We start from the raw sequence: 115,343 nt of genomic DNA, 5'->3' as shown, positions 1-115,343 counted from the left end.
CGTCCAGGATCTCCAGGTGCTCCTCCGCCGACGCCTCCAGCCGCCCCTGCTCGACCAGGGCCGTCAGGCCGTAGAGACGGGAGCGGCGTCTGAGGTCGCGGACGACGTCGACGAGGTGGCTGTTGCCGGCGAGGGCCAGCAGAGCGAGGTGGAAGCGCAGGTCGGCTTCGACGTAGGCGATGAGGTCCCCGGCAGCGGCGGAGGTGACGATCTCCCGGGCGACCGGGCGCAACGCCTCGAGAGCAGCGGGGTCGGCGGTGCGGGCCAGTTCCGCCGTGGTGGGGATCTCGATCAGCGCGCGGATGTGCGTGTACTCGTCGAGTTGCCGCTCGGAGACGGCCGTCACCCGGAAGCCCTTGTTGGGCACGGTGTCGACCAGCCCCTCCTTGGCCAGGTCGAGCATGGCCTCGCGCACGGGCGTGGCGGAGACACCGAAGCGGGCGGCGAGTCCGGGGGCCGAGTAGACCTCGCCGGGCCGCAGTTCACCGGCGATCAGCGCGGCCCGCAGCGCGTCCGCGACCCGCTCCCGGTGGCTGGGCTTCCTGCTGCCCAGCACGGGCAGGGCGGGGGTGTGCTGGGGGGCCATGACGGTTCGGGGTTCCTCTCGTGGTCTGCTCGTGTGCGCTCTACAGGACGAATCCCGCGGGGAACAGGTCCTCGGGGTCCAGCAGGTACTGGGCGGTGCCGGTGATCCAGGCGCGGCCGGTGAAGCTGGGCAGCACGGCCGGGTGACCGGCGACCTCGGTGGTGCCGAGCAGCCGGCCGGTGAAGCGGGTGCCGATGAAGGACTCGTTGACGAACTCGGTGTGGAGAGGGAGTTCGCCGCGGGCGTGCAACTGTGCCATGCGGGCGCTGGTGCCGGTGCCGCAGGGCGAGCGGTCGAACCAGCCGGGGTGGATGGCCATGGCGTGCCGGGAGTGGCGGGCGGTCGAGCCGGGGGCTGCCAGGTAGACGTGGTGGAGGCCGTGGATGGACGGGTCCTGGGGGTGGACGGGCGGGTCCTCGGCGTTGACGGCGGCCATGAGGGACAGGCCCGCGGCGAGGATCTCGTCCTTGCGGGACCGGTCGAAGGGCAGGCCGAACCGCTCCAGCGGCAGGACGGCGTAGAAGTTGCCGCCGAACGCGAGGTCGTACGTCACCGTCCGGCCGTCGGCGAGGGTGGTCTCGCGGTCGAGGGCGACGGCGAAGGAGGGCACGTTCCGGAGGGTGACCGCCTGTGCGCCCCCGTCCTTCACCGCCACCTCGGCGACGACCGGCCCGGCCGGGGTGTCGAGCCGGATGGTGGTGACCGGCTCGGTCACCTCGACCATGCCGGTCTCGACCAGGACGGTCGCCACGCCGATGGTGCCGTGCCCGCACATGGGCAGATAGCCGGAGACCTCGATGTAGAGGACGCCCCAGTCGCAGTCCGGCCGGGTCGGCGGCTGGAGGATCGCGCCGCTCATCGCGGAGTGGCCGCGCGGCTCGTTCATCAGCAACTGCTTGATGTCGTCGCGGTGTTCGCGGAACCACAGCCGCCGTTCGTTCATGGTGGCGCCCGGCACGGTGCTGATGCCGCCGGTGATGACGCGGGTCGGCATGCCCTCGGTGTGCGAGTCGACGGCGTGCAGGACGAGTCTGCTGCGCATGGTCCTCAGCTCGATCCGGCCGCGAGGGCCTTCTCGGTGGCGGCTCGGACGGTGGCCTCCTGCTCCGGTGACAGCGGCACCCGCGGCGGGCGGCAGGGGCCGCCGTGGCGGCCGGCGAGGTCCATGGACAGCTTGATGGCCTGCACGAACTCCACCCGGGAGTCCCAGCGCAGCAGGGGGTGCAGCCGCCGGTACAGGGGCAGCGCGGTGTCCAGGTCGCCGCCGACGGCGGCACGGTACAGCTCGGCACAGGAGCGGGGCAGCGCGTTCGGGTAGCCCGCGACCCAGCCCTTGGCCCCGGCGACGGCCAGCTCCAGCAGGACGTCGTCCGCGCCGACCAGCAGGTCCAGTTCGGGGGCGAGTTCGGCGATCCGGTAGGCCCGGCGCACGTCGCCGGAGAACTCCTTCACCCCGTGGATGTGTCCTTCGCCGTGGAGCCGGGCGAGGAGTTCGGGCACGAGGTCGACCTTGGTGTCGATCGGGTTGTTGTACGCGACGACCGGCAGGCCCGACCGGGCGACCTCGGCGTAGTGGGCCAGGACGGAACGCTCGTCGGCGCGATAGGCGTTCGGGGGCAGCAGCATCACCGCGTGGCAGCCGGCCTCCGCGGCCTGCTCGGCCCACCGCCGGGCCTCGGCCGACCCGTAGGCGGCGACGCCGGGCATCACGCGCTCCCCGCCGATCGCGGCGACGGCCGTCTCGACGACCCGGGCCCGCTCCTCGGGTGTGAGCACCTGGTACTCGCCGAGGGAGCCGTTCGGCACGACGCCGTCGCAGCCGCCCGCGACCAGCCAGGCGCAGTGCTCGGCGTACCGGTCGTAGTTCACCGAGAGGTCGTCGTTCAGTGGGAGCGCGGTGGCGACGAGGACGCCGCGCCAGGGGCGGGGTGCGGTCATGACGGTCCCTCCTGGGGGTGTTGCCGGGCGAGGACGCCGAGCGGCACGGGGCGGGCGAACGGGCGCTTGCCCGGGGTGGGTGGGCAGCCGGCGAGACCGGCGACCGCGGTGCCGCACATCCGGCCCTGGCACCAGCCCATTCCGGCGCGGGTGAGCAGCTTCACGGTGCGTTCGTCGCCCGCGCCGAGGTCCAGGGCCTCGCGCACGGCCCCGGCGGTGACCTCCTCGCAGCGGCACACCACGGTGTCGTCGGTGATCTGCTCGGGCCAGTGCGCGGGCGGCGCGTAGGCGGAGTCGAGGGCGGCGGCGGACCGCCTGAGCCTCGACCGGGCCTTGTAGGCGGCGGGCGCCGGGCCGGGGACGGTGCCGCGCAGGTGGGCGGCGGCGGAGCTGCCGGCGATGTGCCCCTCGGCGAGCGCGAGGTCGGCGCCGCCGACACCGGTGGCCTCGCCGGCCGCCCACACGCCGGGCACGTCCGTGCGCTGCTCGGGGCCGACGGCCACGGTGAACCCGTAGAGGCGGCAGCCGAGGCTCTCGGCGAGGTCGGTGTGCGGGAGCATGCCGTGGCCGACGGCGAGGGTGTCGCAGTCCAGGTGCCGCTCGGTGCCGGGCCGGACCCGGCCCTCGGCGTCGAGGAGGGCGACCGTGACGCCGGTCAGCCGGTCGTCGCCGTGGGCACGGACGACGGTGTGGCGGGTGAGCACCGGGACGCGGTGGCGCAGCAGCCGGGCGGCGTATCCGGCGCCTTCCGGGAGCTTGCCGGCCAGGGCCCGGCCGTGGCGGGAGAGGCGACCCGGGCCGACCGACTCGACGAGCGCGGCGACCTCGACCCCGGCGGCCGCGAGTCCGGTCGCCACGGGCAGCAGCAGCGGCCCGGTCCCGGCGACGACCGCTCGGCGCCCCGGCACGGCCAGTGCGCCCTTGAGCATGGCCTGGGCGCCGCCGGCCGTGACGACGCCGGGGAGGGTCCAGCCGGGGAAGGGCAGCACCTTCTCGTAACCGCCGGTGGCCAGCAGCACGGCGCGGGCGCGCAGCTCGACGGACTGCTCCTGCCGCGGCCCGAGCAGCGCGTGCACGGTGAATCCGTCCGGGGTGCGTTCCACGCTCCAGACGTGATGGTCCGTCAGCACATCTACGGCATGGGCGGCGAGCCCGTCCCGCAGCCGCTCCCAGGTCCGCCACCGGTGGTGCAGCGCCTCGGGCCGCCCGGCCCCGAGCCCGGCGGCGGGCTGCCGGTGGAACTGACCGCCGGGCTGCGTCGCGGCGTCGACGAGCGTGACCCGCACGCCGCGCGCGGAGGCGGCCAGGGCGGCGGCGAGCCCGGCCGGTCCGGCGCCGATCACGGCGAGTTCAGTCCGCACGGCGCGACTCCTCGTGGCCGGTGCCGCCGCCCTGCCCCCGGTCTCACCGCGTCCCGAGCCGCCCTGCGCCCCGGTCTCACCCCGTCCCGAGCCGCCCTGCGCCCCGGTCTCACCCCGTCCCGAGCCGCCCTGCACCCCGGTCTCACCCCGTCCTGTTCCGCCCTGTGTGCCCATCTCGCCGTGCCCTGTGCCCTCCTGGGCGGTGATCACATCCCCCGGCCGCACCGGCACCAGGCAGGCTCGTTGGTCGGTGCGGCCGTTGACGGTCACCAGACAGTCGAAACAGACGCCGATCCCGCAGAACACTCCCCGCGGACGGCCCTGTGACCGGGTGGAACGCCAGGAGGTGACGCCCGCCGCCCACAGCACGGCGGCGACCGTCTGCCCGGGCAGCGCCTCGACGGGCCACCCGTCGAACGTGACCGTGAAGGCGGGACCGGGCCTGGCCCCCGCGAGCTCCAGGGGGTTCATGCGGCCTCCTCGGTGAAGCGGTCGGGCCGGAAGGGGACGAGGTCCAGGTCGGGCGTGTGGCCGCTCAGCACCTGTGCGAGGAGATGCCCGGTGCCGGTGGCCAGTCCGATGCCCGCGCCCTCGTGCCCGCAGGCGTGGAACAGCCCGGGTGCTCTAGGATCCGGGCCGATCGCGGGCAGGTGGTCCGGCAGATACGGCCGGAATCCGGCGTACGCCCGCAGGGCCCGGACCCCGGCGAGGAAGGGGAACAGCCGGGTCGCCCCGGCCGCCAGCGCGCGCAGCGCCGGAAGCGAGAGGGACCGGTCGAAGCCGACCCGTTCGCGGCTGGCGCCGATGAGGACCGGTCCGGCCGGGGTGCCCTCGACCACCGGGGAGGTCTGCAGCGCCGCCGAGTCGCTGGCGACGTCGGCCACGTAGTCGGCGGCGTACACCTTGTGCCGGATGCGGGGCGGCAGCGGTTGGGTGACCAGCACGAAGCCCCGCCGGGGCAGGACCGGCAGGGACACCCCGGCGCGGGCCGCCAACTCGCCGCCCCAGGTGCCGGCCGCGTTGACGACCGCGGGGGCGTGCAGAACGCCCCGGTCGGTCCGCACACCGCGCACCGCTCCGCCCGGGCCGCGCAGGACCCCGGTCACCTCCCGCCCGGTGAGCACCCGGGCCTTCGAGGCACGCAGCAGGTGCGCCGCCGCGAGGGCGGGCATCACCTGCGCGTCCTGCGGATAGTGCATGCCGCCCGCGAGGCCGGGAGCCAGGTGCGGCTCCAGGTCGGTGAGGGCGTCGGGCGGCACCGGGAGGGCCTCGACCCCGGCCTTGCGCTGCCCGGCGGCGAGTTCCTCCAGCCCGGCCAGGGCCCGGTCCGTACCCGCGACGACGACACCGCCCTTGGCCTCGTACTCGACGGCCCGGCCCAGCCCTTCCCGGGCCAGGTCCGCCCACAGCCGGGCGGACAGCAGGGCCAGCTCGAGCTCGGGCCCGGGTTCCTTGTCGGAGACGAGGAGGTTCCCCTCCCCCGCTCCGGTCGTGCCACCGGCCACCGGCCCCCGGTCCACCACGACGGTGTCCAGGCCCGCCCGGCCCGCGTACAGGGCGGTGGCGGCACCGACCACTCCGGCACCGACCACCACGACATCGCAGGTCAGCGACTCGCTCACGGCAGTACTATGTCACACACCACACGGCGGGAACAGGGTGCCGACAAGGAGGGACGACTCCAGGGCCGGGAAGGGATGCCGGCCGGACGGGGGCTGCGCGAGCGTTCGGCGGGCAGACAGCCCGTGGGATCAGTCGGCTGTGGGGACGACCCTCAGGTGGGTGGCGGCGCGGCGGGAGCGGCGCTCGCGGGACGCGGAGCGGCGGGCCTCGCGCAGGACGAACGTGAGCCGGGCACAGCCCAGTTCCTCGAGCGTCCGGGACGTCTCGACGACGATCCGGCACTCGGTGGCACCCCGGTGGGGATCCGGGTGCACCAGGGGCCGGACCGCTCCGTCCTGCTCGACGGCGCCCTCGCCGACCGCGCGGATCCAGTGCGGCAGACCGTGCCGGTAGGCGGCCTCCATGATCGGGTCCTGGGCGATGTCGCGGCGGATGGCCTGCAGCCCGTGGTCGGGGCCGTGTGCGTCCACGGTCCGCGCGAAGTGCGCGAGCATCGGCAGGCACCAGCTCGCCTCGTGGTCGCCGAGCACCGTGGGCGCGTCCGGGTGGAAGAGGACGAACCTGAGGAAGTTGTCGTCGGGCATCGCGGTGGGATGCGGGCCGACCTCACGGAAAAGTGACCGGAAGGCGCCATTGGTCAGCATCACGTCCCAGCAGTGGTCGACGACGAGCGAGGGGAGGGTGACACCCTCCAGGAGCCCGGCGTAGTCCTCCAGGTAGGCCTGGGCCTCGGGAGTCTCGGGGACGGGCCGCGGTGCCGGCCGCTGCCCTCCTGCCTGATATGCCATCGGGAGGTCACCCCTCTTGCCTGTGCGGCCTTGACGCGGCGCCCCGATCCTGCTGCTCCGAGCTGAGGCGTGTCAACTATCGTGGCATTCCGAGGCTGTTGACGGCTGAAATTGGCCACAGTTGTGGCGAGACCTGGATGTGAGTTCGAAGCACCGGCTACGCTCCGGGAAGTTCACGCCGGGGTAGGTCACGGCATCCACTTGTGAGAAGCCTGTGAGATACGTAGGAGATCTGTCGGTGACGGGTGGCTTCGTCGAAGGTCCGGGCGTCACGCCTACGGCCGTGCTGCCGGCCGTCGTCGCCCGTGTCGGCGCGCTCGCCGACCGGCTCGGCGTGCCCCACGCCGAGGTCTTCGACGTCGGCAGGCTGTCCGTCGCCTCCGGCGTCCCGGAGCCCGTGGTCAAGGCCCTGCTCTGTGGCCGTCCGGCGGGCGAGCCCGACGTCCAGGCCCGGTTCCTGCAGCGGCTGGACCTGCTGCGCCGGACCCGGCTCAAGCCCAACGGCCGCAAGTACACCCAGCAGGAGATCGCCGACGGCGCCGGCATGTCCCGCCAGCAGGCCGGCGCCCTCATCAACGGCGACCGGCGGCCGACCATGGAGCACTGCGACGCCCTCCAGCGGTTCTTCCGGGTGCACGCGGGCTTTCTGACCGCCGAAGACCCCGAGGCACTCGTGAGCGCCCTCCAGCACACCGAGCAGGAGCTGCTGCAGAAGCTCGCCGACCGTGAGCGGCAGGCTGCCGCCGCGGCGGACGACCCGCTGGAGCGGCTGCTGCAGGACCACGGCGTGCGCGGCATCGCCTGGCGAGCCGCGCAACTGCCCACCGACCAGCACCGCGACAAGGTCGCGGAGTGGCTGGACATGCTCCTGGAGAGCGTCAAGCGGCCCGAGTCGTGACCGTGGGGAGAACTGTGGGCATCGGTAGGGAAATGCGCCGTCTGTGCGGCGAGCTGGTCGCGGAGCTGACCCTCCCCGCGCCGGCCCGGCCCGACGAGCTGTACGCCGCCCTGTGCGACGGCATGAGCAGACGCCGTGGCCGTCCCGTCCGCTTCCGCACGGCCGCGTTCCCGCCCGGAACGGCCAGTGGGCTGTGGCTCGACATGGCCGAGCAGGACCTCGTGGTGATCGAGGAACGCACCGCTCCCGAGCACCAGTTGGTGATCCTGGGCCATGAGCTGTGGCACATGAAGGCGGGGCACTGCTCCCACCACGTGGAGGGCGCGGCCGTGGCGGCCCGGCTGCTCGACGACGGGGCCGACCTCCAGGCGACCGTGCTGAAGGTCGCAGCCCGCACCCGTTTCGACTTCGACGACGAGAAGGAGGCCGAGAGCTTCGGCCTGCTGCTCGCCAGCAAGTGCCGTGCGTGGCTGGCCGGTTCGTCGTCGCGGGGGCCGGTGCAGCGGGACCATCTGGCGGGGCGGATCGAGGCGTCACTGGGGTACCGCGGACCGCAGGGCTGACGGGCCGCCCGGCGCGGTGACGTGCTGCGGCGGCCTGCGCCGAGCGGGCGAACCGGAAGGCTGCCGGGCCGGATTGTCAGTGGTGGGCGGCAAGCTGGAGGGGCGTCACCGCTGTGCGGGGCGCACGCGCCGTGAGGCGCGGGACCGACGACGCCGACACGGGGAGAGCCGATCGATGCCCACCGCCGTTCTGACCGATCGTGAACGCACCGCCGTCCAGGCCTATCTGCGGCTGCTGCACACCGTGCGGGCCGCCTTCGACCGGGAGGGCGGACCACCGCTCGTCCCGCCGGCCGTGCTCGCCGAGGCGGAGCAGGCCCTGGAGCGCGCCGGCCTGACCGGCAACGAGGAGGAGTTCTTCCGCCTCCTGGAGCAGTGGTGCCCGGAGCCGGGCAGCTGAACGGGATACGCCTCGGGGGCGGGTCCCGCGCGACGGGTTCAGGCGCGGCGGAGCTCAGGCGCGGCGGATCCAGGCGCGGCGGGTCCCGGCGGGGCGGATCCAGGCGCGGCGGGTCCCGGCGGGGCGGATCCAGGCGCGGCGGGTCCCGGCGGGGCGGGTCCCGGCGGGGCGGATCCAGGCGCGGCGGGTCCCGGCGGGGCGGGTCCCGGCGGGGCGGGTTCCGGGCGGGGCGGGCTCAGGCGTGCGGGACCGCGATCGCCGTCGCGATCAGGCCCCGCCCCGCCGTCCAGCGGCCCTCGAAGTGGTCCAGGCGGCGGGTGCCCACCCATGGCCCGGGGACGAGCAGGTCCGCGCGGAACGTGCCGTCGGGGGTGAGGTCGATGTCGGCCTCCATGAAGTCCAGCCACTTTCCGGTGAGGGGGAACCACGCCTTGTAGACGGACTCCTTCGCGCTGAACAGCAGCCGGTCCCAGTGGATGCCGGGATGGTCGGCCGCGAGCCGCCGCAGCCGGCCGGCCTCGGCCGGCAGCGACACCGACGGCAGGACGCCCTCGGGCAGCGGTCCGTGGACCTCGGCGTCGATGCCGAGGGACGCCAGGTCGGTGGCGCGGACCAGCGCGGCGGCGCAGTAGCCGTCGCAGTGGGTCATACTGCCGGCCAGCCCGGCCGGCCAGCCGGGGGCACCGCGCTCCCCGGGCAGGATCGGCTGCGGCGGCACGCCGAGCTTCTCCATGGCTGTGCGGGCGCAGGAGCGCACCACGGCGAACTCCCTGCGCCGCTTGGCGACCGCCCGCGTCAGGAGCGCTTCCTCCTCGGGGTACAGCGGGGTGTCCGCCTCTGAGTCGCCGTACGTCTCGACGGTGACCACCGTCCGCGGCAGCAGTTCCTCGATCACCGCTCCTCGCCCTCCTCCGGCAGGATGCGCCGCAGCCGCCCCGGCGGCCGGGTCCGCTTCTTCCATTCGCGCGGATAGCCCACCGACACCTCCTCGAAGCGCACGCCTTCGTGGAACGTGGTGCGGGGGATGTGCAGATGGCCGTAGACCATGGCGGGCACGCGGAATCTGCGGTGCCAGTCGGCGGTCAGGTCCGTGCCGCACCACATGGCGAACTCGGGGTGCCACAGCACGTCCATCGGATGCCGGTGCAGCGGGTAGTGGTTGACCGGGATCACCGGCAGGTCGCCGGGCAGTGCGGCGAGTCTGCGTTCGGTCTCGGCGACCCGGGCCCGGCACCAGGCCTCCCGGCTCGGGTAGGGATCGGGGTGCAGCAGGTACTCGTCGGTGCAGACGATCCCGGTGCCCTGCGCGTACTCCAGGCCCTGTTCCTTGGTGGTGCAGCCGGCCGGCAGGAACGAGTAGTCGTACAGCAGGAACAGCGGGGCGACGGCCACCGGGCCGCCGGGGCCCTCCCACACCGGGTAGGGGTCCTCGGGTGTCGTCACGCCGAGGTCGCGGCACATCTCGACGAGATGGGTGTAGCGGGCGACTCCGCGCAGCGTGACGGCGTCGCTCGGATGGGTCCACAGCTCGTGGTTGCCGGGCACCCAGACGACCTTGCGGAAGCGGCCCGCGAGCGTCTCCAGGGCCCAGCGGATGTCCGCCACGGTCTCGGCGACGTCCCCGGCCACCAGCAGCCAGTCGTCGTCCGTGCCGGGCCGCATGCCCTCGACCAGGGCGCGGTTCTCCCGGTACCCGATGTGCAGATCGCTGATGGCCAGCAGTTGTGCGGCGCGACCGGCCGTCGACGTCACCTCTCGCCCCTCCCCCATCCGGACGCCACCAAGAGATCACATCCGGGGGGCCGGGACAAGGGCGGCGCGGGGGCACGGGGGGCCGGAGAATTCCTTCACACGCGCGTTGCACGAGGGGGCCCGCCGAAGCCGTATGATCTGGCCCAACACCACCGCTCCGAACGTCCCTTCCACAGGGGCGGTTTGGTGTCCCTACCCTTCTCCTGCCCGGGCACGGGCTGCTCAGCCCTGCCCGCGAACCGTGAAAGGCGGCCTGCATGGTCTCTCGCGTACGCGTCTGGCTCAACCGCACGTACGCGGAGAACGTGTTCTTCATGGATCAGCTGCGGAGGAATCCCAGCGACCGGGCGGTCGAGATCCATGCCACGCACGGCGACCCCGACTCACCGGTGCTGGCCGCCGCCGACACCGCGGAGCTGGAGCCCGAGAACCTCTCCCCCGCCGGTTACGTCGAGTACGCGCTGGCCCAGTGCGCGCGGCGGGGCATCGACGTGTTCGTGCCCCGGCTGCACCAGTCGGCGATCGTGGCGCACCGCGCCGAGTTCGAGGCGGCCGGCACGGCGGTCCTGGCGCCGCCGCCCGAGGCCGTGGCCGTCTTCCACGACAAGGTGATCGCCTACGAGGCGGTCCAGGCGATCGGCGTGCCGGTACCGCCCTGGTACCGGGTCCGCTCGGCGGACGAACTGGTCGGCGCCGTCGAGGAGTTGGAGGCAGGCGGGCACAAGGCGTGCTTCAAGCCGGCGTCCGGGGCCGGCGGGGTGGGCTTCCGCGTGATCACGCGGACGTCCTTCTCGCTGACGCATCTGAGCGGCTTCCCGAGCCCGTACGTGCCGCTCGACCTGGTGCTGGAGGCGCTGCGGCGGGACGGGGAGCCGGTGGACTGGCTGGTGATGCCGCGTCTGGAGCAGCCCGAGGTGTCGGTGGACTGCCTCACCGGCCCGGACAACCGGGTCCGGCTGGCGGTGGGCCGTACGAAGAACGGCCGCCGCCGCGGCTTCACGCTGCACGAGCAATGGCTGGACCCCGCCCGGCGGATCGCGGAGGGATTCGGTCTGCACTACCTGTCCAACATCCAGTTCCGGATGTTCGGCGACCGGCCGGTGCTGATGGACGTCAACACCCGCCCGGCGGGCGGGCTGCACCAGCTGTCCCAGTGCGGTGTCAACGCGCCCTGGGCCGCGGTGCAGTTGGCCCTCGGCGAGGATCCGGGCGAGATGGAGCCGCCGTTCCTGGGCCAGGACTACACGGTGGTGTCGGGCCCGCGTCCGCTGCGGCCGGTGTCGCTGCCGCACCAGCGGCCGGAGCAGCTCCCTGCGGTGCAGGAGCCGCTCCCGGCGGTGCCCTCGCCCGCTGCGCCCGAGCAGTCCGGCGCCGCCGCACCGGCGCCTCGGACGGCGGCGCTCCCGGGCCTGGCCGCGAGCGCCGCACGCCACACCGGGCTGTCGACGTAGTGGTTGTCGAAGCGCTCCGAGGAGTCCTTGTTCTCCTGGGGGTCGGCCTCGCCGCGCATCACCCGGCCCAGTAGCCGCAGACAGTCGAGGCGTCCCGCGCCCGGGGTGAAGACGAACGGCACGTCGGCCTTCGCCCCCGGCGCGGCGGCGAAGGCGTGCGGGGTGTGCGGTCCCCCGCTGTCCGTGGCCAGGCAGGAACGACCGGGGGTCCTCCACGCCGTCGGCGGCGTGGAGGAGCCGGTGGACGAAGATGCCCCGAGCGCCGGCGTCCTCGCATCACGGGCGTGTGGCCGTGAGGTCAGCCCCTTCGCAGGCGCAGGGTGAGGATCTGGAAGGGGCGCAGCGCGACGGCGACGGAACCGTCGGTGATCTCCGCGTCCTCCAGGGGCCGTTCCAGCAGGTCGGTGATCTGGGCGCCCGCGAGCGGGAACCCGGTGCGCAGGATGCCGGCCGCACGGCCGCCACGGGACTCGTAGAGCCGTACGACGACGTCTCCGGAGGCGTCGTCGGCGAGTTTGACGGCTTCCACGGTGATGCCCTCCCCCTCGGTGGAGACGACCGGTTCGGGGGCGCCGGCCGCGTCGGCCACACGCAGCGGCAGGTTCAGGGCGTAGCCCTCGGCGACGGCGTCCTCGATGGTCGCGCCGGGCAGCAGCGCGTAGGTGAAGCAGTGGCGGCCCTGGTCGGCCTCGGGGTCCGGGATGCGCGGGGCGCGGACCAGGCTGAGCCGGACGGTGGTCGTGGTGCCGCCGTCCTCGCGGACGGTGCGGGAGACGTCGTGGCCGTAGGTGGAGTCGTTGATGACGGCCACGCCGTAGCCGGGTTCGCCGAGGTGCACCCAGCGGTGGCCGGAGACCTCGAAGCGGGCCGACTCCCAGCTGGTGTTGGTGTGGGTGGGGCGCTGGACGTGGCCGAACTGGATCTCGGCGGAGGAGTGCGGGGCGCGGATGTCGACCGGGAAGGCCGCCTTGAGGATCTTCTCGGTCTCGTGCCAGTCGATGTCCGTCTCGATGTCGACGCGGGGGCTGCCGGCGCGGACGGTGATCGTCTGGGTGATCGTGGAGCCCTTGCCGAAGGACCGTTCGACGCGGATCGCGCCGATCAGCGGGTCCTGTTCGACGACGGTGACGGACGAGGCGTCCAGGAGGTCGGTGTAGCGGTTCTTGTAGTGCTTGTCGATGTCCCAGGCGTCCCAGTAGTTGGGCAGGTCGGTGTGCAGGCGGAGCAGGTTGCCCGGCTCGGCGAGGACCTCGCGGCCGGCACGCAGGTCGCGGACGGAGGACAGCGTGCCGTCCTCGGCGACCTCCACGCGGATCAGTCCGTTGTCGAGGACCCGGCCGTCCACCGTCACCGGCCGCTGGGGTGCGCAGTCGGTGAGGGGTGCGGAGCCGTTCGCGGGCACCTTCACGTAGACCGGTGCGCCGTCGGCCGTGCGGACCACGTCGGCGCGGTCGTAGGGGCTGGTGTTGAAGACGCGGGTCTCGCCGGCGCCCAGGGCGGACACCGCCTCGGCGGTCAGCGCGTGCAGTTCCTCCGCGACCCGGGCGTACTCCGCCTCGGCCTCGCGGTGCACCCAGGCGATGGAGGAGCCGGGCAGGATGTCGTGGAACTGGTGCAGCAGCACCGTCTTCCACAGCCGGTCCAGCTTCTCGTGCGGGTAGGTGTAGCCCGGTGCGTGCAGGGCTGCCGTGGTCGCCCAGAGTTCCGCCTCGCGCAGAAGGTGCTCACTGCGGCGGTTGCCCTGCTTGGTGCGGGCCTGGGAGGTGTAGGTGGCGCGGTGCAGCTCCAGGTAGAGCTCGCCGACCCACACGGGCGCGTCCGGGTACTCCGCGAGGGCCTTGGCGAAGAACGCGTCGGGGTGTTCGACGACGACCTTCGCGGAGCCCTCCAGGTCGGCCAGCCGACGGGCGCGTTCCATGATCTCGCGGGTGGGGCCGCCGCCGCCGTCGCCCCAGCCGAAGGGGGCCAGGGAGCGGGAGGCGCCGCCCTTCTCCTGGTAGTTGCGGACCGCGCGGGACATCTCCTCGCCGCTGAAACGGGCGTTGTAGGTGTCGACGGGCGGGAAGTGCGTGAAGATGCGGGTGCCGTCGATGCCCTCCCACCAGAAGGTGTGGTGGGGGAACCGGTTGGTCTGGTTCCAGGAGATCTTCTGGGTGAGGAACCACTCGTTGCCGGCGAGCTTGGCGATCTGCGGGTAGGCCGCGTTGTAGCCGAAGGAGTCGGGCAGCCACACGCCCTTGGTCTCGATGCCGAAGTGCTCGATGAAGAACCGCTTGCCGTGGACGAACTGGCGGGCGACGGCCTCGCCGCCGGGCAGGTTGCCGTCGGACTCGACCCACATGCCGCCGACCGGCGCCCACTGGCCGTTCTTGACCGCCTCCTGGATGCGGGTCCAGACCTTGGGGTAGTTGTCGCGGACCCATTCGTACTGCTGGGCCTGGGAGCAGGCGAAGACGAAGTCGTCGTACTCGTCGGCGAGCGAGGTGACGTTGGAGAAGGTGCGGGACGTCTTGCGCTTGGTCTCGCGGATGGGCCAGAGCCAGGCGGAGTCGATGTGGGCGTGACCGACGCCGGAGATCGTGTGCGCGCTGGCGTGCGCGGGCTTGGACAGCACCGGCTTCAGCGCCTTGCGGACGGCGGCGGCCGAGCCGGAGACGTCGTCCAGGTCGAGCAGGTCCATCGCACGGTCGAGGGCATGGGCGATCTCGTGCCGGCGTGGGTCGTGCTCGCCGAGCTCCAGCATGAGCTCGCGCAGCACCTGCACGTCGAGGTCGAGGTGCCAGACCTCCTCGTCGAGGATCGCGAGGTCGGCGCTGCGGAAGGTGTAGAGGGGCTTGTCGCCCGCGGTCAGTCGGTCGCCGAGGGGCGTCACCTTGGAGAAGTTGTCCGCCAGGATGTCCGGGTTGGAGGCGGCCTCGACCAGGTAGTCGACCGTCTCCCCGCCCTGGGCGGGGTTGGCGATCGCCACGTACTGGTTGAGCGGGTTGACGGCCTTCAGGGGGGTGCCGTCGGTGAGGTGGACCAGGGCCTCGGCCTGGTTGCCGGGCCAGTCGCCGACGAAGCCGAGGTCGATGACGGCCTCGACCCGGCGGCCCGCCCAGTCCTCGGGCACCCGTCCGCGCATGCGGAACCAGGTGGTGCCCCAGGGCGGGCCCCACGGCGTGCCCATCGTGAACGGTTCGTAGGAGGCCGCGGCGGCCTCCTCGAACGGGACCGGCTCCCCCGGGGCCTGCCAGGCCTCCACCTCGAAGGGGACGGCGGCCGCGTAGACCGCGGTCTTGATGCGCTGGTCGTGAAGGCGCTGCACGCGCTCCTCGATGCGGCGGCTTTCGTCGTGCATGGGATGTCTCCAGGAAGCGGGAAGAACGAGCAGACGGGAAGCGGTGGGGGGGAAAGCGCTTACCGAGCGGCGTTCACCTAAGGTACGCCAACCCGGGGTGGACCTCGGTGTAGCCCTCGACCAGCCTGCGGGCGACGTTGACGGAGTCGACGAGCGGGTGCAGGGCGAAGGCCTTCACGGCGGTGGCACGGGAGCCGGAGCCGGCCGCGGCCAGCACTTCGCGTTCGACCGCCTTGACCGCGCAGACCAGGCCCGTGGCGTGGTCGGGCAGCGGGTCGACGGTGACGGGGTGGGCGCCGTTGGCGTCGACGAGGCAGGGGACCTCGATGACGGCCTCCGGGTCCAGGACGGACAGCGTGCGCCGGTTGCGCACGTTGAGGATCAGGGTGGTGCGCTCGTCCCGGGCGATGGCCCGCATCAGGGCGAGGGCCACCTTCTCGTAACCGCCGGACAGGTCGTCCTCGTCGCGTTCGCCGGCGCCCGCGGTCTCGCGGTTCTCGGCCATGTACGTGGCCTCGCGCTCGGCGCGGGTGCGGTCCCACAGGGCGAGGGCGGGGGCGTCGGGGTTGCGCATCTCGGCGTAGAAGCGGGCCTGCTGGTCGTGCAGGAAGGCGCCGCGGGTCTTCTCGGCCTGCTGGTAGGCGCGGACGGCCTCGCGGTTGAAGTAGTAGTAGTGCAGGTACTCGTTGGGGATCGCGCCCAGAGAGCGCAGCCAGTCGGCGCCGAAGAGCTTGCCCTCCTCGAACGAGCCGAGCAGGTCGGGGTCGGCGAGCAGGCGCGGGAGTTCGTCCCGGCCGGCGACGCGCAGGCCGCGCACCCAGCCGAGGTGGTTGAGCCCGACGTAGTCGATCCACGCCTCGCCGGGGTTCTCCACGCCGAGCACCCGGGCGATCCGGCGGCCCAGGCCGACCGGGGAGTCGCAGATGCCGATGACGCGGTCGCCGAGGTGGCGGGACATGGCCTCGGTGACCAGTCCGGCCGGGTTGGTGAAGTTGATGACCCAGGCGTCGGGAGCGAGCCGGGCGACCCGCTGGGCGATGTCGACGGCGACCGGGACCGTGCGCAGGCCGTAGGCGATGCCGCCCGCGCCCACCGTCTCCTGGCCCAGCACCCCTTCGGCCAGGGCGACGCGTTCGTCGTGCGCGCGTCCCTCCAGGCCGCCGACGCGGATCGCGGAGAACACGAAGTCGGCGCCGCGCAGGGCCTCGTCGAGGTCGGTGGTGGCACTGACCCCGGGGGCGTCGGGGACGCCGGCCGCCTGTTCGGCGAGGACACGGGTCACCGCCGACAGCCGTCCGGCGTCCAGATCGTGCAGGACGACATGGGTCACCCGGCCCTCGGCGTGGTCCTGGAGGAGCGCTCCGTACACCAGGGGGACCCGGAATCCTCCGCCGCCCAGAATCGTCAGTTTCACGCTTGCACCTTTCCCGCCACGACGACCTCGACGCCCGCCTCCTGGAAGGAGGTTCGTGTCGCGGCGTCGACCGGCGCGTTCGTCACCACCGCGTCCAGGTCCTCGGGACCGCAGACCTTCGCCATCCCGTGCCCGGGGAACTTCGCCGCGTCGGCGAGCAGCACCACCTTGTCGCCGGCCTTGATCATGGCCCGCTTGACCGGCACCTCCACGACCGTCGTGTCCATGACCTGCCCGCCGGGCCGTACTCCGCTGGTGCCGAGGAAGAGCCAGTCGGCGTGCAGCTGGCGCAGGTTGTCCTCGGTGAGGAAGCCGACCAGGGAGCGGTACTCGCGGCGGACCATGCCGCCGAGCAGGACCAGTTCGATGCCCTCGTCGTCGGCGAGCTCCTCGTAGACCACCAGGTTGCTGGTGATCACGGTGAGCCGCCGTCCGTGCAGCTGCCGGGCCAGGCGGTAGGCGGTCGTCCCGATGTCCAGCAGCACCGACTGGCCGTCCCTGATCATCGCCGCGGCGCGTTCGGCTATGGCGTCCTTCTCGGACACGCGCACTTCGGCGACCTCGGCGAAGGGCTGGTCGCCCTCCTCCACGACGGCGCCGCCGTGGACGCGCGTGAGCAGTCCGTCCTCTTCGAGTTTCACCAGGTCACGCCTGATCGTGGCGGGGCTCACGCCCAGCTGCTCGGAGAGGTCGGTCACGGCCGCGGGACCACCGGCCCGCAGGGCCCGCAGGATGAGTTGGTGTCGTCGTTCTGCCAGCACGGCGTGCACATTACTCGTCATCTCCAATCATCGCCATGCTTATTTCTGCTCGGGTATTGACCAATCTCGCGAAGCAGCGCACGATTCCGGTCACCGAAATGAAGAGTTTTGACGATCTCCGTCGAAGCCGCGAGTGAGAGGACACATCCGTGGACGACGACCGGCCCGATGTGCTGCTGACCGGGCTGCTCTTCTACGACCTCGTCCTCACGGGGCTCGGCGGGCCGCCCACCCCGGGCGAGGAGATCTGGACCCGGGGCATGGGCTGCGGCCCGGGCGGCATCGCGAACCTCGCGGTCGCCGCCGCCCGCTTCGGCCTGCGCACCAGCCTGGCCACGGTGTTCGGCGACGACTTCTACGGCGAGCACTGCCGGGACGTCCTGCGCGATCAGGAAGGCGTCGACCTCTCGCTCTCCCGGACTGCGGACGGCTGGCCCACCCCGGTCACCGTCTCCGTCGCATACGGCCACGACCGGGCCCTGCTCACCCACGGCCACGAACCGCCGTACACGCAGGACGCGCTGATGGGCGACCCGCCCGACGCGCGGACCGCCCTGGTGCACCTCGAGGCCCAGCCCCGCGAATGGCTCGCCAAGGCCGCGGCGAACGGCACGCGGATCTACGGCGATGTCGGCTGGGACCCCACCCAGGAGTGGTCACGGGCCCTCCTGGACCAGCTGGCCCTGTGCCACGCCTTCCTCCCGAACGAGACCGAGGCGATGGCCTACACCCGCACCGACAGCGCGATGGCCGCGCTCGGCACCCTGTCCGAACTGGTCCCGGTCGCTGTGGTGACCCGCGGCGGCGACGGCGCCCTCGCCGTCGACCAGATCACCGGCGAGTACGCCGAGGTCCCGGCCCTGGACACCGAGGTGCTGGACGCGACGGGCGCCGGGGACGTCTTCGGCGCGAGCTTCGTCGCGGCGTCCCTCGGCGGCTGGCCGCTGGCGGAGCGGCTGCGGTTCGCCGCCCTCGCGGCCGGGCTGTCCGTCCGGCATCACGGCGGCGCCCTCGCGGCCCCCGGCTGGTACGGCGTCGCACGCTGGTGGCGCTCACAGACCGACCCCGAGGTGCGGGCCGCCTACGGGTTCCTGTCCGACCGCATGCCCGCCGATCCCGGGCCGCCCGTGCACCACGCCCCCGTCACCCCGCCCGCCCCTCGCACCCCCGTCTCTCCGCGCGTCTGCGAAGGGCCGCACTGACCCACATCCCTCCGGCACGTCGAACAGGAACAACAGGAGTGACCCGTGGACCTTTCTCGTAGAGGCTTCCTCCAGGCCGCCGCGCTCACCGCGGCCGCCTCCGGTCTGACCGTCGCCTGCGGCAGCGGCTCCGGCTCGGCCGGCAGCAAGAACGGCAAGAACCTCACCCTGTGGTACTGGGGAGGCGCGCTCAGCGACAAGGTCGTGGCCGACGCCAGGACGCACTTCAGCGGCGAGGTGAAGCTGACCGCCTCCTCCATCGGGGGCGACTTCAAGCAGAAGCTGACCACCACGCTCGCGGCCGGCGCCTCCGTGCCGGACATCACCGGCATCAAGGGCGAGGACATGGCGTCCTTCCTGCCCAACGCGGGCCGCTTCCTCGATCTGAACGACCTGGGCTTCAAGAAGGTCGCGTCCCGGTACCTGGACTGGAAGACCGAGCTCGCCCGGACCGAGGACGGCCGGCAGATCGGCTTCCCCATCGACATCGGCCCGACCGCCCTCTTCTACCGCGCGGACCTGTTCGACAAGGCCGGGCTTCCCACCGACCCCGACAACGTCGCCGCCCGGGCCGGGACCTGGGAGGAGTACTTCGCGCTCGGCACCGAGCTGAAGCACAAGCTGTCCGGCACCTACCTGGTGAACAACATCGGCTCGGTCTTCACCATGGCGGTCGGGCAGGGCACCGAGCGGTTCATCGACCAGGACAACCACTTCATCGGCGACCAGGACCACATCCGCAAGGCGTGGACCACAGCGGTCCGCCCCTACACCCTCGGTCTCGACGCCAAGATCAACGACAACACCTGGAACGCGGCCGTCGGCAGGAACCTGACCACCGAACTCGGCGCCGCCTGGCACGCCCTGGACATCGAGCAGGCGGCCCCGAAGACCAAGGGCGCGTGGCGGGTCTGCGCGATGCCCGGCGGACCGGCCAACCAGGGCGGCTCCTATCTGGCCCTGCCCAGGCAGTGCCGGAACCCCGAGGAGGCGTTCAAGATCGTCAGCTGGATCCTCAGCCCGGAGAACGACGCCCGCGGCTTCACCGACGCCGCGATCTTCCCCGCCGCACCGGCTGCCTACGCCATGCCGGCCATGACGGGCGGCGACCCCTTCTTCGGGGGACAGAAGATCATCGACGTCTTCGGCCCGGCCGCCAAGGCCATACCGTCGAGCTACGAGGCGCCCGCGGACGCCGCCGTCATGGCGCCCTTCATGACCGAGCTCACCAACATCGAGGCCAAGGGCAAGAAGCCCGACGACGCCTGGGAGGACGCGGTCGGCCAGGCCCGGCAGATCGCCCGGCGGCAGGGGGTGAGCTGAGCGATGACCTCCCCTCCGGTCACCGGTTCCGCCGCGGTGCCCCGGCACCACGGCGGGCCCGGCCCGGCCCGCTTCCGCCCGCGGCGCACGCCGCCCGCGGGCACCGTGCGGCCAGGGCGACGCCGCGTGCTGTCGCACTGGCGGCAGTACCTCGCGATCTCGCCCTTCTTCCTGATCTTCGGCGTCTTCTCGTTCTTCCCGGTCTTCTACTCGCTGTACCTCGCCTTCCAGCGCTGGGACGGCATGGGCACCGTGCAGTTCGTGGGGCTCCAGCAGTTCCGGTTCCTGCTGGACGACCCGGTCTTCTGGCTGTCGATCCGCAACACCCTGGCGATCTGGGTGCTGTCCACCGTCCCCACCCTGTTCGGCGCCCTGGTGCTGGCGACGCTGCTGCACTCGGTACGCCGGTTCAAGGGCTTCTACCGCATCGCCCTGTACCTACCGAACGTCACCTCGATCGTCGCCGTGTCGATCTTCTTCGGCGCGGTGTTCAGCAACAACTTCGGCCTGGTCAACGCGATCCTGGGCACGGTCGGCATCTCGCCCGTCCCGTGGCTGAGCAATCCGTGGCTGATCAAGCTGGTCATCGCGCTGCTGATGACGTGGATGTGGACCGGCTACAACATGATCATCTACCTGGCCGGCCTCCAGTCCATCCCGGCCCAGATCTACGAGGCGGCCAGGCTGGACGGGGCCGGGCCGATCCGCACCTTCTTCCGGATCACCGTGCCGATCATGCGGCCCATCATCCTGTTCACCGTCGTCATCTCGACCATCAACGGCCTGCAGAGCTTCAGCGAACCCCAGGTCCTGTTCGGCAGCAACGCCGCCAACCCCAACCTCGGCGGACCCGGCCAGGCGGGCCTGACCACGCTGCTGTACTTCTACCAGTCCGCTTTCGTGAACAACGACTACGGCTACGGCGCGGCCATCGTGTGGGCCTTCTTCGTACTGATCATGCTGCTGGTCGTCATCAACTGGCGTGTCGTCCAGCGCGGGAGGAAGTCATGACCGCAGTGGTCCCGAGGCGGTCCCGGCGTCCCAAGGGCCTGACCGCGCACATCGTCCTCGTCCTGGCCGTCCTGATCTCGGTGTTCCCCTTCGTGTGGACGATCGTCATGGCGACGAACACCACCGAGGACATCTACAAGAGTCCCCCGAAGCTGACGTTCGGGTCCCATCTGCTGGAGAACGTCCGGCACGTGTTCGACACCATCGACTTCTTCGGGTCGATGCTGAACACGCTCGTCGTCGCGACCGTCACGACCGTCCTGGTCCTGTTCGTCGACTCCCTGGCCGCGTTCACCTTCGCCAAGTTCGACTTCCCGGGCCGCAAGGTGCTGTTCGCCATGCTGGTGGGCTTCATGATGCTGCCGCTCCAGCTGGCCGTCCTGCCGCAGTTCATCCTCATGTCCGACATCGGCTGGGTCGGCACGCTCAAGGCACTGGTGCTGCCCGCGCTCGCCAACGCCTTCGGCATCTTCTGGCTGCGGCAGTACATCGAGAGCGGCGTGCCGGACGAACTCCTCGACGCCGCACGCATCGACGGTGCGGGATTCTTCCGGCAGTACTGGAACGTCGTGCTGCCGATGATCCGGCCCGCGCTGTCCTTCCTCGCGATCTACGCCTTCGTCGGCGCCTGGAACGACTACATCTGGCCCCTGATCGTCCTCAACGACCCCGGCCACCTCACCCTCCAGGTGGCACTGGCCCAGCTCCACGTCGGCCACACCACCGACTACAGCATGGTCATGGCCGGTGTCCTCATGGCGTCCGTGCCCCTGGTCCTCGTCTTCACGATCTTCGCCCGCGGCTTCATAGCGGGCGCGACGGAGGGAGCGGTACAGGGCAGTTGACACGCCCCAGGTCCGCGCCCCCCGAAGGGCGCGGGGAACTGCGCGACCAGCCACGACGGGCAACGGGCCGAACCGGTCGGCGGCCCCGCGCTCTTGGCAACCACACGAGAGAGGCACCCCGTGACGGACCTCAGCACCGAGAGCGCACGCCCCAAGGTCCTCGTCGTCGGCATGGACGGCCTGCGCCACGACCGCCTCATCCGCACCCCCGCCCACGCCCCGGTCCTGCACGCCCTGATGGCCCACGGCGCCGTCGGCACCAGCCTGCTGCCCTACGGCCGTGCCGGCGACGACGCCTCGGCCGGCACGGCCTGCACCGACTCCGGCCCCGGCTGGTCGAGCATCCTCACCGGGGTGTGGCCGGACCGTCACGGCGTCACCGGCAACGACTTCGAAGGCGCCGACTACGCCCGCTACCCCGACTTCCTGACCCGCGCCGTCACCGCGCGGCCCGGTCTGCGCACGGCGGCAGCGGTGTCCTGGCCGGCCCTGGTCCGCCGCGGGACCCTGGGCCGGGCCATCGGCCGACGGGTGCGGTACAACGGCGAACGGTGGGGCTACGGGAGGGCGGACCGCCGCGTCGCCCGCACCGCCCTGCGCTGGCTCACCCGGGGCGACCCGGACGTCGTGTTCGTGTACTTCGGCGCCACCGACGAGGCCGGCCACGCCACCGGGCCCCTCTCCCCCGCCTACGACCGGGCCCTCCTCGCCCAGGACGCCCATCTCGGACGGCTGCTGGCGGCGGTCGACGCCCGGCGTTCGGATCCGGAGCGCGCCGGGGAGCGCTGGAGCGTGCTGGTCACCACGGACCACGGTCATCTCGATTCCGGTGGCCACGGCGGCGACTCGCGCGCCGAACGGGAGGTCTTCGTCATCCTCGCCGAACCGGACGGACCGGCCCGGCCCGGGGGCAGCACCCCTGAGCCGGACGGCCCGGCCCGGTCCGCAGGCACCCCCGAACCGGACGGCCCGGCCCGGCCCGCAGGCACCCCGCTGGACGCCCCCCGTCTCGTCGACATCGCCCCCACCGTCCTGGACCGTCTCGGTATCCCCCTCGACCCCGCCTGGGGCCTGCAGGGCCGTGTCCTGCCCGGGCCCACCGCACCGACTTCGGAATGGCCATGACCGACGCACCACTCGATCCCCTGATCGCCCTCCGCCCCTGGGAAGCCCCCGAGGTGACCTCCTGGGGCCGGCTGCCGATGCACGCCGTCGACCGGCGCCCCGGAGCCGTCCCGCTCGACGGCGACTGGCGCTTCCAGCTGCTGCCCGCGCCGGACGCGCCGCCCGGGGACGTCTGGTCGTCGTCGTACGTCCCCGGCGTGTGGACCGTGCAGGGCACCGACGATCTGCCGCGGTACCTCAACGTGCGCATGCCGTTCCCGGAATTCCCGCCCAGGGTGCCGGGGACCGATCCGACCGGCGTGTACGAGCGCTGCGTGGACGTGCCCGCGGAGTGGGCCGGGCGGCGGATCGTGCTGCAGGTCGGAGCCGCCGAGAGCGTCCTGCTGGTGCACGTGGACGGGCGGCCCGCCGGGATCTCCAAGGACTCCCACCTGGCCGCCGAGTTCGACCTGACGGAGCTGGTGCGTCCCGGGGAGCGGGCGTGCCTGCGGCTGACCGTCGTGAAGTGGTCGGACGCCTCGCACATCGAGGACCAGGACCAGTGGTGGCACGGCGGGATCACCCGCTCGGTGCTGCTGTACGCCGTCGACCCGCTGCACCTCGCGGACGTGACCGTGCGGGCCCGGCATGACGGGGACCTGCGGGTGGACTGCCGGGTGCGGGACGCGGGCGGGGCGCTGCCCGAGGGCTGGTACGTCAGCGGGGACCTGGACGGGCACCTGCTCACGCAGGACGCCGAGTTCGACCGGGTCAACGCCGAGGACGAGCGGATCTCCCGCTTCCTCGGCGAGGCCCGGCTGCGCGCCGCCGTGCCGGACGTGCGCACCTGGAACGCCGAGACGCCCGAGCTGTACGGCCTGACCGTGCGCCTGCACCGGGCCGACGGCACGGTAGCCGACATCTCACGGCACCGCGTCGGCTTCCGCGACGTCGAGATCAGCGGCCGGGACCTGCTGGTCAACGGCGAGCGGGTGTTCATCCGCGGCGTCAACCGGCACGACTTCCACCCGCTGACCGGGCGGACGGTGACCCACGACGACATGCGCGCGGACCTCGTGCTGCTGAAGCGCTTCGGTTTCAACGCGGTCCGCACCGCGCACTACCCGAACGACCCGGCCCTGTACGACCTGGCCGACGAGCTGGGCCTCTACGTCGTCGACGAGGCGGACATCGAGTCCCACGACCACGCCCACGAGATCGCCGACGACCCACGCTATCTGAACGCCTTCGTGGACCGGGTCTCCCGGATGGTGCTGCGGGACAAGAACCACCCGTCGGTCATCGTCTGGTCGCTGGGCAACGAGTCCGACTACGGAGCCAACCACGACGCCGCGGCGGGCTGGGTACGCCGGCACGACCCGACCCGGCCGGTGCAGTACGAGGGCGCTGCCAAGCTCGGCTGGGCCGATCCGGACGTGGCCTCCGACATCGCCTGCCCGATGTACGCACCGCTGGAGGAGTGCCTGGCGCACGCCATGTCCGGCACCCAGACCAAGCCGCTGATCCAGTGCGAGTACTCCCACGCCATGGGCAACAGCAACGGCACGCTGGCCGACCATTGGGAGGCCATCGAGTCCACCCCGGGCCTTCAGGGCGGGTTCATCTGGGAGTTCTGGGACCACGGCATCCTCCAGCGTGTGAACGACGGCAGACCGGCCGGGCGTGGGGGCGCCGGGCTGTATGACAACGGTGTCGCCGCGCCCGGGCACCGCTGGGCGTACGGCGGCGACTTCGGGGAGACGGACCACGACGGCGCTTTCATCGCCGACGGCGTCGTCTTCCCCGACCGGACCCCCAAGCCGGTGATGTACGAGCACCGGGAGATCGCGGCGCCGCTGCGGATCGCGTGTTTCCGGCACGAGGGCGTGGTCCTCGCGAACCACCAGCACTTCCGGGGGCTGGACTGGCTGTCCGGTGAGTGGGAGCTGTCCCTCGCCGACGGCACGACCCTGACCGCCCCCGCCGAGCTGCCCGACCTGCGGCCGGGCGAGACGGTCGCCGTACCGCTGCCGTTCGCGCTGCCGGACGAGGGCGGTGAGGCGTGGCTGACGCTGCGGGTGACGACGGCCGGTGACGAGCCGTGGGCACCGCGCGGCACGGTCGTGTGCCTGCCGCAGGTACGGCTCCGGGCCGCGCTCCCCGTCAGGCACACCCCGGTGCCGGTCCCGGGCCCGGTCGAGGTCGAGGTCGAGGTCGAGGTCGACGAGGACGGTCTGCTGGTCCATCCGCTGCTGACGGCCGCGCCGGTGCTGTCGCTGTGGCGGGCGCCGACCGACAACGACGAGCTGGGCGGCATGGCGGCCCGCTGGCGGGACTGGGGGCTGGACGCGCCGCGGCGCGCCCTCGTGTCCGTGCGGCGTGCGCCGGGCCGGGTGGCCGTGGTGTCCGACTACCGCTGCGCCGGCGGGACCGTCCGGCACGAGCAGGTGCTGACGGCCGTGGAAGGCGGGCTGCATGTGCAGGAGTGCGCCGAGCTGCCCGAGGCGCTGCACGACGTGGCCCGGGTGGGGACCGTGTTCGAGACGGTCGCGGGGCTGAGCCTCATGGAGTGGTTCGGGCAGGGCCCCTGGGAGTCGTATCCGGACCGGGCTTCAAGTGCGCCGGTCGGTCACCACCGCCTGCCGGTGGACGAGCTGTTCACGCCGTATCTGCGTCCGCAGGAGAGCGGAGGCCGGCACGGCGTACGGCGGTTCACGCTGTCCGCACCCGACGCCACCGGTCTCGCGGTCCGGCTGGACCGGGCCCGCCAGGTCTCGGTGACCCGGCATCGCGCCGCCGACCTGGCCGCTGTCGCGCACCATGACGAACTGGTGCCGCGGGCCGGGTGCGTGGTGCACATCGACGCGGCGCACCGTGGGCTCGGCACGGCCTCGTGCGGCCCCGACACCTTCGCCTCGTATCTGGTGCCGGCCGGCGTCCACCGCTGGAGCTGGACGCTGCGCGTTCTCTGAGCCCCCGCCCCTTTCCTCCGTCCCTCTCCGTCACCTCCCTCAGTCCCCTCATGGAGCACCCGTGTGCATGTCGCCTGACCACGACCCGGGCGAGGCCCCTGGGGCCGGTGCCGGACGGCGCGGTTTCCTCCGCGCCACGGCCCTGCTCGGCGCGACCGCCGCCGCCGTGACCGCCTTGCCGGCTGTCTCCGCGCCGGCGGCGACCCCGGCGTGGCGCCCCGACCCGCGCAGCCGCCGTTTCACGCTCGCGGTGATGCCGGACACGCAGTACCTGTTCGACGGGCCCAGCATCGACAAGGCCCCGGTCGAGGCCGCGCTGCGCTATCTGCTGGAGCACGGCCGGGAGGAGAACATCGTCTTCCTGTCCCACCTCGGCGACCTCACGCAGAACGGCGCGGCGGAGGAATTCGCCGCGATCGGTGAGGCGTTCCGGCTGCTGGACCGGCGCGGCGTCCCGGACACCCGCCCTGGCCGCGGGTGACAGCGGCCGGCCGGGCGGCGAGGACCCGCGTCTGGCCTATCTCGTCGGCGACCACCACATCCACTCCGTCTACAGCCACGACGCCAAGTACACCTTCTCCCAACTGGCCGCGAAGGGCGCGGAGTACGGGCTGGACTGGATGGTGTTCACCGAGCACTCCAACTTCGGGCACGCCGACTTCGGGGCCGCGCTGGAGCACAAGGAGATCCTCGCGGCCCGCGCCGAGAACCCGCGTCAGCTGATCTTCCAGGGCCTGGAGTGGTACATCCCGGCCGCCGAGCACTGCACCGTGTTCACCGCGCCCGGCCCGCACGAGGTCGACGTGCTGACCCGCTTCGAGCGGGCCTTCGACGGCAAGCTCCTCGCCTACGACAAGGGCGGTCCCGCCGACGTGGACACCGCCCGCAACGAGGCGCACGCCGTCAGGGCCATCAAGTGGCTCGCGCGGCAACGGAGTTCGGGATACGTCGACGATGTGCTGGTGCTGGCCAACCATCCGCTGCGCCTCGGTATCGACTCCCCGCACGAGATGCGCGCCTGGCGGGACGCGGCGCCCGAGATCATGATCGGCATGGAGGGCGCGCCCGGTGCGCAGGGCGCGGCCATCCCCGGCCGGCGCGGCGCCACGTCGATCCGCGGCGAGTACGAGAACAAGCCGTCGGCGCAGTCCTGGCCCGGCTACCCCGTGGACGCCTACCTCACGTACGGCGGTTTCGACTGGGCGACCGCGACCGTCGGCGGCCTGTGGGACTCGATGCTGTCCGAGGGCCGGCTGTTCTCGGTCACGACGAACTCCGACGCCCACCGGATCGTCTTCGACACCTGGAGGAACGGCGACTGGCAGCCCGGGCAGACCTTCGACACCACGGGGAGGCTGCCCGACCCGGTGAACACCGGCACCCCGCAGCCGGGCAGCGACTTCTGGCCCGGCCAGTTCAGCCGTACGCACGTGGGCGTGACCCTCCCCCACTACCTGAACGGTGTGGGCGGTGCCCCCATCGGCTACCGGGCGGTGATGGCGGGGATGCGGGCGGGCCGGATCTGGCTGGACCACGGGCATCTGCTCGACGGGCTCGACGTCCGCCTGACGCGGGACCGCGACCGGAGGCGGGGGCGGGGCGTGACGCTCGGCGGCCGGCTGCGGGTGCGCAGGGGCGAGAGACTCACCCTGAGCGTCACGGTGACGACCGCGTCCCGGCCCAACCCCCGGGGCATCCTGCCTCAGTTGGCGCATGTGGACGTCATCCGCGGCGCGGTGCGCGGACCGGTCGCCGACCGCGACACGTGGAAGGCCCCGGACACCCGGGTCGTCCGGACCGAGGACGTCTCCGGACGTGAGGGCACCTACACCCTGCGGATCCCGCTGACCGCCGGGGAGGAGTCCTTCTACGTCCGGCTGCGCGGCAGCGACGGCAACCGCAACGGCGCGGGCCGCCTGGGCGCCTCGGTCGATCCGCACGGGCCGGTCCCGCACGCCCCCGGGGACGGTGATCCGTGGGCCGACACCTGGTTCTACGCGAACCCCGTGTTCGTCGACGTCGAGGGGGCCTGATCCCCGGGTACCGGCAGGTCACGGACCGATCGGGCGGAGGTACGGTGGGCCGCGTGACCGGTGAAGAGCCGCTGCGGCCCCAGTCCCTGATGCTGACGTTCCTGGGCGACCAGGTGCTCGGCCGTGACGTGTGCGTGTACTCGGGCAGTGTCATCGACGTGTTCGCCCGGGCCGGGATCGGGGAGCAGGCGACCCGCTCCACGCTGAGCCGCATGGCCGGCCGTGACCTGCTGCGCCGGCAGCGTGAGGGCCGGCGGATGTACTTCGGACTGACCGCGCGCTCGGAGGCGGTGCTGCGCGACGGCGAGCGGCGGATCTGGCGGACGGGTGCCGTCAACCGGCGGTGGGACGGCACCTGGACGCTGCTCGGCTTCTCCCTGCCGGAGTCCTGGCAGCGCCAGCGGCACGACCTGCGCTCCCGGCTGGCCTGGAGCGGCTTCGGCCCCCTCTTCAGCGGCCTGTGGATCGCCCCGGGCGAAGTCGACGTGGCGGCCCTGGTGTCCGAGCTCGGCCTGTCCGCCCATGTGAAGGTCTTCCGGGCGCACGCCGACAGCGGCATGGACATCGGCCGGATGATCGAGGAGACCTGGGAACTGTCCGACCTGGCCGGGCGCTACGAGGGGTTCGTGCGGCGCTGGCGGCCCTGGGAGGACGAGCTGCCGGACGCCGACGACGCCCTCGTGCTGCGGCTCCGGCTCCAGACGGAGTGGCTGCAGGTCGTCCGGCGCGACCCACGGCTGCCCGTCGCACATCTGCCGGACGGCTGGCCGGCCGAGCAGGCCGAGAAGACGTTCCGGACCGTGCACGAGCGGCTCACACCGCTCGTCCTCGACGCCTCCGAACGCCTTCTGGACCTGGTGCCGGCGCGCCCTCAGGCGTAGAACCGCGACAGGCTCTGCAGTACGGCGGCGGGCTTGGCGGCGCCCTCGATCTCGATGGCACCCTCGACGGTGATCTGCACGCCGCCCGGCACCTCCTCGGCCTCGGCGAGCCTCGCGGTCAGGCGGATGCGCGAGCCTGCCTTGACGGGGGCGGGGAAACGCACCTTGTTGAGGCCGTAGTTGACCTTCGTCGTGACGCCCTGGACGTCCAGGAGCTCGGTGAACAGGGGGATGAACAGGGACAGCGTGAGGTAGCCGTGCGCGATGGGTGCGCCGAAGGGGCCCTGCTCGGCGCGCTCGGGGTCCACGTGGATCCACTGGTGGTCGCCCGTGGCGTCGGCGAAGGTGTCGATGCGCTCCTGGGTCACCTCGATCCAGTCGCTGGTGCCGAGGTCGCTGCCGGCGAGTTTCTTGAGTTCGTCGAGGCCGTTGACGGTGAGGCTCATGCGGATCCTTGTTTCTGGCCGTAACGCGTACGGACGCGGGACTTGAGGAGTTTTCCGGAGGCCGTGCGCGGGAGTGCGTCCGCGAGGACCACCGATTTCGGGATCTTGTACTTGGCGAGGCGGCCCGCGAGCGACGCGAGCACCTCGTCGGGGTCGAGGGCGGCGCCCTCGCGGGGCACGACGACCGCGCGCGGCACCTCGCCCCACTTCTCGTCCGGCACCCCGATCACCGCGCACTCGGCGATGTCCGGGTGGGCGAGGAGCTGGTCCTCGATCTCGGCCGGGTAGACGTTCTCGCCGCCCGAGATGATCATGTCCTTGATGCGGTCGACGATGTGGACGTAGCCGTCCTCGTCGACCTGTGCGGCGTCCCCGCTGCGGAACCAGCCGTCCGCGAAGGAGGCGGCGGTCTCCTCGGGCAGCCCCCAGTAGCCGGGCATGACGTGCGGGCCGCGCACCACGACCTCGCCGACCTCGCCGACGTCGGCCGGGGTGAGGTCCGGCCGGACGACGCGGACGTCGCTGAAGAAGTGCGGCACACCCGCCGAGCCCGCCTTGCTCACGGCGTGCTCGGTGTCCAGGAACAGCGTGCCGGGTGCGGCCTCGGTCATGCCGTAGCCCTGGAGGAACGTCAGGCCGCGCTCCAGGTAGACGGTGATCAGCGGGGTGGGGACCGGGGAGCCGCCGCAGGTGAGGATGCGCAGCGAGGACAGGTCCGCGTCGGGCCAGCGGGGGTGGCGGGCGACCTGGTCGAACATCGTGGGCACGCCGAACATGAAGGTGATGCGGTGCCGTTCGATGAGGTCGAAGGTGGCGTCCGGGTCGAAGGTGTCGACGAGGACACAGGTGCCGCCCTTGAGCAGGACCGGCAGGGTCAGCATGTTCAGGCCCGCCGTGTGGAACAGCGGGGCGCAGACCAGGGCGCGTTCGTCGGCGATCAGGTCGGTGTCGACGAGGACGTTGACGGCGTTCCAGGTGAGGTTGCCGTGGGTGAGCATGGCGCCCTTGGGCCGGCCGGTCGTGCCCGAGGTGTACATGATGATGCAGGTGTCGTCGGCGCCGACGGGTTCGTCGATCGGCTCCCCGGGCGCCTCGGCGACGGCCGCCTCGTACTCCGCGCCGACCTCCAGGTACAGGCGCACGTCCGTGCTGCCGGGCAGGCCCGCGACCAGACCGGCGTAGGACGGGTTGTAGACCAGGGCCCGGGCGCCGGAGTCGGCGAGCTGGTAGGCGATCTCGGGGCCGGCGAGACGGATGTTCAGCGGGACGAAGACCGCGCCGAGCACGCCGGCGGCGAACAGGGTCTCCAGATAGGAGGGGTGGTTCGGGCCTAGGTAGGCGATGCGGTCGCCGCGGCGCACGCCCCGGGCGCGCAGCGCGTGGGCCAGGTGGGTGGTGCGGGCGTACAGGGTGGCGTAGTCGGTGGCGGAACCGTCGTGGACCAGGGCGGTGCGGTGCGGGGTCTTGCGGGCCCGGCGTGCGGGCCACGACCCCAGTCCCTCGTTGCGCATGTCTCGCCCCTTACGGTGTCGTCAGCCCGAGCAGGCGGGCCGCGTTCTCCTTGAGGATCTTCGGCCGGACCTCGTCCTTGATCGTCAGCTTGCCGAAGTCGGCGAGCCAGCGGTCGGGGGTGAGGACGGGGAAGTCGGAGCCGAAGAGGACCTTGTCCTTCAGCAGGGTGTTCGCGTACTGCACGAGCTGCGGCGGGAAGTACTTCGGGGACCAGCCGGACAGGTCGATGTGCACCCCCGGCTTGTGCGTGGCGACCGCGAGGGCCTCGTCCTGCCAGGGGAACGACGGGTGCGCGAGGATGATCTTCAGGTGTGGGAAGTCGGCCGCCACGTCGTCCACGTGCAGGGGATTGGAGTACTTCAGCCGGATGCCGCCTCCGCCGGGTACTCCGGCGCCGATGCCCGTCTGGCCGGTGTGGAAGAGGGCGATGGTGCCCGTCTCCTCGATCACCTCGTACAGGTCGTACGCCACCGAGCGGTCGTCGGGGAAGAACCCCTGGATGCTGGGGTGGAACTTGAAGCCCTTCACCCCGTACTCCTCGACCAGGCGGCGGGCCTGCCTGACGCCGGCCTTGCCGCGGAAGGGGTCGATGGAGGCGAAGGGGATCAGGACGTCGGAGTTGGCGGCCGCCGCCTCGGCGACCTCCTCGTTCGGGACGGGTGCGGTGCCGGTCGCGGACTCGGCGTCGACGGTGAAGACGACCGCGGCCATGTTCCGTTCGCGGTAGTAGGCGGCCGTCTCCTCCAGGGTGGGTTTCCGCTTGCCCTCGACCTTGAAGTACGCGGAGGAGGCGTCGTGCAGGTGGTCGTCCAGGGAGGAGTGGCCCTTGGAGGAGACCTCCGCGTGGGTGTGGACGTCGATGGCGACCAGGTCGTCGACGTTCATCGAGGGGTCCATCACGCCTCCGGGAACTTCGGCGCCGGGATGCCGACCGTCTGGAGCTCGGCACCGACCGAGGTGGGCCAGGCGTCGGCCAGGGTCTCGGGCGTCCAGCCGCCGTCGGCGTAGGCCGCCTTGATCTCCTGCGGGTGCGACCAGAGTGCCACCTTGTCCCCGCCGATGCCGATGGCCTGGCCGGTGACGCCCCGGGCGGCCTCGGACGCGAGGAACGGGACCAGGGCCGCGCAGTCCTCGGGGGTGCCGAAGCCCTCGCCCTTGCGCAGGAAGTCCGGCAGGGCCTCGCCGCCTCGCAGGGCCTCGACGTAGGGGGCGAAGGCCGGGATGGTCTCGGTCATGGCGGTGGCGGCGACCGGCACGATCGCGTTGACGGTGATGTTCGCGCGCCCCAGTTCCATGGCCCAGGTGCGGGCCATCGCCGCGATGCCGGCCTTGGCGGCGGCGTAGTTCGTCTGGCCGAAGTTGCCGCGCTGCCCGGCCGGGGAGCCGACCAGGATCAGCGAGCCGCCCTCGCCCTGCTCGCGCATCCGGACGGCGGCGGCGCGGGCGCAGGTGAAGGTGCCCTTGAGGTGGGTGGTGAGCACCGCGTCGAAGTCCTCGTCGGTCATCTTCCACAGGACCTTGTCGCGCAGGATGCCGGCGTTGGTGACGAGCACGTCGAGCCGGCCGAATTCCTCGACCGCGCGGCCGACCAGCCGCTCGGCGGCCTCGGAGGTGCCGACGGGGACGACTTCGGCGACGGCCGTGCCGCCCGCTTCCACGAGGGACTTCACGGCCGCCTCGGCCACCGCCTCGTCGACGTCGTTGACGACCACGGACGCGCCGTGGGCCGCCAGGGCGTGGGCGTAGGCGAGACCGAGGCCACGGCCGCTGCCGGTGACGACGGCGACCTTGCCGGAGAGATCGATGCTGGGCACGAGCGGGTCCCTTCACGCGGGTTCGACTGCGAGATCGAAGCTAAGAGCAATAATTGTTGACGTCAATAGTTGTTGCCGACCCATGGGTGCGGGATGCTGGAATCAGCACCGAGCAGCACCGAGCCCAGGGAGCCCGCCATCACACGCGAGAACGCCACCGCGAAGCCCATCGACGCCCACGAGCCGTGGATGCGCGGCCTGCACGCCGACACGGGCTACCTGCTGTACCGCCTGGGCCTGCGCTCGGGCCAGCTCTTCAACGCCTGCCTCCAGGAGTCGGGCCTGCGCCTGCGCCACTACGCGGTGCTGCGCTTCCTCGCCACCACCGACGGCGCCCTGCAGCGCGAGCTGAGCACACGACTCGGCTACGACCCGAGCGCGATCGTCGGCCTGGTCGACGACCTGGAGAAGCTGGGCTTCGCCGAGCGCCGCCCCTCCCCCGACGACCGCCGGAGCCGGATCGTCGTCCTGTCCGAGCGCGGCCGCGACGTCCTCCGCGACACCGACGAGGACGGCCTGCGGGTGACCGGTGAACTGCTCGGCCCGCTGGACGCGGCCGAGCGGGAGACGCTGCACGCGCTGCTGCTGCGCATCGCGGAGGACGGCCTGAACTGATGTTGTGCAAGTGATTGACGGCTGCACGATGAGTGCATAACTTCACGGCCAACCGCGCCCCGTCCCCAGGGAGCCCACCGTGCAGCCATCCCCACCCACACCCCAACTCTCCTCTGAAGCAAGGCAGTTGCGCCGGGTCGCCGTCTCCGGCCTGCTCGGCACAGCCGTCGAGTTCTACGACTTCCTCGTCTACGGCACCGTCGCCGCACTCGTCTTCGGCGAACTGTTCTTCCCGCGCGCCGACCCGGCGGTCGGCACCATCGCGGCGTTCGGCACCTTCGCCGCCGGCTACCTCGCCCGCCCGCTCGGCGGCATCGTGTTCGGGCACTTCGGCGACCGGATCGGCCGCAAGTCGATGATGTTGCTGACCATGGTCCTGATGGGGTCCGGCAGCTTCCTCATCGGTCTGCTGCCGACGTACGACACCATCGGCGTCTGGGCGCCGGTGCTGCTGGTCGCCCTGCGGGTGGTGCAGGGCATCGCGATCGGCGGCGAGTGGGGCGGCGCGATGCTGATGGTCGTCGAACACGCCGAGCACGCCCGGGGTTCCCGGCGCGGCCTGTGGTCCAGCTTCACCCAGCTCGGCGCCCCGCTCGGTTCCGTGCTGTCGGCCGGTGTGGTCACGCTGGTCGCCGCGCTGCCGGACGACGACTTCCGCTCCTGGGGCTGGCGCGTGCCGTTCCTGCTGAGCGTCGTGCTGCTGGCCGTCGGTCTGTTCGTGCGTCTGAAGGTCGCCGAGAGCCCGCTGTTCGCCCAGGTCAAGAGGGAACCGGCGGACCGACCGCCGATCGTCGACGTGCTGCGCCGCCCGAAGCCCGTGCTGTTGGCCGCCTGTGTCGGCATCGGCGCGTTCACCGCCCAGTCGCTGCTGACCAGTTTCATGATCTCCTACGCCGTCGACGAGGGGTACACCCGCCCGCAGGTGCTGACCGCGGTGACCGTCGCCTCCTGCGTGGCCCTGGCCGTCCTGCCCGCCGCCTCCGCACTGTCGGACCGGGTCGGGCGCCGGCCCGTCGTCCTGGCCGGCGCCGTCGCCTCGGCGGCGCTCGCGTTCCCGGTCCTGGCCCTGGTCGACTCCGGCTCGCCCGCCTTGCTGATCCTCGCCCTCGCGCTCGGCCACGGCGTCGCCCAGTCCACGATGTACGGCCCTCTGGGCGCCCTGCTCACCGAGATGTTCGGCACCCGCGTCCGCTACACCGGCGCCTCCCTCGGCTACCAGGGGGCGACCCTGATCGGCGCGGGGTTCTCGCCGCTGATCGCCGGCAGTCTCCTGGCCTCCTTCGGCGGTGGCAGCACCCCGGTGTCGCTGATGCTGTGCGCCGGCGCGGCGGTCACCGCGGTCACCGTGTGGCGGCTGCGCGAGACGCACACGGACGCCCTGCACTCCCCCACCACCACCCCCTCCCTCGAAGGGACCCCCCGTTGAGGATCCGCCTCGCCCTGCTGACGACCGCCTGCCTGTCCCTGGCGGCGACCGCCCTGCCCGCGCACGCCGCCCCCACCGGCTCCCACCTGGAGGGCCGGCTCTCCTCCGGCGCCGCGTACGTGATGGACGTCCCCACGCCCTGGAACGGCACGGTCCTGCTGTACAGCCACGGCTACACCCCGGCCGGGGCCCCCAACCCGGCCCAGAACGCGCCCGGTCCGGCCGTCCGCGACAAGCTCATGGCCGAGGGCTACGCCCTGATCGGCTCGTCGTACGCGACGAACGGCTGGGCGGTCGCCGAGGCCGTGCCGGACCAGCTCGCCACGCTGGACCTGTTCACGCGGCAGTTCGGCACGGCCCGGCGGACGCTCGCCTGGGGCACCTCCTACGGCGGCTTCGTCACGAGCATGCTCGCCGAGCGGCACGCCGACCGGTTCGACGGCTCCCTGTCGATGTGCGGGCTGGTGCAGGGCGGGATCGCCAACTGGAACAGCACCCTGGACCCGGTGTTCGCACTGCGCACCCTGCTCGCCCCGGACTCCGGTGTCCGGCTCGCGGGGTTCGCCGACCAGACCGAGGCGGTCGCCGCCGGCAAGGCGCTCACCGCGAAGGTCGACGCGGCCCAGCAGACCTCCGGGGGCCGGGCCCGGATCGCCCTGGCCGCCGCCCTGCACGGCATTCCCGCGTACAACGACGCCTCGCAGACCGAGCCGGGCCCCGGCGACTGGCGGACCGCGCAGTCCAACCAGTACGCCGCCGTACGGGGGCTGCTCCAACAGCCCGCGTTCGGCTGGCGGCAGGAGGCCGAGAGCCGGGCGGGCGGCAACCCGTCCTGGAACACGGGCGTCGACTACCGCTCGATGCTCGCACGTTCCCCGCTGTACAAAGAGGTGACGGAGCTCTACAAGGAGGCGGGACTGTCCTTGCGCACCGACCTCTCGGCCCTCGGCCGTGCACCCCGGGTGTCCGCCGACCCGTCGGCGGTGCGGTGGATGCGGAACACCAGCGTGCTCTCCGGCCGCCTCACCGACCCCCAGCTGAACATCCACACCACCGGCGACGCCCTCATCCCCGTGCAGTCGGAGAGCGCCTACCGGCGGGCCGCGACGGCCGCGGGCGCCGCCGGGCTCCTCCGCCAGGCGTACGTCGACGCGCCGGGCCACTGCACCTTCGGCCCGGGCGAGACCCTGGCCGCCCTGCACACCCTGGAACACCGCGTGGACACCGGCCGCTGGGACGCCTCGCCGGGGGCCCTCAACTCCCGGGCGCGGGCCGAGGACGCGAATACGGAGCCCCGCTACCTCCCGTACCGTCCGAGCAGCTACCCCCGCCCCTACGACCTCGCCCACCCGCCGTACGCCCGGCCATGACCGGCCCGACCGCGCCCGACCGGCTGCTGTCCGTGCTCGCGGCCTTCGACCACGAGCACCCGGCGCTGTGCCTGACGGACATCAGCCGGCGGGCCGGGCTGAGCCTGACCACCGCACACCGGCTGGTGGGCGCGCTCACCGAGTGGGGTGCCCTGGAGCGGGACGAGTCCGGCGTCTACCACGTCGGGCTGCGGCTGTGGGAGCTCGCCGCCCTGGCCCCGCGCGGTCTCGCCCTGCGGCAGATCGCGCTGCCCTACCTGGAGGACCTGTACGAGGCGACGCACGAGAACGTGCAACTGGCCGTGCGGGACGGCCGGGACGTGGTCTACATCGAGTGGCTGTCGGGGCGGTCCGCGGTCGGTGTGCACATCCGCGTCGGCGCCCGCTGGCCGCTGCACGCCACGGGGGTCGGACTCGCCCTGCTGGCCCACGGCGACCCCGGGTTCCGCACGGAGTACTGCGCGGGCGAACTCGTCTCCTTCACGCCCCACACGATCACCGCACCCGAGCGGCTGCGGCGGGCCCTCGCCGAGGTCCGCAGGTCGGGCATGGCGGTGAGCGACCGTCAGATCACGGAGGACGCCCTGTCGGTGGCCGCTCCGGTGCGCGGGGCCGACGGCAGCGTGACCGCCGCCGTGTCGGTCGTGGTGCCCCACGCCGACGCCCAGGTCCGGGTCCTGGGCCCGGCGGTGCGGATGGCGGCGCGGGGGATCTCGCGGGCGCTGGGGTGGCGGCCCTGAGCGAAGGACGCCGGTGTGGCGTGGCGTCCCTTGGTGTCAGATCCGTTCCCGGGCCGGTGTCATGGCCCAGCGGATGGTCCGGGTCAGGGCCCGGCCGGTGGGGCGCACCGCGAGGCCCTCGACGACCGGAACCCGGGGCAGCCACAGCAGACCGCGTGCCCAGGGCGGGAGCAGGGTGACGGCGTTCGCGGCCAGCCCGCCGTAGAAGGGCCGGACGGCCAGGGGCAGGGGAGGCTGGAACAACAGGAAGCGGGCGGCCGCCCTGGCCTCGGGCGTGGCGCGCAGTTCGGGCCGGTAGGCGGCCAGGCGCTCGGCCAGTTCGCCGCGGTCGCGGGGCGGGTCGACGGCCCCCAGCGCCTCGGCGACGCGCGCGGTGTCGGCGACGTAGGCGTCGTAGCCGGCGGCGTCCAGCGGGCGGGCCCCGTAGCGCTCGTGGGCGCGCAGGAAGCTGTCCGTCTCGGCGGCGTGCACCCAGCCGAGCAGATGCGGGTCGGCCGCGTGGTACGGCACGCCGTCGCCCGTCGTGCCGCGGATCCGCTCGTGGATGCCGCGCACGTGGTCGACCGCCTGCTGCGCGTCGGCGGCGGTGCCGTAGGTCGTCACGGCCAGGAAGGTACTGGTGCGCTGCAGCCGGCCCCACGGGTCGCCGCGGAAGCCGGAGTGGCCGGCGACCGCGGCCATCGCCAGCGGGTGCAGGGACTGCAGGAGCAGGGCGGTCAGCCCGCCGATGAACATCGAGGCGTCGCCGTGGACCGTGCGGATGGGCCGGTCCGGCCCGAACCAGCGCGGGCCGGGCGTGTGGTGGATGCGGGCCCGGGTCGCGGGCCCACCGGGCCCGGCGACCCGGCGGAACAGGGCCTGGCCCAGCTGTTCACGAACTCCGGTCAGCACGGTCGGCCTCCCTTCTCCTGCTGCCCAGTGTCCGGCATGACGGCGCCGGCCGGAGGTGTGCCGGGCAGGGACAGCCGGACCGCGAGGGCGGCCGTGCCGTGTGCCGCTGTGCATCTGTGCCGCTGCGCATTCGTGTCGCTGTGCATCTGTGTCGCTGCGCATCTGTGTCGCTGTGTATCTGTGTCGCTGTGCATCTACGCCGCCATACCGCTCCGCATCTGTGCCGCCGTGCTGCTGCGCATCTGCGCATCTGCGCGCTACGCGTCTGTGCCGCCGTGCCGCTGTCAGGAGTCCGGCCCCGATGCCGCGCGGTCGGCCCGGCCACCGGCGCCGAGGGGGCCGGTGTGGCGGACCGGGCCCTCGGCCTCCAGGCGGGGCAGGGCGCGGCGCGCCACGCGCAGGACCACCGGGGGCATGGCGGGGCGTACCGGCTGGGCCAGCCGCAGCCAGGCCGGGGCGTAGACCGCCGTACGCCGCCGCTCCATGCCTCTGACCAGGCGGGCGGCGACGACCTCCACGGGGTACACGCGGCGGGCCGGCGGCGGCATGTGCAGGCGCAGCTCGCGCAGGACCGCATAGCGGTCGGCGTCGCGGATCATGTCGGTGTCCGTCCAGTTGAGGTAGGCGATACCGACCCCGACCCCGCGGTGCGCCACCTCCGCCCGCAGGGAGTGCGCGAAGGCCTCCACCCCCGCCTTGGACGCGCAGTAGGCGCTCATCAGCGGCGCGGCACCGATCGAGGCCAGGGAGGCGACCTGGAGGAAGTAGCCCGCCGTGTCGAGCAGGTCCGGCAGGAAGGCCCGGGCCGTCCGGGCGCTGCCGGTGAGGTTCACGTCGATCACGCGGCTCCAGGAGTCCGGATCCGAGTCGAGCAGCGAGCCTCCCTCGGCGATCCCCGCGTTGGCCACCACGGCCGACGGGCGCCCGAGACCGTCCCGCACGGCTCGCGCCGCGGCTTCCAGCGCCGGCAGGTCGGTGACGTCGGCCTCCAGGGCGAGGGCCGGGCCCGGCAGCGAGGCGGCCACCGCCTCCAGGGCGTCCTTCTCGTGGCCGACGAGCGCCACCCGGGCCCCGCGCCGGGCGACTTCGCGGGCCACGGCCGCGCCCACGCCGCGGGCGGCTCCGGTGACGACGATCGTGCGCTCGGCGAGCGGACTGCTGCGCATGGGCTGCCCTTCCTTCCGGCGTCCGTCCCGTCCCGCGAGGGCCGGGATCAGCGCCTGGCTCCGGTGCGGTCACGGCGGGCCAGGAGCCGCTGGGCGCGGGCCAGGCCGGGGGGCCGGTTGCGGCGCAGGGCGGCCCGGGCGGCGTTGGCTCCCGGGGCACCGTGCACGCCGCCGCCGGGGTGGGCTCCGGAGGAGGCGAGGTACAGGCCCGGTACCGGGGTCTCCGGGCGTCCGGTGCCGGGCAGGGGCCGGAAGACGAGCTGCTGGTGCATGGCGGTGGTGCCGCCGTTGATGGCGCCGCCCGCGAGATTGCCGTCGAGCGCCTCCAGCGTCGGGGGCGCCAGGATGCGGCGGCCGCGGATCAGCGAGCGGAAGCCGGGCGCGAAGCGTTCCACCTGGCGTTCCATGCGGTCGGCCATCAGCTCCTGGTCCTTGGTGCCCCATCGGCCGGTGATGCCCTCGTCGCCGGCGTCGGCGCGGATCTCGTGGGGGAGGTGGGTGTAGGCCCACGCCGATTCGGTGCCCTGCGGGGAACGGGTGGCGTCGGAGGTGGTCATCTGGCCGAAGATCAGGAACGGCCGGTCGGGGACCTCCCGCATGGCGATCTGCGCGGCGAAGCGGGTCAGCTCGTCCATGCCGTCGGCGAGGTGCACCGTACCGGCCCGGGCGGCCTGCTCGGCCTGCCAGGGCACCGGGCCGTCGAGCGCCCAGTCGACCTTGAACGTGGCGAAGTCCCACTGGAAGCGCCGCAGGTCGTCGAGGACCTGCGCGGGCAGGTGCTCCGGGTCGAGGAGCTCGCCGTACAGGGCGGGCACGGACACGTCCGCCAGTACCGCGCGGCGGGCCCGGACCGCGTCGCCGCCCGCCGTGCGGACCCCGACGGCCCGGCCGCCGCGGACGACGACGTGCTCGACGCGTTGTCCGCAGCGCACCCGGCCGCCCCGGGACTGCAGCCGGTGCACCAGGGCCGAGGTCAGCGCGCCGGAGCCGCCGGCCGGGACGGGGAAGCCGTAGGTCTGGCCGAGCATGGCCATCAGCCAGCCGAAGCCGCCGCTGCCCGCCGACTCGGGGGCGAGGTCGGCGTGCAGGGCGTTGCCGGCCAGCAGCAGGCGGCCGCCCTGGCCGCGGAACTCCTCCTCGCCCAGGCGGCGCACCGGCAGCACGAGGGAGCGGGCCATGCGCAGTCCGCCCGCCGCCCGCAGCCGCAACGCCAGGCGCGCCGAGGCCCGGACGGGCGGGAACGGGGTGAACAGGGCGTCGAGGAGGTCGGGGCGCAGGCTCTGCCACACCTCGTGCAGCCGCCGCCAGGCGGTTCCGTCGCCGGCCTCGAACGTGTCCAGGGAGGCGGCGGTGGTGTCGACGTTCCGGTCCAGGAGGGCGCAGCTGCCGTCGGTGAGGGGGTGGGCCAGCACGCTGGGCGCGTGGCTCCAGCGCAGTCCGTGTTCCTCGGGGTGCAGTGCGGCCAGGACGGGCGATGCCGCGGCGAGGGGGTAGAAGGAGCTGAAGAGGTCGTTGACGAACGCGGGGTCGACGCCCCGGTCGTGTCGCACGGCGCCGCCCGGTTCGGGCTGCTCCTCCAGTACCTCCACGCTCCATCCGGCGTCCGCGAGGAGGTTGGCGGCGACCAGACCGTTGGGGCCCGCGCCGATCACCACCGCGTCAGGCATGGCGGGCCCCGCCGGTGCCGGGTCCGGCGGTCACCTGGCCGAGGGGGCGGCGGGCGCTGCCCGGCCTGCGTGCCTCGTCCTCGCAGAGCCTGGCCAGGCGGGCCAGCATGGCGCGGTGGCGCAGCTGGATCAGCGCCTCGAATCCGATGTTGTGCAGCCGGCCGCCGGCGCCGCGCAGGGGGTGTTCGTCCACGATCACCAGGCAGTGCTCGCCCCAGGGCCGCAGCTCGATGGCGATGCGGGCCGTGCCGAGCGGGCCGGCGTGGGCCTCCAGCTCCAGCCGGGTGCCGTCCTCGCAGTAGCGGACGGTGGTCTCGTTGGTGAGCCGCACCGGGCCGAGCCGGATCTCGTAGCGGATCGCCGCGTCCTTGCGGGGCCAGTGCCCGCGTACCGGGTGGGACTCGGAGGTTCCCACCACCCACTCCGCGTAGCGGTGGCCGTCGGCGAGGACGTCCCACACGGCGCCCGGGCCGACTCGGATCAGGTGATGGCGTACGGCCACGGATGCCTCCTGCTGCCTCGACCGGTAGTCCGTCGCCACCCCGAGTGCCCCGGAACCCCTTCTTCAACAGCGCGAAGCCCGGCCGGACCGTGGCCGCACCTCCTTGGTCGGGCCGACCCGAGGCGTCGGCGCACAGCCCGGCCGGACCGCCCGGTCGTCCCGTTCAAGGAGTGCACTCACGCTCCGCCCCGCACCAATCCCGGCTACACCTCTTGACGCCGCGGATCGCGTGGAGCACATTGACGGCACTTTGAGAGCGCTCTCATCCTGCTCCCCTCCGAGAGGCATCCCCACATGAGCGACACCACCGGCACCTCCTCCAGACGACGCCCGCTGCGGCGGGCGTTCGTCGCCGTGGTCAGCACCCTCGGGCTCGCGGCAGCCGCCTCCGCCCTCGCCTCCCCTTCGGCGAACGCCTCCGCGCCCCCGCCCCCCTCGGGCTGGACGCAGCTGTTCGTCGACGACTTCAACGGCGCCGCCGGCTCCGGCGTCAACACCTCCGACTGGCGGTACGCCACGGGCAAGGGCTACCCGGGCGGCCCTGCCAACTGGGGCACCGGCGAGATCGAGACGATGACGAACAGCACGGACAACGTCTCGCTGGACGGCAACGGCAACCTCCGCATCACGCCCCGGCGGGACGCCGCGGGCAACTGGACCTCCGGCCGGATCGAGACCAACCGCACCGACTTCCAGCCCCCGGCCGGCGGCAAGCTCCGCGTCGAGTCGCGCATCCAGGTGCCGAACGTCACCGGCGCCGCCGCCAAGGGCTACTGGCCGGCGTTCTGGATGCTGGGCGGCCCCTACCGCGGCAACTACTGGAACTGGCCGGCGGTCGGCGAACTGGACATCATGGAGAACACCCAGGGCATGAACACGGTGTTCGCCACGATGCACTGCGGCACCTCACCCGGCGGTCCCTGCAACGAGACCAGCGGCATCGGGAGTTCGACCACCTGCCAGGGCACGTCCTGCCAGGCCGGCTTCCACACGTACCGGATGGAGTGGGACCGCTCGACGAGCGTCGAGGAGATCCGCTTCTACCTCGACGGTGTCAACTACCACACCGTGCGCGCGAATCAGGTCGACGCGACGACCTGGAAGAACGCCACCGACCACGGCTTCTTCGTCATCCTGAACGTCGCGATGGGCGGCGGCTTCCCCGACGCGTTCGGCGGCGGCCCGGACGCCGGGACGCAGCCGGGGCACGCGATGGTCGTCGACTACGTGCAGGTGCTGTCGTCCGGGGGCGGCACCACGCCTCCCCCGACCGGCAACCGCGACGCCTACTCCACCATCCAGGCCGAGTCCTACGACGGCCAGTCCGGCGTGATCACCGAGACGACGGCCGACTCCGGCGGCGGGCAGAACGTCGGCGCGCTCGCGGGCGGCGACTGGCTGCACTTCAAGGGCGTGAACTTCGGCTCGACGGCGGCGCGGCAGTTCAGCGCCCGGGTCGCGAGCGGAGCGGCGGGCGGCGTCAGCGGGCTGGTCGAGGTGCGGCTGGACAGCCGGAGCAACGCGCCCGTCGGGAGCTTCGCGGTGGGCAGCACCGGTGGCTGGCAGTCGTGGCGGACGATCCCGGCGAACATCAGCGCCGTGACGGGCACGCACGATGTGTATCTGACCTTCACCAGCGGTCAGCCGGCGGACTTCGTGAACGTCAACTGGTTCACCTTCGGGCACTGACGGCCTGCGAGGAGGGGCCCCACGCGCACGCGTGGGGCCCCTTCGCCGCGTTCAGCGCAGCTCCGCGCGGAAGGCCGCCGGGGTCTGCTCCGTGTGCTGGTGGAAGAACTTCGAGAAGTTCGCCGCGTCGGGGAAGCCGACTGCCACGCCGATCCGGCCGATGGGCAGGTCGGTGTGGGCGAGGAGCCGTTTGGCCTCCAGGATCACGCGCTTGTCGATGAAGGCCTTGGGGGTCTCTCCGGTGGCGGCGCGCACCGCCCGGACCAGGGTCCGGCGGGAGTAGCCGAGCGCGTCGGCGTAGGCGCTGACACTGTGGTTGGTGGCGAAGTCCCGCTCCACGGCGTCCCGGAAGAGGGTGAACGTGGAGTCGGACTGCTGTCGCGGAGCCCTCGCCGAACTCGCCGCGAGGTGGGCGAGCCGCAGCAGGAACGCCGTCAGCGTGTGGCGCAGGACGGCGGTGTGCAGGCCCGGCGGGAGCGTGGCCGTGTCCTCGTACTCGCGCCGCAGCTGTGTCAACGCGGCTTTCAGGGCGGCGAGTTGTGCCAGGTCGGGGTGCAAGAGGGGCGGCAGATCGTAGCGGTAGAGGCCGGTGGCCTCCACAGTCGAGCGGGGCAGGAAGCCGGGTTGCATGGTCAGCACGGTTCCGCGGTACTCGCTGGTGCGCGAGAAGCGGTGGACCTGTCCCGGGCGGATCCACAGCAGGTCCCCGGCCGTGGCCTCGTGCTCGGTGAAGTCGACCATGTGCCGGACCGGGCCCGCCCCGAAGAGCAGGACGGTGTGGAAGTCGATGCGGTGCACGCGCTCCAGCGGCACGCCGGACGGCCAGGTGTCGCCCATGGGGGCGATCTGCATGCCGACGCCGCCGACGCTGAGTTCGACCGGGAAGGGGAACGTATCGATCCCGTCGCCGTCTTGAAGGGTTCTGTCCGCCATGTCCGCCTCGTGCCGCACCGTTCGCGTGTCCTGCTGCCCGTGGGTGTCCCACTTTCACCACAGGCTGGCACACGCCGACCTTCCGCCATAAAAGTCAGACTTTTAATTTTGAACGCGTCAGACCAGCCACTTCGCTCCCATCGAGGACTTCTTGAAGATGAGCACGCAGACAGCGGACCGCTTCACATGGACCGAACTCGACCGGCGTGCCGTCGACACCGCCCGTCTGCTGGCGGCCGATGCCGTCCAGCGGGTCGGCAACGGCCACCCCGGCACGGCGATGAGCCTGGCTCCGGCCGCCTACACCATCTTTCAGAAGGTGATGCGGCACGACCCCGCCGACCCGGAGTGGGCCGGCCGTGACCGCTTCGTCCTCTCCCCCGGCCACACCTCGCTGACCCTGTACACACAGCTCTACCTGGCGGGCTACGAGCTGGAGCTGGACGACCTGAAGGCGTTCCGCACGCACGGCTCCAAGACCCCCGGCCACCCCGAGTACGGGCACACCGCGGGCGTCGAGACCACCACGGGCCCGCTCGGCCAGGGCGTGGCGAACGCGGTCGGCATGGCGATGGCGGCCCGGTACGAGCGCGGCCTGTTCGACCCGGACGCCCCTGAGGGTGACTCGCCCTTCGACCACACGATCTGGGCGATCGTCTCCGACGGCGATCTCCAGGAGGGCGTCTCCGCCGAGGCCTCCTCGCTCGCCGGCCACCAGAAGCTCGGCAACCTGGTCTTCCTCTACGACGACAACCACATCTCCATCGAGGGCGACACCGCGACCGCGTTCTCCGAGGACGTGCTGAAGCGGTACGAGGCCTACGGCTGGCACGTGCAGCGGATCCAGCCACTGGAGGACGGCGATGTCGACGTGCACGCGCTGTACGCGGCGCTGAGGGCGGCCCGGGCCGAGACGGAACGCCCGTCGATCATCGCGATGCGCACGATCATCGCCTGGCCCGCCCCGAACGCGCGCGACACCGAGGCCTCCCACGGCTCGGCGCTCGGCGAGGACGAGGTCGCCGCCACCAAGCGCCTGCTCGGCTTCGACCCGGAGGAGAGCTTCGCGGTCGCCGACGAGGTGCTGGCCCACACCCGCCGGGCCCTGGACCGGGGCGCCGAGGCGCACACCGCCTGGGACAAGGGGATCGCCGCCTGGCGGTCCGAGAACCCGGAGCGGGCCGCCACGTTCGACCGCGTCAGCAAGGGCGAGCTGCCCGAGGGCTGGCAGGACGCCCTGCCGGTGTTCGAGGCGGGCAAGGCGCTCGCCACCCGGGCCGCCTCCGGCAAGGTCCTCCAGGCGCTCGGCCCGGTCCTGCCCGAGCTGTGGGGCGGTTCGGCCGACCTGGCCGGTTCGAACAACACCACCATCGACAAGACCAGCTCGTTCCTCCCGAAGGGCAACCCGCTGCCGGAGGCCGACCCGTACGGCCGCACCGTGCACTTCGGCATCCGTGAGTTCTCCATGGCCGCGGAGATGAACGGCATCGCCCTGCACGGCAACACCCGCGTCTACGGCGGCACCTTCCTGGTCTTCTCCGACTACATGCGCAACGCCGTGCGGATGTCGGCCCTGATGCAGCTGCCCGTGACGTACGTGTGGACGCACGACTCGATCGGCCTGGGCGAGGACGGCCCGACCCACCAGCCGGTGGAGCATCTGGCCGCGCTGCGGGCCATCCCGGGCCTGAACGTCGTCCGCCCCGCCGACGCCAACGAGACCGCGGTGGTCTGGGCCGAGATCCTCAAGCGGCACGGCACCACCCCGGCCCCGCACGGCCTCGCGCTGACCCGCCAGGGCGTGCCCACGTACGAGCCGGACCCGGACGCGGCGCGCGGCGGCTACGTCCGGTTCGAGGCGGAGGGCGGCACACCCCAGGTGATCCTGATCGCCACCGGCTCCGAGGTGCACGTCGCGGCCGGGGCGCGCGAGATCCTCCAGGCCGCGGGTGTGCCCACCCGCGTCGTGTCGATGCCGTCCGTGGAGTGGTTCGAGGAACAGCCGCGGTCCTACCGCGAGAGCGTCCTGCCGCCGTCCGTGACGGCCCGGGTCGCCGTCGAGGCCGGGATCGGCCTGACCTGGCACCGGTTCGTCGGGGACGCGGGACGCATCGTCTCCCTGGAGCACTTCGGCGCCTCCGCCGACGCCGGGACGCTGTTCGCCGCGTACGGCTTCACCCCCGAGAACGTCGTCGCCGCCGCGCGGGAATCCCTCACCGCCGCCCGCGGCTGATCCGACCGCCCGAAAGAAGATGATCACTGTGACCGAAGCGACCGCGAACGCGGGAGCACTCAAGCGCCTGTCCGACGAGGGTGTGTCGATCTGGCTCGACGACCTGTCGCGCCGGCGGATCGAGTCCGGCAGCCTGGCCGAGCTCGTCGCCACGAGGAAGGTCGTCGGCGTCACCACCAACCCGTCCATCTTCCAGGCCGCCATCGGCTCCGGCGCGGGCTACGAGGAGCAACTCGCCGACCTGGCGGTGCGCGGTGTGACGGTGGACGAGGCCGTACGGATGATGACGACCGCCGACGTCCGGGCCGCCGCCGACGTGCTGCGCCCGGTGTACGAGGCCACCGGCGGCCGGGACGGCCGGGTGTCCATCGAGGTCGATCCGCGGCTGGCCCACGACACGCGGGCGACGGTGGCCGAGGCCCGGCAGCTGGCGTGGCTGGTGGACCGCCCCAACGTGATGATCAAGATCCCGGCGACGCGTGCGGGCCTGCCGGCGATCATGGAAGTGATCGGGGCGGGTATCAGTGTCAATGTGACGCTGATCTTCTCGCTGGAGCGGTACCGCGAGGTGATGGACGCCTATCTCGCCGGCCTGGAGAAGGCACAGGCCGCCGGCCACGACCTGGCGGCGATTCACTCGGTCGCCTCGTTCTTCGTCTCCCGGGTGGACGCCGAGATCGACAAGCGGCTGACGCTGCTGGGCACGCCGCAGGCCCTCGCCCTGAGGGGCCGGGCCGCCCTGGCCAACGCACGACTGGCCTACGAGGCGTACGAGCAGGTCTTCGCCGGGCCGCGCTGGCAGGCGCTGGGCGGGGCCCGCGCGAACCGGCAGCGCCCCCTTTGGGCCTCCACCGGTGTGAAGGACCCGGCCTACAAGGACACCCTGTACGTGGACGAGCTGGTCGCCCCCGGCACGGTGAACACCATGCCGGAGGCCACGCTGAACGCCGTCGCCGACCACGGTGACGTCCTGGGCGACACCGTCACCGGCGGTTACGCCCAGGCGCGCGCGGACCTGGCGGCAGTCGAACGGCTCGGCATTGCATACGACGAGGTGGTGCGGCAACTGGAGGACGAGGGCGTGGCCAAGTTCGAGGTGGCCTGGCAGGAACTGCTGGACGCGGTCACCAAGTCCTTGAACAGCGAGGGAGCTGACGCGGAATGAGCGAGGGCATCGAGGGCATCCCCCAGACGGCCGAACAGGAGACGAAGGGGACCAAGGAGGAGAAGGAGGCCCTGGCCGCGCAGGAGGCGGCCGGGGTGGAGCAGACCGGTGCGAGCGGTCACGCTCCCCGTACGGAGCACGCCGACACCCACTTCGAGAACCCCCTGCGCGATCCGCGCGACCGGCGTCTGCCCAGGATCGCGGGCCCCTCCGGGCTCGTCATCTTCGGCGTCACCGGCGACCTGTCCCGCAAGAAGCTGATGCCGGCGGTGTACGACCTGGCCAACCGCGGCCTGCTGCCGCCGGGCTTCTCCCTGGTGGGTTTCGCCCGCCGGGACTGGGAGGACCAGGACTTCGCGCAGGTCGTGCACGACGCGGTGCGTGAGCACGCCCGGACCCCGTTCCGCGAGGAGGTCTGGCAGCAGCTCGCCGAGGGCATGCGGTTCATCCCCGGCGACTTCGACGACGACACGGCGTTCAAGCAGCTGCGCTCCGCCGTGGAGGAGCTGGACGCCTCCCGGGGCACCAGCGGCAACTACGCCTTCTACCTGTCGGTGCCGCCGAAGTTCTTCCCCAAGGTCGTCCAGCAGCTGAAGAAGCACAAGCTGGCCGACGCGCCCCAGGGGTCCTGGCGGCGCGCGGTGATCGAGAAGCCGTTCGGCCACGACCTGAAGTCGGCCGAGGAGCTCAATCGCATCGTGCACGAGGTGTTCGATCCGGAGCAGGTCTTCCGCATCGACCACTACCTGGGCAAGGAGACCGTCCAGAACCTGCTGGCGCTGCGCTTCGCCAACCAGATGTTCGAGCCGATCTGGAACCGGTCGTACGTGGACCACGTGCAGATCACCATGGCCGAGGACATCGGGATCGGCGGCCGGGCGGGGTACTACGACGGCATCGGCGCCGCCCGTGACGTCATCCAGAACCACCTGCTCCAGCTGATGGCGCTCACCGCGATGGAGGAACCGGCCGCCTTCGACGCGCCCTCCCTGCTCACCGAGAAGCTGAAGGTCCTCAAGGCGGTGCGGCTTCCGCAGGACCTGGGCGAGGGCACCGTGCGCGGCCAGTACGCGGCGGGCTGGCAGGGCGGCACGAAGGTGCGCGGCTATCTGGAGGAGGACGGCATCGACCCGTCCTCCACGACCGACACCTATGCCGCGGTCCGGCTCCGGGTGGACAACCGCCGCTGGGCGGGCGTCCCGTTCTACCTGCGCACCGGCAAGCGCCTGGGCCGCCGGGTGACGGAGATCGCCGTGGTCTTCCAGCGGGCCCCGCACTCCCCCTTCGACTCCACCGCGACCGAGGAGCTCGGCTCCAACGCGATCGTCATCCGCGTGCAGCCGGACGAGGGCATGACGGTCCGCTTCGGCTCCAAGGTGCCGGGCACGTCGATGGAGATCCGGGACGTCACGATGGACTTCGCCTACGGCGAGTCGTTCACCGAGTCCAGCCCGGAGGCGTACGAACGGCTGATCCTCGACGTGCTCCTGGGCGACGCCAACCTGTTCCCCCGTCACCAGGAAGTGGAAGAGTCCTGGAAGATCCTCGACCCGATCGAGCAGTACTGGGCCACGCACGGCCGGCCCGCGCAGTACGCCTCGGGCGGCTGGGGACCCGAGGAAGCCGACGAGATGCTCGCACGAGACGGACGGAGCTGGCGCAGGCCATGAAGATCGACCTGACCGACACCACGGCAAGCAAGATCAACAAGGCGCTGGTGCAGGGCCGCCGCGCCATCGGTACTCCCGCCGTGGGCATGGTCCTGACGATGGTGATCGTCACGGACGAGGAGAACGCCTACGACGCGATCAAGGCGGCCGAGGAGGCCTCGCACGAGCACCCCTCGCGCACCCTGGTCGTCATCAAGCGGCACGCCCGCACCCCGCGCGACCGCCAGTCCTCGCGGCTGGACGCCGAGGTCCGGGTGGGCGCCGACGCGGGCACCGGTGAGACGGTGATCCTGCGAACCTACGGCGAGGTGTCCGAGCACGCCGACTCGGTGGTGCTGCCGCTGCTGCTGCCCGACGCGCCGGTGGTGGTGTGGTGGCCGGTGGACGCCCCCGAGGTCCCCTCCAAGGACCCGCTCGGGGCGCTGGCGCAGCGGCGGATCACCGACCTGTACGCCGTCGAGAACCCGCTGGAGACGCTGGAGACGCGGGTGCGCTCGTACGCCCCCGGGGACACCGACCTCGCCTGGACCCGGCTCACGCCCTGGCGTTCCATGCTGGCGGCCGCGCTGGACCAGGCCAGGGAGCGGATCGTCTCGGCGGCGGTGGAGGCCGAGGCGGACAACCCGGCCGCCGAGCTGCTGGCCCGCTGGCTCGAGGCGCGGCTGCACGTCCGGGTGGACCGTGTCGTGACGGCCGGGCCGGTCGTGACGGCCGTGCGCCTGGGCACCGCGAACGGCGAGATCGTCATCGACCGGCCCGAGGGGCCGCTGGCCACCCTGACCCTGCCGGGCCAGCCGCCGCGCACCCTCGCGCTGAAGGTCCGAGCCACCTCCGAACTGATCGCCGAGGAGCTGCGGCGCCTCGACGCGGACGAGATGTACGCCATCGCCCTGAACGGCGGGGCGACCGAGGAGACCCCTGCTCATGTCTGACTCCACCTCCCCCGCGCTCACCCGGCGCCCCGAGTGGACCGCCCTGGAGGACCACCGCGCGGACGTCGTGCCGCAGCTGGACCTGCGGGAGCTGTTCGCCGAGGACCCGGGGCGTGCCGAGCGCTACGTCGTGCACGTGGGCGACCTGCGCATCGACTACTCCAAGCACCTGGTCACCGACGAGACGCTGGCCCTGCTCCAGGAGCTGGCCGCGGCCACCGACGTGTTCGGGCTGCGGGACGCCATGTTCCGCGGTGAGCGGATCAACGTCACCGAGAACCGGGCCGTGCTGCACACAGCCCTGCGCGCGCCACGGGACGCCGTGATCGAGGTCGACGGCGAGAACGTCGTCCCGGGCGTGCACGCCGTCCTCGACAAGATGACCGCCTTCGCGGACCGGGTGCGCTCCGGTGAGTGGACCGGGCACACCGGCAGGCGGATCCGAAACGTCGTCAACATCGGCATCGGCGGCTCGGATCTCGGCCCCGCCATGGCCTATGAGGCATTGCGCCCGTTCAGCAACCGGGATCTGACGTTCCGCTTCGTGTCGAACGTGGACGGCTCGGACCTGCACGAGGCCACCCGCGACCTGGATCCGGCGGAGACGCTCTTCATCGTCGCGTCCAAGACCTTCACCACGATCGAGACGATCACCAACGCGACCTCGGCGCGCGCCTGGCTGCTGGACGGGCTCGGGGGTGACGACAAGGCTGTGGCGAAGCACTTCGTCGCGCTGTCGACGAACGCGGAGAAGGTCGCCGAGTTCGGCATCGACGTCGACAACATGTTCGAGTTCTGGGACTGGGTCGGCGGCCGCTACTCGTACGACTCCGCGATCGGCCTGTCCCTGATGATCGCCATCGGCCCGGACCGCTTCCGGGAGATGCTCGACGGCTTCCGCATCGTCGACGAGCACTTCCGCAACGCCCCCGCCGAGTCCAACGCCCCGCTGCTGCTGGGCCTGCTGGGCATCTGGTACGGCAACTTCCACGACGCCCAGTCGCACGCGGTGCTGCCCTACAGCCACTACCTGTCGAAGTTCACCGCCTACCTCCAGCAGCTCGACATGGAGTCCAACGGCAAGTCGGTGGACCGCGAGGGCAACCCGGTGGAGTGGCAGACCGGCCCGGTGGTGTGGGGCACGCCCGGCACCAACGGACAGCACGCCTACTACCAGTTGATCCACCAGGGCACCAAGCTCATCCCGGCCGACTTCATCGGCTTCGCGAGGCCGGTCGCCGAGCTGAGCGAGCGGCTGAAGGCACAGCACGACCTGCTGATGGCCAACTTCTTCGCCCAGACGCAGGCGCTCGCCTTCGGCAAGACGCCCGAGGAGGTGCGCGCCGAGGGCGTGCCCGAGGAGCAGGTGCCGCACCGCACCTTCCGGGGCAACCACCCCACCACGACGATCCTGGCCACCGAGCTGACCCCGTCCGTCCTCGGCCAGCTGATCGCCCTCTACGAGCACAAGGTGTTCGTGCAGGGCGCCGTGTGGAACATCGACTCCTTCGACCAGTGGGGCGTCGAACTCGGCAAGGTCCTCGCCAAGCGCATCGAACCCGCCCTGACCGAGGGCGCGGACGTCCCCGGTCTCGACCCGTCCACGGCCGCCCTGGTGGCCGCCTACCGCAAACTTCGGGAAGTGAACTGACATGCAGATCGGTCTTGTGGGTCTCGGCAAGATGGGCGGCAACATGCGCGAGCGCCTGCGCAACGCCGGCCACACCGTCATCGGCTACGACACCGACCCCGAGAAGTCGGACGTCGCCAGCCTGGCCGACCTGGTCAACGAGCTGGAAGCGCCCCGCACGGTCTGGGTCATGGTCCCGGCCGGCGAGCCCACCCAGCACGTCATCGACCAGCTCGCGGGCCTGCTCAAGCCGTACGACACGGTGGTCGACGGCGGCAACTCCCGCTGGACGGACGACGAGAAGCACGCCGAGGAGCTGAGCAAGCGCGGCATCGGCTTCGTCGACGCCGGTGTCTCCGGCGGCGTGTGGGGCCTGAAGAACGGCTACGCCCTGATGGTCGGCGGCGAGAAGGAGACCGTCGACCGGCTGCTGCCGATCTTCGAGGCGCTCAAGCCGGAGGGCCCGTACGGCTACGTCCACGCGGGCCGGGTCGGCGCCGGGCACTTCGCGAAGATGGTCCACAACGGCATCGAGTACGCCATGATGCAGGCCTACGCCGAGGGCTGGGAGCTGCTGGAGGCCGTGGACTCGGTGGACAACGTCCGCGAGGTGTTCCGCTCCTGGCAGCAGGGCACCGTCATCCGCTCCTGGCTGCTCGACCTGGCCGTGGAGGCCCTGGACGACGACGAGCACCTGGAGAAGCTGAGGGGCTACGCCCAGGACTCCGGGGAGGGACGCTGGACGGTGGAAGCAGCGATCGACCACTCCGTTCCGCTGCCCGCGATCACCGCCTCCCTCTTCTCCCGGTTCGCCTCCCGGCAGGACGACTCGCCGCAGATGAAGATGATCGCGGCACTGCGCAACCAGTTCGGCGGCCACGCCGTCGAGTCCGCGAAGAAGGCGTAGCACGTGGGTGATCTGCTGCTGGTCCGCCACGGCGAGACGGAGTGGAGCCGGAGCGGACAGCACACCAGCTTCACCGACCTGCCCCTCACCCCGCGCGGTGAGGAGCAGGCCAAGTCGCTCGCCCCGCTCCTCGCCGGCCGCTCCTTCGCCCTGGTCCTCACCAGCCCGCTCGGCCGCGCGGTGCGCACCGCCGAACTCGCGGGTCTGGCGGGGGCCGTGCGGGACGCGGACCTGCACGAGTGGTACTACGGCGCCTACGAGGGCGTCACCACCGAGGAGATCCACCGCACTCGTCCCGACTGGGACCTGTGGACCGACGGCGGCCCGCCCGGCCGCGACGGCGAGCCGGGCGAGTCGCCCGAGGAGGTCGGCGAGCGGGCCGACCGGGTGCTGGCCCGGGCGGCGCAGGCGCTGCCCGAGGGCGACGTGACGCTGGTGGCGCACGGCCACTTCCTGCGCGTGCTGACGGCCCGTCGGCTGGGCCTGTCCCCGGCGGAGGGACGGCTGTTCCGGCTGGAGACCGGGACGGTCTGCCGGCTGTCGACCGAACACGGCCGGCCCGTGATCGCGGAGTGGAACACCAAGGCGTAACAGGCCCCGGCCGGAGGCGAGTTGACAGCCTCCGGCCGGGCACGTCAGAGTCCCCGCTGATGGAGATCGACACCATGACGCCCGCCGAGGAGCGGGTGTGGCGCGCCTTCGCCCGCGGGGAGGACGTGGACCTGCGCGGGCCGGCGGGCGAGGACCCGGCCGAGGGCGCGGACTGGGGCCCCGAGCGGACCGTACGGGCGGCGGTGGTGCGGGCCCTGCTGCTGAGCGCGCCGCAGGAGGACGGCGAGACCGCTTCCCTCCGGCTGGCCGGGGCGCGGATCACGGGGGTGCTGAATCTCCAGTACAGCGACATCGACCACGCCGTGCGGCTCAGTGACTGCTTCTTCGAGCACGTACCCGTGCTGTACGCGGCGCGGCTGCGCCAGTTGAACCTGCGCGGCTCGGTCCTGCCCGGCCTCGACGCCGCCACCCTGCGCGTGGACGGCGTGCTGCGCCTGTCGGACTGCCGGTTCGAGCGGCCCGTGCGGCTCGGCGGGGCGCAGATCTCCGGCGCGCTGTTCATGGACGGGGCCGACATCGGCGAACCCCCCGCCGGGCAGCCGGCACTCCAGCTCAACCATGTGACCGTCGGGGACGGCCTGTCGGCGCCGGGGCTGCGCACGCGCGGCGAGGTGCGGCTGACGGGCACCTCGGTCGCCGGCACGATCGACCTCAACGAGGCGCGTCTGCGGGCCGGTGCCGGTCAGGTCGCCCTCGATGCGGAGACGCTCACGGTCGAGGGCGACGCCCTGCTGCGCGAAGCGGACGTGCTGGGCTGGATCGGAATGCGGGGCGCGCGGATCGCCGGCCGGCTCGACCTGTCGCACGCGCGGCTGGTGAACCCGGGGGACGCGGCGCTGCGCGCCAGCAGTTGCACCATCGGTGAACTCTGGCTGCGCAAGGGGCCCCGCATGGAGGGCACCCTGAATCTGCGCCGCGCCCACATGGACGTGCTGTTCCTGGAGCCCGAGATGGTCCCCGACGAGGTCCTGCTCGACAGTCTCGTCTACACCTCCCTCACCCCGCACGAGCCCGCCGAGCGGCGGCTGGCCATGCTGGAGCGGGACGGCGAGGGCTATGTCCCGCACGCCTACGAGCAGTTGACCGCCGCCTACCGCAGGATCGGCGACGACGACGCCGCCCGCCTCGTCCAGCTCGCCAAGCAGCGCCGCCGGCGCGCCACCCTGCCCTGGTACGGCCGGCTGTGGGGCCATGTGCAGGACGCCACCGTCGGCTACGGCTTCCGCCCCCTGCGGGCCGCGGGCTGGCTGGTGTCGCTGCTCGCGGCCGGCTCCCTGGCCTACGCGCTTCACCATCCCGCGCCGCTGAAGCCCGACGAGGCACCGCAGTTCAACCCGGTCTTCTACACCCTCGACCTGCTGCTGCCGGTGATCTCCTTCGGGCAGGAGGCCGCGTTCGCCCCCACCGGCGGCTACCAGTGGCTCTCCTACGCCCTGGTCCTCACCGGCTGGATCCTCGCCACCACCGTCCTCACCGGCGTCACCCGGACCGTCAGCCGCCAGTGAGCGCCCGCACCGCGTGCTGCGCGGCGAGCCGCACCGGTGCGTTGGCCGCGCCGTAGCCCCGGTATCCCTCGTCGCGCTGGACCAGTTCGAAGAACACCCGGCCGACCGTGCGGGTGTAGCAGTGGCGGAAGACGCCGTGGGCGTCGCGGTCGTAGAGGATGCCGAGGTCGCGGTAGGTCTCCAGCTCGCCGTCGGCGAACTCGAAGCGGGCGGCGAGGTCGTCGTAGTAGTTCGCCGGGATCGGCAGCGGCCGGCCTCCGGCCTCCCGGAAGCGGCGGGCGGCGGCGACCACGTCGTCGGTGGCCAGGGCGATGTGCTGGGCGTGCACGGTGTCGTCCGAGGGTGCCGCGCCGACGGTGAGGGCGATCCGGACGCTGCCGTCGGCGTTGGTGACGGCGCGGCTGCGCATCAGCCCGTAGGGGTCGGCGACGTCCACGCTCTCCTGCGTGTGCAGGCCGAGCACCCCGCGGTGGAAGAGGGCCGCCTCGTCGAAGTGGTGCCAGGGCTGGGTGAGGGCGAGATGGTCGATGCCCCGGACGCCCGGGTCCGCCGCAGGCCGGCCGGTGTCCTCGAAGTCCGCCCGCCAGTCGGGCAGTTCCGGGCGGCCGGTGGCGCAGAAGAACAGCTCCGTCCCGTCGGGGGCGGCGACCGCGTCGAGCGGAGCGTCCTCGGGGGCTCGGCGGCGCGGCAGCACCGGCGCGAGCAGCGCCTCGGCCCGCCGGGCCGCCCCGGCCGGGTCCGGTGACTCCAGCCCGATGGCGGCGAGTTGCGTCCCCTCGCGGCGGGCGGCCGTCCCGGTGTTGACCAGGATCCGGGCGTCGCCCTGCTCCCACAGGGCGACGGGCTTGCCGCGATGGCGGGCGGTGCGGGTGAAGCCCAGGGCGCCGAGCAGGGCGGTGAGGGGCTCGGCGTCGGGCGTGACCACCTCGGCGAAGGCGACGCCGGTGGGGACGACCGCGTCGGGCAGGGGCGCCCGGCCCACCGCCTCCTGGAGGACCAGCAGGGAGCGCCGGGCGTCGACGGCGGTCGGTCCGGCGTCGGCCTGCCGGAAGACGTCGTTGAAGACCTCCAGCGAGAGCGGGCCGTCGTAGCCGGTGCGCAGCACGTGCCGCAGCAGGCCCGCGACGTCGAAGCCGCCCTGGCCGGGGAAGCAGCGGTGGTGGCGGCTCCACTGGAGGACGTCCATGGCGAGCAGCGGGGCGTCCGCGAGCTGGAGGAAGAAGATCTTCTCGCCGGGGATGTCCTCGATGCCCTCGGGGTCCGAGCCGCGGGAGAGGATGTGGAAGCTGTCCAGACAGGTACCGAGCGCGGGATGGCCTGCCGTCTCGACGATGCGCCAGGCGTGGTCGTACGTGCTGACGTGCCGTCCCCAGGCGAGCGCCTCGTAGGCCACGCGGACGCCGGACTGCCGGGCCAGGTCGGCGAGCCGGCTGAGCTGCTCGGCGGCGAGGGCGTCGTCGTCGACCGCGTGCGGGGAGACGCTGGAGCAGACGAGCACCGTGTCGGCGCCGAGCCTGCGCATCAGGTCGAACTTGTGCCGGGCCCGCCTGAGGTTCAGCGCGAAGTCGGCCTCGGGGACGGCCTCGATGTCCCGCATCGGCTGGTAGAGGTCGATCGAGAGACCGAGGTCGGCGCAGCGGGCGCGGATGTCCTCCGGGGTGAGGTGGCCGGCCAGCAGGTCGTTCTCGAAGATCTCCACGCCGTCGAAGCCGGCCCGGGCTGCGGCCGTGAGCTTCTCGGTGAGGGATCCGCTCAGGGAGACGGTGGCGATGGACGTGCGCACGTCGGTACCCCTTTCTGGTTCCGAGTCCCTGCGACTCGCTAGTTCCGGGCCCCTACGGCTCCGGCCAGCTCGGTCAGGTCCGTGAGCATCCGGGCGGCGTCGGGTTCCCGCCCGGTGAAGAGGCGGAACGCGTCGGCGGCCTGGAAGGCGGCCATGCCACCGCCGTCGAGGGTGGCGCAGCCCAGCGCGCGTGCGCTGCGCAGCAGTTCGGTCTCCAGCGGGCGGTAGACCACCTCGGCGACCCACAGCCCGCAGTGGAGCAGTCCGGCGGGCAGGGGCAGGCCGGGGTGGGCGGCCATGCCGGTGGGAGTGGCGTGCACGATGCCGTCGGCGTGCGCGAGCAGCTCGGCCAGCCGGTCCGGGGGCGCGGCGGCCGCCCGGCCCTCGCCGACGGCGCGGTTCAGGGAGTCGGCGAGGGCGCCGGCCCGCTCGGGCAGGGCGTCGACGACGGTGACGCGCTCGGCGCCGAGGGTGAGCAGGGCGTGCGCGACGGCCGCGCCCGCACCGCCCGCGCCCAGCTGCACGACCCGCTCCAGCGGGGCGTCGGGCAGACCGCGGGCGAAGGAGGCGGCGAAGCCGGTGACGTCCGTGTTGTGGCCGACGGCCCGGCCGTCCTCGAAGACGACGGTGTTGACCGCGCCCAGCGCCTCGGCCTGCGGGGTGAGCGCGTCCAGGTGCTCGATGACGAGCTGCTTGCAGGGGTGCGTGATGTTGAGCCCGTCGAACCCCAGGTCACGGGCGGCTCGCAGCAGGTCGCCCACGGCCTCGGGCGGCACGCCGAGCGTGTCGATGTCGATCAGCCGGTAGACCAGGCGCAGTCCCTGCCGGCCGGCCTCCCGCTCGTGCAGCGCGGGGCTGAGTGACGGGCCGATGCCGGAACCGATCAGTCCGACGAGGTACGACTCCCTGGGCACGCGGCGCCTCCTGAGCGGCTCACTAATGTACGAACTAGTACGTTAGCTATATCAGTCGCGTGCGAGCCCGGGAAGACCCCACGGGCGACTGCTCCCCTGCTTCTACAATCACCGGCACCGGACCCTCCGCCCGAAGGAAGCTGATGACCAGCGTCGAAGAACCGGCACGCCCCGGCGAGCGCGAGCGCCTCCGCGACGCCGCCCGCACCCAGGCCGAGATCCTCGACGTCGCCACGCAGGAGTTCGCCCGGGCCGGCTACGACGGTGCCCGGGTCGACGAGATCGCCGCCCGCACCCGCACCACGAAGCGGATGATCTACTACTACTTCGGCGGCAAGGAGCAATTGTTCACGGCCGTGCTGGAGCGGGCGTACGGCGTGATCCGGGAGGCCGAGCAGGAGCTCGACGTGGAGCACCTCGATCCCGTCGCGGCCATCCGGCGCCTGGCCGAGGTCACCTTCGACCACCACGAGCAGCACCCGGACTTCATCCGCCTGGTCAGCATCGAGAACATCCACGAGGCACACCACATCGCGGCCTCCGAGAAGCTCGGGAAGATCGGCTCCCCCGCCCTGGACGTGATCCGCCGGATCCTGGCGTCGGGACAGGAGTCGGGCCTGTTCACGGCTGATGTCGACGCCGTCGACCTGCACGCGATGATCTCCTCGTTCTGCTTCTTCCGGGTCTCCAACCGGCACACCTTCGGCGCCCTGTTCGGCCGCGACCTGCTGGACGGGAAGCGGCGCGCGCACTACCGCGCCATGCTCGGCGACATGGTGATCGCCTATCTGACGGCGGAGCGCACGTCGGACTGAAAGTCCGCGGCGCGATCTCTTGACAGCGACGGCACACGGGCGCAGCATCTCTGGCCATCCCCTACTAACTACCCAGTGGGTTAATTAGCCGCGATCCGGCCCGCCCTCTCTGCTGGACTTCTCTCCCACTCCGCCCAGGGTGGAGCCCCCCGAAGGAGCCGCCGTGTCCGTCCCCGCCATGCCCGAAGGGTCCGCCGCCCCGCCCGGCCAGCCCAGGAAAGCCGCCACCGCCGCCTGGATCGGCAGTGCCCTGGAGTACTACGACTTCTTCCTCTACGGCAGCGCCGCCGCGCTGATCTTCCCCGAGGTGTTCTTCGACGAGTCCGACCCGGCCACCGCGACCCTGCTGTCGCTGGCCACGTTCGGCGTCGCCTACGCCGCCCGTCCGGTCGGGGCGCTGGTCCTCGGGCACTTCGGGGACAAGGTCGGCCGCAAGAAGATCATGGTCTTCACGCTGATGCTGATGGGGCTGTCGACGTTCCTCATCGGCTGTCTGCCGACCCGGGACCAGGTGGGGAACCTGGCGCCGGCCCTGCTGGTGCTGTGCCGGGTGCTCCAGGGCATCTCGGCGGCGGGCGAACAGGCCAGCGCCAACTCCATGACGCTGGAACACGCGCCGCCGGGCCGGCGCGGCTTCTTCACGAGCTTCACCCTCAGCGGCACCCAGGGCGGTCAGCTGCTGGCCACGCTGGTGTTCATCCCGATCGCCGCGATGCCCGAGGAGCAGTTGCTGTCCTGGGGCTGGCGGCTGCCGTTCTGGCTGAGCGTCGCGGTCGCCGTCGTCGGCTACGTGATCCGGCGCAAGCTGGACGAGACACCGGCGTTCGCCCAGCAGGCCGCCGAGGAGGGCGTCGTCAAGCTGCCGCTGGTGGTGCTGTTGCGCGAGCACTGGGCGGATGTGCTGCGGGTGATCGGGGGCGCGCTGATCGCCTCGGTGAGCACGATCTTCACGGTGTGGGCGCTGGCGTACGCCACGAGCGACGCGGTCGGGATGTCGCGTACGGCCATGCTGTGGGTGGGCGCCCTGGCCAATGTCGTCGCGCTGGCCGCGATCCCGCTCTGGGCGACGCTGTCCGACCGGATCGGCCGGCGGCCGGTGTTCCTGATCGGCGCGGCCGGCAGCGCGGTGACGATGTTCCTGTACCTGTGGGCGGTCTCGACGGGCTCCTACCCACTGACGTTCCTGACCGGCGTCCTCTGCTTCGGCGTGGTCTACAGCGCGGCGAACGGGGTGTGGCCCGCCTTCTACGGCGAGATGTTCACGACCCGGGTCCGGCTGTCGGGCGTGGCCATCGGTACCCAGATCGGCTTCGCGGCGGCCGGGTTCGCGGTGACGTTCGCTGCGCGGATCGCAGGCCCGGGCGGGGACGACTGGTCGGCGGTGGCGCTGTTCACGGCGGCGCTGTGCGTGCCGCCGGCGGTGGTGGCGGTGTCGGCGCGGGAAACGCACCGGACTCCGACGGAGGCCCTCGGCGAGCGAGCCACCCGGGGAGCGGTTCAGCCGGAGAAGGTGACGGCCTGACCATCCCCGGATGTGGCTGCGACCGTTTCACGGACGTGGTGACCTCTTCTCCTGGCGCCCTGGCCTCGGCGACGCCCTGAGCCCGGGATCCCGGCCGCCGCCGGACCATCGGCCACGGGCCCTGCGTCCCGGTCCCCATGGCCGCCCGCTCACGTCTTCCGCCGCGATCACGAACCGTTCCTGCACCACCATGGGGTCTGAGGCGGTCCCGGCGGGGTATGCCGGATCTCACCTCGACCGCGCGACGGGAGAAGAGCCATGGCACCACTGCGACAAGAGGTCGATCCGGGTGAGGCGGGGCTGGATCCGCGGGTGCTGGACCGGCTGGACCGTACCTTCGCCCGGCTGGTCGACGAGGGGCGTCTGCCGGGCTTCCTCGTGTCCGTCGCCCGGGCCGGGCGCGTCGCCCACCTCACGACGCACGGCCTGCGCGACATCGCGGCCGGGCTGCCGGTCGAACCCGACACGCTGTGGCGCGTCTATTCCATGACGAAGCCGGTCACCGCGGTCGCCGCGCTGCTGCTGGTGCAGGAGGGCCGGCTGTCACTGGACGACCCGGTCGCCGACCACCTGCCGGCCTTCGCCGACCCGCGGGTCCACGTCGCCGGCTCCGGGGCCGACGTGGAGACCCGCCCGGCCGACGGCCCGATACTCGTCCGGCACCTGATGACCCACACCGCGGGCCTGACCTTCGGCTTCTACCACACCCACCCCGTCGACGCCCTCTACCGGGCAGCCGGCCTCGAGTCGTCGGTGCCACCCGGCGCGGACCTGGCCGAGACCATCGAGGTGTACGCGAGCCTGCCGCTGCAGTTCGAGCCGGGCACCGAGTGGAACTACTCGGTCGCCAGCAACGTCCTGGGCCGGATCATCGAGGTCGTCTCGGGGCAGCCCCTCGACGCGTTCTGCGCCGAGCGGATCTTCGGGCCGCTCGGCATGACGGACGCGGGTTTCCACGTCACGGACGCCCAGGCGCCCCGGCTCTCCGAGATGTACGGGGAACGGGAGGGCGGCGGCATCGAGCCGATCGCGGGGCTGCCGCTGCACGGCCGGCCGCGGTTCCTGTCGGGCAGCGGCGGACTGGTGTGCTCGGCGCACGACTACCACCGTTTCATGGAGTTGCTGCGCCGCCGGGGAGAGCTCGACGGCGTGCGGCTGCTCGCCCCCAAGACGGTGGACCTGATGACCCGCAACCACCTGCCCGGCGGCGCCGACCTGCGGGCCTTCGGCAGCCGCCCCGCCCACGACGAACCCGGCAACGACGGAGTCGGCTTCGGCTTCAACTGCTCCGTCGTGATCGATCCGTCCCGCACGCAGGTCCCGTCCGGGCTCGGCGCCTTCGGCTGGAGCGGGGTGGCCACGACGACGTTCTGGGTCGATCCGGGCCGCGACCTGACGGTGCAGTTCATGACACAGGTGCGGCCCAGGACCTCGCACACGGTCTTCAAGGACCTCAAGAGGCTGGTCCATGAGGCCCTGACGGACTAGAAACCCGGCTACCGGTCCACGCGCAGGGTGAACTCCACACCCTCCTGGCCGAGTTCACGCAGCCACCGCTCGGACCGGGCGGCTGTCTCCGCCGCCCGGTTCAGACCGGGCGGCAGGGAGCCGTCCAGGATGTGACGGACACCGAGGGCGAGGGTCCGTGAGACGCAGCGGGCCATCGCGCTCTCCTCGGCGTCGCCCACCAGGTCGAGGAGGTAGCCGCCTCGCCACGACGGCCCCGACTCGGCGCGCACGTCCAGCGACACCGCCAGGACGACCCGGTCGCGGTCGTCGTCGGTGGTCGGGTAGGCGGCGGCCAACTCCTGGGCCAGGGCGGCGACCCGGGCGTCGTCGCCGGTCTTCAGCTGCTCGAACACACCGTCCCAGGCGCGCAGCCAGCCCTCCAGACGCAGGGTGCCCCGCACGAACGTCCGCGGCGTCCAGGCATCCGGCATCCCGTACTGCGCGACGAACGGAACACTGTCGCGGTTGGGGTAGACCTCGAAGGTCTCCCCCTCGACGACATGCCGCCGGGTCGCCTCCCAGGGCCGCTCGGCGACCGTCTCGGCACCGCCCTCGATGTAACGCGCCGGGGAACGGAGGGCGTTCAGGACCCCGGCCGGTGCCCAGCTGAAGCGGTAGGTGAAGTCGTTCGGCACGGCGGGGACGCCGCCGCAGTAGGACGTGAGGGCGTACGAGGCGGGGGTCTTCTCGCCGATCGCCTCCCGGGCCCGGGCGACGAGGGCATGCGCGAAGAGGTGGTCGAGGCCCGGGTCCAGCCCGGCCTCGGTGAGGACCACGAGCCCGGCCCGCTCGGCGGCGGGCGCCTGCTCCAGCACCGCCTCCGACACATAGCTGGAGCAGGCGAAGTGCGCGCCCCGTCGGACACACTCGGCGAGCAGCGGCGCGTGCTCCGTCGCGGGGAGCATCGACACGACGACGTCGCCCGGCGCGAGTTCGGCGGCCAGGGCGTCCCGGGAGCAGGCGCGGGGCTGGGCCCGGCCGGTGAGGCCCAGCCGTTCGAGGGCGTCGGCGGCGCGGCTCTCGGTGCGGTGCCAGAGCCGTACGCGCTCGGCCTCGTCGCACAGCGCGGCGAGACCGCTGCCCGTGGACAGGCCGGCGCCGATCCAGTGGACGGTGCCGCTCGCCGGTGCCGGTTCAGTGGTCACGGGGCTCCCCCTCGTCGAGACCGTGGGCGCGGGACGCCGCACGGAACCGGTCCAGGCAGCGCCCCCAGGGCCCGGACACGCCGAAGTCGAGCAGGTGGGGCAGCAGCGCGGCCGAGAAGTCGGTGCTGGACTCCAGCGGCAGCAGGGAGGGCAGGTTGTCGATGGCGATCAGGTCGAGCGGGGGTTCGTCGCGCAGTCGGCGCACCGGCTCGTCCCAGGAGGTGGTGGTGTCGTACACCGGCAGGACGTTGAGCGGTGAGCCGACGTCGCAGGTCACGTCGCACAGGGTGCGCAGCCGGCGGCCGGGGCTGTCGAGGTCCTGCTCGCGCAGGAAGGGCGGGACGGGGCTGGTGGCGAGCACCGCGTTGACCATCACGTCGTGGCGCAGCAGGGCGGGGCGGTCGAGGTCGCGCGTCTCGGCGAGGTCCCAGCAGGTCGGGTCGGCGCCGGCGGTGGCGAAGGCCGCGCGGGCGCCGCGGCCGCTGCGGCCGAGGGCGCCGACGACGAGCCCGGTGAACTCGGCGTCGTCGGCGGCCGGCTTCAGCGTTTCGTCCAGGCTTTCCTTGGTGGTGGGGGTCAGCGGGGCCCGGAGCCGGCCGCGGTGCTCGAGCACGGCGAGGGCGGCTCCCAGGTAACCGGCCCAGAAGCCGAAGGCGGCCAGGCGCCGCCCGGTGTCGTCGACCAGGTACTCCAGGTCGAACAGCGCCCCGCCCCCGGCGGCGAACCGGCCCAGCAGGTCCGCCGCTCCGGGCTGGCCCTTGAAGGCGTGGCCGAAGAACACGTGCCGGTGCGTCAGTTCGCGCGGTGCGTCCGGCAGTTCCTTCAGGCCGAGCACGACGGCGTCCCGTGGTGCCGTCACCCAGGAGCCCGCGGGTGCGATCCGGCAGCCGGCCGCCTCGTACTCCTCGATCGGGAAGACCCGCTGGGGGGACTCCTCGACGGTCAGTTCCACTCCGTCCCCGACGAGCCGCCGGGCGTCGCCGGGGACGATCGGAGTGCGTCGCTCGGTCGTGCGGGCCTCGTGGCGCAGCCACAGATGGAGCTCGGTCATACCAGGTGGGCCTCCGGCGTGAGGCGTCGGCCGCTGGGGGCCGACGCTCAAGGGGCGGACGTCCACGAAGCGTACGCGGCCCGTCCTCGGGTCGCGCACCGATGCGCCCAGGTCACGTCGGGGAGCCGGATCCGGCCGGGGTGATCAGGAGGAGCTGACCACCGCGTCCAGGTGGGGCAGGTGGTGGTCGAGGCGTTCCCGCTTGGTGCGCAGATAGGTGATGTTGTTCTCGCACGGCGGGATCAACAGCGGCACCTGCTCGGCGACCGTGATGCCGTGGTCCACCAGGGCTTCGCGTTTGCGCGGGTTGTTGGACATCAGGCGCACCGACCGCACGCCGAGGTCCTTGAGGATCCGGGCGGCGACACCGTAGTCGCGGGCGTCGACGGGCAGGCCGAGGGCGAGGTTCGCCTCGACGGTGTCCAGGCCCTCCGCCTGCAGGGCCATCGCGCGCAGCTTGCCGAGCAGGCCGATGCCACGGCCTTCGTGCCCTCTGAGGTAGACGACGACGCCCGCGCCCTCGGAGACGACCGCGCGCAGAGCGGCGTCGAGCTGGTCGCCGCACTCGCAGTGCTGGGAGCCGAAGGCGTCACCCGTCAGGCACTCCGAGTGCAGCCGGATGAGGACGTCGTCCGGGCCTATCTCGCCGTAGACCAGTGCGACCTGTTCGTCACCGCGGTCGTGGTCCATGTAGCCGATCGCCTGGAATTTCCCGTACACGGTGGGCAGGGGGGCATTCACGACGCGTTCCACGCCGGTCCGCTGAGGTGCCTTCTTGCCGAGTACGCCAATGTTGTCTGTCATGATTCTCGAGTTCCTAAGCAGAGACGAAAGGCCGTGACGATATGAGTGATCTGGTGCCGGCGGACACCACGGAAGACGTACGGACGCGGGGCGCCGGTGTCTCACGGCAGGTCGCGGTGCTTCCCGTGGGGAGCTTCGAGCAGCACGGTCCGTACCTCCCCCTGGCGACCGACACGCTCGTCGCCTGTGCCGTCGCGCGGGAGATAGCCGGCGCGTACCCGGTGCACCTCCTTCCTCCGGTGACGATCTCGTGCTCGCACGAGCACGCGGCCTGGCCGGGGACCGTCAGCATCTCCTCGGTGACCCTTCATGCGGTGGTACGGGACATTGCGGCCTCGCTGCGCCGGTCCGGCGTCGACACCCTGGTGGTGATCAACGGGCACGGCGGCAACTACGTGCTGGGCAACGTGGTTCAGGAGTCCTCCGCGCGCGGCGAGCGGATGGCGCTCTTCCCGGCCGCGGAGGACTGGGAGGCGGCGCGCGAGCGGGCGGGTGTGGTCACCTCGCTGCTCACCGACATGCACGCGGGGGAAATCGAGACCTCCATCCTTCTGCACGCTCATCCGGAAATGCTCCGACCCGGATATGAGACTTCCGACTTCGTCGCTGACGACCGGCGTCATCTGCTCACCCTCGGCATGTCCGGCTATACCGATTCCGGTGTCATCGGCCGTCCTTCACTGGGTTCGGCGGAAAAGGGGAAGGAACTCCTGGCGAGCCTCGCGGATTCCTTCGGGGCGTATTTCTCGATGCTGACCTCCGACGCGTAGTCACCCTGTGGCGCCGGGGCCCCGGGTGTCGTCCGGGTCCCGGCCCGCAGGCCCGCGTACCAGCGGGCGACGAGCACGATCAGGCCGGGCAGGCTCGCGGCGAGGCTGAGCACCCCGTAGACGACGGCGACGGCGAGGCCGCGGCCGGCGCCCAGCCCCGCGGCGCCGAACGCCCAGGCGGTGACGCCCTCCCGGGGGCCCCAGCCGCCGACGTTCAGCGGCAGGCCCATCGCCAGCAGGGCGAGGACGGCGAGGGGCAGCAGGACGGCCACGGGGGCGGCGGTCCCGGCGACCCGGGCGGCGAGGACGAACATGGCGACGTAGCCTGCCAGCACCACCACGGAGGAGACCACCACTCCGGGCCCGTTCCGTCGCGACAACAGCCCTTCGCGGGCCTCGGCGAGGAACGCACGCAGCCTGCGGCCCCGGCGGGAGGCCGCCGAACGGTTCATGCGCAGGGCGAGCACGACGGCGAGGGCGCCCACCGCCGCCAGGGCCGCAGGCGCCGCGACGCGCCGGGCCTCGGCCAGCACCGGGGACGGCACGGTCAGCAGGACGACCGCCCCGGCGGCGAACAACGCGACCTGCCCGGCCGTCCGTTCGAGGACGACCGCCTTCACGCCCCGCCGCAGGTCCCCCTCGCTCTGCCCGTGCCGAACGGCCCGGTGCACATCGCCGAGGACGCCGCCGGGCAGGGCGGCGTTCAGGAACAGCGCGCGGTAGTAGTCGGCGACGGCCGCCGCGAACGGCAGGCGGATCCTGAGCCCCCGGGCCACGAGCGCCCACCGCCAGGCGCTGAACACGGTGGTGACGAGTCCGATGCCGAGCGCGAACAGCAGCGACACCGCGTCGATCCGCCGCAGTCCGTCCAGGAAGACGCCGGTTCCCAGTCGCCAGAACAGCACGCCCAGGATGGCGACTCCGGCGAACGTGCCGAGGTGGGTGCGGACCTTCGGGGAGCCGAGACGGGCCAGGGCCGTGCGGGCACGGCGGGGCGGCGCTTCGGCCGTCCGGACGGGGCCGGACGAGGTCGAGGCGGCGGGCGTGCCGCTGTCGCTCACGGCCGGACGCGGCACGGCCGCGTCCGACCGGGCCGTGTCCACCGGGCCGGAGGGTCCGGGCACACGGGTGCCGGGTGCGGTCGCGGGCGGCCCGGACCGCTCCGTGAGCGGGGTGCGCGGGCGCGTTCCCGTCGCCTGGGGGCTCATGACGCTCCGCCCGCCGGGCGGGACAGGGCCAGCAGGTCGACGTGGTGGACGGTGACGCTCAGCTCGCCCGCGGCGCAGGCCGCCAGCCGGTGGGTGAGGTAGACGTCGGCCTCGGCCCGCAGTTCGGGGCGCTCCTCGACGGCGGCACCGACCCAGCCGCGCAGCCACTGCTCGGTGAGTGCGGCCTGCTCGGGTCCCAGCCGCCAGGCGCTCGGGTGCAGCCGGACGGTCGCGCCGTACCCGGAGAACGCCTCGGCCGCCACCGTGACCGCGTCGGGTCCGAGCAGGCCGTCGCGGCGCTGGTGGTCGTTGAACGCCTGGGCGATCTCCGCGTCCAGGGGGTGCGACGGGGTCAGTTCCACGCGCCCGGCGACGGACAGCGTCAGCAGGGCGGGGCAGCCGGCTCCGGTACACGCGGCGGCGAGCGTGTCGATCTCCTCGCGGGTGAGGACGTCCAGCAGGGCGGACGCCGTCACCAGCGAGGCGCCCTGCAGGGCGTCCGGGGTGAGACGGGCGACGTCGCCGCGCCGCGTCTCCACGGTGACCCGGCTGCCGTCGGCGGCCGAGCGCGGGGAGGAGACGGCGGCGAAGTGCAGCAGGTAGGGGTCGCGGTCGTGGAGGATCCAGTGCTGGGCGCCGTCCAGGCGGGGCGCGAGCCAGCGGCCCATCGAGCCGGTGCCGCAGCCCAGGTCGTGGATGACGACGCCCGACCTGCCCGGCAGGTTGGCGAGCCGGATGCGCAGCGGGTCGAGCAGGTCGTGCGCCCGCGCGGCGGCGTCGGCCGGCTCCCGCAGCTCCAGCCATTCCGGCGCATAGCGGGGCGGATCCTCCGGGTTGGCCTCACGCAGTTTGACGGTCGGCCTGGCGCCGGGCCTGAGGCTGGGGCCGGCGCCGGGGATGACGGCATCCGGGGCGTACCCCGGAACGAACTCCACGCTGGAGCCCAGGGCCGGGGTACCCGCGCTCCCGCCGGCCACCGCGCTCGCGGTACCCGCCGGACCGGGCTTGCCCGGCGTCACGCCGTCCGTCACGCTCGTGACCTCCCTCGGCCCGGGCTGTGCCGGGATCGCCCCGCTCTGCTGGGTCGTCGTCGGGTTCGTCATGCGGCCCTCCGGGGTTCGGTGGGGAGCCGGCGCAGGACCGCCGCCAGGCTCTGTGCGGTCGTCGCCCAGCCGCCGAGGGCGGCGCGGCGGCTGCGGGCGGCGGCCTTCAGGCGGCGTCGTACGTCCGCCTCGCCGAACCAGCCGCGCAGTTCGGCGGCGATCGCGGCGGGGTTCTCCGGCGGGACGAGGATGCCGGGCATCCCGCCGTCGGGCGCGCGGCCGACCGCCTCGGGCAGCCCGCCCACGTCCGTGGCCAGCACCGGGATGCCCCGGGCCAGGGCCTCGGTCACCGCCATGCCGTACGTCTCGGCGTAGGAGGTGAGGACCATCAGGTCGGCGGTGGCGTAGGCGGCGTCGAGGGCGGGGCCGGACTTGGGGCCGGCGAGCTCCAGCCGGTCCTGAAGGCCGTGCTCCGCGATGAGGGACCGCAGATGGGCGACGTACTCCGGCTCCTGGGTGAGGGAGCCGACGCACACGCAGCTCCAGGGCAGGTCGCTCACCGCGGCCAGGGCCTCCACCAGCCGGTGCTGGCCCTTGCGCGGGGTCACGGCGGCCACGCACAGCAGCCGCGACACCCCGTCGGTGCCGGGTGCGAGCGGCGCGATGTCCGCCCCCGGGGCTGCGACGTGGACCCGCTCGGGGGGAAGGCCGTGGTGGGAGACCAGGCGGCGGACGGCCCAGTCGCTGGTGGCGATCACCGCCGGCACCGCCCGCAGCACCGTCCTTTCCCTGGCGTCCAGTTCGGCGGCGACCGCCGCGTCCAGCCCCGTCTCGTCGCCGAGCGGGAGATGGACGAGGACGGCCATGCGCAGGCGCTCCGCCTCGGGGACCACGATCTCCGGCACGCCGCAGGTCACCAGCCCGTCGAGGAGCACGACGGAACCGTCGGGCAACGCGGCCAGGGCCCGGGCCAGTTCCGTGCGGGCGCCGGCCTCCGGCTGCGGCCAGTCACCGGCCACGGCGTGCTTGGTCACCTGCCAGCCGAAGCCGGGCAGGTCCAGGCACACGCGCCGGTCGTAGGCGTTGCCGCCGCTGGGCGCCGTCGGGTCGTCGATGCCGCCCGGCAGTACGAAGTGCACGGTGCGCAGGGACATGGGGATGATCTCGGCGTTCTTCAGGGAGGCGTGCTGCACGGGAACATAATTCAGCCGTGCCGGTGCCGGACCCATGTGCTCGGGCCGTTCGACGGTCGTGTCGGTCACAGCGCACGCTCGTAACTCGCCCAGGCGATGTGCGACTCGTGCAGGGTGACGGTGAGGCCCGCGATGCCCTTGGCGCCCTCGCCCAGCGCCCCCTTGTGGATGCGCTCGGCGAGCCGGTCGGCGATGACCTTGGCGAGGAACTCCGTGGAGGTGTTGATTCCGGCGAAGTCGGGCTCGTTGTCGAGATTGCGGTAGTTCAGCTCGCTGACGACCGCGCCCAGTTCCTGGGTGGCGAGCCCGATGTCGACGACGATGTTGTCCTCGTCCAGCTGTTCGCGCCGGAACGTGGCGTCCACGAGGAACGTGGCCCCGTGCAGGCGCTGCGCCGGTCCGAAGACGTCGCCACGGAAGCTGTGGGCGATCATGATGTGATCGCGGACGGTGATGCTGAACAACGGACGACCCTCCAGGTGCGGCGCGTCTGCTCCCCCGCTCTCGGTGCCGGGGATGCCGAGTAGTACGGCCCGTTCTCTTCCCTTGTTCAGCCTGTCGTACGTCTTTTCTGAGGTCAGGCGCTCTTGTCGTGGCCGACTCGTACCGGATGGAACGAATCGTCAGCCGATGCGTCCGTCGTTCCCGGCGTAGCGGACGCGGTGGCACAGGGCGGGGACCTCGCCGGACGCCAGCCGCGGCAGCACGTCCGGCAGGTCCTCGAAGGGGGATTCGCCGGTGATCAGGGCGTCGAGCGCGGGGTCGGCGAGCAGGTCGAGGGCGACGGCGAGCCGGTCGGCATAGGTGCGGTTCGGGCGGGCCGGGGAGACGGTGCCGACCTGGCTGCTGCGGATGACGAGCCTGCGGGAGTGGAAGGCCTCGCCGAGCGGCAGGCTGACCTGCCGGTCGCCGTACCAGCTGAGTTCGAGGACGGTTCCCTCCGGACGGAGGAGTTCCAGCGACCTGGCGAGGCCCGCTTCCGTGGCGCTGGCGTGCACGACCAGGTCGAGCTCCCCCTCGGCGTCCTCGGGGGTGGCGAAACCGGCACCCAGCGCCTCGGCGATCGTCGCGCGGGACGGGTCGGCGTCGACCAGCTGGACGCGCACCCCGGGGAAGCGGGCGAGGAGGGCCGCCACCGAGCAGCCGACCATGCCGCCGCCGACCACGGCGATCCGGTCGCCGACCAGGGGGGCCGCGTCCCAGAGGGCGTTGACGGCGGTCTCCACGGTTCCGGCGAGCACGGCTCGTTCGGCGGGCACGGTGTCGGGGACCGGGGTGACCGCGGAGGCCGGGACGACGTACCGGGTCTGGTGCGGATAGAGGCAGAACACCGTGCGGCCGGTGAGCTCTGCGGGGCCCTCCTCCACCACGCCGACGTTGAGATAGCCGTACTTCACCGGGCCGGGGAAGTCGCCCTCCTGGAAGGGGGCGCGCATGGCGGTGTGCTGGCTGACGGGGACGCCGCCGCGGAAGACGAGCGTCTCGGTGCCCCGGCTCACGCCGGAGAACAGCGTGCGGACCAGCACCTCGCCGTCGCCCGGCGCGGCCAGGGCGACGTCCCGGATGCCGCCGTGCCCAGGCGAGTCGATCCAAAACGCACGGCCGGTGTGCTTCATCGAAGTCCTCCTGAACGATCGGCGAGCGGCTTGCGTACCGAGGGGTGCACAGGCCGCGCACAACGTAGCGGCCTTGATCGACTCTGTCACACGGCCGGAGGACGTTCGGTGGCCCTGAACAACACTTACGACGCGAGGCTCGTACAGCAGGAGACCGCCCTGGGGGCGGGCGTGCAGGTCCTGCTCCTCGCCCTGATCGGCACGGCGATCGGGATGGGGCCGGCGGGCTGGCTGAGCGGCCTCGCGTTCGCGATAGCCACCTGGGCGGTGCTCTCCCGGGCCCTGCACCGCTCCCGGCTGCGCTCCTTCGGCGCGGCGAACCGGGTCACCCTGGGGAGGGCCACCCTCGTCGGCGGGGTCACGGCCCTGGTCGCGGACTCCTTCCAGAGCTCACCGCCGGTGTCGCTGTTCGTCGGCCTGACGGCGGTAGCGCTGATCCTCGACGGCGTGGACGGCAAGGTCGCCCGCCGCACCGGCACCTCGACCCCGCTGGGCGCGCGCTTCGACATGGAGGTCGACGCGTTCCTGATCCTGGTGCTCAGCGTGTACGTGTCGATGCAACTGGGCCCGTGGGTGCTGCTGATCGGCGGCATGCGCTACGTCTTCGTCGCCGCGGCCAAGGTGTGGCCCTGGCTGACGGCCGCGCTCCCGCCGAGCACCGCGCGCAAGACCGTCGCCGCGCTCCAGGGGGTTCTGCTGCTCCTGGCGGGCGCCGATCTGCTGCCGTACGCGGCCAACTTCGCGGTCGCGGCCCTGGCCCTGGGCCTGCTGGTCTGGTCGTTCGGGCGGGACGTGCTGTGGCTGTACCGGACCTCGCGGGCCGAGCAGCCGGCGACCGTGCCCCCGGTGCGGGAACTGGTCGCGGGCTGACGTCCGGCTTCGCCGGTCAGGTGCCGAAGCGCCCTCGGGCCGCCTCGATGTGCCCGAGGTACTGATGGGTCCAGCCGCAGATCGCGTCGACCGTGGCGCGCAGGGCGCGGCCCGGCTCGGTGAGCGTGTACTCGACCTTGGGCGGGACGGTGGGGTGCACCGTCCGGTCGACCAGGCCGTTGCGCTCCAGCATCCGCAGGTTCTGGGTGAGCATCTTGTGGCTGACGCCCTCCACCTCGTCGCGCAACTCGCTGAAGCGCAGGGTGCGTTCCCCGAGCGCCTCGATGATCAGCAGGGCCCACTTGTTGGCCACGTCGGAGAAGATCTCCCGGGCCAGCGAGTCCGCTCGCCGCAGATCCGCGTTCTCAGACAGCTCGTCTCTGATCTGCTTGGTCACCATCTGGTTCCCCAGTCACCGAAAAGTGCGTTCTTCCAGGTCGGCCGTCACTCTCCTACGGTTTCCGAGTAACCGCAAGAGAGCACGGGCCCGTTGCCCGCGGTCCGTGCCCCGACGGTCCGTGCCCCGACGGAAGGAACCACACCATGACCACGCTCGACGTCTACGACCACGGCATCCCGGCCGAGGGCCACTTCGGCTACGCCCAGGCGATCAGGTCCGGTGACCTGGTGCACGTCTCCGGGCAGCTCTCGTTCGACGACAGAGGCGCCTTCCACCCCGAGGAGGACATCGCCGCCCAACTCGACCGGACCTACGTCAACCTCGACAAGGTCCTGCACCACTACGGCGCCACCCGCAACCAGATCGTCTCGCAGACGCTGTACGCGGTGGACCTCGTGCGGAACGCCGAGGTGATCGCGAAGGGCAACCGGGCGTACTTCGGCGACCACCGTCCCGTCAGCACGGCCCTCGGCGTCACCGAACTGACCTTCCCCGGGCAGCTCGTCGAGATCAGCTGCGTGGTCGACACGCGGCTGCCCGCCTGAGCCCTCTGTCAGCGACGCGTGCCGGCCCCCACGAGGGCCCGCTCGTAGGGGTCCAGCAGCACGCCCCGGACCGTGGTGGAGACACCGGCGATGATCTGCTGGTGGGCCAGGGGCACGACCGCGTCCGTACCGAGGATCGCGGCCTCGGCGGCCATGGCGGCGTCCTGCCGCTGCTCGGTGCCGTCGGCCCCGAGGGCCTCGGCGACGGCCCGGTCGACCCGCTTGTCGCACAACCGGGCCAGGTTGTAACCGCCGTCGCAGGTGTAGTCGCTGCCGAGGACGCCGACGGGGTCCCCGGTGTCCAGAAGGCTGTTGCGGGCGCCGATGAACGCGTCGAACGTCCCGGCGAGCGCGTCACCCTCCAGCCGTGAGTACTCACGCACTTCCAGTTTCACCCTGAAGCCCGCCTTCCTCAGTTGCTGCTGCACGACCTGGGCGACCTCGGGCAGTTCGGGCCGGTTGTCATAGGTGGCGAGGGTGATCGGCGTGCCGTCGGGGCGGGCGGCCCTGGCCCGTCCGGCCGGCGTCACGCGCTTGCTCCCGGCCCAGGTGACGGCGGGTCCGAAGATGCCGGCGCCCGGGTCGGCGTACCCCTCGAAGACACCCTCGACGAGGGCGGAGGAGTCGATCGCCCCGCGGACCGCGGCGCGCAGCTCCGGGCTCCTGAACGGCCCCGTCCGTGTGTTGAGCTGGAGGCTGGTGGTCCGGGTGGTTCCGGCTTCCTTGAGGGTGGCCTCGTCGAGTGCGGCGGCCTGCGCCACGGGTATCGCCTCGGCCACGTCGACGTCGCCGGTACGGACGGCGTTGGCGCGTGCGGTGCCGTCCTCGATGAAGCGCGCGTCGATGCCTGAGGCGTGGGCCAGGCCGCCCCAGTAGTCGTCGTAGCGGTCGAGGGTGGCGGAGTCGCCGCCGGCCGCGGTGATCTCGAAGGGCCCGGTGGCGGTGCCGACCGGGGTGGGGGCGTCCGTCGTCCCGTGCGCCTTCTTCCTGTAGGCGTGCGGGGAGAGGACGGCCAGGCTCGGGCTGGACAGGCGCAGGGGCAGCACGGGGTCGGGCGTGGCGGTGGTGACGCGGAGGGCGTGGTCGCCGTCGGGCCTCGCGTCGAGGGTGATGCCGGCGAGCGCCGCGGGTGGGGGCTCGGCGTGCGCGGCGTGGGTCAGGGCGGATGCCACGGTGGTGGGGGTGACGTCGGTGCCGTCCTGGAAGGTCGCCTCGCGGAGGGTGAAGCTCCAGGTGCGGTCGCTCACCCGGCGCCAGGACCGGGCGAGCGCGGGGGACGCGGCGCCGTTGGCGTCCAGAGCGGTCAGCCCCTCGGTGACGCCGAGTCGGCTGAGCAGTGTGGCGTCGGCTCCGTACGGCGAGAAGTTCTCGGCGGGCGGGAAGGCGAGGGCGACCCGCAACCGCGACCCCGACGGCACGCCGTCCAGCGACGAGGCGCTGTCACGGGACACGAAGCAGCCGGTCAGTCCCGGAAGGAGGGCGAGGGGGACAAGTACCCCGAGAAGACGGTTGATGCTCATTACACGCACTTGCACATCCTAGGCATCACCACGGCAACCCCCCGTTCGGCTCACGCGATTTGACAGCGATCACGATCACTCCCTAAACCTAACCACATGACATCCATTTTCAAAAAGGTGGTCCTGTCGTGAGGATCGCTTTCGTCGGCAAGGGCGGCAGCGGCAAGACCACGCTCTCCGCGCTCTTCTCCCGCCACCTGGCACGCTCCGGCGCACCCGTCCTGGCCGTCGACGGCGACATCAACCAGCACCTGGCCGAGGCGCTGGGCGGCGAGGAGGAGTCCGCCCCTCCGCTGGGCGCGCACCTGCCCGAGATCAAGGACTACCTACGGGGCGACAACCCCCGCATCCCTTCCCCCGAGGCGATGATCAAGACGACCCCTCCGGGCCGCGGATCCCGCCTCCTGCGTCCGCTCGGCGACGACGAACTGCACGCACGGCACGTCGGCCGGGCGGGAGGCGTCCCCTTCATGGCGACGGGCGAGTTCGACGAGACCGACCTGGGCGTGGTCTGCTACCACTCCAAGCTGGGCGCGGTCGAGCTGTACCTCGGGCATCTGCTGGACGGTCCCGGCGAGTATGTCGTGGTCGACATGACGGCCGGAGCCGATGCCTTCGCCTCGGGCCTGTTCGCCCGTTTCGACCTGACTTTCCTGGTGGCGGAGCCCACGCGCAAGGGTGTCTCGGTGTACCGCCAGTACCGCGACCACGCGGAGCAGTTCGGCATCCGGATCGCCGTCGTCGGCAACAAGGTGACCGGCGAGGACGATCTGCTCTTCCTCAAGGATCAGGTGGGCGACGACCTGTTGACCCATCTCGTGCACTCCCCCTGGATCCGCGCGGCGGAGCAGGGCCGGGGCGAGTCCGGCACGGAGGCACTGGCGTCGCTGGAACCGCACAACCGCCACGCCCTGGAGGTGATGCGCGCGGCCGTCGACGCGGAGGTCCGCGACTGGGACCGGATGCACCGCCACGCGGTCGAGTTCCACCTGCGCAACGTCCACGCCTGGGCGGACGCGCGGATGGGCGAGGACCTGGCGGCCCAGGTGGACCCGGACTTCAAGCCGGGGCCGCCCGCCCGGCTCTGAGGCACGCCACCCCCGCCGTGTCTCTCCCTCCGGCTCCTCGATGCCATGTCTCCTTCTCCGGCTCCTCGATGCGGCGTCTCCCCCTCCGGCTCCTCGATGCGGCGTCTCCTCCTCCGGCTACTCGATAGCCGTGGCATCGAGCAGCCGGACCACGTCCTTGCGTCCGTACCCGAGGCGTCGGGCGCGGTCGGTGGCCGTGAGCACCAGGTGCGCGACGATCCGCGCGGCGTATCCGTCCTTGCTGTCCGCGTCGAACCATTCCTGGGGCTTGTCGACACCCAGGCTGTTCATCACCAGTCCGTGCTCCCTACGGACCTCGGCGACGGTACCGGCGACGGCGTCCAGGAGGGTCTTCCCCGGCCGTTCGCAGTCCAGGGCGAAGCACCCCCGGTCGACCGGCTTGCACCCCTCCGGCGGACGCTCCCGCAGCCCCGCGTACCTCTCGTCCTCGAAGCCGGAGGCCCGGAATTCCTCGTGCACCAGGGAGAACCGGTGGAACCCGGGCGGGACGGGCGGCGGTGGAGGTGTGTACTCCCATCCGGCGTCCTCGTACACCTGCCGCTTCACCTCCTCCGCGTCAGCGTGCGTCACGGTGAAGCCGTTGGCCTCGTTGCGCCCCGTCGTCGTGCCGTCGGCATTGCGGTGGAAATGCAGGCCCATGGTGTGCTCCCGTCGTCGTACTGAGAAGAGACGGCAAGTCCCGTCACCAGCTCGAACGGCCCGCGGGCCGGGCAGGTGCCCGCTCCGCGCGGCACCATCCGATCGTGTGAAACGGCTCGCTGCGGGAACTTCCCGGCCCCGCCGGACGAGCGGTTGTTACCCTCCTGCGATGAGCATTCCGGACCCCGCAGAGATCCGGGCGCTGCACGAGAAGTACGCGCCCACCACCGAGGCGTTCGCCCTCGTCCACCGGCACTGCGAGATCGTCTGGGGAATCGCCGAGCAGCTCCTTGCCGCGCCCCGCCTGGCCCACCTCGACGCCGAACTGGTCCGCGCCGGCTGTCTCCTCCACGACATCGGCGTCTACCGCCTCTATGGGGAGGACGGACGGCTGGACCACCGGAACTACATCCGGCACGGGCTGCTCGGCCACGAGATCCTCGAAGCGGAGGGCTTCCCCGAAGCCCTCCGCCGCTTCTGCTCCCACCACACCGGGGTGGGACTCACCCGCCACGACATCGTGAGCCAGGCACTGCCCCTGCCCCCCGGCGACTACGTGGCGGTGACGGAGGAGGAGAGGCTGGTGATGTACGCGGACAAGTTCCACAGCAAGTCCCGGCCGTCGGTGTTCCTCTCCCCCGACCAATTCGCCGCCCACATCCGCCGGTTCGGCGAGGACAAGGTGACCGCTTTTCAGGCACTGCGCGATGAGTTCGGCGACCCGGACACGACCGGGCCGGTGCCGGGCGGCGACAGCATCCAGCAGGTGACCGCTCCGTAGGTGACTCGCGGTCGCCGCCCGTGTGGGCAAACACGACAACCCCCTGTCCGGGCCTCGTCGTTGACCTCTCCCCGATCGCCGACCCGTGCGAACGGGGTCCGGCGGAGTCGAGAAAGAAGGAGTTCTGCTCTCAGCGACCCCAGAATCGCTAACATCGCCTGAGCCTCAGGGGGGAGGGCATCGTGGCAGACGCATCCGGTGATCATTCCACTGCCAAGTTATGGGCAGTGGCAGGCGGGATCGCATCCGTACTGTCGATTCTGACCTGGCTGGGCGTGAGCAGCGCGGGCGATCTCAAGGATCTGTTGGCAGACTCGCCCCCCTCAAGTTCCAGCCCGACCCTCTCCGGTTCCAGCCCGGCCCCGTACACGTCTTCGCCGACGGACCGCATCCCCGATCACTCCGGCACCGGCGAGGGGAGCACCGACGAGCCGGAGCCCGAGCCGTCGACACCCACTCCGGATCCCACCGCAGAGGCGTTCGAGTCCGTCTCGGTGGGCGACTGTCTGCCGGTCTACGACACGGGCCGCGGGGGCGCTTCCAGCATCGACTGGAGCGTCGCTGCTCCGCCGGACCCCGTGTCCTGCGCCGCCGAGCAGGCGCAGGTCCGGGTGACCGCCGTCGACGCGGACTGCCCTACCGGCTACGGGAAGTCGTACTGGAGCTACCGGTCCGCCACCACCGGCGACACCACGAAGCTCTGCCTCACTCGCGTCTACCACGCCAACTACTGCCTGCTCGGCCGGCAGTCCGGCGACTCGATCTCCCTCGCCCTGATGACAGCCGTGGCCTGCCGACGCGAGCCCGTACCCGTCCCGTACAACCAGATCATGCACATCACAGGCGTCTACCGCGCCCCGGCGGGCGCCGACGCCAACAACTGCCGCCGGATGGCAGGCGACCCGACACGCTACTGGGCCGCCCTGGTGGACGACGGTGCCACTCTGCTGTGCACCACGATCTACCAGGGCGGCTGACCGGAACGCAGGGCCCGCACCTTCCGCATCTGGTCCGACGCCGGCTGCGGCGTCACCCTGCGGCTGGAAGCCCGGCGTGCCGATTAGGCCGCCGCCGGCATCCGGCGTCGGCGGTGGCAGCCGAGTGGACGTTCCGGGCGCGCGCACCGTGGCCTCGCGCCGCTTCGGCCCGCCTCTCCCGTACCGGGGGCCCGCCCTCCCCGGTACCGCCCTCGCCACTTATTCCTCGACGCACCGGCTGTTCTCCTCCGGTCCCTTCCTGCTCATCGAGTTCGCCATGGCCTTCAGCCGTCCCGCGAGGAGCCCGCCCAGCCCGGCTCTTGGCGACGAAGAGATTCGTTCGGTCGCCGGAAACCCACATGTGACCCGTAGGTTCGCAGACATGACGGACCATCAACTGCAGGAGCAGGCCGTGGCGGGCGCCTGGGCGAGGATCGAGAAGTGGCTGAAGCAGCACGCTCCGCGCACCTACCGGATGCTTCCCGTGCCCGCCCCGGAGGCCGACATCCGTGAGGTCGAGCAGGAACTCGACCTCACCGTCCCACCGGGCCTCAAGGCGTTCTATCGCCTCCGCAACGGCACGGGTCACCCCGGTGACTTCGGCTGGACGACCGAACCCGGAACCGGGCTCCGCCCACAAGCACAGGGGACGGCCTGGCTGTTGCCGAGGCAGCACGGGATTCCTCCCGTGCAGCACCTGCCGTACTGGGATGAAGGACCTCACACGATCGGTATGCCGAACGACCCCATGGTGCGATATCTGGCGTTCGCCGCGACCGACCGCAGCGGTCTGTACGGGCTGTTCACGGACTGCACGCCAGGGCCGGGGTACGGACGGATCGGCACCTTCGAAGAGGCCGGGATTCCCAGGCTGGGCGTTTGGCCGTCGTTTGCCGACTACCTCATCGAAGTCGCCGACGCCCTGGACGAGAACCGGGGTGTGGAGGACGCGGACGCACACCAGGACACGAAGGTGCCCGGTCTCGTCGATCATGCACTGGTGTGGGACGGTCCGGCGCATCCCCGGGAACCGGGGTGGACGCGCTTCGCATAGCGCCACGGCCGGAGCACCGTGTGCAGGGTCCTCCGACCACAGGTCGGTCGGTCGAGGGTCAGGACGGGGGACCTCCTCCCCCGCGCAGCGCCGCGCGCGGGAACACGTGCTGGAACTCGGGGCTCTCAGGCCGCCTCGCGTACCCGGCCCCGGTGCGCCCGGACGAGTTCCGCGTACCGGTGACCCGACCCCTTGATCGTGCGGTGCTGTGTCCCGTAGTCCACGTGGACGAGCCCGAACCGCTTCTCATACCCGTACGCCCACTCGAAGTTGTCCAGCAGGGACCAGGCGAAGTAGCCGGCGAGAGGGGCTCCCTTACGGGCGGCCGAGGCGCAGGCGGCGAGGTGGCCCAAGAGGTACTCCTGCCGTTCGGGGTCGTCGACCGTGCCGTCGGGGCGGACGACATCGGGGTAGGCCGAGCCGTTCTCCGTGACGTACAGCCGGCGGGCCCCGTAGTCCTCGGTGAGGCGCAGCAGCAGTGTCTCGATGCCGCTCGCGTCGATCTCCCAGTCCATGCCGGTGCGCGGGACGCCCTCGCGGCGCACGGCACGGGCGTACGGGGCCGGGCCCCCGGGGTCGTCTTCGACGGTCTGCGGGAAGTAGTAGTTCAGGCCCAGCCAGTCCAGTGGCGCCGCGATGGCCGCCGAGTCGCCGGGCCGTTCCGGGAGTTCGACGCCGTAGAGCTCGCGCATGTCCGCCGGGAAGCCCCTGCCGTGCACCGGGTCGAGCCACCAGCGGTTGGTGTGGCCGTCCATGCGGCGGGCGGCGGCCCGGTCCTGCGGTGTGTCGGTGGCGGGATGGATCGTCGAGAGGTTGTTGACGATGCCGATCTGCGCGCCGGGGGCCGCCGCGCGGACGGCCCGGCTCGCCAGGCCGTGGCCGAGCAGCAGGTGGTAGGAGGCACGGACGGCGGCCGTGAGGTCCGTCAGGCCCGGGGCCATCGTGCCTTCGAGGTGACCGATCCACGCTGAGCACAGGGGCTCGTTGAGGGTCGCCCAGTGGGTGACGCGGTCGCCGAGGCGCTCGGCGACGACCGAGGCGTACCGCGCGAACGCGTGGGCCGTGTCGCGCTCCGGCCAGCCGCCGCGGTCCTGGAGCGCCTGCGGCAGGTCCCAGTGGTACAGGGTCAGGGACGGGGTGATGCCCGCCTCCAGCAGGCCGTCGATCAACTCGTCGTAGAAGGCCAGGCCTTTCGGGTTCACGGGACCGTCGCCGCCCGGGACGACCCGCGGCCACGCGATGGAGAGGCGGTAGGCGTTCACGCCGAGCCGGCGCATCAGGGCGATGTCCTCGCGCCAGCGGTGGTAGTGGTCGCAGGCGACATCGCCGTGGTCGCCCCCGGCGGTCTTCCCGGGGGTGTGCGAGAAGGTGTCCCAGATCGACGGCGAACGGCCGTCCTCCGCGACGGCTCCCTCGATCTGGTACGCCGAGGTGGCCGTGCCCCACAGGAAGTCGTGCGGGAGTGCGGCGAGGTCGATGGTCACGGAAGTCCCTTCGGGAACGGGCGAGCCGGTCACTTGACGGCCCCTGCCGTCAGGCCGGCCACGAGGTAGCGCTGGAGCAGCAGGAAACCCGCGACCACGGGCACGCTGACGACCAGCGAGGCGGCCATGATCTGGTTCCAGTACACGTCGTTGAGGGTCGAGTAGCCCTGGAGGCCGACGGCGAGGGTGCGGGTGGTGTCGTTGGTCATCACCGAGGCGAACAGGACTTCACCCCAGGCGGTCATGAACGCGTACACGGCCACCGCGATGATTCCGGGCACGGCCGCCGGGACGACCACCCGGAACAGCGCGCCGAGCGGGCCGCAGCCGTCGACCAGCGCCGCCTCGTCCAGGTCGCGCGGCACCGAGTCGAAGTAGCCGATCAGCATCCAGATCGAGAACGGCAGGGAGAAGGTGAGGTACGTGAGGATCAGTCCGCCACGGCTGCCGAAGAGGGCGATGCCCGTCGCGTTGCCGATGTTGACGTAGATCAGGAACAGCGGCAGCAGGAACAGGATGCCGGGGAACATCTGCGTGGACAGGACGGTGACGGTGAAGACGCGTTTGCCGCGGAAGTCGTAGCGGCTGACGGCGTAGGCGGAGAAGACCGCGACGACCACCGAGCAGACCGTCGCCGCGCCCGCCACCAGCAGGGAGTTGACGAAGTAGCGCGCCAGCGGGACCGTCGACCAGATGTCGATGTACGGGCGGATCGTCAGCTCGGTCGGCAGCCAGCGGAACGTGCCCGTGACGTCCGCCAGGGGCTTCAGCGAGCTGGAGACCATGACATGGACGGGCACGAGCACGAAGCCCGTCAGCAGGGTGAGGAAGATCCGCCGGGACCACAGGAAGGACCGGGGCGGGGCCAGGGGCGAACTCATGAGGCGGCCCTCCGTCCGCGGGAGGTGAGCGCCAGGTAGCCGCCCGTGACCAGCAGCAGGAACAGCAGGAGCAGGACGGACATGGCGGAACCGGTGCCGAAGTTCCAGGTGACGAAGGACGCCTGGTAGATGTGCAGCGAGATGAGATCGGCGGCCTCCGGGGCGGTCCTGCCGAACAGGACGAACGGCGTGTTGAAATCGTTGAACGTCCACAGGAACAGGACGAGGACCAGGACCTGGTTCACGGGCCGCAGGGACGGCAGGGTGATGCGGCGGATCTGCTGCCAGACGCCGGCTCCGTCCAGGGCGGCCGCCTCGTACAGCTCGCGGGGGATGTTCTGCAGACCTGCCATGACGATGAGGAACGCGAACGGCCAGCCCTTCCACACCGACACCGTCAGCAGCGCGATGAAGCTGTTGTCGCCGATGAGCCAGAACGACGGCTTGTCGGTGAGGCCGAGCTGGTCGTGCAGGACGTGGTTCACCAGGCCGTTGTCGTGCTGGAACATGAAGACCCAGGTGATGACGGCGGCGTAGACCGGAAGGGCGTACGGGACGAGGAACAGGGCTCTGAGCAGGCCGCGGCCCCGGAAGGTGTCCTGCATGAAGACCGCTGCGGCCGTGCCGATCAGCCAGCACAGGCCCACCGACAGCAGGGTGAAGGCGACGGTCACGAGGAAGGAGTGGAGCAGCGCCTCGCCGACGGGGGCGTCGAAGTCCACCGACACCTCGTAGTTGGCCAGGGCGGACCAGGGGGCCGCGCCCCAGTCACGGATGTAGAACTGGGTGAGCTCCTTGAAGCTCATGACGACGCCGATCACCATCGGCACCAGGTGGACGAGGAGTTCGAGGAGGAGGGCCGGCAGGAGCAGCAGGTAGGGCAGGCCCACGCGGTGGATCCGTCCGGTGCGGCGCCGGGGGCCGCGCGCCGCACCGGACGGGCTCTTGCCGACCGGCGGTGTGCCGGCTTCAACCGTGGTGGTCATGTCGTTCACGCCGCCGGCATCTGCTGCTGGGCCTTCTCCAGGGCCGACTTGACCGAGCCGGTGGTGACCGGGCGCCCTGCGGCCGCGTCGGCGAAGAGGCCCTTGACGGCGGTGCCGACGGCCGTCTCGAACTGGGACTCGTCGGCGACCTGGGGCAGGGCGGCGGCGCTCTTGGCGAGGGTGTCCTTCAGGACGGCGTTGGCGGCGGAGCCGAAGGCGCTGTCGGACTGCGCGGTCTTGACCGGCGGTATCGAACTGTAGGCCTTGTTGAGGATCTTCTGCTCGTCCTCACTGGTCATGAACTTCACGAACTCGGTGGCGCCGTCGAGGTTGTCGGTGTTCCTGAAGACGGCCAGGTTGATGCCGGCGACCATCGAGTTGACCTGCTTGCCGGTGCCGGGGGTGCCGGACTGCACGGGGACGGGCGCGATGCCGTAGTCGTCCTCGCTCATGCCCTGGGAGGTGAGGTTGGCGGAGGCGGACTGCCACAGCAGCATCGCGGTCTTGCCCTTGGCGAAGTCGCTCACCGACTGGTTCTGCGCGTATTCGGCGTTGCCGGGCGCGATGACCTTGTCCTCGGCCATCAGGTCGACGTACTGCTTGACGGCGGCGACCACACCGTCGTTCGTGAAGTCGGCCTTCCCCTCGGGGGTGAAGAAGTCGGCGCCGTGCTGCTTGGCGAGGACGAACGCGTGGTGGATGTTCTCCGAGGGGTTGGAACCCTCCGCTCCCAGGCCCCACTTGCCGTCCTTGGAGAGCTTCTTGCCGTCCGCGACCAGTTCGTCCCAGGTGGCCGGCGGCCCGTCGATGCCCGCGTCGGCGAACATCTTCTTGTTGTAGTAGAGCGCGTACGACATCGAGTACAGGGGCACCGCCGCCGGGTCCTTGCCCTCGGCGCCCGTGGATCCGAGGGCCGAGTCGACGAAGCGGTCCCGGCCGCCGATCCGGTCGAAGTTCTTCGCGTCCCAGGGCAGCAGGGCGCCGGTGGCCTGGAGCGAGGCGCTCCAGGTGTTGCCGATGTTCAGTACATCCGGGCCCTGGCCGGAGGTGGTGGCGGTGAGGATCCGGTTGAGCAGGTCGGACCAGGGGACGACCTCCAGCTTCACCTTGATGCCGGTCTGCTCCTCGAACTTGTCGAGCTCCGGCTGGAGGACCTTCTTGTCGACCTCGATGCTGGCGCCCTGGTTGGAGGCCCAGTAAGTCAGTGTCTCGGGTGAGTCGTTCGACCCGCCGCCCGTCGCGGAACCGCCTCCGCAGGCCGTGGCCGCGAGGGCGAGTGACAGTGTGACGGCGCCTGCCGCCGCGGCTCGGATGCTGCGCATGGCTGCTCCTGGCCCTTCCGGGAGTACGGGACCACGGCTCCCCGGCACGAGAGAGCCGTCATGGCTTAATTTAGGACGTGAGTTAATCCCCGGAAGGCAGTCCCGTCAAGGGTTTGGACACACTCTCGGAACTCTCGCGCCACCCCTTGACGCATCTGTTCCACGGATGAACCATTCAGCGGCGAGAGAGCGCTCCCCGCACCCCACTCCGTTCACTTCATGAACCAGGAGAGCCGCCCCATGCACCCTGACTCCCCGTCATCACGCCCCGCCGCGCCGGGCCGCCGGACCGTCCTCGGCGCCGCCGCGGCCGCCACCGCGCTGGCGGCACTGCCCGGCACGGCGGCAGCCGCCCCCAAGCCGCACCAGAAGCCCGTGCGCAGGAAGCCGCGCGCGCTGCCCGGCGGTGGCGACCTCGGCCCGAACGTGCTGGTCTTCGACCCCTCCACGCCGGACATCCAGGCCAGACTGGACGAAGTCTTCCGGCGGCAGGAATCGGCCCAGTTCGGCATCGGCCGCTACCAGTTGCTGTTCAAGCCGGGCACCTACCACGGCCTCAACGCGCAGATCGGCTTCTACACCTCGATCTCCGGTCTCGGGCTCTCCCCCGACGACACCACCATCAACGGCGACATCACGGTCGACGCCGGCTGGTTCGGCGGCAACGCCACGCAGAACTTCTGGCGTTCCGCGGAGAACCTCGCGGTCGTCCCCGTGAACGGCACCAACCGCTGGGCGGTCTCGCAGGCGGCCCCCTTCCGCCGGATGCACGTCCGCGGCAACCTCAACCTCGCCCCGAGCGGCTACGGCTGGTCCAGCGGCGGCTACATCGCCGACTGCCGGATCGACGGCCAGGTGCAGCCGTACTCGCAGCAGCAGTGGTACACCCGGGACAGCGCGATCGGCGGCTGGCTCAACGGCGTGTGGAACATGGTGTTCTCCGGCGTCGAGGGCGCTCCCGCGCAGGGCTTCCCGAACCCGCCGTACACCACCCTGGCCACGACGCCGGTCTCCCGGGAGAAGCCGTTCCTGTACCTCAGCGGTCCTGAGTACCGGGTCTTCCTGCCGGAGAAGCGGACCAACGCCCGGGGCGTCACCTGGGGCAACGGTACCCCGCGGGGCACCTCGCTGCCCCTGTCGCGCTTCTACGTCGCCAAGCCCGGCGTCTCGGCCGCCACGCTCAACCAGGCCCTCGCCGAGGGGCTCCACCTGCTGCTGACGCCGGGGATCTACCACCTCGACCAGCCGGTGCGCGTCGACCGCGCCGGCACGGTGGTGCTGGGGCTGGGATACGCCACGCTCATCCCCGACAACGGCGTCACCGCGCTGAAGGTCGCCGACGTCGACGGCGTACGGCTCGCCGGGTTCCTCGTCGACGCCGGGCCGGTCAACTCCGCGACCCTGCTGGAGATCGGCCCACGGGGCGCCTCCCGCGACCACTCCGCCAACCCGACGACCGTCCAGGACGTGTTCGTCCGCATCGGCGGGGCGGGCCCCGGCAAGGCCACCACCAGCATGGTCGTCAACAGCCGGCACACCGTCATCGACCACACCTGGGTCTGGCGCGCCGACCACGGCGACGGCGTGGGCTGGGAGACCAACCGCGCGGACTACGGCGTGGTCGTCAACGGGCACGACGTCCTGGCGACCGGGCTGTTCGTGGAGCACTTCAACAAGTACGACGTGCAGTGGTTCGGCGAGCGCGGGCGCACGATCTTCTACCAGAACGAGAAGGCGTACGACGCGCCGAACCAGGCCGCGATCCAGAACGGCTCCCTCAAGGGCTACGCCGCCTACCGGGTCGGGGACGACGTCACCACCCACGAAGGCTGGGGCCTGGGCAGCTACTGCTACTACAACGTCGACCCGAGCATCGTGCAGCACCACGGCTTCGCGGCGCCGAACCGTCCCGGAGTGCGCTTCCACGACCTGCTCGTGGTCTCGCTCGGCGGCAACGGGCAGTACGAACGCGTCATCAACGACACCGGGTCGCCGACGTCGGGGACGTCCACGGTGCCGTCGACGGTGGTGTCGTACCCGTAGCGCGCACGGCACGGGCGGGCCCCCTTCCCTCCCCGGGCACGAGGAGGGAAGGGGGCCGGTTCCGTACCTAGCGCACCGGTGTCGCGACCGGTGCCGGCGCGTAGCCGGTGGGACGGGCCGTGAAGGTGCCACGGCCCTGGGTGCGGCTGCGCAACCGGGTCGCGTAGCCGAACAGTTCGGCCAGCGGCACGGTGGCGGTGACGACCGCGGCACCGGCCCGGGTGAGCGAGCCGGTCACCTGCCCGCGCCGGGCGGCGAGGTCACCGAGCACACCACCGACCGCCTCCTCGGGCACGGTGACCGTGACCTCCACGACCGGCTCCAGCAGGACCATGGCGCAGGCGCGCAGGGCCTCGCGGAGACCGAGGCGGCCGGCCGTGCGGAACGCCGTGTCCGAGGAGTCCTTCACATGGGTCGCCCCGTCGGTCAGCGTGACCCGCAGCCCCGTCACCGGGTGGCCGCCCAGCGGGCCCTCGGCGAGGGCGTCCCGGCAGCCGGCCTCGACCGCCCGGACGTACTCCTGCGGCACCCGCCCGCCGACCACGGCCGAACGGAACGCGAACCCTCCCTCCTCGTACGGCTCCACGTCCAGGACGACGTGGGCGAACTGTCCGGCGCCGCCGTCCTGTTTGACGTGCCGGAACACCAGACCCGACACGCCCCGGCCGACCGTCTCGCGGTGACTGACCTGCGGGCGGCCGACGTTGACCTCCAGCCCCAGTTCGCGCCGGAGCTTCTCCACCGCCACCTCCAGGTGCAGTTCGCCCATGCCGGACAGCACCGTCTGCCCGGTCTCCGGGTCGGTCCGCACGACCAGGGAGGGATCCTCCTCGGTCAGCCGCGCCAGCCCGGACGCCAGCCGGTCGGTGTCACCGGCCCGGCGGGACTCGACCGCCGCCGACACCACCGGCTCGGCCACACCGGGCGGTTCGAGGACGAGCGGCGCGTGCTGCGCGCACAGGGTGGAGCCGGGGCGGGCGGACTTCAGCCCGACCACGGCGACGATGTCCCCGGCGACCGCCCGGTCCAGCGGGGCGTGCCGGTCGGCCTGGACCCGCAGGATCCGCCCGATCCGCTCGGTGCGTCGCGCACGCGTGTCCCACAGGGTGTCTCCCTTCTCGATCGTGCCGGAGTAGAGGCGCAGATAGGTCAGCCGTCCCGTCGAGGTGGCGTGCACCTTGAACGCGAGCGCGGCCACCGGTGCCGCCGGGTCGGCGGCCCGCTCCTGCTCCTCTCCCTCGTGCGTGCCGGTGACGGGAGGCACGTCGAGCGGCGACGGCAGATAGGCCACGACGGCGTCCAGCAGCGGTTCGACACCGCGGTTGCGGTACGCGGATCCGCACAGCACGACCACGCCGTCGCCGTCCCGGGTCACCTCGCGCAGCGCCGAGGAGAGGGTCGGCGTGCGGAGCGTGCCCGTGTCGCAGAACTCCTCCAGCGCGCCCGGGTGCAGTTCCGCCACGGCCTCCTCCAGCGCCCGGCGGCGGGCGACGGCTTCGTCCCACATGCCGTCCGGCACCGCCGTGCGCTCGACGGAGCCGCCGTCGTCCCACAGCAGTGCGCGCATGCGCACCAGGTCGACGACACCGGTGAAGGTGTCCTCCGTGCCGATCGGCAACTGCACGACCAAGGGCGCCGGATGCAGCCGCGCCCGGATCGACGCCACCGCCGCGTCGAGGTCGGCCCCGGCGCGGTCCATCTTGTTGACGAACGCGATCCTGGGCACGCCGTACCGGTCGGCCTGCCGCCACACGGACTCGCTCTGCGGCTCCACCCCGGCCACCGCGTCGAACACGGCCACCGCCCCGTCGAGCACCCGCAGGGCACGCTCCACCTCGTCGGCGAAGTCGACGTGCCCCGGGGTGTCAATGAGGTTGATGCGGTGACCGTCCCAGTCGCAGCTGACCGCCGCGGCGAAGATGGTGATGCCGCGATCGCGTTCCTGCGGGTCGAAGTCGGTGACGGTGGTGCCGTCGTGGACCTCGCCGCGCTTGTGGGTGGTGCCGGTGGCGAACAGGATCCGTTCGGTCACGGTGGTCTTGCCGGCGTCGACGTGGGCGAGGATGCCGAGGTTGCGGACGACGGCGAGCGGGTTCAGGTGGGTGCGCACGGCCCAGGGCCTTTCGGTGCGTTCAGAAAACGGGCAGCGCGATTCCCGGGCGGAATGGGCGAGAGCCACCGAGCCCTGACGTCACGTCAAGGGTTGCGGTGTCGCCGGGCGTTCGTCCCGGTCAGCCGGTGCCGCCGCGCAGCGGACACCGGGGCGACGAAGACACGAGGATCACCTCGTGCTGCGACAGGGAGACGGCAACAGCGGCGTGGTCACGCATGGCGATCTCCCTTCGTTCGTCACATGGATGCCCTGTGCCGGGTAGTGGGCGGCGCGGGGTACCTGCGTGAGTGTAGGGAGGCCGGGGCGGACGGGTCCAGGGGTTATTTTTCTACGGCTGGACTGCCGGGGGCGGTGCGCGACGGCGCATACACGCTGAAGCTTTCACCATATGAGGGCGACCCCATCCGGCAGGGTGGTTCGAGGAGTCCGGCCTGGGCGCGGACGACGAGGCCCTCTTCGACGCCTGGGACACGGTGCACCCCGCCCACCGCCGATGACGGTGAGGCCGGCCCCGGCTCCGGCAGGCGGGAGGCCGGCTTCGGGCTCGCGGCGCGCATGCCGCTCGCGCGACCTGCATGCAGGGCACCGGCCTACTCGGGCGGCGTAGGTGTGTCGTGGGTGCGGTACATCGCCTGCACGTCGAGCTCCAGTTGGACCGTCGGGCCGACGACCGCGATGCCACGGGCCAGCATGGAACGCCAGTTGAGGGTGTAGTCCTCGCGGTGCAGTTCCGCCGTGGCCAGGGCGGCGCAGCGCAACTCCTGGCCGTAGCCGCCGTTCACGGTGCCGAGGTACGTCGTGTCCAGGGACACCGAGCGGCTGACACCGTGCATCGTGAGGCTGCCCTGCAGCACCCACTTGGCGCCTCCCCGGTAGGCGAAGCGGGCACTGGTGAAGTCGATGTACGGGAAGCGCTCCACGTCGAGGAAGTCGGCGGACCGCAGGTGGTTGTCGCGGGTGGTGTTGCCGGTGGTGATGCTGGAGGCGTCGATGCGGACCGACACACGGGAGTTGGTCATGTCCTGGGCGACCTGGATGCCGCCGTCGAACCGTTCGAAGCGGCCGTGCACATGGGCCATGCCGACGTGCTTGGCGATGAACCGGATCGCCGTGTGCGGCGGATCGAAGAGCCAGGTTCCGGGCGTCGGCAGCTGGAGCGCCTCGGCGGGCTGCAGCCAGACGCGCTCGGTGGCCGTGGAGGCACCCGGGCCCGTCTCGACGGTCTCGCGGTGCGGCCGCAGTCCCTCCGCCGAGATGAGCAGGCTGTACCGGCCGGGCGGCAGCGCCGCGAGGAAGTAGCCGTACGGGTCGGTCGTGCCGCGGGCGGCGACACGGTGGGTGTCCAGGGCGGTGACGGTGACGTCCGCGGCCGCCAGGGGCGAGCCCATCGGGTCGACGACCTCACGGGCCACGGCGCCCGCGCCGGCGGGCAGGGGGAGGGCGAGACCCGCCGCCTCGGCGGAGGAGCTCTTGAGCCACCGGCGCCGGAGCAGTGCGAGGGCCATGGTGGTCACCTTTCTTCGGGTGTGCGGCCGTACCGGCGGCGGTTCTGCGCACGCGGACGGCCGCACCTTGCTGCGGTCACACCCCCTTGTCGATCTTGACGGACCCGATTCCGGTCCGGGTGTCTCAATACGAGACAGTCATGACTTTTCCGTGAAGGCGCGGGCGTGTTCGGCCGCCCACCGGGCGAAGGTGCGCGCCGGGCGACCCGTGACCTTCTCGACGGTGCCGGAGACCGTACGGCCCACCTCGGGGGTGTCCCCGTACGCCGTGAGCAGGAAGCCGATGACGTCCTCCGCGAGACCCGCCGCCCGCCACTGCGCGACGGCCTGCTCCTCGGTCAGCTCGACCAGGGTGATCTGCCGGCCGACGGCGGCGGCGAGCGTCTTCACCTTGTCCGCGACGGTGAGCACCTCGGGCCCGGTGATCACGTACTCCTGGCCGCCGTGCCCCTCCTCCGTGAGCGCGACGGCCGCGACGGCGCCGATGTCCGCCTCATGGACCATGGCACTCAGCCGGTGCACGAACGGCTCCCGCACCTCCGCCGAGGTCACGATCCCGTCCGCCCACTCCAGGGCGTTGGCCATGAACTCGACCGGCATGAGCACCGTCCGGTCCACGCCGTCGTCGGCCCGTACCGCGTCCTCCAGCGGGGTGGGCCCACCGCCGTGCAGCACGGTGACGCGGCGGACCCCGGCGGACTTCGCGAGCTCCAGGATCCTGGGCCCGGTCTCCAGCGGGCTGAAGGCGGCACCGCCGAAGGTGATCAGGTGGAGGCCGGTGACGCCCTCCAAGGCCGGGACCAGGCCGTCCGGCTCGGTCAGGTCCCCCTCGACGACGTCGACCCCGGCCGGGAAGGCGGCCCGTGCGGCGTCGCGGGTCAGGGCACGCACGTCGTGCCCGCGGTCGAGCAGCTCGGCGACGACCTGACGGCCGACGGTTCCGGTGGCGCCGGTGACAAGAATCCTCTGCGTCTGCGTCATGCCACGACCCTAGGAAGGCTTGCGGTCACCTTCTGTCCGCGAGCCGGAGTCCGGCGGGACCCCTTCGAACGCCGCGAGCAGCACGCTCCGGACCCCCTCGGCCGTCACCTCACGCGGGTTGGCGTACGGCTCGCCCGCGACCCGTGTCGCCGCCGGGGTGAGGTCGGCGCGGGCGAGGCCGAGTTCGGCGAGGGAGCGCGGTGCGCCGAGACGGCCGGCCAGGTCCCACAGCGCGCGGGGCACGTCGTCGGCACCGAGAGCCCGGCGCAGGACGGCCACCGCCTGTGGCGCGGCGGGGGCGTTGTGGGCGAGGGCGTGGGGCAGGACGACCGTGTGGGTCTCGGCGTGGGGCAGGCCGTACGTGCCGCCGAGGACGTGGCACAGCTTGTGGTGCAGCCCCATCGTGGTCGCGCCGAGGCACGCGCCGCACAGCCATGCCGCGTACAGGGCCCGGCCGCGGGCGTCGAGGTCGGCCGGGTCGGCGGCCAGCCGGGGCAGCGCCTCGGCCATCGCCCTCACCCCCTCCTCGGCCATGACCGTGACAAGCGGTGAGACGTCCGGGGCGTACAGCGCCTCGACGGCGTGCGCGAGGGCGTTGATGCCGCTGGTGACGGTCAGCGGTACGGGCAGGGAGAGGGTGAGCTGCGGGTCGTAGACGACGGCCCGGGGCTGGACGACGGGGTCGCGGCCGGTGCGTTTCGTGCCGTGCTCGGTGAGGCCCCACACCGGGGTCATCTCGGAGCCCGCGTAGGTGGACGGCACGGCGATCAGGGGCAGTCCGGTGCGCAGGGCGATCGCCTTGCCGAGCCCGATCGCGGAGCCGCCGCCGACCGCGACGCAGCCGTCCGCCCCCGCCGCCCGGGCGGCCGCGACGGCCCGGTCGGCGTCCTCCACGGGCACGTGCATCCGTGCCTCGGCGTGCAGCCCGGCGCAGCTGTCGCCGAGCGCGTCCGCGACCGCCCGCGCGACGGTCTCGCCCCGGCTGCCGGACACCACGAGCAGCCGCCGCAGGCCCAGGCGCGCCGCCTCGCCCGGGGTGGCGGTGACAGCCGCCCCGGGCCGGAAGACGACCCGCACGGGCCGGGTCTCGTACGTGAACTGCTCCTGGAACCTCATGCGGTCCGCTCCAGTACGAGGTCGAGGCGTGCGTGCCGGAAGGGGTTCGGCACGCCGAACTCCCGGGCGAGCGCGGGGTCGTCCGTCTCGGTGAAGTCCTCGACGAGGCTCTCCTTCACGGCGAACACCGCGTCGGAGTCGAGGTAGTCGCCGCCGGCCACGAAGATGTGTGTGGTGACGGGCCGGTGGCCCCCGGCCGCGGCGATGAAGTGGATGTGCGCGGGACGGTAGGGGTGGCGTCCGGTCGCGCGCAGCAGCGCGCCCACGGGACCGTCGGTGGGGATCGGGTACGCCGCCGGGACGCAGGTGCGGAACCAGAAGCGGCCCTCGGTGTCGGTGGTGAACAGCCCGCGTCCGTTGCCGGCGGGCTGGACACCGGGCTGCTGGACGTCGTAGTAGCCCTTGTGGTCGGCCTGCCACACGTCCACGACGGCGCCGGGCAGCGGGGTGCCGTCCTCGGACCGGACCCGGCCGCTGACCACGCACCTCTCCCCGCCGCCCACGAGGTCGATGTCGTCCCCGAGTGCGCGGACCGGAGACTCGGTCAGGTGGAACGGGCCCAGCACGGTCGACTCGGTGGCCCCGGCGGCGCGGTCGCCGTTCAGGGTCTCCACCAGCATGGACAGGCCCAGCACGTCCGACAGCAGGATGAACTCCTGCCGGGTGTCGGTGCAGGCCCGACCGGTCGCCGTCAGGAAGGCGATGGCGCGCTCCCACTCGTCCTGGGTGAGTCGGGTCTCGCGCGCGAAATCGTGCAGATGGCGGACGAGGCCGGTGAGCAGGTCGCGCAGCCGCGGGTCCGCGGTCCCGCGCAGGCTGGCGAGGGCCTGCTCGGTGACCCCGGCTCCGGTCGCATCGGTGGTCATTCCGGCTCCTCCTCGTCGACGTCCGCTCGTTCCATCATGGCGCGCGCCGGCCCGGATCAGACGTGCCCGAGGATCCGCCGCAGCGCGTCGGCGAGCCGTTCCGCGGCGTCCGGGGCGGCGGACGCGTGGCGGAAGGCGACGAATCCGTCCGGGCGGACGAGGAGGGCGCCGGCGTCGGGGATCTCGCGCAGGCGTGCCCAGTCGCCGTAGGGGTCCTCGTACTCCTGGCCGGGGCCGACGACCACGGTGGCGACCGGGATGTCCTGGGCCGAGGCCGCCCGTACCCAGTTGTCGCCCCCGATGCCCGTCAGCAGGGTGAAGCGGCCGCGGCCGACGGTGTCGAGGGTGGACAGCGTGCGGGTGCCGCGGGTGATCCAGGCGTGCGGCAGCCGGGCACCGGGCCGGGTGGACGGCTGGTGGTGCAGTTCGGGGTCCCGGGTGAAACCGGGGTCGGGTGTGCCGTCCGGGACGATCGCGGCGGAGCTCTCCGCGGGGTAGCGCTGGTTGAGGTCGACGCCGTGCGCGTTGAACTCGTAGACCTTGAAGGCGATCGCCTCGCGCAGCCGGGCCCGCTGCTTCTCGGCGGACTCGGTGGCGTCCTTGCGGGCGGCGATGTTGGCCCACAGCTGCTCGGGGGTCTGCGGGGCGAGCCCGTCGAGGGCCTCGAAGACGGGCGCGGTCTCGCGGATGGACCGGTTGGCCCGGGTGACGATCTGCCGCCCGATCGGGGCGCGCTCGGCGGTGTAGCTGTCGAGCAGCCGGGGGTGGGCGCTGCCGTCCAGGACCAGCTTGAGCTTCCAGGCGAGGTTGTAGGCGTCCTGGATCGAGGTGTTGGAGCCGAGGCCGTTGGACGGCGGATGCCGGTGGACGGCGTCGCCGGCACAGAAGACCCTGCCGTTGGCGTAGGTCTGCGCGTACATCTCGTTGACGGTCCACGCCGAGGACGACTTCACGGTCACGGGGACGTCGTCGTCACCGATGAGCCTGCGGACGACCGACTCGGCGTACTCGGTGGTCAGGTCGGGGGTGCCGGCGTCCACGTCGTAGCCCCAGACGATGAGCCACTCGTTCCAGGGGCGCACGCAGCGCACCAGGCCCGCGCCGATGCCGCCGACCGTGGCGCCCGGGGCGAGGACCCAGTAGAGGGTGGAGGGACGGTGGGCGGTGTAGGCGCTCAGGTCCGCCTCGAAGAGGATGTTGACGCTGCCGGCCACACCCATCCGGCCGCTCATCGGCAGCCCGGCGTCCGCTGCGACCCTCGACCGTCCGCCGTCGGCGCCGATCAGGTACTTGGCGCGGATCTCGTAGGTGTCCCCGCGCAGCCGGTCGCGGACGGTGGCGGTGACGCCGTCCGCGTCCTGGGTGTGCGAGAGGTATTCGTTCTCGAAGCGGAGGCGGGTGCCGCGGGCGACGGCCGCGTCGACGAGGACCGGCTCCATGAGGTGCTGCGGCATGTCGCACATGCGGGTGGGGCTGGCGAGTTCGTGTGCGGCCTGCACGAGCGGGTCGTTGCCCCAGGAACGTACCCGGCCCAGTTCCTCGCCCGCCAGGCTGGTGCAGAACGTGGTGTTGCCCATGAGGTGCTGCGGGGTCGCCTGCGCGACGACCTGTTGCTCCACGCCGAGGTCGCGCAGCACCTCCATGGTGCGCTGGTTGGTGATGTGCGCGCGGGGTGTGTCGGCGAGGTGCGCGTAGCGGGTCACCACGATGTTGGGGACGCCGTAGGTGCTCAGGGCCAGCGCGGCCGAGGCACCGGCCGGGCCGCTGCCCACGATGAGGACGTCGGTGTCGACGACGGTGGCCACGGGGCGCTCCTGCGTAGGGGGTTCGGGCGGTGGGATGCGGAACGTGCATGATCATGCGGTGCGGCGGGCGGGCGTGGGTGTCTCATTACGAGACACCGGGTGTGGGCGGTTGCCCTACGAGCCACCGGGCGTTGGCTGTCTCCCTGCGAGACACCAGGGTGCCGGTGAAGGGCTGCGACGGGGCCCGCAGTTGTTCGGCGACGGGTCTGCGTTGTTCGGCGATGGACCCGCGGTTGTTTCTCGTTCAACTGAACCCGCTACGGTGGGGCGTGCCGTGACCACCACAGACCCCTCCCCCACAGCCACCGCCCGGACCTCGTTGCGCCTGGCCCGTGAGCGGTTCCTGTCGGGGCGTCCGCTGCCGCCGGGCGTGCCGGAAGAGGTCGTCGCGGCGTGGCGGCGGGCGCGGTTCTTCGGCGTGCCGCACGATGCGGCGCAGCCGCCGGCGCCTCCCTCGCTCCCCCGGGAGTCGACGCTGCTCGACGCCGCCCGGCCGGTGCTCGACCGGATCGTTCCCGCGCTGGACGGAGGCGGTCTACGACTCGCCCTGACCGACGAGCGGCTGCGCGTGCTGTGGACGGCGGGCGGCCTACCGGGGCTCGGCACCTGCGCGGTCCTGTCGGAGCAGGTCGTCGGCAACAACGGCGCGGCCCTCGCCGTACGCACCCGCGCCCGGGCCGAGGTGCACGGCGCCGAGCACTTCCTCGACCGGTGGCAGGACGTCTGCGCGGTCGGCGTCCCGGTGCTCGGGCCGGAGGGCGGGCAGGTACTGGGCGCCCTGACGGCCGTGACGCGGCTGTGCGGCACAGGGCCGCCGCATCCGCAGGCGGCGTTCACCGAGGCGACGGTCACGGCGGTCGAGACGGAGCTGCGGGCACGGGCCGGACGGGCCGAGCGGGTGCTGCTGGACGCCTTCGTCCGGGCGACGAGCGGGCCCGACCGGGCCGTGGCCGCACTCGACGGCCGCAACCGGCTGGTCAGTGAGGCGGCTCAGCGGTTGCTGACGCCCGAGGTGCTCGGTGCGCTGGAGCACGAGGCCGCCGCCGCCCGGGACGCGGACCGCCCGGGCACCGGGAGTCATGCCGATCTGCCGGAGGGAGCCGGGTGCACGGCCCGGGTCACTCCGGTGCGTCGGGACGGCAGGATCATCGGCATCGTGGCCGCGCTGGAGCCGCTCGACGACCCGGCACCGCCGGTGGCGTCCTCGCCTGCGCCGGTCACCCTGACCGGCTCCTCGGTCCCCTGGCGGCACAGTGTGGGGCAGGCCGTGCGACTGGCCCGCTCCCAGGAGCCCCTGCTGCTCACCGGCGAGCGTGGCACGGGCAAGTCCGCGCTGGCGCGGGAACTGTGCGGCCCGCACGTCCCCCGGGTCGTCGACGGGGCCCAGGACACCGGCCTCGACCAGGTGCTGCCCGCCGGGCCGCCCGGTAGCCCGCTCCTGCTCCGGCACGCCGAGCGCCTCGCGCAAAGCGGCGTGGCCGCGCTCAACTCTCTGCTCGACCAGCACCCGGACATCCCGCTGCTGATCACCTACACACCCGGCGCGCCGGCGGGTCCCTGCCTCCAGCGCCTGCTGGACAAACTGTCCGCCCGCACGGTGACCCTGCCACCACTGCGGGAACGCGCCGAGGACATCCGGGAACTCCTGCCCTCCCTCGCTCCCCGCCCGGCGCCCGGGCAGCCGCCGCTGACCTGGACCCTGGACGCCCTGCGCGCGCTGGAGGCGTACCCGTGGCCCGGCAACGTCACCGAGCTGGCCCATGTCGTACGGGCCCTCGCGGAGCAGCGGCGGCGGTCCGGGCCGGTCCGCCGGGCGGAGCTGCCGGACGCCGTCCGGGAGGGACCGGCCGCGCGCCCGCTCAGTCCGATGGAGCACGCCGAGCGCACCGCGATCCTGGAGGCACTGCGCCGCCACGGCGGCAACAAGGCCCGCACGGCGACCGCGCTGGGGATCGGGCGGGCGACGCTGTACCGCAAGCTGCGGGAGTACCGGCGTTGATCACCGGTTGTGGTCCCGGGCCGGCTCATGGTGCTGACGCCTGACGAGGGGCGCTGAGAGGCGACGCACAAAACAGCTCGGGCGGGTCGAGATGATCTCGACCCGCCCGAGCTGATCTATCTGTGTCCGAGGGGGGACTTGAACCCCCACGCCCGATAAAGGGCACTAGCACCTCAAGCTAGCGCGTCTGCCATTCCGCCACCCGGACCAGGTGTCTGCCGCCTTGCCAGGGGTGTTCCCCGCGGCGACATGGACAACAATACCAAGCTTTCGGAGTGCCTTTCACCTGCGTTTCCCTGTGCCGGGCGGGGGTCCGGGACCTCACGCCCCGATGCCCTTAGGGTCACACCATGAGTGACTGGATGGTGACGCAGAGCCCCTCCGTGAGGCGTCGGCCGCGGGCGCTGTCGCCGCTCAGGGAGCATCTGCGGGACACGTTCTGGTTCGCCCCGACCGCGGCGATGGTGGCCGTCTTCCTGGTCTGGGTGGGGGCGGAGGCCCTCGACACGGCCCTCGTCGACGCACTCCGGGAGAACCGGGACTACGAGACGCTCGATGAGCTGCTGCGGTTCGCGGAGGACGCGAAGGCCGTGGTGACCGCGGTGGGCTCGGCGATGATGACCTTCATCGGTGTGGTGTTCAGCATCTCGCTGGTGGCCGTGCAGATGGCGAGCGGGCAGTTCACCCCGCGCGTCGTGCGGCTCTTCGTCCGGAGCCGGATCACCAAGGCGACCTTCGCGGTCTTCCTGGCGACCTTCGTCCTGACCCTGCTGGTCCTGACGAGCTTCGACAGTGTGGACGATCCCCGGGCCGCCACGTCGGTGCCCTTGGTGCAGTCGGTCCTCACCCTCTGCATGGTCGCCCTGAGCCTGCTGCTCTTCGTGCTGTACGTGAACGCCACCCTGCGGCTGATGCGGATCAGCCATGTGATCGCGCGGATCGCCTCGGAGTCGTTCCGGGTGGTCGCCTCCATGCCCGTGCCGGTGGCCGGGCAGGGCGCCCCCGACCTCGGTCCCGAGACCGCGTGGGTGCCGCACGGGGGCCGGGCGGGGGTGCTGCGGGACGTGCACATCGCGCGGCTGGTGCGAGTGGCGCGCAAACACGGGGTGGTACTGCGGCTGATCCCGCGGATCGGGGACTTCGTGGTGCCCGGCATGCCCGTGCTGGCCGTGCACGGCGGCCCGGTCCCGCCGCGCAGGGCGCTGCGCTACGCGATCTCGGTGGGTGTGGAGCGGACCTATCACCAGGACCTGGGTTTCGGGCTGCGGCAGTTGTCCGACATCGCGCTGCGCGGGCTGTCCCCCGCGGTCAACGACCCGACGACCGCCGTCCAGGCACTGGACCGTGTCATCCAGTTCCTGGCCGCGCTGAGCCGCCGTCCGCTGGACGCCGCCCTGCACCGGGACCGGGCGGGCGCGGTGCGGCTGGTGCAGCCCGTGCCCGGCTGGACGGAGTTGGTGGATCTGGGGCTCACCGAGACGCGGGGGTGTGCCGTCGGGAACCCACAGGTCTCCCGGCGCATGCTGGCCGGCCTCGACGACCTGCTTCTGCTCGCTCCGCCGGAACGCCGCGAGCCGTTGCTGCGCCACCGCCACCTGCTCCGGCAGGCGGTCACCCTGGCCGCGCAGAACGCGCCCGACCGTGAGTTCGCGCTGCGCCCGGACCGGCAGGGCATCGGCTGAGCCCTGCCGCCTCTCTGCCTCAGGGCAGGAGCCGGTACTCGGGGAAGTTCCCCGGCAGCCGTTCTCCTGCCGGCCCCCGCGTGACCGCGCGCACGAGCAGGTCACCGCCGACGAACGCGCCCCGCCAGGACGCCCCGAGCCCACCGAACAACTCGTCGCGGTCCCCCCGGGAGCGCGGCGTGCCGTGGCCGACCTTGAACGCGCGGAGGTGCGGGGCGAGCCGGTCGTACGTGGCCCGGTCGTCCGTGGACAGCGTGGCGACCAGCGCGCCGTTGGAGGCGTTCATCGCGGCCAGCAGCTCCGCCTCCGTGTCGACCAGGACGATCGTGTCGACCGGGCCGAAGGGCTCCGCGTGGTGCAGCGGAGAGGAGGGGGGCGGGTTGAGGAGGGTGACCGGCTGGACGTAGGCGGAGGTGTCCTGGCCGGGCAGGAAACGGGCGTCGTCGGGCGTCGCACGGTGCAGGGGGACCGCGCCGCGTTCGATCGCCACGGCGACCTGGTCCCGCAGCTCCTTCGCCTTGGCCGCGTTGATCACCGGCCCGAAGTCCAGCTCCGGGTAAGGATCGCCGCCGTGCTCCACGGCCAGCGGGTGCCCGACCCTGAGGGTGCGCACCGCCGGGAGGTACGCCGCCAGGAACGCGTCGAACAGCCGGCGTTGGACGACGAAGCGGGGGTAGGCCGTGCAGCGCTGTTTGCCGTAGTCGAAGAGCTTGGGGACCACCGCGGTGAAGGCGTCCCAGTCCGAGTAGTTCCAGATGCCCCAGGTGTTGAGTCCTTCCTGCTCGAGTACATGTCGTTTGCCGAGGTCGGCGACGGCTGTGGCCACGGCGGCGCCGGTGTCGCGGCCGCCGACGAAGCAGACGCAGCCGATCTCGGGCGCCCGCACCAGCGCCTGGGACAGCTCGCCTCCGCTGCCGCTGACGAGGGTCACGGGCACTCCCTCGCGAGCGGCGAGGGCGCAGGCCAGGGTCAGGCAGGCGACACCGCCGTCGGTCGGGGTCTTGGCGATGACCGCGTTGCCTGCGAGTGCCTGGACCAGCAATGCGTGAACGAGCACGCTCATCGGGTAGTTCCAGCTGGCGATGTTGGACACCGGCCCGTCCAGTGGTGAGCGGCCGGTGAGCATCTCTTCGACGCCGTCGACGTACCAGCGGACGCCGTCGATCGCCCGGTCGACATCCGCCCGGGCGAGCCGCCAGGGCTTGCCGATCTCCCAGACGAGCAGAAGCGCGAGCAACGTGCGGTGTTCGGCGAGGGCGTCGAGGGTGGCCGCGATCCGTGCCCGGCGTTCCTCCAGGGGGAGGTGCCGCCAGGCGCGGTGCTGGTCGATTGCGGCGCACACGGCCCGGTGGGCGGTGGCCGGGTCCGGGCGGGGCGGTCCGGCGATGGGGCTGCCGTCGACCGGGCTGACGGCGGGCAGGACCCGTCCGTCCTCCTGCCAGGCGCCGTTCCAGAGATTGAGGACGCGGTCGTCGCGGAAGGCCTCGGGAGCGACGGCAAGGCAGCGCCGCCAGGCGTCGGCCCAGGACGTGCCGGTCTTGAGGGTGAGGGTGGGTGCCACAGGTTCCACGGGTTCCACGGGTTCCACGGGTGCCATGGGGTTGCTCCGCTCTCGGTGCACAGTCGGGGGCGGGGAGTTCGCCGCGGGGTGGTCCGGCCCGGCCCAGGTGATCAGCCAGGGTTCGACGCGGGGCAGCCCGGCCCAGGTGATCGGCCAAGGATCGACGCGGGGTGGTCCGGCCCGGCCCAGGTGATCAGCCAGGGTTCGACGCGGGGCAGCCCGGCCGCTATCGGCCTTCGAGGCGCGCGAGCACCTGCCCCGCCGTCTCGGTCGGTGTGCTTCCCACGCTCACCCCGACGGCCTCCAGCGCCTCCCTCTTCGCGGCGGCGGTGCCGGAGGAGCCGGAGACGATCGCGCCCGCGTGGCCCATGGTCTTGCCCTCGGGCGCGGTGAACCCGGCGATGTAGCCGACGACCGGCTTGGTGACGTGCTCACGGATGTACGCCGCCGCGCGTTCCTCCGCGTCGCCGCCGATCTCCCCGATGAGGACGATCAGTTCCGTGTCGGGGTCGTCCTGGAACGCGGCCAGGCAGTCGATGTGCGTGGTGCCGACGACCGGGTCGCCGCCGATGCCGACGCAGGTGGAGAAGCCGATGTCGCGCAGCTCGTACATGAGCTGGTACGTGAGCGTGCCGGACTTGGAGACCAGGCCGATGGGGCCCGGCTTGGTGATGTCGGCGGGGATGATGCCGGCGTTGGCCTGGCCGGGGGTGATGAGGCCGGGGCAGTTGGGGCCGACGATGCGGGTGCCCTTGTCCTTCGCACAGGCGGTGAAGGCGACGGTGTCGTGGACGGGGATGCCCTCGGTGATGACAACGGCGAGGCCGATGCCGGCGTCGGCGGCCTCGGCGACGGCCGTCTTGGCGAAGGCGGGCGGCACGAAGACGACCGTGACGTCGGCCCCGGTGGCACGCATCCCCTCGGCCACGGAGCCGAAGACGGGCACGGCACGGCCGTCGAAGTCGACGGTGCGGCCTGCCTTGCGCGGGTTGACGCCGCCGACGACGTCCGTGCCCGCGGCGAGCATCCGCCGGGTGTGCTTCATGCCCTCACCGCCGGTCATGCCCTGGACGAGGACCTTGCTCTCCTTGGTGAGGTAGATGGCCATGGTGTTCCCTCTCCTCAGGCCGTGGTGGCGAGTTCGGCGGCACGGGCGGCGGCGCCGTCCATGGTGGTGACCTGCTCGACCAGCGGATGCGCGCGCTCGTCGAGGACGGCCCGGCCGCGGGCCGCGTTGTTGCCGTCGAGGCGTACGACGAGCGGCTTGGTCAACCGGACGGCTTCCAGGGTCTGCACGATGCCGTCGGCGACCGCGTCGCAGGCGGTGATGCCGCCGAAGACGTTGACCAGGACGGACTTCACGTCCGGGTCGGAGAGGATGACGGACAGTCCGTCGGCCATGATCCGGGCGCTCGCTCCACCGCCGATGTCCAGGAAGTCGGCCGGTCGCGCGCCGCATCCGGCGACCACGTCGAGCGTCGACATGACGAGACCGGCGCCGTTGCCGATGATGCCGACCTCGCCGTCCAGCTTGACGTAGTTGAGGCCTTTCGCGGCGGCGGCCGCCTCCAGCGCGTCGTCGTGTTCCGTGTCGTCCGCGCCCCAGCGCGCCTGCCGGAAGCGGGCGTTGCCGTCCAGGGTGACCTTGCCGTCGAGAGCCAGGATCCGGCCCTCCTTCGTGCGCACCAGCGGGTTGACCTCGACGAGGAGGGCGTCCTCGCGGACCAGGACGTCCCAGAGGCGTACCAGGACGTCCACGGTCTGCCGCGGCAGTCCGGCCGCCTCGGCGATCTCGCCCGCCCTGGAGGTCGTGACCCCCTCGGCGGGGTCGATGAGGACGCGGGTCACGGCCTCGGGGCGGGTCGCGGCGACCTCTTCGATCTCCATGCCGCCTTCGGCCGAGGCGATCGCGAGGAAGCGGCCCGCCGCGCGGTCGAGCACGTAGGACACGTAGAACTCGGTGTCGATGTCCACCGGTTGGGCCAGCATGACCTTGCCGACCGTGTGTCCCTTGATGTCCATGCCGAGGATCTGGCTCGTGGTCAGCTCGGCGGCGGCCGGATCCGCGGCCGCTTTCACTCCACCCGCCTTGCCGCGCCCACCGGTCTTCACCTGGGCTTTCACCACGACCCGGCCGCCGAGCCGGCGGGCGATCGCACGCGCTTCCTTCGGCGAGTCGGTCACCTCGGCACGCGGCACCAAGATGCAGTGTTCTTCGAAGAGTTCCCTTGCCTGGTGTTCGTACAGGTCCATTTCCGGCTCCTGACAGTTGTGTCTTCTGGGGGGCGACCCCCAAGCCCCCCGAAAATGCCGCACGCCCCCTGGACACCACCCACCGGATGCGGGATAACAAGCTTCATACAGTATTCGTCGACTGTATGCAATGTACCGCGAGCCGTTCCAACCCCCTACGAAGGGACAGGACTTCGCCATGCCCGACGACACCCAGGACGCGATTTCCGGTGGTCATCTCGTAGCCAAGGCGCTGAAGGCCGAGGGGGTCGACCGCATCTACACGCTGTGCGGCGGCCACATCATCGACATCTACGACGGCTGCGTCGACGAGGGCATCGAGGTCGTCGACGTACGCCACGAGCAGGTCGCCGCCCACGCCGCCGACGGCTACGCGCGCATCACCGGCAAGCCAGGCTGCGCGGTGGTCACCGCCGGCCCGGGGACGACCGACGCCGTCACCGGCGTCGCCAACGCCTTCCGCGCGGAGTCCCCGATGCTGCTGATCGGCGGTCAGGGCGCCCTCACCCAGCACAAGATGGGGTCCCTCCAGGACCTTCCGCACGTCGACATGATGAACCCCGTCACCAAGTTCGCGGCGACCGTGCCGGACACGGCCCGCGCGGCGGACATGGTCTCCATGGCGTTCCGCGAGTGCTACCACGGCGCGCCCGGCCCCTCCTTCCTGGAGATCCCCCGCGACGTGCTGGACGCGAAGGTCCCGGCCGCCGAGGCGCGCGTGCCTCGGCAGGGCGCCTACCGTGCCTCGACCCGCTCGGCCGGTGACCCCGAAGCGATCGAGAAGCTCGCCGACCTGCTGGTGCACGCCGAGAAACCGGCCATCCTGCTCGGCAGCCAGGTCTGGACGACCCGGGGCACCGAGTCGGCCATCGAGCTCGTCAGGGCCCTCGACATCCCCGCCTACATGAACGGCGCGGGACGCGGCACCCTCCCGCCCGGCGACCCGCACCACTTCCAGCTCTCCCGCCGGTACGCCTTCTCGGGCGCCGACGTCATCGTCATCGTCGGCACACCCTTCGACTTCCGCATGGGCTACGGCAAGCGGCTCTCCCCGGACGCCACCGTCGTGCAGATCGACCTCGACTACCGCACCGTCGGCAAGAACCGTGACATCGACCTCGGCATCGTGGGCGACGCGGGGCTGGTGCTGAAGTCGGTGACCGAGGCGGCCTCCGGGCGCATCAACGGCGGTGCGTCCAAGCGCAAGGAGTGGCTGGACGAACTACGAGCGGCCGAGCAGACCGCTCTGGAGAAGCGGCTGCCGAACCTGAGGTCCGACGCCTCGCCCATCCACCCCTACCGCCTGGTCAGCGAGATCAATGACTTCCTCACCGAGGACTCGATCTACATCGGTGACGGCGGCGACATCGTCACCTTCTCCGGGCAGGTCGTGCAGCCCAAGTCGCCCGGGCACTGGATGGACCCCGGCCCCCTCGGCACCCTCGGCGTGGGCGTCCCCTTCGTGCTCGCGGCGAAGCAGGCGCGGCCCGACCAGGAGGTCGTCGCGCTCTTCGGCGACGGTGCGTTCTCCCTGACCGGCTGGGACTTCGAGACCCTCGTCCGCTACGACCTCCCCTTCGTCGGCATCGTCGGCAACAACTCCTCCATGAACCAGATCCGCTACGGCCAGGCCGCCAAGTACGGCAAGGACCGCGAGCGGATCGGCAACACCCTCGGCGACGTCCGCTACGACGAGTTCGCCCGGATGCTCGGCGGTCACGGCGAGGAGGTCCGGGACCCCGCCGACATCGGCCCGGCGCTGCTGCGCGCCCGCGAGTCCGGCAAGCCGTCGCTCATCAACGTCTGGGTCGATCCCGACGCGTACGCCCCCGGAACCATGAACCAGACCATGTACAAGTGAGGTGCCCGAGATGACTTCTCCGTCCACCAAGGCCCTCGAAGGCATCCGCGTCCTGGACATGACCCACGTCCAGTCCGGGCCGTCGGCGACCCAGCTGCTCGCCTGGCTCGGCGCGGACGTCGTCAAACTGGAGGCTCCGAGCGGAGACATCACGCGCAAGCAGCTGCGTGACCTCCCGGACGTCGACTCCCTCTACTTCACGATGCTCAACTGCAACAAGCGGAGCATCACCCTCAACACCAAGACCGAACGCGGCAAGGAGCTCCTCACCGAGCTGATCCGGCGCTCCGACGTCATGGTCGAGAACTTCGGCCCGGGCGCGGTGGACCGGATGGGCTTCACCTGGGACCGCGTCCAGGAGATCAATCCACGGATCGTCTATGCCTCCATCAAGGGGTTCGGCGAGGGCCCGTACACCAACTTCAAGGCGTACGAGGTCGTCGCGCAGGCCATGGGCGGGTCGATGTCGACCACCGGCTTCGAGGGCGGGCCGCCGCTGGCGACGGGGGCCCAGATCGGGGACTCGGGGACGGGAGTGCACGCCGTGGCGGGCATCCTCGCCGCGCTCTTCCAACGGGAGCGCACCGGGCGCGGGCAGCGGGTCAACGTGGCCATGCAGCACGCTGTACTGAATCTGTGCCGGGTGAAGCTGCGGGACCAGCAGCGCCTGGCACACGGGCCGCTCGCTGAATATCCCAACGAGGACTTCGGCGACGAGGTTCCCAGGTCCGGGAACGCGTCCGGCGGTGGCCAGCCCGGCTGGGCGGTCAAGTGCGCGCCGGGCGGCCCCAACGACTACGTGTACGTCATCGTCCAGCCCGTCGGCTGGCAGCCGCTCAGCGAGCTCATCGGCCGGCCCGAGCTGGCCGCCGACCCCGAGTGGGCGACGCCCGAGGCGCGGCTGCCCAAGCTGGGCAAGATGTTCCAGCTGATCGAGGAGTGGTCCTCCACGCTGCCCAAGTGGGAGGTGCTGGAGCGGCTCAACGCGCACAACATCCCGTGCGGGCCGATCCTGTCCACCCGGGAGATCATCGAGGACCGTTCGCTGGTCGCCAACGACATGGTCGTCACCGTCCCGCACCCCGAGCGCGGCGACTTCGTGACCGTCGGCAGCCCGCTCAAGCTGTCCGCCTCCCCTGTCGACGTCACCAGTCCACCCCTGCTCGGCGAGCACAACGAAGAGGTCTACGTCGGCGAACTCGGCCTCGGCGACGAGGAAGTGCGCCTGCTCAAGTCGAACGGAGTGATCTGACGTGATGGCGGAAGACCGGGTCCTGCGGGTGCGCTCCCTCCTGGAGGCCGTACGGGCCGAGGGGCGGACCGCGCTGACCGCGCCGGAGGGCAGGGTGATCGCCGACGCGTACGGGATCGCCGTACCGGGCGAGGAGCTGGCGACGGACGTCGACGAGGCCGTGGCGTTCGCCGCGCGCTTCGGCGGACCCGTCGTGATGAAGATCGTCTCGCCGGACATCCTGCACAAGACCGACGCGGGCGGGGTGTTCGTCGGGGTCGAGGGCGCCACCGACGTACGGGCCGCGTTCCACCGGATCATCGACAACGCGCGCGCCTACAAGGCCGATGCCCGCATCTTCGGTGTGCAGGTGCAGGAGCTGCTGCCGAAGGGGCAGGAGGTCATCGTCGGCGCGGTCACGGACCCGACGTTCGGGAAGGTGGTCGCCTTCGGGCTCGGCGGGGTCCTCGTCGAGGTCCTGAAGGACGTGACGTTCCGGCTCGCGCCGGTGACCGCCGACGAGGCGCTGTCGATGCTCGACTCGATCCGGTCGGCGGAGATCCTGCGCGGGGTGCGCGGCCAGGCGGGTGTGGACCGGTGGGCCGTCGCCGAACAGATCCGCCGGGTGTCGCAGCTCGTCGCGGACTTCCCGGAGATCGCCGAGGTGGACCTCAATCCGGTGATCGCGACGGCGGAGGGGGCCGTCGCGGCCGACATCCGGGTGATCCTCGCCGCATCGCAGCCCGCGCCGCGCCGGACGTACTCACGCGACGAGATCCTCGCCTCGATGCGCCGGCTGATGCAGCCGGACTCGGTCGCCGTGATCGGCGCCTCCAACGAGCAGGGGAAGATCGGCAATTCGGTGATGCGCAACCTCGTCGACGGTGGTTTCGCCGGCGACATCCACCCGGTGAACCCCAGGGCCGATGACATTCTGGGCCGCAAGGCGTACAAGAGCGTCACGGACGTTCCCGGTGAGGTGGATGTGGCGGTCTTCGCGATCCCCGCAAGGTTCGTGGCCTCGGCGCTGGAGGAGGTGGGGCGCAAGAAGATCCCCAACGCCGTGCTGATCCCCTCCGGGTTCGCGGAGACCGGCGAGCACGAACTCCAGGCGGAGATCGTGGCGATCGCCGAGCGGCACGGCGTACGGCTGCTGGGGCCGAACATCTACGGCTACTACTCGACGTGGCAGGACCTGTGCGCCACGTTCTGCACGCCGTACGACGTCAAGGGCGGGGTGGCGCTGACCTCGCAGTCCGGCGGCATCGGGATGGCCATCCTGGGCTTCGCCCGCACCACCAGGACGGGTGTGTCGGCGATCGTCGGCCTCGGCAACAAATCGGACCTGGACGAGGACGACCTGTTGACCTGGTTCGGCGAGGACCCGCACACCGACTGCATCGCGATGCACCTGGAGGACCTCAAGGACGGCCGCGCCTTCGTGGCGGCCGCGCGGGCGACCGTGCCGAAGAAGCCGGTGGTCGTGCTGAAGGCCGGCCGGACGGCGGCCGGCGCCAAGGCGGCCGGTTCGCACACCGGGGCCCTCGCGGGAGACGACGCCGTGTACGACGACATCCTGCGGCAGGCCGGCGTCATCCGGGCGCCGGGGCTGAACGACATGCTGGAGTACGCGCGTGCGTTGCCGGTGCTGCCCACGCCCAAGGGCGACAACGTCGTGATCATCACCGGGGCCGGGGGCAGTGGCGTACTGCTCTCCGACGCGGTGACGGACAACCGCCTGTCGCTGATGGAGATCCCGCCCGACCTGGACGAGGCGTTCCGGACGTTCATCCCGCCGTTCGGGGCGGCGGGCAACCCGGTGGACATCACCGGGGGCGAGCCACCGTCGACGTACGAGGCGACGATCCGGCTGGGTCTGGAGGACGAGCGCATCCACGCGCTGGTCCTCGGCTACTGGCACACCATCGTCACTCCCCCCATGGTCTTCGCGGAGCTCACCGCGCGCGTGGTGGCCGAGTTCCGGGAGCGCGGGATCGAGAAGCCGGTGGTGGCGTCGCTCGCCGGGGACGTGGAGGTCGAGGAGGCCTGCCAGTACCTCTTCGAGCACGGGGTCGTGGCGTACCCGTACACGACCGAGAAGCCGGTGGCCGTGCTCGGCGCGAAGTACCGCTGGGCGCGGGAGGCGGGGCTGCTGGGGGGCGGTACATGAGGTGACCGAGGAGGGGGCCGGCCGACGGTGCGCGTCGTCCGGCTCCGGGACCCGCAGGCGCACGAAAGGCATGGGACAGGGGGCGCTGGCCAGATCTTTCGACGCAAGGGGTGCGACACGACATGACAACGACCGATCTGCCCTCCACGGTTCCCTACCGGGAGGTCACCGACGCGAACGGCCGCGTCTACCGCCTCGGTGAGACCGACATCGACATCATGGGGCGCAAGCGCAAGTGGATGGTGATCCTGCCCTGGATCGGCATGATGGGCATCTCCTCCGCCGAGTACGCGTTCGCGTCCGCCGAGGACACCCTGCACACGGCGCACAGCTGGAACAGCATGCACATCTTCTGGATGATGACCGTCTGGGTCTTCTTCCAGGCCGCGGTGGCCTTCCCCGCGGGCAAGCTGCGGGAGAGCGGGAAACTGCCGGCCCGCTGGGCCATGATGCTCGGCGCGACGGGCACCCTGATGGGCTACCTGTCCCTCGCCTTCGCGCCCCATGTGGTCTTCGCCTACATCGGCTTCAGCATGTTCAGCGGCATGGGCGCGGGCATGGTCTATGCGACCTGCGTCAACATGGTCGGCAAGTGGTATCCCGAGCGCAAGGGCGGCAAGACCGGCTTCGTCAACGGCGGTTTCGCCTACGGCTCGGTGCCCTTCGTCTTCCTCTTCAACGGCTACATGGACCTGACCAACTTCCGCTGGGTGCTGGTCTCGGTGGGTGTGTTCCTGGCCGGGACGGTCGCCTGCTCCGGCTACTTCTTCAAGGACCCGCCGAAGAACTGGTGGCCCGCGACGATCGACCCGCTGAACCCTCCGGACGACCCGCGTGCGGCCCGCTCGCTGCGGATGAACCCGCCCGCGGTGCGCCAGTACTCCCCCAGGGAGGCGTGGAAGACGGGCCGGGTCGCCCTGATGTGGTTCTGCCTGGCGTGCACGTCCGGTGTGAACATCTTCGGTATCGCCTTCCAGGTGGACATCGGTGAGGAAGCCGGATTCGCCGGCGGGATCGTGGCCACGGCCATGTCCCTGAAGGCGGTCGTCAACGGAACGGGCCGCGGCGTCATCGGCTGGCTCTCCGACCTCTACGGCCGCAAGCGGTGCCTGCTGGTCGTCTGTCTGATCCTGGGCCTCGCCCAGTACGGCATCCTCTGGTCGGCCGAGAGCGAGAACCTCCCCCTGTTCCTGGTCTTCTCCGCGATCTCCGGCTTCGGCGGCGGCGCGATCTTCCCGATGTTCGCCGCGCTCACCGCCGACTACTTCGGTGAGAACAACAACGCCTCCAACTACGGCATGGTCTACAGCGCCAAGCTCGTCTCCGGTCTGGGCGCCGGCATGGGCGCGGTGGTCGTCGGCGCCTGGGGGCACTCCGGTGCCTTCATCCTGGCCGGCTCCATCTCCCTCTTCGCCGGTTGTGTGGCGCTGTTCCTCACCCCGCCGGGACGCGACAGGGAAAGGCGCCGCATCTCCCCCAACCCGCGACCGCTCGGCGAGGACACAGCCTGACATGACGGCAGGCCCGTACGAAGCGACCGTTCCCTCCTTGTCCTCCGGCGCCGCACACCGTCCCTGCCGCGAGGTGACCGATCCCCACGGCCGCGTCTGCCGCCTCGGCGAGACCGGCCGGGACATCCTCGGCCACTCCCGCACGCCGCGCCGGCCGGGACGGGCACCGGCACGGCCGCGGACCGTGGGCTGAGGGCAGCCCACGCATGAGGAGGCCCCTCCCCGGGCGGGGAGGGGCCTCCTCATGCTCGTCCGCCGGTCAGCACTTCTCCCTCAGGGAGTGCAGGTGCGCGCTGGAGCGGCGAGCGAAGGTGAACGACTCGGCCGGGTTGTCGTGTTCGGCCTGCCAGTGGTGGGCCGTGCGGTGACCGCGCAGCCGGGTGACGGCCGAGATGAAACGCTGGTAGTCGATGTCGCCGTCGCCGACGTCGGTCATGCGGTAGCCGTACGGGTCCGACGGGTCTCTCTCGCCGTCCTTCACGTGGAAGAGCGGGTAGCGGTCGGGGCGCCGCAGGACGTAGTCCAGCGGCTCGAACGGAGCCGGAGTGCCGTCGGGCCGCTTGGAGAACCGGAACTGGCCGACGTACGCCCAGTAGATGTCCATCTCCAGGAAGACCAGGTCCGGGTCGGTCTCCCTGAGCAGCACGTCGTAGAGGCGGACCCTGGGGTTGTCGGTGGCGAAGGAGAACTCCTCGGAGTGGTTGTGCTGGTAGAACTTCATGCCGCGTGCCCGGGCCGCCTCGCCGTAGGTGTTGAAGTCCTCGGCGGCGCGCTTCCAGGCGTCCACGGTCGAGCCGTAGCGGAACGGGCCGGAGGCCGTCCCGATGTGCTTGAGGCCGAGGGCCTGGGCGTCGTCGAGGACCTTGGTGAGGTTCTGGGCGAAGGTGTAGGCGTTCGGGTCGTCGGAGTAGTAGCCGACGTGGCTGCCGATCGGGTTCAGGCCGTGGCTGCGGGCCAGCCGCTTGAGCTGGGCGAGCGTGATGGGGCCGGCGGAGCCCTGGGTGTAACCGGCGAACTCGACCTCGTCGTAGCCGTAGCGCTCCAGTTCGGCGAAGACGGGGCCGAAGCCGAGGGTGGAGACCTTGTCGCGCAGGCTGTACAGCTGGATGCCGAGGCGCCCGGGCGGCAGGACGGGCCGGCCGCGGCCCTTCGCGCCGGAGGCGGTGGCCGGGGCCGCGGGGGCGGCGGTCGCGGGGGCCGCGGCGCCGAGCAGGGCGGCGGCGGTGGCACCGGCGGCGACGCCGAGCATGCCCCGTCTGCTGAGACGGTGGCCGAGCTCGGGGTCGGGCTGGGAGAAGCGGCTCATGCGGGGAACTCCTCGTGATCGCGGGGCGTTGTCGGTGGTGAGTGCTTCACTTGTGACCAGTCGGGCACCGAGAGTGATGACCTCAGGTGAGACCGGCGAGCCGGAGCAGCAGTGACTTCACATCGGTGGCCGCGACGCGGTCGCCGACAGCATGGGGGGTGGAGCAGATGAGGAGCGGACCGTCGTCGTCGCTCGCGGGGAGGCGGCCGTGGCTGCCGCGAATAGGCGAGGGGTCAAGGGGCACGACCGCCATGCGGTAGCGCATGCCGAGTTTCTTGCGCGCCAGTGCGGTGGCCGCCTTGACCTTGACGTACGGGTCGAGGGGATCCATGAAGAGTTCGACCGGGTCGTAGCCGGGTTTGCGGTGGATCTCGACGAGCTGTGCGAAGTCGGGCGCGCGGTCGTCGTCGAGCCAGTAGTAGTACGTGAACCAGGCGTCCGGTTCCGACACGGCGACGAGCTCGCCCGCGCGCGGATGGTCGAGGTGGTGGTTCTTCTTGCCCTCGTCGTCGAGGAGTTGGGCGATGCCGGGCAGGCCGTCGAGTGCGGCCCGGGTGGCGTCGAGGTCCTCGGGGCGGCGCACGTAGACATGGGCGATCTGGTGGTCGGCGACCGCGAAGGCACGGGACGCCATCGGGTCGAGGTACTCCATGCCGTCCTGCGTGTGCACCTCCAGCAGGCCGGCGCGGCGCAGAGCCCGGTTGATGTCGACGTGCCGGTTCACGCGGGTGATGCCGTACTCGGACAGGGCGACGACGGTACGGCCCTCGGCGCGGGCGTCGTCCAGCAGCGGGGCCATGGCGGTGTCCAGGTCGGCCGCCGCCTTCAGTGAGCGCGGGTCGTCGGGGCCGAAGCGCTGCAGGTCGTAGTCGAGGTGAGGGAGGTAGCAGAGCGTCAGGTCGGGGTGCCGGGTGGCCATGATGTGGCGGGTCGCGTCGATGATCCACCGGCTGGAGACGAGGTCGGCTCCGGGGCCCCAGAAGTGGAAGAGGGGGAACGTGCCCAGTTTCCCGGTCAGTTCGTCGTGGAGCGCGGCCGGCCGGGTGTAGCAGTCGGGTTCCTTGCGGCCGTCGGCGTAGTACACGGGACGGGGGGTGACGGTGAAGTCGGTGTCGGCGCCCATGGCGTACCACCAGCAGATGTTGGCCACGGTGTAGCCGGGGTGGGCGCGACGAGCGGCGTCCCAGAGTTTGTCTCCGGCCACGAGTCCGTTGTGCTGGCGCCACAGCAGGACGTCGCCGAGCTCGCGGAAGTACCAGCCGTTGCCGACGATGCCGTGCTCGGAGGGCATGGCGCCGGTGAGGAAGGTGGACTGGGCGGCGCAGGTGACGGCGGGCAGGACGGTGCCCAGCGGGGCGCGGGAGCCGGACCGGCCGAGCGCCTTGAGGTGGGGCATGTGGTCGAGGAGACGGGGGGTGAGGCCTACGACGTCGAGGACGAGGAGCGGGGTGGGGCGGTCGGTGGTGGCCGGCATCGGGGCCGCCGGGTCGGTGGCGGCCGGGTCCGGGTGCCCGTGGTGGTCGGTGCTCATGGCAGCTCCTTCAGGCCGAGGTCCGTCAGCAGGTCGCGGGCGAGGGTGAGTTCGGCGGCGATGCCGTCGGCGAGCTGGGAGCGGCCCTTGGGGCGCAGCTCGGGTGGGAGGGCCTGCCAGGTGTACGTCTCGACCTCCAGGTGGCGGGTGAGCGGGGCCGGGCCGCCGACGAGCCGGGTCAGGGCGGAGGAGAGCACCGGGAGGGTGGAGGTGAGAGGTGCGGCGGGGGCCGCGTGCAGGGGGACGTGGAAGTGGGCGCGCCAGGGCGAGGCGTCCGGCAGGGCGTGTCCGGCGAGGGCCTCGTCGAGGTCGTCGGTGGCGCGCAGCCCGGCGGCGGTCGCTGTGCGGGTCTGGTGCAGGAAGCGGGGTTCGGCGAAGGCGGCGAGCGCTTCGCGGACCTCGGGGAGATGGGGGTGTTCGGCGTGCAGGGCGGCGGAGAGCTGGGACTTGACGACGGGGACGCGGGCTGCGGTGAGCGCGTCCAGGGCGGTGTGCGGGTCTTCGAAGGAGGTGGCGAGATGGCAGGTGTCGAGGCACAGGCCGATGCGGTCGTGGCCGATCGCGGTGAGCGGTGCGATGGCGTCGTGGGTGGTCTCGACGACGCAGCCGGGTTCCGGTTCCAGCCCGACGCGGAGGGAACGGCCGGTGAGTTCCTCCAGGGCGTCGAGGCGTTCGGCGAGGGTGCGCAGCGCCGTGCGGGCGGTCGCGGCGCGTGTGTCGTCGTACGCCGTGCGCCAGGCGAGGGGCAGTGTGGAGATGGTCCCGTCGGTGACGTCGTCCGGGAGGAGGCCCGCCAGGACGCGGGCCAGGGCGGTGGTGTGGTCGAGGCGTTCCGGGTCGGCCCAGTCCGGCTTGTACACGCGGTACTTGACCTCTTCGGCGCCGAAGCCCTCATAGGGGAAGCCGTTGAGGGTGACGACCTCGAGGCCGCGCCGGTCGAGCTCGGTGCGCAGCCCGCGCAGTGCGGAGGGGTCGGTGACGAGTGCGTGGGCGGCGTCCTTGGCGAGCCACAGCCCGATGCCCAGCCGGTCGCGGCCCAGGCGTCGGCGGACGGGCTCACAGTGGTCGCGGAGCTGGGCGAGGACGCCGTCGAGGGTTTCCGCGGGATGGACGTTGGTGCAGTAGGCGAGGTGGACGGTGGAGCCGTCGGGGTGGCGGAAGCGCATGGCTCACGCCTCCGCGGCGGGGACGACGACCGGTGCGCTCGGGTCGGTGACCGGCCCCTGCTCCTGCGGATCCTTCGGGGCGCCGCGGAGGATGGAGTTGCCCTCGTGGGTGGCGTCCGTGCCGGCGACGTCGAGGTTCAGCCGGCCACTGAGCCCGTAGAAGGCGACGGGGTTGCGCCACAGCACCCGGTCGACGTCGTCCTCGTCGAAGCCCTCGGCCAGCATGAGGTCGCCGACCTTGCGGGTCTTGAGGGGGTCGCTCCTGCCCCAGTCGGCGGCGGAGTTCACCAGGATCCGCTCCGTGCCGTGGGCGCGCAGGAGGGCGACCATGCGCTCCTCGTCCATCTTGGTGTCCGGATAGACGGAGAAGCCCAGCCAGCAGCCGCTGTCCCTGGCCTCCTTGACGGTGGTCTCGTTGAGGTGGTCGACCAGGACCCGTTCCGGGGCCAGTGCGGACTCCCGGACGACGTCGAGGGTGCGGCGCAGCCCGGCGAGCTTGTCGCGGTGCGGCGTGTGCACGAGGGCGGGCAGGCCGTGCTCGGCGGCGAGCTGGAGCTGGGCGGCGAGGGCGGTGTCCTCCGCCGGGGTCATGGAGTCGTAGCCGATCTCTCCGACCGCCACGACGTTGTCCTTGACGAGATAGCGCGGCAGTTCGTCGAGGACGGGCAGGCAGCGCGGGTCGTTGGCCTCTTTGGGGTTGAGGGCGATCGTGCAGTGGTGGGCGATGCCGTACTGGGCGGCGCGGAAGGGCTCCCAGCCGAGGAGGGAGTCGAAGTAGTCACGGAAGGAGGCGGGCGAGGTGCGCGGCTGGCCGAGCCAGAAGGACGGCTCGACGACGGCGCGCACACCGGCGGCGTACATGGCCTCGTAGTCGTCGGTGGTGCGGGACGACATGTGGATGTGGGGGTCGAAGATGCGCATCAGGACTCCTTGCCGTGGGGGTGGTCCGTGCCGGGGGTGTGGTGCACGGACTCGGTCAGGTCCAGGACGCGGTACAGGTCCTCGGGGACGGCGCGGCCGGCGGCGGTGCGTTCGGCGGCGTAGTCGCCCAGCATGCGGGCGAGTTCCGCGTCACCGGCGGCGCGCCGCGTGAGGTCCGCCACGTGGTCGACGGGCACGCCGGTGAACAGGCACTTCAGCACGGCGTGACGCCAGGCGTGCGCGGTGAGGTGCCGGGCGGCGTAGGGCCCGAGGGCGGCGGCCAGGAGCCGGGTGTCGTTGGTGCGCAGGGCGTCCTCGACCAGCGGCAGGGCGTCCGGGCCGGGCACGAGGTGGGGCAGGGCGTGCAGGACGGCTCGGCGTTCGTCGGCGGTGCCCTGGAAGTACACCCGGGTGAGGGCGTCGGTGCCGGCGCTGGCCGCGTCCAGGATGAGGACGCGTGCGGCGTCGGCGTGGGCGGGTCCGCAGCGGCGGGCGGCTTCGGCGAGGCGCAGCTCCCAGACGGAGATGGGCCCGTGGAGGCCGGGGTGGGCGGCGGCCTCGTCGAGGGCGTGGCCGAGCCAGGTGCGGGCGGGCGGGTCGAGGCGGCTGGTGAGGTCTCGGCGGAGGTCGTGGAGTGAGGGGGTGAGGGCGATGCCGGGGTTGTTCGGGCCGGTGTGGGGTCTGTTGCTCGGGGCGTCCTGGGTTCTTTCGGTGCTCGCCGCGGGGGTGGCGCGGGGGTGGGTCATCTGCTGCTCCCTTCGGGGGTGGTCAAGGGAGCGCCGTGGGGTGGCGCGGTCTGCTGGAGGGCCGGAGCGGGTGCAGGGGCGGCGGTGGCGGCGGCCCGCTCGGCGTGGCGGAGGAAGGGCAGGGAGTGTGCGGCGAAGTGCGGGCCGGCGTGGGAGTGGCGGGGCAGTTCGACGACGGTCAGTCCCTGGTAGCCGGTGGCCGCGAGGGCCGCCAGGACCGGTGGGAAGTCGATCTCTCCGTCCCCGAAGGGGAGGTGCTCGTGGACGCCGCGCCGCATGTCCTCGATCTGGACGTGCCGCAGCCAGGGGGCGGCGGCCCGCACGCAGTCGGCCGGTGAGAGGGGTTCGAGGCACTGGCAGTGGCCGATGTCCAGGGTGAGGCCGAGGGCTTCGGGGTCGCCGAGGGCGCCGCGCAGGTGGTGGAAGTCGGCTGTCGTGGCCAGCAGGTGGCCTGGTTCGGGTTCGACGGCGAGCGGGACGCCCGCGGAGGCGGCGGCGTCCAGGACGGGGGTGAGGGCCTCGGTGAGGCGTTTCCAGGCCGTGTCCGTGCCGGTGCCCTGCGGGACGGTTCCGCTGAAGCAGTGGACGGCGTGTGCGCCGAGGTCGGCGGCGATGCGGACGGCCCGGAGGAGGAGGTCGGCGCGGCGGGCCCGGTCCTCGGGGTCCGGGTCCAGCAGGGACGGGCCGTGCTTGCGGCGCGGGTCGAGCACGTAGCGGGCGCCGGTCTCGACGGTGACGCCCAGCCCGAGTGTGTCGAGCCGGTGCGCGATCCGGCGGGTGCGGGCGGCGAGGCCGGGGGCGAGCGGGTCGAGGTGCATGTGGTCGAGGGTCAGTCCGACGCCGTCGTAGCCGAGGTCGGCGAGGAGGGCGAGGGCGTCGTCGAGCCGGAGGTCGGCGAGGCCGTTGGTGCCGTAGCCGAAGCGGAGGGCGGGAAGGGCACCGGCGCGGTTCCCGGGGGCGTTGGCTTCGGGGCTCATGTGACGCTCACCTTCTTCGCGAAGCGGGCTCCGAGGGGGGTGAGGGCCGTGATGAGGAGGGCGGTGGCGGCACCCCCTGAGCGGGCGGTGAGGGCGGCCTGGAGGGGGATGGTGGCTCGGATGCCGGCGCCGACGGCGCGCTGGGTGAGCGGAGGTGAGGGGTTCAAAGCGGCGTGGGTGTAGCGGCGGGCGGTCGTCGTGGCGTAGGCGGCGCCGAGGGCGGTGGTGAGCAGAGCCGCGGTCTCGGGGGCGGGGTCGCCGGCCGCGGGGAGGAGGTTCGTCCGGGCGTGGGCGGTTGTCCGCCGGCGGCCGGCGGCGGGGGTGCCGGGGCGGCGGGTGACCAGTCGGGTGAGGAGCGCGGTCGTGGCGAGGGCCGCCAGCGGGGGCAGGGGCGAGCCGCCCTGTGCCTCCTGGCGGGAGACGGTGGTGACGGCCAGGGTGTGGGTGCCGAGGAGGGCGGCGGAGGGCAGGGCCTTTCGGGTGCGGCCGGTGGTGGCCGCGGCTCCCAGGAGCAGGTCGAGGCTCCGGGCCGCGCCCATGGCCAGGGGGCCGGCGGGCGTGCGTTTGAGGCCGAGGTCGTACGCCCAGACGGTCGCGGCCAGGGGTGCGGCGACCGCGAGGGCGGGGCGGCCGGCGCGGGCGGCCAGGGCCAGTCCGGCTCCGGTGAGGGCTCCGGCCGCCGTGAGGGCGGCGGCGGGGCGGATGCGGCCGGAGGGCAGGGGGCGGTGCGGGCGTTCGACGGCGTCGACGTCGCGGTCGGCCCAGTCGTTGAGGGCCATGCCGGCCTCGTACAGGCAGAGGGAGGAGGCGATGGCGAGCAGGGTGCGGGAGGTGGGGCGTGCGCCGGTGGCGGCCGCACCGGCCAGGGCGTCCCCGGGGACGGTGAACAGGGCCGGGAGGCGCAGGAGTTCGGCCCAGGCCCGGGTGCGGGCGCGGTGCCGGGTGGAGTGTCCGGTGCGTGGGTGGGGGGCCGTCACGGCGGCGGTGTCTCCCGGGGTGGCTGCGGGAGACCCGTCGGAGCGGCCGTCAGGGCGCACGCGCGGCGTCACAGGGCCTCTCCCGTCTCCTCGGTGGCCCTCACCGGCCGTGTGCCGTGGCCCTCTCCGCCGGGCCGGGCGAGGCCGCGTCCGAACCGGAGCAGTTCCTCGTACTGCTCGGACAGGCCTGACGGTCCGGTTCCCACCGGGTCCTTGAAGTAGAAGCCGAGTGCTCCGAGCGGGCCGGACAGCCCGGTCTCGTGGGCGCGGGCGGTCAGGCGGGCCAGGTCGAGCACCAGGGGCGCGGCCAGGGCCGAGTCGCAGCCCTGCCAGGTGGTCTGGAGGATCATGCGGGTGCCGAGGAAGCCGTCGAAGGCGATGTGGTCCCAGGCGGTCTTCCAGTCGCCGAGGGCGGGCACGTCGTCGATGTGGACCTGGCCCTCGGGGACGGTGCCGAGGGTGTCGGCGAGGACGCGTTCCTTGCCGGCGTTCTTCGCCGCCGCGGCGGCCGGGTCGGCGAGGGCGGCGCCGTCGCCGCCGCCGAGCAGGTTGGTGCCGGACCAGGCCCGGACGTTCAGGGCCCGCTGGGCGAACATCGGGCCGAGCACGGCCCGCAGCAGCGTCTGTCCGGTCTTGCCGTCCCGTCCGGCGTGGGGCAGGCCGCTGTGCTCGGCCTCGTGGGCGGCGACGGGGTGGTGCATGCCTTCGGAGGGGGTGAAGTTGACGTAGGGGCAGCCCGCGCGCAGGGCGGCCAGCGCGTAGAGGGTGCTGGCGGGCAGCGGGGTGCCGGGGCCCCGGGAGGCGGGTTCGGTGGAGGCGACGTTCACGACCACGGCCCTCGCCAGCTCGTGGCGGTGCAGGAAGTCGCGCAGGTCGTCGGCGAAGGCGGAGATCAGTTCGGCCTCGCTCCGGGTGTCCCCCGGGGTGGGGCCGCCGGGCCTGATCTCCCGGTCGGCGGCGGTGAGTTCGGCGGTGACGGCGGTGGCCACGCCGGGTGGGAGGACGCCGCCGGCGGTGAGGGTCTCGGCGCGTTTGGGCAGCGGGCAGTCGAGGGTGTCGTGGCCGCCGAAGACGAGGTCGGACAGAGCGGGCAGGCCGCTGTCGGAGAACGCGGGTGTCTCGGTGACCATGCCGGTGGGCGGGTGCAGTCCGGCGGCGACGGCGGCGCACCCCGTGACGACGGTGGTGGCGACGGAGCCGCGGGCTCCGATCAGCCACACCCCCACACGCGGTCGGGAGAGGGACGCGGACATGGGCAGCCTCCTGATCGTGCGCGAGCCACGCGGGGATGGGGGGACGGCGGGCGGGGGTGCCGCGTCCCCCCCCCCCCCCCCCTGAAATGGCCTGCGCCGGCAGTTGAGACAAACGGAGTTTTCGGGAAGATTACAGGTCGTCGGCCCCCGGTTTGTT

Annotated in this window: 95 protein-coding genes, 1 tRNA gene and 4 pseudogenes (1 of these 100 cut by a window edge); 43 read left to right on the top strand and 57 right to left on the bottom strand. The window is 72.2% G+C overall.

The annotated features are described in order from the left end of the window. The 7 genes and pseudogenes from ACFV20_RS10170 to ACFV20_RS10140 form a co-directional block, all read right to left on the bottom strand. Nucleotides 1-586 carry the 5' portion of a GntR family transcriptional regulator gene (locus ACFV20_RS10170; RefSeq protein WP_385654666.1) on the bottom strand. Its footprint begins 86 nt before the window's first position, so only the first 586 of its 672 coding nucleotides appear in the window; it begins with the start codon at nt 584-586; the stop codon falls past the left edge of the window. Between the two features lie 40 nt (nt 587-626). After that, a complete protein-coding gene (locus ACFV20_RS10165; protein WP_385654664.1) occupies nt 627-1,628 on the bottom strand; it encodes a proline racemase family protein in 1,002 nt (333 codons plus the stop codon). A 5-nt stretch (nt 1,629-1,633) separates the two neighbouring features. Further along, nucleotides 1,634-2,524, bottom strand: a complete 891-nt coding sequence (locus ACFV20_RS10160) for a dihydrodipicolinate synthase family protein (protein ID WP_385654661.1) — start codon at nt 2,522-2,524, stop codon at nt 1,634-1,636. Continuing rightward, nucleotides 2,521-3,885, bottom strand: coding sequence for an FAD-dependent oxidoreductase (locus ACFV20_RS10155; RefSeq protein WP_385654898.1), 1,365 nt, complete (start codon nt 3,883-3,885; stop codon nt 2,521-2,523). The genes ACFV20_RS10160 and ACFV20_RS10155 overlap by 4 nt, the downstream gene beginning before the upstream one ends. Nucleotides 3,886-4,089: 204 nt before the next feature. Next, nucleotides 4,090-4,356 (bottom strand): annotated as a pseudogene (locus tag ACFV20_RS10150) ((2Fe-2S)-binding protein); the annotation flags it as partial. Next, on the bottom strand, nt 4,353-5,507 hold the full coding sequence (locus tag ACFV20_RS10145) for an NAD(P)/FAD-dependent oxidoreductase (protein ID WP_385654658.1): 1,155 nt from the start codon (nt 5,505-5,507) through the stop codon (nt 4,353-4,355). The pseudogene ACFV20_RS10150 and the gene ACFV20_RS10145, both read right to left, overlap by 4 nt. Nucleotides 5,508-5,636: 129 nt before the next feature. Further along, the gene (locus ACFV20_RS10140) at nt 5,637-6,296 is read right to left on the bottom strand and encodes a hypothetical protein (RefSeq protein ID WP_385654655.1); all 660 of its coding nucleotides are present in this window, start codon (nt 6,294-6,296) and stop codon (nt 5,637-5,639) included. A gap of 238 nt (nt 6,297-6,534) precedes the next feature. Between ACFV20_RS10140 and ACFV20_RS10135 the strand changes: the two genes are divergently transcribed. The 3 genes from ACFV20_RS10135 to ACFV20_RS10125 all read left to right on the top strand — a co-directional run bounded on the left by ACFV20_RS10135 (nt 6,535) and on the right by ACFV20_RS10125 (nt 8,157). Beyond that, nucleotides 6,535-7,194, top strand: coding sequence for a helix-turn-helix domain-containing protein (locus ACFV20_RS10135; protein ID WP_385654648.1), 660 nt, complete (start codon nt 6,535-6,537; stop codon nt 7,192-7,194). Nucleotides 7,195-7,226: 32 nt separating this feature from the next. Further along, entirely contained in the window at nt 7,227-7,757 is a 531-nt protein-coding gene (locus tag ACFV20_RS10130; protein WP_385654896.1) for a toxin-antitoxin system, toxin component, read from the top strand. A 175-nt stretch (nt 7,758-7,932) separates the two neighbouring features. After that, nucleotides 7,933-8,157 carry a hypothetical protein gene (locus ACFV20_RS10125; RefSeq protein ID WP_234848045.1) on the top strand — a complete coding sequence of 75 codons (225 nt, stop codon included), beginning with the start codon at nt 7,933-7,935 and terminating at the stop codon, nt 8,155-8,157. 235 nt (nt 8,158-8,392) lie between these two features. Here ACFV20_RS10125 and ACFV20_RS10120 read toward each other — a convergent pair whose 3' ends face one another. Next, on the bottom strand, nt 8,393-9,052 hold the full coding sequence (locus tag ACFV20_RS10120; RefSeq protein ID WP_385654644.1) for a 4'-phosphopantetheinyl transferase: 660 nt from the start codon (nt 9,050-9,052) through the stop codon (nt 8,393-8,395). After that, nucleotides 9,049-9,909 (bottom strand): metallophosphoesterase family protein, encoded by an 861-nt coding sequence (locus tag ACFV20_RS10115; protein WP_385654641.1) that lies wholly within the window; start codon nt 9,907-9,909, stop codon nt 9,049-9,051. Before ACFV20_RS10115 ends, ACFV20_RS10120 begins: the two co-directional genes overlap by 4 nt. Nucleotides 9,910-10,166: 257 nt before the next feature. On the opposite strand from ACFV20_RS10115, the gene ACFV20_RS10110 reads away from it, so the two are divergent. Then, nucleotides 10,167-11,360: an ATP-grasp domain-containing protein gene (locus tag ACFV20_RS10110; protein ID WP_385654638.1), complete on the top strand. Its 1,194-nt coding sequence runs from the start codon at nt 10,167-10,169 to the stop codon at nt 11,358-11,360. Here the strand turns inward: ACFV20_RS10110 and ACFV20_RS10105 are convergent. The 4 genes and pseudogenes from ACFV20_RS10105 to ACFV20_RS10090 all read right to left on the bottom strand — a co-directional run. Further along, nucleotides 11,321-11,530 (bottom strand): annotated as a pseudogene (locus ACFV20_RS10105) (cupin domain-containing protein); the annotation flags it as partial. The gene ACFV20_RS10110 and the pseudogene ACFV20_RS10105 sit on opposite strands and share 40 nt — an antisense overlap. A 128-nt stretch (nt 11,531-11,658) precedes the next feature. Continuing rightward, the gene (locus ACFV20_RS10100; protein WP_385654635.1) at nt 11,659-14,700 is read right to left on the bottom strand and encodes an alpha-mannosidase; all 3,042 of its coding nucleotides are present in this window, start codon (nt 14,698-14,700) and stop codon (nt 11,659-11,661) included. 73 nt (nt 14,701-14,773) lie between these two features. Beyond that, the gene (locus ACFV20_RS10095) at nt 14,774-16,114 is read right to left on the bottom strand and encodes a 6-phospho-beta-glucosidase (protein WP_385654632.1); all 1,341 of its coding nucleotides are present in this window, start codon (nt 16,112-16,114) and stop codon (nt 14,774-14,776) included. Continuing rightward, the gene (locus ACFV20_RS10090) at nt 16,111-16,875 is read right to left on the bottom strand and encodes a DeoR/GlpR family DNA-binding transcription regulator (protein WP_385654893.1); all 765 of its coding nucleotides are present in this window, start codon (nt 16,873-16,875) and stop codon (nt 16,111-16,113) included. Before ACFV20_RS10090 ends, ACFV20_RS10095 begins: the two co-directional genes overlap by 4 nt. A gap of 149 nt (nt 16,876-17,024) precedes the next feature. On the opposite strand from ACFV20_RS10090, the gene ACFV20_RS10085 reads away from it, so the two are divergent. From ACFV20_RS10085 to ACFV20_RS10045, 9 genes and pseudogenes are all read left to right on the top strand, one after another. Further along, nucleotides 17,025-18,077 carry a carbohydrate kinase family protein gene (locus ACFV20_RS10085; protein ID WP_385654629.1) on the top strand — a complete coding sequence of 351 codons (1,053 nt, stop codon included), beginning with the start codon at nt 17,025-17,027 and terminating at the stop codon, nt 18,075-18,077. A gap of 45 nt (nt 18,078-18,122) precedes the next feature. After that, on the top strand, nt 18,123-19,400 hold the full coding sequence (locus ACFV20_RS10080) for an ABC transporter substrate-binding protein (RefSeq protein ID WP_385654626.1): 1,278 nt from the start codon (nt 18,123-18,125) through the stop codon (nt 19,398-19,400). Nucleotides 19,401-19,526: 126 nt separating this feature from the next. Beyond that, nucleotides 19,527-20,411: a carbohydrate ABC transporter permease gene (locus tag ACFV20_RS10075; protein WP_385654891.1), complete on the top strand. Its 885-nt coding sequence runs from the start codon at nt 19,527-19,529 to the stop codon at nt 20,409-20,411. Further along, nucleotides 20,408-21,256, top strand: a complete 849-nt coding sequence (locus ACFV20_RS10070) for a carbohydrate ABC transporter permease (RefSeq protein ID WP_385654622.1) — start codon at nt 20,408-20,410, stop codon at nt 21,254-21,256. Before ACFV20_RS10075 ends, ACFV20_RS10070 begins: the two co-directional genes overlap by 4 nt. A gap of 120 nt (nt 21,257-21,376) precedes the next feature. Then, on the top strand, nt 21,377-22,381 hold the full coding sequence (locus tag ACFV20_RS10065) for an alkaline phosphatase family protein (protein ID WP_385654619.1): 1,005 nt from the start codon (nt 21,377-21,379) through the stop codon (nt 22,379-22,381). Further along, the gene (locus tag ACFV20_RS10060) at nt 22,378-25,332 is read left to right on the top strand and encodes a glycoside hydrolase family 2 TIM barrel-domain containing protein (protein WP_385654616.1); all 2,955 of its coding nucleotides are present in this window, start codon (nt 22,378-22,380) and stop codon (nt 25,330-25,332) included. Before ACFV20_RS10065 ends, ACFV20_RS10060 begins: the two co-directional genes overlap by 4 nt. A 61-nt stretch (nt 25,333-25,393) precedes the next feature. Then, nucleotides 25,394-25,786, top strand: a pseudogene (locus tag ACFV20_RS10055) (Tat pathway signal sequence domain protein); the annotation flags it as partial. Further along, entirely contained in the window at nt 25,752-27,365 is a 1,614-nt protein-coding gene (locus tag ACFV20_RS10050; RefSeq protein WP_385654613.1) for a PHP domain-containing protein, read from the top strand. The pseudogene ACFV20_RS10055 and the gene ACFV20_RS10050, both read left to right, overlap by 35 nt. Nucleotides 27,366-27,418: 53 nt before the next feature. Then, nucleotides 27,419-28,246, top strand: a complete 828-nt coding sequence (locus ACFV20_RS10045) for a PaaX family transcriptional regulator C-terminal domain-containing protein (RefSeq protein WP_385654610.1) — start codon at nt 27,419-27,421, stop codon at nt 28,244-28,246. Here the strand turns inward: ACFV20_RS10045 and ACFV20_RS10040 are convergent. Genes ACFV20_RS10040 through ACFV20_RS10025 form a run of 4 tightly spaced genes read right to left on the bottom strand, consistent with a single transcriptional unit; the run spans nt 28,237 to nt 32,018 of the window. Next, a complete protein-coding gene (locus tag ACFV20_RS10040) occupies nt 28,237-28,692 on the bottom strand; it encodes a MaoC family dehydratase (RefSeq protein ID WP_385654607.1) in 456 nt (151 codons plus the stop codon). The two genes, ACFV20_RS10045 and ACFV20_RS10040, sit on opposite strands and share 10 nt — an antisense overlap. Further along, nucleotides 28,689-30,203: a long-chain fatty acid--CoA ligase gene (locus tag ACFV20_RS10035; protein WP_385654604.1), complete on the bottom strand. Its 1,515-nt coding sequence runs from the start codon at nt 30,201-30,203 to the stop codon at nt 28,689-28,691. Before ACFV20_RS10035 ends, ACFV20_RS10040 begins: the two co-directional genes overlap by 4 nt. 10 nt (nt 30,204-30,213) lie before the next feature. Continuing rightward, the gene (locus ACFV20_RS10030) at nt 30,214-31,089 is read right to left on the bottom strand and encodes an amidohydrolase family protein (RefSeq protein ID WP_385654602.1); all 876 of its coding nucleotides are present in this window, start codon (nt 31,087-31,089) and stop codon (nt 30,214-30,216) included. A gap of 11 nt (nt 31,090-31,100) precedes the next feature. Further along, nucleotides 31,101-32,018, bottom strand: a complete 918-nt coding sequence (locus ACFV20_RS10025; protein WP_385654599.1) for an SDR family NAD(P)-dependent oxidoreductase — start codon at nt 32,016-32,018, stop codon at nt 31,101-31,103. A gap of 189 nt (nt 32,019-32,207) precedes the next feature. On the opposite strand from ACFV20_RS10025, the gene ACFV20_RS10020 reads away from it, so the two are divergent. The 4 genes from ACFV20_RS10020 (at nt 32,208) to ACFV20_RS10005 (ending at nt 36,169) form a co-directional block, all read left to right on the top strand. Further along, nucleotides 32,208-32,633, top strand: a complete 426-nt coding sequence (locus tag ACFV20_RS10020) for a MarR family winged helix-turn-helix transcriptional regulator (protein ID WP_385654889.1) — start codon at nt 32,208-32,210, stop codon at nt 32,631-32,633. Nucleotides 32,634-32,712: 79 nt separating this feature from the next. Next, on the top strand, nt 32,713-34,059 hold the full coding sequence (locus ACFV20_RS10015; RefSeq protein WP_385654596.1) for an MFS transporter: 1,347 nt from the start codon (nt 32,713-32,715) through the stop codon (nt 34,057-34,059). Next, complete coding sequence (locus tag ACFV20_RS10010; RefSeq protein WP_385654592.1) at nt 34,056-35,429, top strand: alpha/beta hydrolase family protein; 1,374 nt, start codon at nt 34,056-34,058, stop codon at nt 35,427-35,429. Before ACFV20_RS10015 ends, ACFV20_RS10010 begins: the two co-directional genes overlap by 4 nt. Then, a complete protein-coding gene (locus ACFV20_RS10005; RefSeq protein ID WP_385654589.1) occupies nt 35,426-36,169 on the top strand; it encodes an IclR family transcriptional regulator in 744 nt (247 codons plus the stop codon). The genes ACFV20_RS10010 and ACFV20_RS10005 overlap by 4 nt, the downstream gene beginning before the upstream one ends. A gap of 36 nt (nt 36,170-36,205) precedes the next feature. Here the strand turns inward: ACFV20_RS10005 and ACFV20_RS10000 are convergent, their stop codons facing one another. The 4 genes from ACFV20_RS10000 to ACFV20_RS09985 form a co-directional block, all read right to left on the bottom strand. Then, nucleotides 36,206-37,060: an oxygenase MpaB family protein gene (locus tag ACFV20_RS10000; RefSeq protein WP_385654587.1), complete on the bottom strand. Its 855-nt coding sequence runs from the start codon at nt 37,058-37,060 to the stop codon at nt 36,206-36,208. A 284-nt stretch (nt 37,061-37,344) separates the two neighbouring features. Then, the gene (locus ACFV20_RS09995; protein WP_385654584.1) at nt 37,345-38,226 is read right to left on the bottom strand and encodes an SDR family oxidoreductase; all 882 of its coding nucleotides are present in this window, start codon (nt 38,224-38,226) and stop codon (nt 37,345-37,347) included. A 47-nt stretch (nt 38,227-38,273) separates the two neighbouring features. Further along, nucleotides 38,274-39,893 (bottom strand): phytoene desaturase family protein, encoded by a 1,620-nt coding sequence (locus ACFV20_RS09990; protein ID WP_385654581.1) that lies wholly within the window; start codon nt 39,891-39,893, stop codon nt 38,274-38,276. Then, nucleotides 39,886-40,395: an SRPBCC family protein gene (locus ACFV20_RS09985; RefSeq protein ID WP_385654579.1), complete on the bottom strand. Its 510-nt coding sequence runs from the start codon at nt 40,393-40,395 to the stop codon at nt 39,886-39,888. Before ACFV20_RS09985 ends, ACFV20_RS09990 begins: the two co-directional genes overlap by 8 nt. Before the next feature lie 294 nt (nt 40,396-40,689). On the opposite strand from ACFV20_RS09985, the gene ACFV20_RS09980 reads away from it, so the two are divergent. After that, a complete protein-coding gene (locus ACFV20_RS09980) occupies nt 40,690-42,084 on the top strand; it encodes a glycoside hydrolase family 16 protein (RefSeq protein ID WP_385654576.1) in 1,395 nt (464 codons plus the stop codon). A gap of 51 nt (nt 42,085-42,135) precedes the next feature. Here ACFV20_RS09980 and ACFV20_RS09975 read toward each other — a convergent pair whose 3' ends face one another. Continuing rightward, a complete protein-coding gene (locus tag ACFV20_RS09975; RefSeq protein WP_385654573.1) occupies nt 42,136-43,017 on the bottom strand; it encodes a helix-turn-helix domain-containing protein in 882 nt (293 codons plus the stop codon). Nucleotides 43,018-43,174: 157 nt separating this feature from the next. Here ACFV20_RS09975 and tkt point away from each other — a divergent pair, with 157 nt between their 5' ends. The 8 genes from tkt to ACFV20_RS09935 are packed head-to-tail and all read left to right on the top strand — an operon-like array spanning nt 43,175 to nt 53,671. After that, the gene (gene tkt, locus ACFV20_RS09970) at nt 43,175-45,250 is read left to right on the top strand and encodes a transketolase (RefSeq protein WP_385654570.1); all 2,076 of its coding nucleotides are present in this window, start codon (nt 43,175-43,177) and stop codon (nt 45,248-45,250) included. Nucleotides 45,251-45,269: 19 nt separating this feature from the next. Beyond that, entirely contained in the window at nt 45,270-46,415 is a 1,146-nt protein-coding gene (tal, locus tag ACFV20_RS09965) for a transaldolase (protein WP_385654567.1), read from the top strand. Continuing rightward, the gene (gene zwf, locus ACFV20_RS09960) at nt 46,412-48,085 is read left to right on the top strand and encodes a glucose-6-phosphate dehydrogenase (protein WP_385654564.1); all 1,674 of its coding nucleotides are present in this window, start codon (nt 46,412-46,414) and stop codon (nt 48,083-48,085) included. Before tal ends, zwf begins: the two co-directional genes overlap by 4 nt. Further along, nucleotides 48,082-49,017 (top strand): glucose-6-phosphate dehydrogenase assembly protein OpcA, encoded by a 936-nt coding sequence (gene opcA / locus ACFV20_RS09955; protein WP_385654561.1) that lies wholly within the window; start codon nt 48,082-48,084, stop codon nt 49,015-49,017. The genes zwf and opcA overlap by 4 nt, the downstream gene beginning before the upstream one ends. After that, a complete protein-coding gene (gene pgi, locus ACFV20_RS09950) occupies nt 49,010-50,668 on the top strand; it encodes a glucose-6-phosphate isomerase (protein ID WP_385654559.1) in 1,659 nt (552 codons plus the stop codon). Before opcA ends, pgi begins: the two co-directional genes overlap by 8 nt. Nucleotide 50,669: 1 nt before the next feature. Next, entirely contained in the window at nt 50,670-51,554 is an 885-nt protein-coding gene (gene gnd, locus ACFV20_RS09945; RefSeq protein ID WP_385654556.1) for a phosphogluconate dehydrogenase (NAD(+)-dependent, decarboxylating), read from the top strand. Nucleotides 51,555-51,557: 3 nt separating this feature from the next. After that, on the top strand, nt 51,558-52,145 hold the full coding sequence (locus ACFV20_RS09940) for a histidine phosphatase family protein (RefSeq protein ID WP_385654554.1): 588 nt from the start codon (nt 51,558-51,560) through the stop codon (nt 52,143-52,145). A 59-nt stretch (nt 52,146-52,204) separates the two neighbouring features. Beyond that, entirely contained in the window at nt 52,205-53,671 is a 1,467-nt protein-coding gene (locus tag ACFV20_RS09935; RefSeq protein ID WP_385654553.1) for a membrane-associated oxidoreductase, read from the top strand. On the opposite strand, the gene ACFV20_RS09930 is transcribed toward ACFV20_RS09935, so the two are convergent. Continuing rightward, the gene (locus ACFV20_RS09930; protein ID WP_385654551.1) at nt 53,658-55,454 is read right to left on the bottom strand and encodes a bifunctional sugar phosphate isomerase/epimerase/4-hydroxyphenylpyruvate dioxygenase family protein; all 1,797 of its coding nucleotides are present in this window, start codon (nt 55,452-55,454) and stop codon (nt 53,658-53,660) included. The genes ACFV20_RS09935 and ACFV20_RS09930 overlap by 14 nt on opposite strands. 38 nt (nt 55,455-55,492) lie before the next feature. Next, entirely contained in the window at nt 55,493-56,368 is an 876-nt protein-coding gene (locus ACFV20_RS09925; protein WP_385654549.1) for a shikimate dehydrogenase, read from the bottom strand. 143 nt (nt 56,369-56,511) lie between these two features. Between ACFV20_RS09925 and ACFV20_RS09920 the strand changes: the two genes are divergently transcribed. The 3 genes from ACFV20_RS09920 to ACFV20_RS09910 all read left to right on the top strand — a co-directional run bounded on the left by ACFV20_RS09920 (nt 56,512) and on the right by ACFV20_RS09910 (nt 60,193). Then, a complete protein-coding gene (locus tag ACFV20_RS09920; RefSeq protein ID WP_385654546.1) occupies nt 56,512-57,183 on the top strand; it encodes a TetR/AcrR family transcriptional regulator in 672 nt (223 codons plus the stop codon). Nucleotides 57,184-57,346: 163 nt separating this feature from the next. Further along, complete coding sequence (locus ACFV20_RS09915; RefSeq protein ID WP_385654543.1) at nt 57,347-58,705, top strand: MFS transporter; 1,359 nt, start codon at nt 57,347-57,349, stop codon at nt 58,703-58,705. 258 nt (nt 58,706-58,963) lie between these two features. Beyond that, nucleotides 58,964-60,193 (top strand): serine hydrolase domain-containing protein, encoded by a 1,230-nt coding sequence (locus tag ACFV20_RS09910; RefSeq protein ID WP_385654540.1) that lies wholly within the window; start codon nt 58,964-58,966, stop codon nt 60,191-60,193. An 8-nt stretch (nt 60,194-60,201) separates the two neighbouring features. Here ACFV20_RS09910 and ACFV20_RS09905 read toward each other — a convergent pair whose 3' ends face one another. The 3 genes from ACFV20_RS09905 to ribA form a co-directional block, all read right to left on the bottom strand. Next, the gene (locus ACFV20_RS09905; protein WP_385654538.1) at nt 60,202-61,359 is read right to left on the bottom strand and encodes a saccharopine dehydrogenase family protein; all 1,158 of its coding nucleotides are present in this window, start codon (nt 61,357-61,359) and stop codon (nt 60,202-60,204) included. Then, a complete protein-coding gene (locus ACFV20_RS09900) occupies nt 61,349-62,410 on the bottom strand; it encodes a saccharopine dehydrogenase (protein ID WP_385654535.1) in 1,062 nt (353 codons plus the stop codon). The genes ACFV20_RS09905 and ACFV20_RS09900 overlap by 11 nt, the downstream gene beginning before the upstream one ends. Nucleotides 62,411-62,554: 144 nt before the next feature. After that, entirely contained in the window at nt 62,555-63,214 is a 660-nt protein-coding gene (ribA, locus tag ACFV20_RS09895) for a GTP cyclohydrolase II (protein ID WP_385654533.1), read from the bottom strand. Between the two features lie 41 nt (nt 63,215-63,255). On the opposite strand from ribA, the gene ACFV20_RS09890 reads away from it, so the two are divergent. Further along, complete coding sequence (locus tag ACFV20_RS09890) at nt 63,256-63,984, top strand: creatininase family protein (RefSeq protein ID WP_385654532.1); 729 nt, start codon at nt 63,256-63,258, stop codon at nt 63,982-63,984. A gap of 149 nt (nt 63,985-64,133) precedes the next feature. Here the strand turns inward: ACFV20_RS09890 and ACFV20_RS09885 are convergent. The 5 genes and pseudogenes from ACFV20_RS09885 to ACFV20_RS09865 all read right to left on the bottom strand — a co-directional run. Next, nucleotides 64,134-65,192 (bottom strand): annotated as a pseudogene (locus tag ACFV20_RS09885) (lysylphosphatidylglycerol synthase domain-containing protein); the annotation flags it as partial. Then, a complete protein-coding gene (locus ACFV20_RS09880) occupies nt 65,189-66,295 on the bottom strand; it encodes a class I SAM-dependent methyltransferase (RefSeq protein ID WP_385654530.1) in 1,107 nt (368 codons plus the stop codon). The gene ACFV20_RS09880 and the pseudogene ACFV20_RS09885, both read right to left, overlap by 4 nt. Continuing rightward, a complete protein-coding gene (locus tag ACFV20_RS09875) occupies nt 66,292-67,497 on the bottom strand; it encodes a glycosyltransferase family 4 protein (RefSeq protein WP_385654528.1) in 1,206 nt (401 codons plus the stop codon). The genes ACFV20_RS09880 and ACFV20_RS09875 overlap by 4 nt, the downstream gene beginning before the upstream one ends. Continuing rightward, nucleotides 67,494-67,892: a 6-carboxytetrahydropterin synthase gene (locus tag ACFV20_RS09870; RefSeq protein ID WP_221759551.1), complete on the bottom strand. Its 399-nt coding sequence runs from the start codon at nt 67,890-67,892 to the stop codon at nt 67,494-67,496. Before ACFV20_RS09870 ends, ACFV20_RS09875 begins: the two co-directional genes overlap by 4 nt. Before the next feature lie 159 nt (nt 67,893-68,051). After that, nucleotides 68,052-69,044 (bottom strand): zinc-binding alcohol dehydrogenase, encoded by a 993-nt coding sequence (locus ACFV20_RS09865; protein WP_385654525.1) that lies wholly within the window; start codon nt 69,042-69,044, stop codon nt 68,052-68,054. Between the two features lie 108 nt (nt 69,045-69,152). Between ACFV20_RS09865 and ACFV20_RS09860 the strand changes: the two genes are divergently transcribed. Next, entirely contained in the window at nt 69,153-69,914 is a 762-nt protein-coding gene (locus ACFV20_RS09860) for a CDP-alcohol phosphatidyltransferase family protein (RefSeq protein WP_385654523.1), read from the top strand. 16 nt (nt 69,915-69,930) lie between these two features. On the opposite strand, the gene ACFV20_RS09855 is transcribed toward ACFV20_RS09860, so the two are convergent. Continuing rightward, nucleotides 69,931-70,314, bottom strand: a complete 384-nt coding sequence (locus tag ACFV20_RS09855) for a winged helix-turn-helix transcriptional regulator (protein ID WP_385654520.1) — start codon at nt 70,312-70,314, stop codon at nt 69,931-69,933. A gap of 143 nt (nt 70,315-70,457) precedes the next feature. Here ACFV20_RS09855 and ACFV20_RS09850 point away from each other — a divergent pair, with 143 nt between their 5' ends. Further along, nucleotides 70,458-70,859: a Rid family hydrolase gene (locus tag ACFV20_RS09850; protein WP_385654518.1), complete on the top strand. Its 402-nt coding sequence runs from the start codon at nt 70,458-70,460 to the stop codon at nt 70,857-70,859. Between the two features lie 8 nt (nt 70,860-70,867). Here the strand turns inward: ACFV20_RS09850 and ACFV20_RS09845 are convergent, their stop codons facing one another. Beyond that, entirely contained in the window at nt 70,868-72,379 is a 1,512-nt protein-coding gene (locus tag ACFV20_RS09845; RefSeq protein WP_385654516.1) for an ABC transporter substrate-binding protein, read from the bottom strand. A 128-nt stretch (nt 72,380-72,507) separates the two neighbouring features. On the opposite strand from ACFV20_RS09845, the gene ACFV20_RS09840 reads away from it, so the two are divergent. After that, the gene (locus tag ACFV20_RS09840; protein ID WP_385654513.1) at nt 72,508-73,467 is read left to right on the top strand and encodes an ATP-binding protein; all 960 of its coding nucleotides are present in this window, start codon (nt 72,508-72,510) and stop codon (nt 73,465-73,467) included. A 117-nt stretch (nt 73,468-73,584) separates the two neighbouring features. Here the strand turns inward: ACFV20_RS09840 and ACFV20_RS09835 are convergent, their stop codons facing one another. Further along, entirely contained in the window at nt 73,585-74,127 is a 543-nt protein-coding gene (locus ACFV20_RS09835; RefSeq protein WP_385654511.1) for a hypothetical protein, read from the bottom strand. A gap of 169 nt (nt 74,128-74,296) precedes the next feature. On the opposite strand from ACFV20_RS09835, the gene ACFV20_RS09830 reads away from it, so the two are divergent. The 3 genes from ACFV20_RS09830 (at nt 74,297) to ACFV20_RS09820 (ending at nt 76,939) form a co-directional block, all read left to right on the top strand. Further along, entirely contained in the window at nt 74,297-74,908 is a 612-nt protein-coding gene (locus ACFV20_RS09830) for an HD domain-containing protein (RefSeq protein WP_385654508.1), read from the top strand. Between the two features lie 305 nt (nt 74,909-75,213). Next, complete coding sequence (locus ACFV20_RS09825; RefSeq protein WP_385654506.1) at nt 75,214-75,885, top strand: hypothetical protein; 672 nt, start codon at nt 75,214-75,216, stop codon at nt 75,883-75,885. A 124-nt stretch (nt 75,886-76,009) separates the two neighbouring features. Next, nucleotides 76,010-76,939, top strand: a complete 930-nt coding sequence (locus tag ACFV20_RS09820; RefSeq protein WP_385654503.1) for an SMI1/KNR4 family protein — start codon at nt 76,010-76,012, stop codon at nt 76,937-76,939. Between the two features lie 125 nt (nt 76,940-77,064). Here the strand turns inward: ACFV20_RS09820 and ACFV20_RS09815 are convergent, their stop codons facing one another. From ACFV20_RS09815 to ACFV20_RS09800, 4 genes are read right to left on the bottom strand one after another with little or no spacing between them, the layout of a single operon-like run. Continuing rightward, on the bottom strand, nt 77,065-78,423 hold the full coding sequence (locus tag ACFV20_RS09815) for a GH1 family beta-glucosidase (protein ID WP_385654501.1): 1,359 nt from the start codon (nt 78,421-78,423) through the stop codon (nt 77,065-77,067). Between the two features lie 29 nt (nt 78,424-78,452). Continuing rightward, entirely contained in the window at nt 78,453-79,292 is an 840-nt protein-coding gene (locus tag ACFV20_RS09810; RefSeq protein ID WP_385654888.1) for a carbohydrate ABC transporter permease, read from the bottom strand. 8 nt (nt 79,293-79,300) lie between these two features. Next, the gene (locus ACFV20_RS09805) at nt 79,301-80,290 is read right to left on the bottom strand and encodes a carbohydrate ABC transporter permease (RefSeq protein ID WP_385654498.1); all 990 of its coding nucleotides are present in this window, start codon (nt 80,288-80,290) and stop codon (nt 79,301-79,303) included. 5 nt (nt 80,291-80,295) lie between these two features. Continuing rightward, nucleotides 80,296-81,612 (bottom strand): ABC transporter substrate-binding protein, encoded by a 1,317-nt coding sequence (locus ACFV20_RS09800; RefSeq protein WP_385654497.1) that lies wholly within the window; start codon nt 81,610-81,612, stop codon nt 80,296-80,298. A gap of 240 nt (nt 81,613-81,852) precedes the next feature. On the opposite strand from ACFV20_RS09800, the gene ACFV20_RS09795 reads away from it, so the two are divergent. Then, nucleotides 81,853-83,655: a coagulation factor 5/8 type domain-containing protein gene (locus tag ACFV20_RS09795; protein WP_385654495.1), complete on the top strand. Its 1,803-nt coding sequence runs from the start codon at nt 81,853-81,855 to the stop codon at nt 83,653-83,655. Nucleotides 83,656-83,722: 67 nt separating this feature from the next. Here ACFV20_RS09795 and fusA read toward each other — a convergent pair whose 3' ends face one another. The 6 genes from fusA to ACFV20_RS09765 all read right to left on the bottom strand — a co-directional run bounded on the left by fusA (nt 83,723) and on the right by ACFV20_RS09765 (nt 92,041). Continuing rightward, nucleotides 83,723-85,765: an elongation factor G gene (gene fusA, locus ACFV20_RS09790; protein ID WP_385654492.1), complete on the bottom strand. Its 2,043-nt coding sequence runs from the start codon at nt 85,763-85,765 to the stop codon at nt 83,723-83,725. A gap of 593 nt (nt 85,766-86,358) precedes the next feature. Next, a complete protein-coding gene (locus ACFV20_RS09785; RefSeq protein WP_385654491.1) occupies nt 86,359-87,273 on the bottom strand; it encodes a YceI family protein in 915 nt (304 codons plus the stop codon). A gap of 138 nt (nt 87,274-87,411) precedes the next feature. After that, nucleotides 87,412-88,254, bottom strand: coding sequence for an NAD(P)H-binding protein (locus tag ACFV20_RS09780; protein WP_385654489.1), 843 nt, complete (start codon nt 88,252-88,254; stop codon nt 87,412-87,414). Nucleotides 88,255-88,263: 9 nt separating this feature from the next. Beyond that, complete coding sequence (locus tag ACFV20_RS09775) at nt 88,264-89,370, bottom strand: maleylacetate reductase (RefSeq protein WP_385654486.1); 1,107 nt, start codon at nt 89,368-89,370, stop codon at nt 88,264-88,266. Continuing rightward, the gene (locus ACFV20_RS09770) at nt 89,367-90,236 is read right to left on the bottom strand and encodes an intradiol ring-cleavage dioxygenase (protein ID WP_385654484.1); all 870 of its coding nucleotides are present in this window, start codon (nt 90,234-90,236) and stop codon (nt 89,367-89,369) included. Before ACFV20_RS09770 ends, ACFV20_RS09775 begins: the two co-directional genes overlap by 4 nt. 56 nt (nt 90,237-90,292) lie before the next feature. Continuing rightward, on the bottom strand, nt 90,293-92,041 hold the full coding sequence (locus tag ACFV20_RS09765) for an FAD-dependent oxidoreductase (RefSeq protein ID WP_385654482.1): 1,749 nt from the start codon (nt 92,039-92,041) through the stop codon (nt 90,293-90,295). 274 nt (nt 92,042-92,315) lie between these two features. Between ACFV20_RS09765 and ACFV20_RS09760 the strand changes: the two genes are divergently transcribed. Beyond that, the gene (locus ACFV20_RS09760; protein ID WP_385654480.1) at nt 92,316-94,040 is read left to right on the top strand and encodes a sigma-54-dependent Fis family transcriptional regulator; all 1,725 of its coding nucleotides are present in this window, start codon (nt 92,316-92,318) and stop codon (nt 94,038-94,040) included. Nucleotides 94,041-94,163: 123 nt separating this feature from the next. Here the strand turns inward: ACFV20_RS09760 and ACFV20_RS09755 are convergent. Then, nucleotides 94,164-94,248 (bottom strand) — tRNA-Leu (locus tag ACFV20_RS09755). Between the two features lie 142 nt (nt 94,249-94,390). Here ACFV20_RS09755 and ACFV20_RS09750 point away from each other — a divergent pair. Further along, nucleotides 94,391-95,722 (top strand): DUF2254 domain-containing protein, encoded by a 1,332-nt coding sequence (locus ACFV20_RS09750; RefSeq protein ID WP_385654477.1) that lies wholly within the window; start codon nt 94,391-94,393, stop codon nt 95,720-95,722. A gap of 19 nt (nt 95,723-95,741) precedes the next feature. Here ACFV20_RS09750 and ACFV20_RS09745 read toward each other — a convergent pair whose 3' ends face one another. The 3 genes from ACFV20_RS09745 to sucC form a co-directional block, all read right to left on the bottom strand. Then, nucleotides 95,742-97,283, bottom strand: coding sequence for an aldehyde dehydrogenase family protein (locus ACFV20_RS09745; RefSeq protein ID WP_385654886.1), 1,542 nt, complete (start codon nt 97,281-97,283; stop codon nt 95,742-95,744). A 226-nt stretch (nt 97,284-97,509) separates the two neighbouring features. Further along, complete coding sequence (gene sucD / locus ACFV20_RS09740; protein WP_385654476.1) at nt 97,510-98,391, bottom strand: succinate--CoA ligase subunit alpha; 882 nt, start codon at nt 98,389-98,391, stop codon at nt 97,510-97,512. Between the two features lie 14 nt (nt 98,392-98,405). Then, nucleotides 98,406-99,536, bottom strand: a complete 1,131-nt coding sequence (sucC, locus tag ACFV20_RS09735) for an ADP-forming succinate--CoA ligase subunit beta (RefSeq protein ID WP_385654473.1) — start codon at nt 99,534-99,536, stop codon at nt 98,406-98,408. A 178-nt stretch (nt 99,537-99,714) separates the two neighbouring features. On the opposite strand from sucC, the gene ACFV20_RS09730 reads away from it, so the two are divergent. The 4 genes from ACFV20_RS09730 (at nt 99,715) to ACFV20_RS09715 (ending at nt 106,309) form a co-directional block, all read left to right on the top strand. Further along, entirely contained in the window at nt 99,715-101,397 is a 1,683-nt protein-coding gene (locus ACFV20_RS09730; protein ID WP_385654470.1) for a thiamine pyrophosphate-binding protein, read from the top strand. A gap of 10 nt (nt 101,398-101,407) precedes the next feature. Next, entirely contained in the window at nt 101,408-102,649 is a 1,242-nt protein-coding gene (frc, locus tag ACFV20_RS09725; RefSeq protein ID WP_385654468.1) for a formyl-CoA transferase, read from the top strand. A gap of 4 nt (nt 102,650-102,653) precedes the next feature. Further along, the gene (locus ACFV20_RS09720; RefSeq protein ID WP_385654466.1) at nt 102,654-104,798 is read left to right on the top strand and encodes an acetate--CoA ligase family protein; all 2,145 of its coding nucleotides are present in this window, start codon (nt 102,654-102,656) and stop codon (nt 104,796-104,798) included. Between the two features lie 122 nt (nt 104,799-104,920). Further along, nucleotides 104,921-106,309 (top strand): OFA family MFS transporter, encoded by a 1,389-nt coding sequence (locus tag ACFV20_RS09715; protein ID WP_385654464.1) that lies wholly within the window; start codon nt 104,921-104,923, stop codon nt 106,307-106,309. A gap of 259 nt (nt 106,310-106,568) precedes the next feature. Here ACFV20_RS09715 and ACFV20_RS09710 read toward each other — a convergent pair whose 3' ends face one another. The 8 genes from ACFV20_RS09710 to ACFV20_RS09675 all read right to left on the bottom strand — a co-directional run bounded on the left by ACFV20_RS09710 (nt 106,569) and on the right by ACFV20_RS09675 (nt 115,186). Further along, entirely contained in the window at nt 106,569-107,615 is a 1,047-nt protein-coding gene (locus tag ACFV20_RS09710) for a sugar phosphate isomerase/epimerase family protein (protein ID WP_385654462.1), read from the bottom strand. A gap of 82 nt (nt 107,616-107,697) precedes the next feature. Continuing rightward, complete coding sequence (locus tag ACFV20_RS09705; protein WP_385654884.1) at nt 107,698-109,089, bottom strand: alkaline phosphatase family protein; 1,392 nt, start codon at nt 109,087-109,089, stop codon at nt 107,698-107,700. Between the two features lie 53 nt (nt 109,090-109,142). After that, nucleotides 109,143-110,312 (bottom strand): metabolite traffic protein EboE, encoded by a 1,170-nt coding sequence (eboE, locus tag ACFV20_RS09700; RefSeq protein ID WP_385654459.1) that lies wholly within the window; start codon nt 110,310-110,312, stop codon nt 109,143-109,145. Between the two features lie 3 nt (nt 110,313-110,315). Next, nucleotides 110,316-111,233: a TatD family hydrolase gene (locus ACFV20_RS09695; protein WP_385654457.1), complete on the bottom strand. Its 918-nt coding sequence runs from the start codon at nt 111,231-111,233 to the stop codon at nt 110,316-110,318. Beyond that, on the bottom strand, nt 111,233-111,979 hold the full coding sequence (locus ACFV20_RS09690) for an EboA domain-containing protein (RefSeq protein WP_385654455.1): 747 nt from the start codon (nt 111,977-111,979) through the stop codon (nt 111,233-111,235). Before ACFV20_RS09690 ends, ACFV20_RS09695 begins: the two co-directional genes overlap by 1 nt. Continuing rightward, complete coding sequence (locus ACFV20_RS09685; protein ID WP_385654452.1) at nt 111,976-112,956, bottom strand: sugar phosphate isomerase/epimerase family protein; 981 nt, start codon at nt 112,954-112,956, stop codon at nt 111,976-111,978. The genes ACFV20_RS09690 and ACFV20_RS09685 overlap by 4 nt, the downstream gene beginning before the upstream one ends. Next, entirely contained in the window at nt 112,953-113,933 is a 981-nt protein-coding gene (locus tag ACFV20_RS09680) for an SCO3242 family prenyltransferase (protein ID WP_385654450.1), read from the bottom strand. Before ACFV20_RS09680 ends, ACFV20_RS09685 begins: the two co-directional genes overlap by 4 nt. A gap of 68 nt (nt 113,934-114,001) precedes the next feature. Continuing rightward, nucleotides 114,002-115,186 (bottom strand): inositol-3-phosphate synthase, encoded by a 1,185-nt coding sequence (locus tag ACFV20_RS09675; protein ID WP_385654447.1) that lies wholly within the window; start codon nt 115,184-115,186, stop codon nt 114,002-114,004. Nucleotides 115,187-115,343 lie beyond the last annotated feature (157 nt).

The sequence above is a fragment of the Streptomyces sp. NPDC059696 genome, assembly GCF_042733745.1.
In the GTDB taxonomy this organism is placed as follows: domain Bacteria; phylum Actinomycetota; class Actinomycetes; order Streptomycetales; family Streptomycetaceae; genus Streptomyces.
Note: the sequence above shows the minus strand (reverse complement) of the source record. Positions and strands in the feature narration are given on the sequence as shown.

Coding starts and splice junctions, on each gene's coding strand:
- ACFV20_RS10005 (WP_385654589.1), top strand. CDS start 35,426: ATGACCGGCCCGACCGCGCCCGACCGGCTGCTGTCCGTGCTCGCGGCC.
- zwf (WP_385654564.1), top strand. CDS start 46,412: ATGAGCGAGGGCATCGAGGGCATCCCCCAGACGGCCGAACAGGAGACG.
- ACFV20_RS09770 (WP_385654484.1), bottom strand. CDS start 90,236: ATGACCACCGATGCGACCGGAGCCGGGGTCACCGAGCAGGCCCTCGCC.
- tal (WP_385654567.1), top strand. CDS start 45,270: ATGATCACTGTGACCGAAGCGACCGCGAACGCGGGAGCACTCAAGCGC.
- tkt (WP_385654570.1), top strand. CDS start 43,175: ATGAGCACGCAGACAGCGGACCGCTTCACATGGACCGAACTCGACCGG.
- ACFV20_RS10140 (WP_385654655.1), bottom strand. CDS start 6,296: ATGGCATATCAGGCAGGAGGGCAGCGGCCGGCACCGCGGCCCGTCCCC.
- ACFV20_RS09775 (WP_385654486.1), bottom strand. CDS start 89,370: ATGAGGTTCCAGGAGCAGTTCACGTACGAGACCCGGCCCGTGCGGGTC.
- ACFV20_RS09780 (WP_385654489.1), bottom strand. CDS start 88,254: ATGACGCAGACGCAGAGGATTCTTGTCACCGGCGCCACCGGAACCGTC.
- ACFV20_RS09715 (WP_385654464.1), top strand. CDS start 104,921: ATGACAACGACCGATCTGCCCTCCACGGTTCCCTACCGGGAGGTCACC.
- ACFV20_RS09805 (WP_385654498.1), bottom strand. CDS start 80,290: ATGACCACCACGGTTGAAGCCGGCACACCGCCGGTCGGCAAGAGCCCG.
- ACFV20_RS09920 (WP_385654546.1), top strand. CDS start 56,512: ATGACCAGCGTCGAAGAACCGGCACGCCCCGGCGAGCGCGAGCGCCTC.
- ACFV20_RS09865 (WP_385654525.1), bottom strand. CDS start 69,044: ATGAAGCACACCGGCCGTGCGTTTTGGATCGACTCGCCTGGGCACGGC.
- sucD (WP_385654476.1), bottom strand. CDS start 98,391: ATGGCCATCTACCTCACCAAGGAGAGCAAGGTCCTCGTCCAGGGCATG.
- opcA (WP_385654561.1), top strand. CDS start 48,082: ATGAAGATCGACCTGACCGACACCACGGCAAGCAAGATCAACAAGGCG.
- ACFV20_RS09750 (WP_385654477.1), top strand. CDS start 94,391: ATGAGTGACTGGATGGTGACGCAGAGCCCCTCCGTGAGGCGTCGGCCG.
- ACFV20_RS09710 (WP_385654462.1), bottom strand. CDS start 107,615: ATGAGCCGCTTCTCCCAGCCCGACCCCGAGCTCGGCCACCGTCTCAGC.
- ACFV20_RS10100 (WP_385654635.1), bottom strand. CDS start 14,700: ATGCACGACGAAAGCCGCCGCATCGAGGAGCGCGTGCAGCGCCTTCAC.
- ACFV20_RS10160 (WP_385654661.1), bottom strand. CDS start 2,524: ATGACCGCACCCCGCCCCTGGCGCGGCGTCCTCGTCGCCACCGCGCTC.
- ACFV20_RS09900 (WP_385654535.1), bottom strand. CDS start 62,410: ATGACCGAGCTCCATCTGTGGCTGCGCCACGAGGCCCGCACGACCGAG.
- ACFV20_RS09685 (WP_385654452.1), bottom strand. CDS start 112,956: ATGAGCCCCGAAGCCAACGCCCCCGGGAACCGCGCCGGTGCCCTTCCC.
- ACFV20_RS09850 (WP_385654518.1), top strand. CDS start 70,458: ATGACCACGCTCGACGTCTACGACCACGGCATCCCGGCCGAGGGCCAC.
- ACFV20_RS10030 (WP_385654602.1), bottom strand. CDS start 31,089: ATGAACGTCGACGACCTGGTCGCCATCGACGTCCACACCCACGCGGAG.
- ACFV20_RS10020 (WP_385654889.1), top strand. CDS start 32,208: ATGCGCGGCCTGCACGCCGACACGGGCTACCTGCTGTACCGCCTGGGC.
- ACFV20_RS09695 (WP_385654457.1), bottom strand. CDS start 111,233: ATGCGCATCTTCGACCCCCACATCCACATGTCGTCCCGCACCACCGAC.
- ACFV20_RS10035 (WP_385654604.1), bottom strand. CDS start 30,203: ATGCGCAACGAGGGACTGGGGTCGTGGCCCGCACGCCGGGCCCGCAAG.
- ACFV20_RS09705 (WP_385654884.1), bottom strand. CDS start 109,089: ATGCCGGCCACCACCGACCGCCCCACCCCGCTCCTCGTCCTCGACGTC.
- sucC (WP_385654473.1), bottom strand. CDS start 99,536: ATGGACCTGTACGAACACCAGGCAAGGGAACTCTTCGAAGAACACTGC.
- ACFV20_RS09990 (WP_385654581.1), bottom strand. CDS start 39,893: ATGCCTGACGCGGTGGTGATCGGCGCGGGCCCCAACGGTCTGGTCGCC.
- ACFV20_RS10165 (WP_385654664.1), bottom strand. CDS start 1,628: ATGCGCAGCAGACTCGTCCTGCACGCCGTCGACTCGCACACCGAGGGC.
- ACFV20_RS09845 (WP_385654516.1), bottom strand. CDS start 72,379: ATGAGCATCAACCGTCTTCTCGGGGTACTTGTCCCCCTCGCCCTCCTT.
- pgi (WP_385654559.1), top strand. CDS start 49,010: ATGTCTGACTCCACCTCCCCCGCGCTCACCCGGCGCCCCGAGTGGACC.
- ACFV20_RS09730 (WP_385654470.1), top strand. CDS start 99,715: ATGCCCGACGACACCCAGGACGCGATTTCCGGTGGTCATCTCGTAGCC.
- ACFV20_RS10110 (WP_385654638.1), top strand. CDS start 10,167: ATGGTCTCTCGCGTACGCGTCTGGCTCAACCGCACGTACGCGGAGAAC.
- ACFV20_RS10070 (WP_385654622.1), top strand. CDS start 20,408: ATGACCGCAGTGGTCCCGAGGCGGTCCCGGCGTCCCAAGGGCCTGACC.
- ACFV20_RS09785 (WP_385654491.1), bottom strand. CDS start 87,273: ATGGCCCTCGCACTGCTCCGGCGCCGGTGGCTCAAGAGCTCCTCCGCC.
- frc (WP_385654468.1), top strand. CDS start 101,408: ATGACTTCTCCGTCCACCAAGGCCCTCGAAGGCATCCGCGTCCTGGAC.
- ribA (WP_385654533.1), bottom strand. CDS start 63,214: ATGACAGACAACATTGGCGTACTCGGCAAGAAGGCACCTCAGCGGACC.
- ACFV20_RS10125 (WP_234848045.1), top strand. CDS start 7,933: ATGCCCACCGCCGTTCTGACCGATCGTGAACGCACCGCCGTCCAGGCC.
- ACFV20_RS10130 (WP_385654896.1), top strand. CDS start 7,227: ATGCGCCGTCTGTGCGGCGAGCTGGTCGCGGAGCTGACCCTCCCCGCG.
- ACFV20_RS09830 (WP_385654508.1), top strand. CDS start 74,297: ATGAGCATTCCGGACCCCGCAGAGATCCGGGCGCTGCACGAGAAGTAC.
- ACFV20_RS09980 (WP_385654576.1), top strand. CDS start 40,690: ATGAGCGACACCACCGGCACCTCCTCCAGACGACGCCCGCTGCGGCGG.
- ACFV20_RS09795 (WP_385654495.1), top strand. CDS start 81,853: ATGCACCCTGACTCCCCGTCATCACGCCCCGCCGCGCCGGGCCGCCGG.
- ACFV20_RS09855 (WP_385654520.1), bottom strand. CDS start 70,314: ATGGTGACCAAGCAGATCAGAGACGAGCTGTCTGAGAACGCGGATCTG.
- ACFV20_RS09675 (WP_385654447.1), bottom strand. CDS start 115,186: ATGTCCGCGTCCCTCTCCCGACCGCGTGTGGGGGTGTGGCTGATCGGA.
- ACFV20_RS09690 (WP_385654455.1), bottom strand. CDS start 111,979: ATGACCCACCCCCGCGCCACCCCCGCGGCGAGCACCGAAAGAACCCAG.
- ACFV20_RS09800 (WP_385654497.1), bottom strand. CDS start 81,612: ATGCGCAGCATCCGAGCCGCGGCGGCAGGCGCCGTCACACTGTCACTC.
- ACFV20_RS10040 (WP_385654607.1), bottom strand. CDS start 28,692: ATGAGCCTCACCGTCAACGGCCTCGACGAACTCAAGAAACTCGCCGGC.
- eboE (WP_385654459.1), bottom strand. CDS start 110,312: ATGCGCTTCCGCCACCCCGACGGCTCCACCGTCCACCTCGCCTACTGC.
- ACFV20_RS10060 (WP_385654616.1), top strand. CDS start 22,378: ATGACCGACGCACCACTCGATCCCCTGATCGCCCTCCGCCCCTGGGAA.
- ACFV20_RS09890 (WP_385654532.1), top strand. CDS start 63,256: ATGAGTGATCTGGTGCCGGCGGACACCACGGAAGACGTACGGACGCGG.
- ACFV20_RS09910 (WP_385654540.1), top strand. CDS start 58,964: ATGGCACCACTGCGACAAGAGGTCGATCCGGGTGAGGCGGGGCTGGAT.
- ACFV20_RS09835 (WP_385654511.1), bottom strand. CDS start 74,127: ATGGGCCTGCATTTCCACCGCAATGCCGACGGCACGACGACGGGGCGC.
- ACFV20_RS09880 (WP_385654530.1), bottom strand. CDS start 66,295: ATGACGAACCCGACGACGACCCAGCAGAGCGGGGCGATCCCGGCACAG.
- ACFV20_RS09720 (WP_385654466.1), top strand. CDS start 102,654: ATGGCGGAAGACCGGGTCCTGCGGGTGCGCTCCCTCCTGGAGGCCGTA.
- ACFV20_RS09935 (WP_385654553.1), top strand. CDS start 52,205: ATGGAGATCGACACCATGACGCCCGCCGAGGAGCGGGTGTGGCGCGCC.
- gnd (WP_385654556.1), top strand. CDS start 50,670: ATGCAGATCGGTCTTGTGGGTCTCGGCAAGATGGGCGGCAACATGCGC.
- ACFV20_RS09975 (WP_385654573.1), bottom strand. CDS start 43,017: ATGGCGGACAGAACCCTTCAAGACGGCGACGGGATCGATACGTTCCCC.
- ACFV20_RS09995 (WP_385654584.1), bottom strand. CDS start 38,226: ATGCGCAGCAGTCCGCTCGCCGAGCGCACGATCGTCGTCACCGGAGCC.